Annotated in this window: 103 protein-coding genes, 5 tRNA genes, 3 pseudogenes and 1 riboswitch (1 of these 112 cut by a window edge); of the genes and pseudogenes, 81 read left to right on the top strand and 30 right to left on the bottom strand. The window is 58.6% G+C overall.

What is annotated here, in order from left to right; genetic code table 11:
* Positions 1 to 2,602 carry the 5' portion of a leucine-rich repeat domain-containing protein gene (locus AB4O35_RS27780; RefSeq protein ID WP_256531184.1) on the bottom strand. It extends 2,288 nt beyond the left edge of the window, so the window shows 2,602 of its 4,890 coding nt (coding positions 1-2,602); the start codon lies at positions 2,600 to 2,602; its stop codon lies off the left edge, out of view.
* A 424-nt stretch (positions 2,603 to 3,026) separates the two neighbouring features.
* Between AB4O35_RS27780 and AB4O35_RS27775 the strand changes: the two genes are divergently transcribed.
* The 7 genes from AB4O35_RS27775 to astE all read left to right on the top strand — a co-directional run bounded on the left by AB4O35_RS27775 (position 3,027) and on the right by astE (position 10,829).
* Positions 3,027 to 4,247, top strand: a complete 1,221-nt coding sequence (locus AB4O35_RS27775; protein WP_065874006.1) for an aspartate aminotransferase family protein — start codon at positions 3,027 to 3,029, stop codon at positions 4,245 to 4,247.
* Positions 4,248 to 4,490: 243 nt separating this feature from the next.
* Positions 4,491 to 5,510 carry an arginine/ornithine succinyltransferase subunit alpha gene (aruF, locus tag AB4O35_RS27770; RefSeq protein ID WP_027607766.1) on the top strand — a complete coding sequence of 340 codons (1,020 nt, stop codon included), beginning with the start codon at positions 4,491 to 4,493 and terminating at the stop codon, positions 5,508 to 5,510.
* Positions 5,511 to 5,562: 52 nt separating this feature from the next.
* The gene (astA, locus tag AB4O35_RS27765; RefSeq protein WP_065874005.1) at positions 5,563 to 6,588 is read left to right on the top strand and encodes an arginine N-succinyltransferase; all 1,026 of its coding nucleotides are present in this window, start codon (positions 5,563 to 5,565) and stop codon (positions 6,586 to 6,588) included.
* Positions 6,585 to 8,054 (top strand): succinylglutamate-semialdehyde dehydrogenase, encoded by a 1,470-nt coding sequence (gene astD, locus AB4O35_RS27760; protein ID WP_175403033.1) that lies wholly within the window; start codon positions 6,585 to 6,587, stop codon positions 8,052 to 8,054. Before astA ends, astD begins: the two co-directional genes overlap by 4 nt.
* A 97-nt stretch (positions 8,055 to 8,151) precedes the next feature.
* Complete coding sequence (gene astB / locus AB4O35_RS27755) at positions 8,152 to 9,498, top strand: N-succinylarginine dihydrolase (protein WP_065881346.1); 1,347 nt, start codon at positions 8,152 to 8,154, stop codon at positions 9,496 to 9,498.
* Between the two features lie 24 nt (positions 9,499 to 9,522).
* A complete protein-coding gene (locus AB4O35_RS27750; protein WP_003214319.1) occupies positions 9,523 to 9,813 on the top strand; it encodes a hypothetical protein in 291 nt (96 codons plus the stop codon).
* 11 nt (positions 9,814 to 9,824) lie between these two features.
* Positions 9,825 to 10,829: a succinylglutamate desuccinylase gene (gene astE / locus AB4O35_RS27745; RefSeq protein ID WP_065946021.1), complete on the top strand. Its 1,005-nt coding sequence runs from the start codon at positions 9,825 to 9,827 to the stop codon at positions 10,827 to 10,829.
* A gap of 315 nt (positions 10,830 to 11,144) precedes the next feature.
* Here astE and AB4O35_RS27740 read toward each other — a convergent pair whose 3' ends face one another.
* Positions 11,145 to 11,654, bottom strand: a complete 510-nt coding sequence (locus tag AB4O35_RS27740) for a 6,7-dimethyl-8-ribityllumazine synthase (RefSeq protein ID WP_065874001.1) — start codon at positions 11,652 to 11,654, stop codon at positions 11,145 to 11,147.
* 96 nt (positions 11,655 to 11,750) lie between these two features.
* Positions 11,751 to 11,920: riboswitch (FMN riboswitch) on the bottom strand.
* A gap of 190 nt (positions 11,921 to 12,110) precedes the next feature.
* Between AB4O35_RS27740 and ltaE the strand changes: the two genes are divergently transcribed.
* The 8 genes and pseudogenes from ltaE (at position 12,111) to mgtE (ending at position 19,849) form a co-directional block, all read left to right on the top strand.
* Positions 12,111 to 13,115 (top strand): low-specificity L-threonine aldolase, encoded by a 1,005-nt coding sequence (ltaE, locus tag AB4O35_RS27735; RefSeq protein WP_065874000.1) that lies wholly within the window; start codon positions 12,111 to 12,113, stop codon positions 13,113 to 13,115.
* Between the two features lie 146 nt (positions 13,116 to 13,261).
* Positions 13,262 to 15,878: pseudogene (alaS, locus tag AB4O35_RS27730) on the top strand (alanine--tRNA ligase).
* A gap of 95 nt (positions 15,879 to 15,973) precedes the next feature.
* Complete coding sequence (locus AB4O35_RS27725) at positions 15,974 to 17,215, top strand: aspartate kinase (RefSeq protein ID WP_065873998.1); 1,242 nt, start codon at positions 15,974 to 15,976, stop codon at positions 17,213 to 17,215.
* Between the two features lie 173 nt (positions 17,216 to 17,388).
* Positions 17,389 to 17,577 (top strand): carbon storage regulator CsrA, encoded by a 189-nt coding sequence (csrA, locus tag AB4O35_RS27720; protein WP_003175645.1) that lies wholly within the window; start codon positions 17,389 to 17,391, stop codon positions 17,575 to 17,577.
* A gap of 62 nt (positions 17,578 to 17,639) precedes the next feature.
* A tRNA-Ser gene (locus tag AB4O35_RS27715) sits at positions 17,640 to 17,730 on the top strand.
* A 108-nt stretch (positions 17,731 to 17,838) separates the two neighbouring features.
* Positions 17,839 to 17,915, top strand: a tRNA-Arg gene (locus AB4O35_RS27710).
* 72 nt (positions 17,916 to 17,987) lie between these two features.
* Positions 17,988 to 18,064 (top strand) — tRNA-Arg (locus AB4O35_RS27705).
* A gap of 339 nt (positions 18,065 to 18,403) precedes the next feature.
* The gene (mgtE, locus tag AB4O35_RS27700) at positions 18,404 to 19,849 is read left to right on the top strand and encodes a magnesium transporter (RefSeq protein WP_065873997.1); all 1,446 of its coding nucleotides are present in this window, start codon (positions 18,404 to 18,406) and stop codon (positions 19,847 to 19,849) included.
* A gap of 102 nt (positions 19,850 to 19,951) precedes the next feature.
* Here the strand turns inward: mgtE and AB4O35_RS27695 are convergent, their stop codons facing one another.
* The 3 genes from AB4O35_RS27695 to AB4O35_RS27685 form a co-directional block, all read right to left on the bottom strand.
* A complete protein-coding gene (locus AB4O35_RS27695) occupies positions 19,952 to 20,278 on the bottom strand; it encodes an Arc family DNA-binding protein (RefSeq protein WP_003193592.1) in 327 nt (108 codons plus the stop codon).
* Positions 20,279 to 20,655: 377 nt separating this feature from the next.
* On the bottom strand, positions 20,656 to 20,835 hold the full coding sequence (locus AB4O35_RS27690; protein WP_065873996.1) for a PA3371 family protein: 180 nt from the start codon (positions 20,833 to 20,835) through the stop codon (positions 20,656 to 20,658).
* An 11-nt stretch (positions 20,836 to 20,846) separates the two neighbouring features.
* Entirely contained in the window at positions 20,847 to 21,074 is a 228-nt protein-coding gene (locus AB4O35_RS27685; protein WP_065874022.1) for a hypothetical protein, read from the bottom strand.
* A gap of 325 nt (positions 21,075 to 21,399) precedes the next feature.
* Between AB4O35_RS27685 and AB4O35_RS27680 the strand changes: the two genes are divergently transcribed.
* Together AB4O35_RS27680 and AB4O35_RS27675 are read left to right on the top strand one after the other, a co-directional pair.
* Positions 21,400 to 21,476 (top strand) — tRNA-Arg (locus AB4O35_RS27680).
* A 640-nt stretch (positions 21,477 to 22,116) separates the two neighbouring features.
* Positions 22,117 to 23,502 (top strand): MFS transporter, encoded by a 1,386-nt coding sequence (locus tag AB4O35_RS27675; protein ID WP_065889862.1) that lies wholly within the window; start codon positions 22,117 to 22,119, stop codon positions 23,500 to 23,502.
* A gap of 59 nt (positions 23,503 to 23,561) precedes the next feature.
* Here the strand turns inward: AB4O35_RS27675 and AB4O35_RS27670 are convergent, their stop codons facing one another.
* The 4 genes from AB4O35_RS27670 to flgA form a co-directional block, all read right to left on the bottom strand.
* On the bottom strand, positions 23,562 to 24,311 hold the full coding sequence (locus AB4O35_RS27670; protein WP_065873993.1) for a flagellar brake protein: 750 nt from the start codon (positions 24,309 to 24,311) through the stop codon (positions 23,562 to 23,564).
* Positions 24,312 to 24,407: 96 nt separating this feature from the next.
* Entirely contained in the window at positions 24,408 to 24,878 is a 471-nt protein-coding gene (locus AB4O35_RS27665) for a flagella synthesis protein FlgN (protein ID WP_065873992.1), read from the bottom strand.
* A 48-nt stretch (positions 24,879 to 24,926) separates the two neighbouring features.
* Positions 24,927 to 25,241, bottom strand: a complete 315-nt coding sequence (gene flgM / locus AB4O35_RS27660) for a flagellar biosynthesis anti-sigma factor FlgM (protein WP_065873991.1) — start codon at positions 25,239 to 25,241, stop codon at positions 24,927 to 24,929.
* Between the two features lie 141 nt (positions 25,242 to 25,382).
* Positions 25,383 to 26,093, bottom strand: a complete 711-nt coding sequence (gene flgA / locus AB4O35_RS27655; protein WP_139113220.1) for a flagellar basal body P-ring formation chaperone FlgA — start codon at positions 26,091 to 26,093, stop codon at positions 25,383 to 25,385.
* 134 nt (positions 26,094 to 26,227) lie between these two features.
* Here flgA and AB4O35_RS27650 point away from each other — a divergent pair, with 134 nt between their 5' ends.
* The 7 genes from AB4O35_RS27650 to AB4O35_RS27620 all read left to right on the top strand — a co-directional run bounded on the left by AB4O35_RS27650 (position 26,228) and on the right by AB4O35_RS27620 (position 32,534).
* Positions 26,228 to 27,160 carry a chemotaxis protein CheV gene (locus tag AB4O35_RS27650; protein WP_065873989.1) on the top strand — a complete coding sequence of 311 codons (933 nt, stop codon included), beginning with the start codon at positions 26,228 to 26,230 and terminating at the stop codon, positions 27,158 to 27,160.
* 43 nt (positions 27,161 to 27,203) lie between these two features.
* Positions 27,204 to 28,031 carry a protein-glutamate O-methyltransferase CheR gene (gene cheR, locus AB4O35_RS27645; protein WP_065873988.1) on the top strand — a complete coding sequence of 276 codons (828 nt, stop codon included), beginning with the start codon at positions 27,204 to 27,206 and terminating at the stop codon, positions 28,029 to 28,031.
* 302 nt (positions 28,032 to 28,333) lie between these two features.
* A complete protein-coding gene (flgB, locus tag AB4O35_RS27640) occupies positions 28,334 to 28,741 on the top strand; it encodes a flagellar basal body rod protein FlgB (protein WP_010208346.1) in 408 nt (135 codons plus the stop codon).
* Between the two features lie 3 nt (positions 28,742 to 28,744).
* The gene (flgC, locus tag AB4O35_RS27635) at positions 28,745 to 29,188 is read left to right on the top strand and encodes a flagellar basal body rod protein FlgC (protein WP_065873987.1); all 444 of its coding nucleotides are present in this window, start codon (positions 28,745 to 28,747) and stop codon (positions 29,186 to 29,188) included.
* Positions 29,189 to 29,204: 16 nt separating this feature from the next.
* Positions 29,205 to 29,930, top strand: a complete 726-nt coding sequence (flgD, locus tag AB4O35_RS27630) for a flagellar hook assembly protein FlgD (protein ID WP_065873986.1) — start codon at positions 29,205 to 29,207, stop codon at positions 29,928 to 29,930.
* Between the two features lie 31 nt (positions 29,931 to 29,961).
* Positions 29,962 to 31,266 (top strand): flagellar hook protein FlgE, encoded by a 1,305-nt coding sequence (flgE, locus tag AB4O35_RS27625; protein WP_065873985.1) that lies wholly within the window; start codon positions 29,962 to 29,964, stop codon positions 31,264 to 31,266.
* A gap of 179 nt (positions 31,267 to 31,445) precedes the next feature.
* A complete protein-coding gene (locus AB4O35_RS27620; protein WP_065909257.1) occupies positions 31,446 to 32,534 on the top strand; it encodes a hypothetical protein in 1,089 nt (362 codons plus the stop codon).
* A gap of 90 nt (positions 32,535 to 32,624) precedes the next feature.
* Here AB4O35_RS27620 and AB4O35_RS27615 read toward each other — a convergent pair whose 3' ends face one another.
* A complete protein-coding gene (locus tag AB4O35_RS27615) occupies positions 32,625 to 35,522 on the bottom strand; it encodes a ribonucleoside-diphosphate reductase subunit alpha (protein ID WP_065873983.1) in 2,898 nt (965 codons plus the stop codon).
* Positions 35,523 to 36,248: 726 nt separating this feature from the next.
* On the opposite strand from AB4O35_RS27615, the gene AB4O35_RS27610 reads away from it, so the two are divergent.
* Entirely contained in the window at positions 36,249 to 36,974 is a 726-nt protein-coding gene (locus AB4O35_RS27610; RefSeq protein WP_065873982.1) for a response regulator, read from the top strand.
* Entirely contained in the window at positions 36,971 to 38,581 is a 1,611-nt protein-coding gene (locus tag AB4O35_RS27605; RefSeq protein ID WP_065881337.1) for an ATP-binding protein, read from the top strand. The genes AB4O35_RS27610 and AB4O35_RS27605 overlap by 4 nt, the downstream gene beginning before the upstream one ends.
* Positions 38,582 to 38,695: 114 nt before the next feature.
* Here the strand turns inward: AB4O35_RS27605 and AB4O35_RS27600 are convergent, their stop codons facing one another.
* Entirely contained in the window at positions 38,696 to 39,412 is a 717-nt protein-coding gene (locus tag AB4O35_RS27600; protein WP_065873980.1) for a 4'-phosphopantetheinyl transferase family protein, read from the bottom strand.
* 136 nt (positions 39,413 to 39,548) lie between these two features.
* On the opposite strand from AB4O35_RS27600, the gene AB4O35_RS27595 reads away from it, so the two are divergent.
* Genes AB4O35_RS27595 through AB4O35_RS27585 form a run of 3 tightly spaced genes read left to right on the top strand, consistent with a single transcriptional unit; the run spans position 39,549 to position 41,896 of the window.
* Positions 39,549 to 39,857 carry a hypothetical protein gene (locus AB4O35_RS27595; protein WP_065873979.1) on the top strand — a complete coding sequence of 103 codons (309 nt, stop codon included), beginning with the start codon at positions 39,549 to 39,551 and terminating at the stop codon, positions 39,855 to 39,857.
* An 18-nt stretch (positions 39,858 to 39,875) separates the two neighbouring features.
* Positions 39,876 to 40,553: a response regulator gene (locus tag AB4O35_RS27590; RefSeq protein ID WP_049711914.1), complete on the top strand. Its 678-nt coding sequence runs from the start codon at positions 39,876 to 39,878 to the stop codon at positions 40,551 to 40,553.
* Positions 40,550 to 41,896 carry an ATP-binding protein gene (locus AB4O35_RS27585; protein WP_065873978.1) on the top strand — a complete coding sequence of 449 codons (1,347 nt, stop codon included), beginning with the start codon at positions 40,550 to 40,552 and terminating at the stop codon, positions 41,894 to 41,896. Before AB4O35_RS27590 ends, AB4O35_RS27585 begins: the two co-directional genes overlap by 4 nt.
* A gap of 138 nt (positions 41,897 to 42,034) precedes the next feature.
* Here the strand turns inward: AB4O35_RS27585 and AB4O35_RS27580 are convergent, their stop codons facing one another.
* On the bottom strand, positions 42,035 to 43,033 hold the full coding sequence (locus tag AB4O35_RS27580; protein WP_065873977.1) for an AraC family transcriptional regulator: 999 nt from the start codon (positions 43,031 to 43,033) through the stop codon (positions 42,035 to 42,037).
* 339 nt (positions 43,034 to 43,372) lie between these two features.
* Here AB4O35_RS27580 and AB4O35_RS27575 point away from each other — a divergent pair, with 339 nt between their 5' ends.
* From AB4O35_RS27575 to AB4O35_RS27565, 3 genes are all read left to right on the top strand, one after another.
* A complete protein-coding gene (locus AB4O35_RS27575) occupies positions 43,373 to 44,704 on the top strand; it encodes a dicarboxylate/amino acid:cation symporter (protein ID WP_065873976.1) in 1,332 nt (443 codons plus the stop codon).
* A 140-nt stretch (positions 44,705 to 44,844) separates the two neighbouring features.
* Positions 44,845 to 45,831, top strand: coding sequence for an XdhC family protein (locus AB4O35_RS27570; RefSeq protein WP_065946019.1), 987 nt, complete (start codon positions 44,845 to 44,847; stop codon positions 45,829 to 45,831).
* Positions 45,828 to 46,418 (top strand): nucleotidyltransferase family protein, encoded by a 591-nt coding sequence (locus tag AB4O35_RS27565; protein ID WP_065873974.1) that lies wholly within the window; start codon positions 45,828 to 45,830, stop codon positions 46,416 to 46,418. Before AB4O35_RS27570 ends, AB4O35_RS27565 begins: the two co-directional genes overlap by 4 nt.
* Positions 46,419 to 46,605: 187 nt before the next feature.
* On the opposite strand, the gene rne is transcribed toward AB4O35_RS27565, so the two are convergent.
* Positions 46,606 to 49,758, bottom strand: a complete 3,153-nt coding sequence (gene rne / locus AB4O35_RS27560) for a ribonuclease E (protein WP_175403032.1) — start codon at positions 49,756 to 49,758, stop codon at positions 46,606 to 46,608.
* 757 nt (positions 49,759 to 50,515) lie between these two features.
* Here rne and rluC point away from each other — a divergent pair.
* Genes rluC through AB4O35_RS27545 form a run of 3 tightly spaced genes read left to right on the top strand, consistent with a single transcriptional unit; the run spans position 50,516 to position 53,129 of the window.
* Entirely contained in the window at positions 50,516 to 51,475 is a 960-nt protein-coding gene (rluC, locus tag AB4O35_RS27555; RefSeq protein WP_065890058.1) for a 23S rRNA pseudouridine(955/2504/2580) synthase RluC, read from the top strand.
* Complete coding sequence (locus tag AB4O35_RS27550) at positions 51,462 to 52,124, top strand: HAD-IA family hydrolase (RefSeq protein WP_065946018.1); 663 nt, start codon at positions 51,462 to 51,464, stop codon at positions 52,122 to 52,124. Before rluC ends, AB4O35_RS27550 begins: the two co-directional genes overlap by 14 nt.
* A gap of 21 nt (positions 52,125 to 52,145) precedes the next feature.
* Positions 52,146 to 53,129, top strand: a complete 984-nt coding sequence (locus AB4O35_RS27545; RefSeq protein ID WP_065946017.1) for a S49 family peptidase — start codon at positions 52,146 to 52,148, stop codon at positions 53,127 to 53,129.
* Positions 53,130 to 53,263: 134 nt separating this feature from the next.
* On the opposite strand, the gene AB4O35_RS27540 is transcribed toward AB4O35_RS27545, so the two are convergent.
* Both AB4O35_RS27540 and AB4O35_RS27535 read right to left on the bottom strand, forming a co-directional pair.
* Positions 53,264 to 54,196, bottom strand: coding sequence for an IS110 family transposase (locus AB4O35_RS27540; protein WP_065945948.1), 933 nt, complete (start codon positions 54,194 to 54,196; stop codon positions 53,264 to 53,266).
* 311 nt (positions 54,197 to 54,507) lie between these two features.
* A complete protein-coding gene (locus tag AB4O35_RS27535) occupies positions 54,508 to 55,086 on the bottom strand; it encodes a Maf family protein (RefSeq protein WP_065946264.1) in 579 nt (192 codons plus the stop codon).
* A gap of 105 nt (positions 55,087 to 55,191) precedes the next feature.
* Here AB4O35_RS27535 and AB4O35_RS27530 point away from each other — a divergent pair, with 105 nt between their 5' ends.
* From AB4O35_RS27530 to AB4O35_RS27435, 20 genes are all read left to right on the top strand, one after another.
* Positions 55,192 to 55,722: a YceD family protein gene (locus tag AB4O35_RS27530; protein ID WP_049711923.1), complete on the top strand. Its 531-nt coding sequence runs from the start codon at positions 55,192 to 55,194 to the stop codon at positions 55,720 to 55,722.
* 13 nt (positions 55,723 to 55,735) lie between these two features.
* Positions 55,736 to 55,918, top strand: a complete 183-nt coding sequence (gene rpmF, locus AB4O35_RS27525) for a 50S ribosomal protein L32 (protein ID WP_008152339.1) — start codon at positions 55,736 to 55,738, stop codon at positions 55,916 to 55,918.
* A gap of 4 nt (positions 55,919 to 55,922) precedes the next feature.
* Complete coding sequence (plsX, locus tag AB4O35_RS27520) at positions 55,923 to 56,933, top strand: phosphate acyltransferase PlsX (RefSeq protein WP_083207179.1); 1,011 nt, start codon at positions 55,923 to 55,925, stop codon at positions 56,931 to 56,933.
* Between the two features lie 126 nt (positions 56,934 to 57,059).
* Positions 57,060 to 57,998 carry an ACP S-malonyltransferase gene (gene fabD / locus AB4O35_RS27515; protein WP_065873968.1) on the top strand — a complete coding sequence of 313 codons (939 nt, stop codon included), beginning with the start codon at positions 57,060 to 57,062 and terminating at the stop codon, positions 57,996 to 57,998.
* A gap of 31 nt (positions 57,999 to 58,029) precedes the next feature.
* On the top strand, positions 58,030 to 58,773 hold the full coding sequence (gene fabG, locus AB4O35_RS27510) for a 3-oxoacyl-ACP reductase FabG (protein WP_034108356.1): 744 nt from the start codon (positions 58,030 to 58,032) through the stop codon (positions 58,771 to 58,773).
* Positions 58,774 to 58,964: 191 nt separating this feature from the next.
* Complete coding sequence (gene acpP / locus AB4O35_RS27505; RefSeq protein ID WP_003175607.1) at positions 58,965 to 59,201, top strand: acyl carrier protein; 237 nt, start codon at positions 58,965 to 58,967, stop codon at positions 59,199 to 59,201.
* A 128-nt stretch (positions 59,202 to 59,329) separates the two neighbouring features.
* Positions 59,330 to 60,574 (top strand): beta-ketoacyl-ACP synthase II, encoded by a 1,245-nt coding sequence (gene fabF / locus AB4O35_RS27500; protein ID WP_034108354.1) that lies wholly within the window; start codon positions 59,330 to 59,332, stop codon positions 60,572 to 60,574.
* Positions 60,574 to 61,389: an aminodeoxychorismate lyase gene (gene pabC, locus AB4O35_RS27495; protein ID WP_065889845.1), complete on the top strand. Its 816-nt coding sequence runs from the start codon at positions 60,574 to 60,576 to the stop codon at positions 61,387 to 61,389. Before fabF ends, pabC begins: the two co-directional genes overlap by 1 nt.
* A 1-nt stretch (position 61,390) precedes the next feature.
* Positions 61,391 to 62,524 (top strand): endolytic transglycosylase MltG, encoded by a 1,134-nt coding sequence (gene mltG, locus AB4O35_RS27490; RefSeq protein WP_065889843.1) that lies wholly within the window; start codon positions 61,391 to 61,393, stop codon positions 62,522 to 62,524.
* A gap of 19 nt (positions 62,525 to 62,543) precedes the next feature.
* Complete coding sequence (gene tmk, locus AB4O35_RS27485) at positions 62,544 to 63,176, top strand: dTMP kinase (RefSeq protein ID WP_065946263.1); 633 nt, start codon at positions 62,544 to 62,546, stop codon at positions 63,174 to 63,176.
* On the top strand, positions 63,169 to 64,158 hold the full coding sequence (locus AB4O35_RS27480; protein ID WP_065946262.1) for a DNA polymerase III subunit delta': 990 nt from the start codon (positions 63,169 to 63,171) through the stop codon (positions 64,156 to 64,158). The genes tmk and AB4O35_RS27480 overlap by 8 nt, the downstream gene beginning before the upstream one ends.
* 53 nt (positions 64,159 to 64,211) lie before the next feature.
* A complete protein-coding gene (locus tag AB4O35_RS27475) occupies positions 64,212 to 65,021 on the top strand; it encodes a TatD family hydrolase (protein WP_065881320.1) in 810 nt (269 codons plus the stop codon).
* Positions 65,022 to 65,458: 437 nt separating this feature from the next.
* Entirely contained in the window at positions 65,459 to 66,112 is a 654-nt protein-coding gene (locus AB4O35_RS27470; protein ID WP_010208394.1) for a TetR/AcrR family transcriptional regulator, read from the top strand.
* Between the two features lie 115 nt (positions 66,113 to 66,227).
* Complete coding sequence (locus AB4O35_RS27465; RefSeq protein WP_065946261.1) at positions 66,228 to 67,196, top strand: GTP 3',8-cyclase MoaA; 969 nt, start codon at positions 66,228 to 66,230, stop codon at positions 67,194 to 67,196.
* Positions 67,197 to 67,400: 204 nt separating this feature from the next.
* Positions 67,401 to 68,006: a DUF4823 domain-containing protein gene (locus AB4O35_RS27460; protein WP_065873961.1), complete on the top strand. Its 606-nt coding sequence runs from the start codon at positions 67,401 to 67,403 to the stop codon at positions 68,004 to 68,006.
* Between the two features lie 16 nt (positions 68,007 to 68,022).
* A complete protein-coding gene (locus AB4O35_RS27455; protein WP_065873960.1) occupies positions 68,023 to 68,583 on the top strand; it encodes a DUF1285 domain-containing protein in 561 nt (186 codons plus the stop codon).
* 70 nt (positions 68,584 to 68,653) lie between these two features.
* Complete coding sequence (locus AB4O35_RS27450; RefSeq protein ID WP_065946260.1) at positions 68,654 to 69,367, top strand: GntR family transcriptional regulator; 714 nt, start codon at positions 68,654 to 68,656, stop codon at positions 69,365 to 69,367.
* A complete protein-coding gene (locus AB4O35_RS27445; protein ID WP_065881314.1) occupies positions 69,364 to 70,365 on the top strand; it encodes an ADP-ribosylglycohydrolase family protein in 1,002 nt (333 codons plus the stop codon). Before AB4O35_RS27450 ends, AB4O35_RS27445 begins: the two co-directional genes overlap by 4 nt.
* Before the next feature lie 192 nt (positions 70,366 to 70,557).
* The gene (locus tag AB4O35_RS27440; protein ID WP_065909247.1) at positions 70,558 to 72,024 is read left to right on the top strand and encodes a purine-cytosine permease family protein; all 1,467 of its coding nucleotides are present in this window, start codon (positions 70,558 to 70,560) and stop codon (positions 72,022 to 72,024) included.
* A complete protein-coding gene (locus tag AB4O35_RS27435; RefSeq protein WP_065946259.1) occupies positions 72,017 to 72,934 on the top strand; it encodes a PfkB family carbohydrate kinase in 918 nt (305 codons plus the stop codon). The genes AB4O35_RS27440 and AB4O35_RS27435 overlap by 8 nt, the downstream gene beginning before the upstream one ends.
* A 65-nt stretch (positions 72,935 to 72,999) precedes the next feature.
* On the opposite strand, the gene AB4O35_RS27430 is transcribed toward AB4O35_RS27435, so the two are convergent.
* The 3 genes from AB4O35_RS27430 to AB4O35_RS27420 form a co-directional block, all read right to left on the bottom strand.
* Positions 73,000 to 73,266 (bottom strand): hypothetical protein, encoded by a 267-nt coding sequence (locus AB4O35_RS27430; protein WP_065873955.1) that lies wholly within the window; start codon positions 73,264 to 73,266, stop codon positions 73,000 to 73,002.
* Between the two features lie 51 nt (positions 73,267 to 73,317).
* Complete coding sequence (locus AB4O35_RS27425; protein WP_065946258.1) at positions 73,318 to 73,650, bottom strand: hypothetical protein; 333 nt, start codon at positions 73,648 to 73,650, stop codon at positions 73,318 to 73,320.
* Positions 73,651 to 73,735: 85 nt separating this feature from the next.
* The gene (locus AB4O35_RS27420; protein ID WP_065873953.1) at positions 73,736 to 74,932 is read right to left on the bottom strand and encodes an MFS transporter; all 1,197 of its coding nucleotides are present in this window, start codon (positions 74,930 to 74,932) and stop codon (positions 73,736 to 73,738) included.
* A gap of 187 nt (positions 74,933 to 75,119) precedes the next feature.
* Between AB4O35_RS27420 and AB4O35_RS27415 the strand changes: the two genes are divergently transcribed.
* The 6 genes and pseudogenes from AB4O35_RS27415 (at position 75,120) to AB4O35_RS27390 (ending at position 81,058) form a co-directional block, all read left to right on the top strand.
* Positions 75,120 to 75,599 (top strand): GNAT family N-acetyltransferase, encoded by a 480-nt coding sequence (locus tag AB4O35_RS27415; protein ID WP_034099874.1) that lies wholly within the window; start codon positions 75,120 to 75,122, stop codon positions 75,597 to 75,599.
* 238 nt (positions 75,600 to 75,837) lie between these two features.
* Entirely contained in the window at positions 75,838 to 76,659 is an 822-nt protein-coding gene (locus AB4O35_RS27410) for an SDR family oxidoreductase (protein ID WP_065946257.1), read from the top strand.
* Positions 76,660 to 76,694: 35 nt separating this feature from the next.
* Positions 76,695 to 77,675 (top strand): substrate-binding domain-containing protein, encoded by a 981-nt coding sequence (locus tag AB4O35_RS27405; RefSeq protein WP_049711944.1) that lies wholly within the window; start codon positions 76,695 to 76,697, stop codon positions 77,673 to 77,675.
* A pseudogene (gene araG, locus AB4O35_RS27400) lies at positions 77,672 to 79,172 on the top strand (L-arabinose ABC transporter ATP-binding protein AraG). The gene AB4O35_RS27405 and the pseudogene araG overlap by 4 nt, the downstream one beginning before the upstream one ends.
* Before the next feature lie 17 nt (positions 79,173 to 79,189).
* Positions 79,190 to 80,155, top strand: coding sequence for an L-arabinose ABC transporter permease AraH (gene araH / locus AB4O35_RS27395; protein WP_065874020.1), 966 nt, complete (start codon positions 79,190 to 79,192; stop codon positions 80,153 to 80,155).
* 99 nt (positions 80,156 to 80,254) lie between these two features.
* On the top strand, positions 80,255 to 81,058 hold the full coding sequence (locus AB4O35_RS27390; protein ID WP_065946256.1) for an IclR family transcriptional regulator: 804 nt from the start codon (positions 80,255 to 80,257) through the stop codon (positions 81,056 to 81,058).
* A 113-nt stretch (positions 81,059 to 81,171) separates the two neighbouring features.
* On the opposite strand, the gene AB4O35_RS27385 is transcribed toward AB4O35_RS27390, so the two are convergent.
* Complete coding sequence (locus tag AB4O35_RS27385) at positions 81,172 to 82,224, bottom strand: NAD(P)-dependent alcohol dehydrogenase (RefSeq protein WP_065873949.1); 1,053 nt, start codon at positions 82,222 to 82,224, stop codon at positions 81,172 to 81,174.
* A 182-nt stretch (positions 82,225 to 82,406) separates the two neighbouring features.
* On the opposite strand from AB4O35_RS27385, the gene AB4O35_RS27380 reads away from it, so the two are divergent.
* A complete protein-coding gene (locus AB4O35_RS27380; RefSeq protein ID WP_049711947.1) occupies positions 82,407 to 83,300 on the top strand; it encodes an AraC family transcriptional regulator in 894 nt (297 codons plus the stop codon).
* A 117-nt stretch (positions 83,301 to 83,417) separates the two neighbouring features.
* On the opposite strand, the gene AB4O35_RS27375 is transcribed toward AB4O35_RS27380, so the two are convergent.
* Positions 83,418 to 85,082, bottom strand: coding sequence for an electron transfer flavoprotein-ubiquinone oxidoreductase (locus tag AB4O35_RS27375; RefSeq protein WP_065881308.1), 1,665 nt, complete (start codon positions 85,080 to 85,082; stop codon positions 83,418 to 83,420).
* Positions 85,083 to 85,588: 506 nt separating this feature from the next.
* On the opposite strand from AB4O35_RS27375, the gene AB4O35_RS27370 reads away from it, so the two are divergent.
* The 14 genes from AB4O35_RS27370 to AB4O35_RS27305 all read left to right on the top strand — a co-directional run bounded on the left by AB4O35_RS27370 (position 85,589) and on the right by AB4O35_RS27305 (position 97,218).
* Entirely contained in the window at positions 85,589 to 86,338 is a 750-nt protein-coding gene (locus AB4O35_RS27370) for an electron transfer flavoprotein subunit beta/FixA family protein (RefSeq protein ID WP_032887429.1), read from the top strand.
* Positions 86,339 to 86,340: 2 nt separating this feature from the next.
* Positions 86,341 to 87,270, top strand: a complete 930-nt coding sequence (locus tag AB4O35_RS27365; protein ID WP_065873947.1) for an electron transfer flavoprotein subunit alpha/FixB family protein — start codon at positions 86,341 to 86,343, stop codon at positions 87,268 to 87,270.
* An 85-nt stretch (positions 87,271 to 87,355) separates the two neighbouring features.
* Entirely contained in the window at positions 87,356 to 88,171 is an 816-nt protein-coding gene (locus AB4O35_RS27360) for a substrate-binding periplasmic protein (protein WP_065889839.1), read from the top strand.
* Positions 88,172 to 88,180: 9 nt separating this feature from the next.
* The gene (locus tag AB4O35_RS27355; protein WP_049711951.1) at positions 88,181 to 88,543 is read left to right on the top strand and encodes a DUF4398 domain-containing protein; all 363 of its coding nucleotides are present in this window, start codon (positions 88,181 to 88,183) and stop codon (positions 88,541 to 88,543) included.
* A complete protein-coding gene (locus tag AB4O35_RS27350) occupies positions 88,540 to 89,355 on the top strand; it encodes an OmpA family protein (protein ID WP_065889838.1) in 816 nt (271 codons plus the stop codon). The genes AB4O35_RS27355 and AB4O35_RS27350 overlap by 4 nt, the downstream gene beginning before the upstream one ends.
* 287 nt (positions 89,356 to 89,642) lie before the next feature.
* Complete coding sequence (locus AB4O35_RS27345) at positions 89,643 to 91,082, top strand: aminotransferase-like domain-containing protein (RefSeq protein ID WP_049711953.1); 1,440 nt, start codon at positions 89,643 to 89,645, stop codon at positions 91,080 to 91,082.
* 104 nt (positions 91,083 to 91,186) lie between these two features.
* Positions 91,187 to 91,654 carry a translation initiation factor 2 gene (locus tag AB4O35_RS27340; RefSeq protein ID WP_065873944.1) on the top strand — a complete coding sequence of 156 codons (468 nt, stop codon included), beginning with the start codon at positions 91,187 to 91,189 and terminating at the stop codon, positions 91,652 to 91,654.
* 162 nt (positions 91,655 to 91,816) lie between these two features.
* A complete protein-coding gene (locus AB4O35_RS27335) occupies positions 91,817 to 92,071 on the top strand; it encodes a YkgJ family cysteine cluster protein (RefSeq protein WP_065873943.1) in 255 nt (84 codons plus the stop codon).
* Positions 92,072 to 92,112: 41 nt separating this feature from the next.
* The gene (locus tag AB4O35_RS27330; RefSeq protein WP_049711956.1) at positions 92,113 to 92,718 is read left to right on the top strand and encodes an START domain-containing protein; all 606 of its coding nucleotides are present in this window, start codon (positions 92,113 to 92,115) and stop codon (positions 92,716 to 92,718) included.
* Between the two features lie 103 nt (positions 92,719 to 92,821).
* Positions 92,822 to 93,058, top strand: a complete 237-nt coding sequence (locus AB4O35_RS27325) for a hypothetical protein (RefSeq protein WP_065873941.1) — start codon at positions 92,822 to 92,824, stop codon at positions 93,056 to 93,058.
* 213 nt (positions 93,059 to 93,271) lie between these two features.
* Positions 93,272 to 93,613 (top strand): ribonuclease E inhibitor RraB, encoded by a 342-nt coding sequence (locus AB4O35_RS27320; RefSeq protein ID WP_065873940.1) that lies wholly within the window; start codon positions 93,272 to 93,274, stop codon positions 93,611 to 93,613.
* 440 nt (positions 93,614 to 94,053) lie between these two features.
* Complete coding sequence (locus AB4O35_RS27315; RefSeq protein ID WP_065873939.1) at positions 94,054 to 95,463, top strand: circularly permuted type 2 ATP-grasp protein; 1,410 nt, start codon at positions 94,054 to 94,056, stop codon at positions 95,461 to 95,463.
* Positions 95,464 to 95,467: 4 nt separating this feature from the next.
* Complete coding sequence (locus AB4O35_RS27310) at positions 95,468 to 96,418, top strand: alpha-E domain-containing protein (protein ID WP_065873938.1); 951 nt, start codon at positions 95,468 to 95,470, stop codon at positions 96,416 to 96,418.
* Positions 96,415 to 97,218: a transglutaminase family protein gene (locus tag AB4O35_RS27305; RefSeq protein WP_065909243.1), complete on the top strand. Its 804-nt coding sequence runs from the start codon at positions 96,415 to 96,417 to the stop codon at positions 97,216 to 97,218. Before AB4O35_RS27310 ends, AB4O35_RS27305 begins: the two co-directional genes overlap by 4 nt.
* Positions 97,219 to 97,351: 133 nt before the next feature.
* Here the strand turns inward: AB4O35_RS27305 and AB4O35_RS27300 are convergent, their stop codons facing one another.
* Complete coding sequence (locus AB4O35_RS27300) at positions 97,352 to 98,152, bottom strand: cytochrome c (protein WP_065946265.1); 801 nt, start codon at positions 98,150 to 98,152, stop codon at positions 97,352 to 97,354.
* A 647-nt stretch (positions 98,153 to 98,799) separates the two neighbouring features.
* On the opposite strand from AB4O35_RS27300, the gene AB4O35_RS27295 reads away from it, so the two are divergent.
* The 3 genes from AB4O35_RS27295 to AB4O35_RS27285 all read left to right on the top strand — a co-directional run bounded on the left by AB4O35_RS27295 (position 98,800) and on the right by AB4O35_RS27285 (position 102,977).
* Complete coding sequence (locus AB4O35_RS27295) at positions 98,800 to 100,005, top strand: acetyl-CoA C-acetyltransferase (protein ID WP_065873936.1); 1,206 nt, start codon at positions 98,800 to 98,802, stop codon at positions 100,003 to 100,005.
* Positions 100,006 to 100,021: 16 nt separating this feature from the next.
* Positions 100,022 to 102,169 (top strand): 3-hydroxyacyl-CoA dehydrogenase NAD-binding domain-containing protein, encoded by a 2,148-nt coding sequence (locus AB4O35_RS27290; protein ID WP_065946255.1) that lies wholly within the window; start codon positions 100,022 to 100,024, stop codon positions 102,167 to 102,169.
* Positions 102,170 to 102,251: 82 nt separating this feature from the next.
* Positions 102,252 to 102,977 carry an amidotransferase gene (locus AB4O35_RS27285; protein ID WP_065873934.1) on the top strand — a complete coding sequence of 242 codons (726 nt, stop codon included), beginning with the start codon at positions 102,252 to 102,254 and terminating at the stop codon, positions 102,975 to 102,977.
* Here the strand turns inward: AB4O35_RS27285 and AB4O35_RS27280 are convergent.
* The 3 genes from AB4O35_RS27280 to AB4O35_RS27270 form a co-directional block, all read right to left on the bottom strand.
* Positions 102,974 to 103,945, bottom strand: a complete 972-nt coding sequence (locus AB4O35_RS27280) for a magnesium and cobalt transport protein CorA (protein WP_065946254.1) — start codon at positions 103,943 to 103,945, stop codon at positions 102,974 to 102,976. The two genes, AB4O35_RS27285 and AB4O35_RS27280, sit on opposite strands and share 4 nt — an antisense overlap.
* Before the next feature lie 128 nt (positions 103,946 to 104,073).
* Positions 104,074 to 104,796 carry a 1-acylglycerol-3-phosphate O-acyltransferase gene (locus AB4O35_RS27275; protein ID WP_065946253.1) on the bottom strand — a complete coding sequence of 241 codons (723 nt, stop codon included), beginning with the start codon at positions 104,794 to 104,796 and terminating at the stop codon, positions 104,074 to 104,076.
* Positions 104,797 to 105,008: 212 nt separating this feature from the next.
* A complete protein-coding gene (locus AB4O35_RS27270) occupies positions 105,009 to 105,701 on the bottom strand; it encodes a crotonase/enoyl-CoA hydratase family protein (protein WP_065946252.1) in 693 nt (230 codons plus the stop codon).
* A gap of 336 nt (positions 105,702 to 106,037) precedes the next feature.
* Between AB4O35_RS27270 and AB4O35_RS27265 the strand changes: the two genes are divergently transcribed.
* Positions 106,038 to 106,127: transfer RNA gene (locus AB4O35_RS27265), tRNA-Ser, on the top strand.
* A 462-nt stretch (positions 106,128 to 106,589) separates the two neighbouring features.
* Here AB4O35_RS27265 and AB4O35_RS27260 read toward each other — a convergent pair.
* Together AB4O35_RS27260 and AB4O35_RS27255 are read right to left on the bottom strand one after the other, a co-directional pair.
* A complete protein-coding gene (locus tag AB4O35_RS27260) occupies positions 106,590 to 106,892 on the bottom strand; it encodes a hypothetical protein (protein ID WP_460149397.1) in 303 nt (100 codons plus the stop codon).
* Between the two features lie 454 nt (positions 106,893 to 107,346).
* On the bottom strand, positions 107,347 to 108,468 hold the full coding sequence (locus AB4O35_RS27255) for a tyrosine-type recombinase/integrase (protein WP_460149659.1): 1,122 nt from the start codon (positions 108,466 to 108,468) through the stop codon (positions 107,347 to 107,349).
* On the opposite strand from AB4O35_RS27255, the pseudogene AB4O35_RS27250 reads away from it, so the two are divergent.
* Positions 108,436 to 109,047 (top strand): annotated as a pseudogene (locus tag AB4O35_RS27250) (phage portal protein); the annotation flags it as partial. The gene AB4O35_RS27255 and the pseudogene AB4O35_RS27250 sit on opposite strands and share 33 nt — an antisense overlap.
* 31 nt (positions 109,048 to 109,078) lie before the next feature.
* Here AB4O35_RS27250 and AB4O35_RS27245 read toward each other — a convergent pair.
* From AB4O35_RS27245 to AB4O35_RS27230, 4 genes are all read right to left on the bottom strand, one after another.
* Positions 109,079 to 109,741, bottom strand: a complete 663-nt coding sequence (locus AB4O35_RS27245) for an MAE_28990/MAE_18760 family HEPN-like nuclease (RefSeq protein ID WP_460149395.1) — start codon at positions 109,739 to 109,741, stop codon at positions 109,079 to 109,081.
* Positions 109,742 to 109,752: 11 nt separating this feature from the next.
* Positions 109,753 to 110,799 (bottom strand): DUF262 domain-containing protein, encoded by a 1,047-nt coding sequence (locus tag AB4O35_RS27240; protein ID WP_460149394.1) that lies wholly within the window; start codon positions 110,797 to 110,799, stop codon positions 109,753 to 109,755.
* A gap of 2 nt (positions 110,800 to 110,801) precedes the next feature.
* Positions 110,802 to 111,860, bottom strand: a complete 1,059-nt coding sequence (locus tag AB4O35_RS27235; RefSeq protein WP_460149393.1) for a DNA cytosine methyltransferase — start codon at positions 111,858 to 111,860, stop codon at positions 110,802 to 110,804.
* 671 nt (positions 111,861 to 112,531) lie between these two features.
* On the bottom strand, positions 112,532 to 114,157 hold the full coding sequence (locus AB4O35_RS27230; RefSeq protein ID WP_460149392.1) for a hypothetical protein: 1,626 nt from the start codon (positions 114,155 to 114,157) through the stop codon (positions 112,532 to 112,534).
* Positions 114,158 to 115,343: the final 1,186 nt, after the last annotated feature.

The raw sequence follows: 115,343 nt of genomic DNA, 5'->3' as shown, positions 1-115,343 counted from the left end.
ACCATCCCGGCAGGTTTTCCAGCGAATGCAAGGCAAGACGGTGTGTGTCATTGCTTTCCAGGGCGTCCATGTACAGCCCTTCATGGGCCCGACTGATGCGCACTTCATGGGCAGCCCAGCGTGCGCGCTCTATCACCGATGCGGGCACTTTGCCTTGGTCGATGCCCGATAGCTCTTCCCCGGTCGCACCGCGTAATACTTCTTCGGCAGCGCTCGTCGGCAGGCCGGAGGTGGTGTCGATGACTTTTTGCAGGCGTGCGGTATCGATGATTTCCTCTTTTCGATAGCGCGAGTCAAACAGGCTGGCACGTTTGTCCTGGGCTTGGCGTGCCAAGCGTTTGCGCAGCGTGGCAATACGCACGTTCATCGGGGTGGTGGGGCTGCCGAACGCCTCTTCAAGCAGGGTTTTGCGTTCTGACTCGTCCAAGGTTTCCAGCAGGGTTTGCAGCAGGTCGCCATTGTTCATCTGGGCTTCGTGTATTTGTGCAACAGCGGCATCTTTGCGGCCTTGGTGCTCCCAGACAGTTTCACCTTTTGCGTTGAGAAACCGCAGGGTCTTGGATTCAGGCCATAAGCCGGTCTGGCTGAGCAGCCACAGTTGGGTCTGTGGGTCGGCTTTTTGATAAACCTGAGGATCGTCACTGTTCATCTGGTCGATGAAGGCTTGTAGCTGCTCATCGATCTTGACGCGCTTGAGCGTGTCAATCAGCAGTGGGGGCGGCGACTGGTGGTCCAGGTGCATTTTGCGCAGGGCCGCATCATCGGTCCCGCTGATGCGGTGGGCCAGTTCAAGGCCTGCCTCACTGATCCCCTCGGCCGGCGGCCCGAGGCGGCGCAGCAGGGTGGTGCGATCCCAGGTCAGCGGGCGATCCCCTGGGGTTATCCAGGCACCCTTGCCATTGCCGATTATCCGCGGGCGGTAGGCGTGCGCATGGGTGGGGTGTGCAAGGAAAGCGTTGCCCGCGTGTTGCGTGACAGAAAAATGCTGCCCGTTGAGTGCCAGGACTCGTTTGCCTGCATGGGCATGCAGCCCCTGCGCGTCTGCGCGTGCCGCCGGACCCAGTTGAATCTCATGGGCATAGGGCTTCAGGTCGCGGTTCCACAGGCGGGTTTTGCCGCCGGCAGTGACCGGCGTGAGTGAGTCGAAAAAGTCCCACAGCTCCTTCGGTAGCGCCTGTCTCAGCAGGCCCTCGGCAATCGGTGCGCCGACCGCGAACATGCCCAGTTGAAGCATTTGTTCAAGGATGGACATCAGGTGCCCGAATGCCTGCTTCTTGAGCCCTTCTGCCCAACCGATGATGCCTTCGAAGACTTCATCAAGCAGTTGATAGGCGGTATAGCCGAGCATCAGCAACCCCAGCGGTGGAATGAAGGGCGCGGCAATGAACGCGGCGATTTCGAGAATGGCTTTACCGATTTTTTGCACAATGTCCCAGCGTTGCCAGCGTGCCTTGCTATCGGCGTCGGCGGTCGAGATGGCTGTCACCCGCGCATCATTGAGCAGCTTGTTGAGTTTGCTTTCGTACAGGTGTTGGTAAAGATCGCCGGTGATTTTCTCTGCGTAAAATTGCAGTCGGGGTTGGGCTATCGGCTCGTCGCGCCAGGTGGGTCGTGGATCACCGACGCTGTGCTCGTGCCAGACCACTTGCGATAAGCGGCTGTTGAGGCCGGCAAAGAAGTAGCCACGGTGCTCCTGGTTGACGAAACGGCTGAAAAACGCCTGGTAGTCGGTGTTGCGTAGCTTGTTGGCCAGATCCTGCATAAATGCTGCGCCGTTGACGTAGTACTTGAGCGGGGACTGTGGGTCGCCGGGGATGTAGGCCACGACCGGGGCTGCACTGCGGTGTAACTCCAGGTCGGGAGCGAACAGTACGATGCCGGTCAGCGGCGCGTTCATCAGGTTAAGGTCGTGGCTGAGCAGTGCCTTGCCGGCAAGCTCGGCGCCAAGGTTATTCAGACAGCGGCCAAGTGCATCAAAGACCGGGGGCGTCACATCCTTTTTGAGACGGGCCATTTGCAGGCTCGTTTGCGCATCGGCTTTCAGGCTCTGGATGACTTTGTTGCGTAGCCGGGTTTTGAGAACAGCGTCCTGGAACCCGAAAAAATGCTTGAGGTAGCGCTGATAGTGCGCGCCGATATCCAGCTGGCGGCACAACCCGATGAATTGCGCGATGCTGATCTGCTCGCGCAGCCCCGGCAGCGTGTCGAACTGCCCGGTGGTGGACGGTTCGGTAATGAAGGTTGACTCTGCGGTGTAAGCCGTTGTTTTGCCTTCGTCCGCGTCGAAGTTGTGCAGCGCGGCCTCCACCAGCGACACGGTCCAGGGTTTGGCGCCCGTCTCGAGGGGCGCCAAGGGTAAAGTCAAAGGCTTATACAGGCGCAGATAGGTGGTAGTGACATTGGACTCAACGTCAAACTGCTGCTTGAGTGCCTCTTGCAGTAACGGTGCCGCGAAGGCTTGGGGGGACTGGAGCGTTGCGAAGGCCGTATCGAGCCGGTTTTGCGCCTCCCAACTGGTCTGCACGGCTTTTTTCAGGGGGGCGTGTTGTGAGCGATTGGCTTCATCCTGCCAGGCGGCAAATTCCAGTGGGATGTTTTTCAAGGCTTGACGCCTGTCGCTCGAGGCATTTCCAAGCCATTTCGGCAGGCGCGTATGAACCCCGGCGGGCACTCGGCTCGCTGCTTCTACAAGGCGTTGGGTGATAGGGGTTAAAGTCAGCGTGGACATGCGGCGAATCCTTCGGTGAGTGAATTTACCGTCATCACATCAGCCTGACGGCCGCCGGGGCTGTAGATAGATGAAGCAAGCAGAGAAATCAGCGAGCCGTGCCTCTGCCTCTCCAGCAACACACCGTTTAAACTGCGCCATTGCGATGCTATTTGTCGCATTGGCGTAAACCCGCCAAAATCGCGGGTTGGCGCTATAAGAAGTTGTCGCTTGGCGGCAAGGCCCTACTGAAAACTGTCCTTACAATCCCTGCATCGCCCGCCAGTTCCAGGCAGGCGTTCCTCTTCAGGAGACTCCGATGTCCGTTGAGCAAGCCCCGGTGCAACGTGCCGATTTCGACCAGGTCATGGTTCCCAACTACGCACCTGCTGCCTTCATCCCCGTACGTGGCGAAGGTTCGCGCGTGTGGGACCAGGCCGGTCGCGAGCTGATCGACTTTGCCGGCGGCATCGCGGTCAACGTATTGGGCCACGCCCACCCGGCGCTGGTCGGGGCTCTGACCGAACAGGCCAACAAGCTGTGGCACGTCTCCAACGTCTTCACCAATGAGCCGGCCTTGCGCCTGGCGCATAAGCTGATCGACGCCACCTTTGCCGAGCGGGTGTTCTTCTGCAACTCCGGCGCCGAAGCCAACGAGGCCGCGTTCAAGCTGGCCCGTCGCGTCGCGTTCGACCGTTTCGGCACCGAGAAGTACGAGATCATCGCCGCGCTGAACAGCTTCCACGGCCGTACCCTGTTCACCGTTAACGTCGGTGGCCAGTCCAAGTATTCCGATGGTTTCGGCCCGAAAATCACCGGCATCACCCACGTGCCTTACAACGATCTGGACGCGCTGAAAGCGGCTGTTTCGGGCAAGACCTGCGCCGTGGTGCTGGAACCGATCCAGGGCGAAGGCGGCGTGTTGCCGGCCGAGCTGGCTTACCTGCAAGGCGCCCGTGAACTGTGTGACGCGAACAACGCGCTGCTGGTGTTCGACGAAGTGCAAACCGGCATGGGCCGCAGCGGCCACCTGTTTGCCTATCAGCATTACGGCGTGACGCCGGACATCCTCACCAGCGCCAAGAGCCTGGGCGGCGGTTTCCCGATTGCGGCGATGCTCACCACCGAAGCGCTGGCCAAGCACCTGGTCGTTGGCACCCACGGCACCACCTACGGCGGCAACCCGCTGGCGTGCGCGGTGGCCGAGGCGGTGATTGACGTGATCAACACCCCTGAAGTGCTGGCCGGTGTGAACGCCAAGCACGACCTGTTCAAGGCCCGCCTGGAGCAGATCGGCAAGCAATACGGCATCTTCACCGAAGTGCGCGGCATGGGCCTGCTGATTGGTTGCGTGCTGAGCGATGCGTTCAAAGGCAAGGCCAAGGACGTGTTCAACGCGGCCGAGAAAGAGAACCTGATGATCCTGCAAGCCGGCCCGGATGTGGTGCGTTTTGCGCCGAGTCTGGTGGTGGAAGAGGCGGACATCAACGAAGGTCTGGACCGTTTTGAACGTGCTGTAAAAGCACTGACGCAAGTTTGATCTACCGCTCGGCGCCTGGCGATCGGGCGTCGAGCAAAAATTCTATATGCCGGACCGAGTCAAATGTGGGAGCTGGCTTGCCTGCGATAGCATCACCTCGGTGCAACTGACAGACCGAGTTGCCTGCATCGCAGGCAAGCCAGCTCCCACATGGATCTGCTTGCACATCGAGATGTATGTGAACTCAGATCTCGTGTCCGGCATTTTTCCCTCTATGAAGTTTTCGAGTTAAGGAGTGACACCATGCTGGTGATGCGCCCCGCGCAAATGGCTGATCTGGGCGAGGTACAGCGTCTGGCTGCGGACAGCCCGATTGGTGTCACCTCCTTGCCGGATGATGTGGAACGCCTGAGCGACAAGATCGCTGCCAGCGAAGCGTCCTTCGCCGCCGAGGTCAGTTTCAACGGTGAAGAAAGCTATTTCTTCGTATTGGAGGACACCGAGACCGGCAAGCTGGCGGGCTGCTCGGCCATCGTCGCCTCGGCCGGTTACTCGGAGCCGTTCTACAGCTTCCGTAACGAGACCTTCGTGCACGCCTCCCGCGAGCTGAAGATCCACAACAAGATCCACGTGCTTTCCCAGTGCCATGACCTCACCGGCAACAGCCTGCTCACCAGTTTCTACGTGGTGCCGGAACTGGTCGGTTCGCCGTGGTCGGAACTCAACTCCCGTGGCCGCTTGCTGTTTGTCGCCAGCCACCCCGAGCGCTTTGCCGACTCGGTGGTGACCGAAATCGTCGGCTACAGCGACGAGAACGGTGATTCGCCGTTCTGGGACGCCATCGGCCGCAACTTCTTCGACCTCAACTACGCTGCCGCCGAGCGCCTGTGCGGGCTGAAAAGCCGTACATTCCTCGCCGAGCTGATGCCGCACTACCCGATCTACGTGCCGCTGCTGCCGGACGAAGCCCAAGAGGCGATGGGCCAGGTGCACCCGCGTGCGCAGATCACCTTCGACATCCTGATGCGTGAAGGCTTCGAGACCGACCACTACATCGACATCTTCGACGGTGGCCCGACGCTGCATGCGCGGGTCTCGGGCATTCGCTCCATCGCCCAGAGCCGCGTGGTGCCGGTAAAGATCGGCGAAATGGCCAAGGGTGTGGGCCGCCAGTACCTGGTGAGCAACGCGCAGTTGCAGGATTACCGTGCGGTGATGCTGGAACTGGACTATGCGCCCGGCAAACCGGTGACCCTGGACCTGGCAGCCGCCGAGGCCTTGGGCGTCGGCGAAGGCGCAAGCGTGCGCTTGGTAGCGGTTTAAAAGCAGAGTTTCGCGGGTGGCCTGAAGCAGGCGGCCCGTCTGAGGAGATAGCATGATCGTTCGTCCCGTACGCAGCAGCGATTTACCGGCCCTGATTGATCTGGCGCGCAGCACCGGCACCGGTCTCACCACCTTGCCGGCCAACGAAGAGCGCCTGACCCACCGGGTTGGCTGGGCGGAAAAAACCTTTCGCGGCGACGCCGGGCGCGGCGATGCCGACTACCTGTTCGTGCTGGAAAACGACGAAGGCCGCGTGGTGGGGATTTCCGCCATTGCCGGCGCTGTCGGCCTGCGTGAGCCTTGGTACAACTTCCGGGTCGGCCTGACGGTCAGCGCTTCCCAGGAGCTGAATATCTACCGCGAGATTCCGACGCTGTTCCTGGCCAACGACCTTACCGGTAATTCCGAGCTGTGCTCGTTGTTCCTGCACGCCGATTACCGCACCGGCCTCAACGGCCGCATGCTGGCCAAGGCGCGCTTGCTGTTTATCGCTGAATTCCCGCAACTGTTCGGTAACAAGATCATTGCCGAGATGCGCGGTGTGTCCAACGACGCCGGACGCTCGCCGTTCTGGGAAAGCCTGGGCCGCCATTTCTTCAAAATGGAGTTCAGCCAGGCCGATTACCTCACCGGCGTGGGCAACAAAGCGTTTATCGCCGAGCTGATGCCGAAGTTTCCGCTGTACAGCTGCTTCCTGTCGGAAGACGCACGCAACGTAATCGGCAAGGTCCACCCGGACACCGAACCTGCGCTGAGCATGCTCAAGAGTGAAGGTTTCAGCTACCAGGGCTATGTCGACATCTTCGATGCCGGCCCTGCGGTGGAATGCGAGACCAGTAAGATCCGCGCGGTCCGCGACAGCGAAGCGCTGGTGCTGGCGATCGGCACGCCCGGCGACGATGCCACCCCGTTCCTGATCCATAACCGTAAACGCGACGATTGCCGCATCACCGCCGCCCCCGCGCGGCTGGCGGCAGGCACCCTGGTGGTCGATCCGCTCACCGCCAAGCGCCTGCAGCTGATCGCCGGTGATCAAGTGCGTGCCGTACCGTTGTCCGCTGCCCGGGAGTCGAAATAATGAATTCGCTGTATATCGCAGGGAGCTGGCTGGCCGGCCAGGGTGAACTGTTCGAATCGCGCAACCCGGTGACCCAGCAAGTGCTGTGGGCCGGCAATGGCGCCACCATCGAGCAGGTCGAATCCGCCGTGCAGGCCGCGCGCCAGGCATTCCCGGCGTGGGCCAAGCGCCCGCTGGAAGAACGCATCAGCGTGCTGGAAGCCTTCGCCGCCACCCTGAAAAGCCGCGCCGATGAAATCGCCCGTTGCATCGGCGAAGAAACCGGCAAACCGCTGTGGGAATCGGCCACCGAAGTCACCAGCATGGCCAACAAGATCGCGATCTCGGTGCAAAGCTACCGCGAACGTACCGGCGAGAAGAGCGGCCCGTTGGGCGACGCCACCGCTGTATTGCGTCACAAACCTCACGGCGTGGTCGCGGTGTTCGGTCCGTACAACTTCCCTGGCCACTTGCCGAACGGGCATATCGTCCCGGCCTTGCTGGCGGGCAATACTGTGCTGTTCAAACCGAGCGAGTTGACCCCTAAAGTCGCCGAGCTGACCGTGCAGTGCTGGATCGACGCCGGGTTGCCGGCGGGTGTACTGAACCTGCTGCAAGGCGCGCGGGAGACCGGTATCGCGCTGGCGGCCAACCCAGGCATCGACGGGTTGTTCTTTACCGGCTCCAGCCGCACCGGCAATCACCTGCACCAGCAGTTCTCTGGGCGCCCGGACAAGATCCTGGCCCTGGAAATGGGCGGCAATAACCCGCTGGTGGTCGACGAAGTGGCCGATGTGGACGCGGCGGTCTACACCATCATTCAGTCGGCGTTTATCTCCGCCGGCCAGCGTTGCACCTGTGCCCGCCGTTTGCTGGTGCCAGAAGGCGCCTGGGGCGATGCGTTGCTGGCGCGCCTGGTGGCGGTCAGCGCGACGATTGAAGTGGGTGCGTTTGACCAGCAACCGGCGCCGTTCATGGGCTCGGTGATCTCCCTCGGCGCCGCCAAAGCCTTGATGGACGCCCAGGAGCTGATGCTGGCCAACGGCGCTGTGGCGTTGCTGGAAATGACTCAGCCTCAGGATCAGGCCGCCTTGCTGACCCCAGGCATCATCGATGTGACGGCCGTGACCGAGCGTGAAGACGAAGAACTGTTTGGCCCACTGTTGCAAGTGATCCGCTACGCTGATTTTGAAGCGGCGATTGTCGAGGCCAACAACACCCAGTACGGCCTGGCCGCGGGTTTGTTGTCGGATTCTGAGGCACGCTACCAGCAGTTCTGGCTGGAAAGCCGCGCGGGCATCGTCAACTGGAACAAACAGCTGACCGGCGCCGCCAGTACCGCGCCGTTCGGCGGGGTAGGGGCGTCGGGCAACCACCGCGCCAGTGCGTATTACGCGGCGGATTATTGTGCGTACCCGGTGGCGTCGCTGGAAACGCCTGACTTGGTTGTTCCAGCCACACTCACCCCCGGCATTACGCTGAGCTAAAGATGCCACCTATCGAGTGTGGGAGCGGGTTCACAGATAAAGACCTGTGGTGTGCTGAAGATTGCCTATAAAAACAGATGTTCGTGGAGCCTCGCCGATGAAATCCTATGAAGTCAATTTTGACGGTCTAGTGGGGCCGACCCATAACTACGGCGGTTTGTCCTTCGGCAACGTCGCGTCCCAGAGCAACAGCCAGCAGCATTCCAATCCCAAGGAAGCTGCGTTGCAGGGCCTGCAAAAAATGAAAGCCCTGATGGACATGGGCTTTGTGCAAGGCGTGCTTGCGCCGCAGGAGCGCCCGGACGTGGCCGCTTTGCGCAACCTTGGTTTCAACGGCACCGATGCTCAGGTGATTCAGCAGGCGGCCAAGCAGGCAATGCCTTTGCTGGTCGCGAGCTGCTCGGCGTCGAGCATGTGGGTAGCCAACGCCGCCACCGTCAGCCCGAGCGCTGATACGGCCGACGGCCGCGTGCATTTCACTGCTGCCAACCTCAATTGCAAATACCACCGCAGCATCGAACACCCGACCACCAGCCGTGTGCTGGGCGCGATGTTTGCCGATGAAAAGCACTTCGCTCACCACGCTGCGTTGCCGGCGGTGGCGCAGTTCGGCGACGAGGGTGCGGCCAACCATACGCGCTTCTGCCGTGAATACGGTGAGGCCGGCGTTGAGTTTTTCGTGTTCGGTCGCAGTGCGTTCGACCCCCGCTACCCGGCGCCACAGAAGTACCCGGCGCGTCAGACGCTTGAAGCGTCCCAGGCTGTCGCACGCCTGCACGGCTTGAAGGATGAGGGCGTGGTCTATGCCCAGCAGAACCCAGCGGTGATTGATGCCGGTGTATTCCACAACGATGTGATCGCGGTGGGCAACGGTGAAGTGTTGTTCTATCACGAGGACGCATTCCTCAATACCGAGCAGATGCTTGGCGAGCTGCAAGGCAAACTGGGCAAGTTGGGCGGCAACTTCCAGTCTGTTTGCGTGCCCCGCGCCCAGGTCAGCGTCGAGGACGCAGTGCGTTCCTACCTGTTCAACAGCCAGTTGCTGACCCGTGCCGACGGCTCAATGCTGCTGATCGTGCCGGAAGAGTGCCGCGCCAACGAACGCGTCTGGCACTATCTGCAAGGCCTCACGGCTTCCGGCGGGCTGATTCGCGAAGTGAACGTCTTCGACCTCAAGCAAAGCATGCAGAACGGCGGTGGTCCGGCGTGCCTGCGCTTGCGCGTAGCTTTGAACGAAACCGAACTGGCGGCGGTGAATCCAGGCGTTATCATGACTGCACCGTTGTACGAAACCCTGACCCAATGGGTCGACAAGCACTACCGCGACAGCCTGCGTGAAACCGACCTGGCTGACCCGCAATTGCTGCTGGAGTGCCGGACGGCATTGGATGAACTGACGCAAATCCTTAAACTGGGCTCGGTTTATCCTTTCCAGATCAATTAATGCCGCATGGCTGAGAGTTATTTTATGACCACCGACACCCTGAAACTGATCCTTGAAGACACCGACGGCACCCAGCTGGAAACCTCCTGCACCCGCGTCGCTGTGGTCTGGCAGGGCAAGGAAATCTGGATTCAGCACGACGGCCGTGGCCAACTGCTGATCGGCGTAGACGTGGAAGAAGGCGACGCCGAATACGCCAACCTGCTGATGCGCCCATTGGCCACCAACCTGATGAGCCTGCAGCTGGAAATGGAACCGGCCGACGTTGAAGGTGATGACGACGATCACGTCCACGGCCCAGGCTGCAACCACTAAGGAAGCTGCGTATGCTCGCCCTCGGCAAACTGCTTGAACTGACCCTCGCCGGACGTGAACCGGCGCAAAAAATTCAACTGACCGTCGACGGCGTGCAAATGCGCTGGCTCAGCGAGGGTGCACTTGAAGTGCGCCCGCCGCAAGCCCAGGACAAAGGCGGGGACTTACTGCTGTCGTCCGGCATCCATGGCAACGAAACCGCGCCGATCGAACTGCTCGACCGCCTGTTGCATGGCATCGCCCGTGGGGAGATCAAACCCCGCAATCGTATTCTGTTCCTGTTCGGCAACCCCGAGGCCATGCGCCGCGGCGAGCGTTACCTCGAACTGGACGTCAACCGGCTGTTCAACGGCCGTCATGAAAAAAACATCGGCCCTGAAGCCATGCGTGCCGCCGAGCTTGAGCAATTGGCCCGCAGCTTCTTCAGCGTGCCTGACCGTTCGCGCCTGCATTACGACCTGCACACGGCCATTCGCGGCTCGAAGATCGAGCAGTTCGCCCTGTATCCGTGGAAGGAAGGTCGCCAGCACTCTCGTAGTGAGCTGGAACGGCTGCGTGCCGCTGGCATGGAAGCGGTGTTGTTGCAGAACAAAACCTCGATCACCTTCACCGCGTTTACCTACGAGCAGTTGGAAGCCGAGGCCTTCACGCTGGAACTGGGCAAGGCGCGACCGTTCGGGCAGAACCAGGGTGTGGACGTGTCGCGCCTGGAAACCCGCCTCAAGCAGATCATCGAAGGCACCGAGCCTGAGACCGATAGCCTTGAAGGCCTGAAGCTGTTCGCCGTTGCGCGGGAAGTGATCAAGCACAGCGATGCCTTCCTGATGCACTTGCCGACGGATGTGGAAAACTTTTCGGAGCTGGAAAAGGGCTATCTGCTGGCCGAAGACGTGGCCAAGACCCGTTGGGTGATCGAAGAGGAGGGCGCGCGCATCATATTTCCCAACCCGAAGGTGAAGAATGGCTTGCGGGCGGGGATATTGATTGTGCCGACGACGGACGCTGGTTTGGTCTGAATCTAAAGGTCCACCGCGATCAAATGTGGGAGCTGGCTTGCCTGCGATAGGCACAGGCATCTACACATTTTCAATGTGATAGTGCGTAGCAGCTGTCGAGCCCTGGCGAGGCTGCGTTTGCGGTCTGTCTGACACACCGCTGACGCAGCCTCGCCAGGGCTCGACAGCTGCTACGCAGAGGGCTCGCTCAAGATGTGTAGATACTTATGCTGCGATAGGATCAACTCGGTCCGTCAGTGACGCTGAGGCGATGCCATCGCAGGCAAGCCAGCTCCCACACAGGCCCAGCTCTGAGGCTGGGCCTGGCGGTGTTGTTTAGACCGCTACAGCACGCGGCTCGCTGCGACGGATCGCACGCACTTTATGCAGCGTATCGGCGCAGGTCCGCGCCGCTTCCTGGCCTTTGTGCACGAAGTGCTCGTAGAAAAAGGTGTGGTGCTCAGTGCCCGCATGGAAGTGATGCGGTGTCAGCGATACCGAGAACACCGGCACTTCAGTTTCCAGCTGCACCTGCATCAACCCGCTGACGACCGATTGGGCCACGAATTCGTGACGGTAGATGCCGCCATCCACCACCAGCGCAGCAGCGACGATACCGGCGTAGCGGCCGGTCTTGGCCAGCAGCTTGGCGTGCAGGGGCATTTCAAAGGCGCCGCCGACTTCAAAGAAATCAATATCCGATTCCTGGTAGCCCTGGGCGATCATTTCGGCGAGGAAGCCTTTGCGCGATTGGTCGACAATATCCTTGTGCCAGCAGGCCTGGATAAACGCGACGCGCTCGCCGTGATGGTTTTTGCTTTTGCTGTCGATCGCAGTGGGTTGCATGTTCTGACTCCTGTTTAAGAAAAAAACAGGGCGTTATGAATCGAATGGGATTTAAGGGTACGCAAGCACACTTCGTGCGCGGCCCTTAGGTGCCAATCCCGTTCTCTCTTCATCCGGACTATGACCGTCGGCCCCGGGATCACACCGGGTCTGCTGACCTTGTCGCCGTCCTGCGTGAGCAGTTCGAGGCGCCAAGCGCTCGCGGGCTATACACATTGCGTGTAATTACCGCCGGTGGGGAATTGCACCCCGCCCTGAGAACGTTGCCACCAGAACTCTGGCGGCGGAGAGTTTTTAACACGGTTTTTCGCAAACTGCACGATCGCTGTATCGATAAGCTATATCGGTTTGTTTGGTTGGTATTCGATTGAATGCAGCGGGGGCTTGATATTCCGTGGCTTTGCCCGCAGTAATCATTCACAAAAAGAACTTACTGAACCCCTGGAGGCTTGTTTCATGTCCGTGATTGACCTGCGCAGCGACACTGTGACCCAACCCACTCCCGGCATGCTCGACGCCATGGCTACTGCTGTCAGCGGCGATGACGTGTATGGCGAAGACCCCAGCGTCAATCGTCTGGAGGCCGAGTTGGCCAAGCGCCTGGGCTTTGCCGCTGCGCTGTTCGTGCCCACCGGCACCATGAGCAACCTGCTGGCGTTGATGGCTCACTGTGAGCGTGGCGAGGAATACATCGTCGGCCAGCAGGCCCACACCTACAAATACGAAGGTGGCGGCGCAGCGGTGTTGGGTTCGATCCAACCGCAACCGCTGGACATGCAGGCAGATGGTTCCCTGGACCTGGACCAGGTGCTGGCGGCGATCAAGCCGGACGACTTCCATTTCGCCCGCACGCGCCTGCTGGCGCTGGAAAACACCATGCAAGGCAAGGTATTGCCGCTGGACTACCTGGCGAAGGCGCGGGCATTCACCCGTGAACAGGGCCTGGCCCTGCATTTGGACGGCGCACGGCTCTACAACGCAGCGGTCAAGCTGGGCGTGGAGGCGCGCGAGATTGCCAAGCACTTTGATTCGGTGTCGGTGTGCCTGTCCAAGGGCCTTGGCGCGCCGATTGGCTCGGTGTTGTGCGGTTCCACGGCGTTGATCGCCAAGGCCAGGCGCCTGCGCAAGATGGTCGGCGGCGGCATGCGCCAGGCCGGTTCCCTGGCGGCGGCGGGGCTGTATGCGCTGGACCACCAGGTGCAGCGCCTGGCCGACGACCACGCCAACGCCCAATGGCTGGGCGATGAGCTGCGCAAAGTGGGTTATGAAGTGGAGCCGGTACAGACCAACATGGTCTACGTGCAGATCGGTGATCGGGCCGAAGCCTTGAAGGTTTTTGCCGCCGAGCGCGGGATCAAGTTGAGCACTGCACCGCGCCTGCGCATGGTCACCCATATGGATGTCAGCCGGGCGCAGATCGAGCAAGTCGTGCAGGCATTCGTCGAGTTTTCGCGCAAATGAGCGTGCAGACCGTCTAATTGAACCTTTCAATCGTATAAACACGCTGTACCCCCGGCAAAGGGCCGATATAATGCGGCCCTTTGCCGTCGCTCCGTCTGATGATGTTGCGCATTGGCCTTTGGCCGCAGCCTCCGTGGAAGAACCTAATGAAAAGCGCAGAAATCCGTGAAGCCTTCCTTCGCTTCTTCGAAGAGCAAGGTCACACCCGTGTCGCCTCCAGCTCCTTGATCCCAGGCAATGACCCAACCCTGCTGTTCACTAACGCGGGGATGAACCAGTTCAAGGACTGCTTCCTGGGCCAGGAAAAGCGCGCCTACACCCGCGCCACCAGCAGCCAGAAGTGCGTGCGTGCCGGCGGCAAGAACAGTGACCTGGAAAACGTGGGCTACACCGCCCGCCACCACACGTTCTTCGAAATGCTGGGTAACTTCAGCTTTGGTGACTATTTCAAGAAAGATGCGATTACGTTCGCCTGGACCTTCCTGACCGGCGTGTTGAAGCTGCCAAAGGAAAAACTCTGGGTAACCGTGTACGCCACGGACGACGAAGCGTACGACATCTGGACCAAGGAAATCGGCGTGCCCGTCGAGCGCATGATTCGCATCGGCGACAACAAGGGCGCCCCGTACGCTTCCGACAACTTCTGGACCATGGGCGATACCGGCCCGTGTGGCCCTTGCACCGAGATCTTCTACGACCACGGCGCCGACATCTGGGGTGGCCCACCGGGTTCGCCGGAAGAAGACGGCGACCGTTACATCGAGATCTGGAACAACGTGTTCATGCAGTTCAACCGCACCGCCGATGGCGTGTTGCATCCGCTGCCTGCGCCGTCGGTGGATACCGGCATGGGCCTGGAGCGGATCAGTGCGGTGATGCAGCACGTTCACTCCAACTACGAAATCGACCTGTTCACCAACTTGTTGAGCGCGTCGGCCGCGGCCATTGGTTGTGCCAATGAAAGCCAGTCTTCGCTCAAGGTGGTGTCTGACCACATCCGTTCCTGCGGTTTCCTGATCGCCGACGGTGTGTTGCCATCCAACGAAGGCCGTGGCTATGTGCTGCGCCGTATCATCCGTCGCGCCTGCCGTCACGGTAACAAGCTGGGCGCCACTGGCAGCTTCTTCTACAAAATCGTGGCCGCACTGGTTGCCGAGATGGGCGAAGCCTTCCCGGAACTCAAACAGCAGCAAAGCAATATCGAGCGCGTGCTCAAGGCTGAGGAGGAGCAGTTCTCCAAGACCCTCGAACACGGCCTGAAAATCCTGGAGCAGGACCTGGCTGAACTCAAAGGCACCGTGGTGCCTGGCGATGTGGTGTTCAAGCTGTATGACACCTATGGCTTTCCGATGGACCTGACCGCCGACATCGCCCGTGAGCGTGAGCTGACCATTGATGAGGCCGGTTTTGAGCGTGAGATGGAAGCCCAGCGCGTGCGTGCCCGCTCCGCCAGTTCCTTCGGCCTGGACTACAACACCCTGGTCAAGGTTGACGTGCCTACCGAATTCATCGGTTACAAGGCTACCGTTGGCGCTGCCAAGATCGTTGCCATCTATAAAGACGGCAAGTCGGTCGACGTGTTGAGTGAAGGCGAAGAGGCGGTTGTGGTCCTGGACCAGACGCCGTTCTACGCCGAGTCGGGTGGCCAGATTGGTGACTGTGGTTTCCTGAGTTCGACGTCCGGCCGTTTTGAGGTGCGCGACACCACCAAGACCGGCGGTGCGTTCCTGCATCACGGTGTGTTGGTGCTGGGCAACTTGACGGTCGGTGCGCCGGTGGACACTCAGGTCGATGCCGATGTACGCCATGCGACGGCGTTGAATCACTCGGCCACTCACCTGCTGCACGCCGCGCTGCGCCAGGTACTGGGCGAGCACGTCCAGCAGAAAGGTTCGTTGGTCGACAGCCAGCGCCTGCGCTTCGACTTCAGCCACTTTGAAGCGATCAAGCCCGAGCAGATCAAGGCCCTGGAAGACATCGTCAACGCTGAGATTCGCAAGAACACCGCGGTAGAAACCGAAGAAACCGACATCGAGACCGCCAAGGCCAAAGGCGCCATGGCGCTGTTCGGCGAGAAGTACGGCGACAACGTGCGTGTATTGAGCATGGGCGGCAGTTTCTCTGTGGAACTGTGTGGCGGTATCCACGCCAACCGTACCGGCGACATCGCCCTGCTGAAAATCATCAGCGAAGGGGGTGGCGTCCGGTGTGCGTCGTATCGAGGCCGTCACCGGCGCTGCGGCCCTGGCCTACCTCAATGCGGCTGAAGAACAACTCAAGGAAGCGGCCAGCCTGGTCAAGGGCAGCCGTGACAACCTGATCGACAAGCTGTCCGCTGTGCTGGAGCGCAACCGTGCGCTGGAGAAACAGCTGGAGCAGTTGCAGGCCAAGGCGGCCAGTGCGGCGGGCGACGATTTGTCGGCTTCTGCGGTGGACGTCAAGGATGTGAAAGTGTTGGCTGCGCGCCTGGACGGTCAGGACGGCAAGGCGCTGTTGGCCTTGGTCGATCAGTTGAAGAACAAGCTCGGCCGCGCAGTGATCCTGCTCGGCGGTGTCCATGAGGATAAGGTCGTTCTGGTTGCCGGTGTAACCAAGGACCTGACTGGCCAACTCAAGGCCGGTGATTTGATGAAGCAAGCCGCCGCGGCAGTGGGCGGGAAGGGCGGCGGTCGTCCGGACATGGCGCAAGGCGGTGGTGTAGACGCTGGCGCCCTGGACGCAGCCCTGGCCCTGACCGTGCCGTTTGTCGAGGCAGGTATTTAAGGCACTGTTAATCAGCCCGTGGTCTAGTCGCGGGCTGGTTCGGTGCTGGTTGATTGGTTATCAGGCGCCCCTTTACGGGCTGAGGCGGCTTAGAAATGGCTTTGATCGTACAGAAATTTGGAGGCACCTCGGTCGGCTCTGTCGAAAGAATCGAGCAGGTGGCCGACAAGGTTAAGAAGTTCCGCGATGCTGGCGACGACCTGGTGGTGGTGCTGTCGGCCATGAGCGGCGAGACCAATCGCCTGATCGATCTGGCCAAGGCAATCAGTGGTGATCAACAGCCGCTCCCGCGTGAGCTGGATGTGATCGTGTCCACCGGCGAGCAGGTGACCATCGCCTTGCTGGCCATGGCGCTGAATAAGCGCGGTGTGCCGGCGGTGTCCTACACTGGCAGCCAGGTGCGTATCCTCACTGACAGCGCGCATACCAAGGCGCGCATCCTGCAAATTGATGATCAGAAAATTCGTACTGATCTGAAAGCCGGCCGCGTGGTAGTTGTGGCGGGCTTCCAGGGTGTGGATGAGCAGGGCAATATCACCACCCTCGGGCGTGGCGGTTCAGATACCACCGGCGTGGCGCTGGCGGCGGCGCTCAAGGCCGATGAATGCCAGATTTACACCGATGTGGATGGCGTCTATACCACCGATCCGCGTGTGGTGTCCGTGGCTCAGCGCCTGGATAAGATCACCTTTGAAGAGATGCTGGAAATGGCCAGCCTTGGTTCCAAGGTGTTGCAGATCCGCGCGGTGGAGTTTGCCGGCAAGTACAACGTTCCGCTGCGCGTATTGCACAGCTTCAAAGAGGGTCCGGGCACCCTCATTACTATTGATGAAGAGGAATCCATGGAACAGCCAATCATTTCCGGTATCGCTTTCAACCGTGATGAAGCCAAGCTGACCATCCGTGGCGTGCCAGACACCCCGGGCGTGGCGTTCAAGATCCTGGGCCCTATCAGCGGCGCGAACATCGAAGTCGACATGATCGTGCAGAACGTTTCGCACGATAACACCACCGATTTCACCTTCACCGTGCACCGCAACGAGTACGATGCGGCGGAACGGATCCTGCAGAACACTGCGCAGGAAATCAGTGCCCGCGAAGTGATCGGCGACACCAAGATTGCCAAGGTGTCGATCGTGGGTGTGGGCATGCGTTCCCATGCCGGCGTTGCCAGCCGTATGTTTGAGGCCCTGGCCAAGGAAAGCATCAATATCCAGATGATTTCCACCTCCGAAATCAAGGTTTCGGTGGTGATCGAAGAGAAGTACCTGGAACTGGCTGTACGTGCGCTGCATACCGCTTTTGAGCTGGACGCTCCGGCCCGACAGGGCGAGTGATGCAGTGCCAGAAAGGCGCGGTTTACCGCGCCTTTCATTTTTTGTAGGGCGCATGTTCTTTTGCGTGGGCTCGACAATACTTAGGTGGTAGGGCTACGGCTTTTGGGTTGTAGGTCGAATGCCTTTTTTTTGCAGACTGTTGTTCCTGAACTGAAATGCGTGAGGAGAAAGGTATGTTGATTCTGACTCGTCGTTGCGCAGAAAGCCTGATTATCGGTGATGGCGAAATCACCGTGACCGTGCTCGGCGTCAAAGGCAATCAAGTACGTATCGGGGTTAACGCTCCGAAAGAGGTAGCGGTGCACCGCGAGGAAATCTACCTGCGGATCAAGAAAGAGAAGGACGAAGAACCAAGCCTTTAATTTTTATCGTTTTTTATGTTTGCAAACGGGGATGAACGTGGTTAATATACGCCCCGTGTTGCGGAGAGCTGGCCGAGTGGCCGAAGGCGCTCCCCTGCTAAGGGAGTACACCTCAAAAGGGTGTCGGGGGTTCGAATCCCCCGTTCTCCGCCATTATTTGCTTAGTACGTTGCAATCTGGTTTTTTCGGTAAGTTGTTGAAATTACTCGAAAAAATAGCTTTACATAGAGATTGAACGGCCTATAATGCGCGGCAACAAATGCACTCGTAGCTCAGCTGGATAGAGTACTCGGCTACGAACCGAGCGGTCACAGGTTCGAATCCTGTCGAGTGCACCATTTAAGAGTCAGTTGCAGCAATGCAGGTGATTCGGTTACAACCAGTTGTGATCTGGTCTAAAAACACAATCTGCACTCGTAGCTCAGCTGGATAGAGTACTCGGCTACGAACCGAGCGGTCACAGGTTCGAATCCTGTCGAGTGCACCATACAAACAAAAAGCCCGCCTAGTGCGGGCTTTTTGCCGTCTGGGGTTTGTGTAGGATTTGTTCTTTTTCTCCTCTCTCATGTGTTTTCCTTCCACACTGCGTCGTCGCAGTTCATAGATGCAGCCAATGCTTAGCTTTGGCTCGCAAGCGCTTGTTCTTTCCAGTTTTTTAACGTTTAAAGTGGCCGGGCGGTGTATCATTGCGCCCGTCAGCCCCGCCGGGGCTTGTGGAATACCTCCATGGACTTACCCAGTAGTTACTCAGTACCCCGTTTTACCAATCATGAATTGACTGATTGATCCTTCCGGCGTGCCCCGCTGCTGGGAGTGGAGTTCGCCTATGACCGAAGTAGAAGTAAAGAAAAAAACACAAGACAGCCTGCAGGATCGCTTGGCTCAAGTCATCGAGCTGCTGCAGCGCCAGCGCGTGGTCGAAGACCTTACGCACCGCCAGGATGGTCCGAATAACGACTTGGTCGAAAACCTGGTCCATCGGCAAAACCTCGTCGAGCTGCAACGCAAGCTCGATGACCTGCACTCCGCCGACGTCGCCTATATTCTCGAAGCCCTGCCGCTGGATGACCGACTGGCCCTTTGGCAATTGGTCAAGGCTGATCGTGACGGCGACATCCTGCTCGAAGTATCTGACTCAGTCCGTGAAACCCTGATCGCCGACATGGACGATCACGAGCTCCTGGCGGCGGCCAAGGAGATGGACGCCGACGAGCTGGCTGACCTTGCCCCCGAACTGCCACGTGATGTTGTCCATGAGCTGATGGAAGCGCTGGACACGCAACAGCGCGAGCGCGTGCGCTCTGCGTTGTCTTACGATGAGGATCAAGTCGGCGCGCTGATGGACTTCGAGATGGTCACCATCCGCGAAGACGTTAGCCTGGAAGTGGTCCTGCGCTACCTGCGCCGGCTTAAAGAGCTGCCTGGTCACACCGACAAGCTGTTCGTGGTCGACTACGAAGGCATTCTCAAGGGTGTACTGCCGATCAAGCGTCTGCTGGTCAATGATCCGGACAAGATGGTTGCGGATTTGATGGCCAGCGATACGGTGAGTTTTCACCCGGATGAAGATGCCTACGACGCGGCGCAAGCGTTCGAGCGTTATGACTTGATCTCGGCGCCGGTGGTCGACAAGAACGGCAAATTGATTGGCCGTTTGACCATCGATGAGATCGTCGACCTGATTCGTGAAGAGAGTGAAACTGAAGTCCTCAACATGGCGGGTTTGCGTGAAGAGGAAGATATCTTTGCGTCGGTCTGGCGTTCGCTGCGTAACCGCTGGGCCTGGCTGGCGGTCAATCTGGTTACCGCCTTTATTGCCTCGCGGGTGATCGGCTTATTCGAAGGCTCCATTGAGAAGCTGGTAGCCCTGGCGGCATTGATGCCGATTGTGGCCGGTATTGGCGGCAACTCCGGCAACCAGACGATCACGATGATCGTGCGCGCGATGGCGCTGGACCAAGTGAGTACGGCTAACTCATCGCGTCTGTTGCGCAAAGAGCTGGCCGTGGGCCTGATCAACGGTTTGGTGTGGGGTGGGGTGATCGGTGTGGTGGCCTACTTGCTCTATGGCAGTTGGTCGCTTGGCGTGGTGATGACTGCTGCCATGACCCTCAACCTGCTGTTGGCGGCCCTGATGGGGGTATTGATCCCCATGACCCTGGCCCGTCTTGGACGCGACCCAGCGATGGGTGCCAGCGTGATGATCACAGCCATGACCGACAGTGGTGGCTTCTTCATCTTCCTGGGCCTGGCGACGATATTCCTGCTCTGATTCCATCCAGTGGGGGCAAATCTGCCCCCACCTCACATCCTCTTCCCGAATTGCGCGCAAAAAAAAGCCAGCACATGGCTGGCTTCGGCTTTCAGCTGCAAATCAATTGGCTTCTGCGGCCGCCTCAACGTCGTGCGCGATAAGCGAGACGAGAGCATTTTGCTGGCGGTGGGAAAGCTGACGAAAACGCTGCAGCAGTTCGCGTTCGTGCAGCGACAGCTCGGGGCTGTCCAGGCGCATGCTCAACTCTTCGCCCAACGCACCTTCCTGAATGAGGCTTTGTTCCAGGCGCGCGATGATTTCGGAGTTCATACTGCGGTGATGATTGCGAGCCACCTCGGCAATGCGTTCCCGCATTCCGTCTGGCAGACGTACGACGAACTTGTCAGCCGTACGGCTGGAATAAATTGCCTGTTTCAATGGGCGCATATATTTAACCGGTTAGTTCAGGGGAGCGGTTTTTGGAATTGGCCGCAAGATGATTGTTAAGACAAGACTCACGACCAAAGTTCAACCCGAATTGCAAAGAGGCCGCATCATGCCTCAGATTTGCCAGTTCCTTGGCGTCAATTCTGTGACAAATATTGAACCGACTAAAGGCTTTATGCCAGCACTCGTTTTTTTTTTTGCGGACTGGTTGGAAAAATCTTCTACGCGTGATTCCGCGATGGAACTTCCCGGAACTCCAGACCAGCACAGGGTTTGAGGCCGCACATCCTATAGCAAAGTGGCACTTTGCCCTTAGGTTTAAGACTAGTGGCAATTTGCCGATTAGCCAGAGCCAGGCGACATAAGGTAGGGGGAGATTAGCGCAGGACTGGGTCGAACTTGATACGACGACCGACAATGAGGGTGATCAACAACAGGCTGGCAAACACACCGGTGGCAATGAATGCGGTGGTTTGGCCGTCTTGCGATTCGGCGCCCAAGCCCACGGCGCCGGTGAAGGCGGTCAGGCACAAAAACAGCCAGGCAGATTTGGTCATTTACGATTTCCTTAGAAAACCCAGTGTTCAGATGCAGGTGCAGCGTGGGTGCCTTCGGTCAGGCGTACCGGCGATTGCGCGTTGGGCGTCATTACCGCCAGCTGCGGCCGCTGTTGCAGGTGATGCGGGACAGCCTGGCTGATCTGCGCGGGATCGTTAGCGCCAGTCGATTGAAAATGGAATGTAACCAATACAGCCAAGGCTACGGTGTTGAGGGCTAACAGAAGGGCACTGTTCATGGTCATGTTCTCCGCTTAACGCCGTGGCTTATTGAGTTTGTAGGAGAAGTATTGCAGGTCTCGTGCCAATCTATTAATCCATTAAAATCAATGGCTTGAGTGTACTTTAAAGGGTCGAAAGGTTGCAATTTGCAATGATGGCATTTTGAGGGAGTGCATTTTGCACGATGGCGGCAAGTGCCCGGGTTTACGGGGCGAAACTGCGATCAGCCCGGCAGGGATCGGCCTACACTCAAAAAGCCGACGGACGACATGACAAAACCCACCTCGGCCGTTAACATGCACGCCGTCCGTCGCCGTGCCCTTGGCCAGACGACTGTCATTTGTCCCAGTAGCTCAATTGGATAGAGCATCCCCCTCCTAAGGGGAAGGTTGGCCGTTCGAACCGGCCCTGGGACACCATCTACTTCAAGGCTTTCAGTTATCCTCCCTCTGCCCGGTACGGCATCTCCGTGCCCCGAGCTGCGCAGGCCATACTTGCGCAATGCCCCCGCTCAGCAGTCCACAGTCACTCCGGTGTAAAGCGTGCGCCCATCACCTGGAGAATGCAGGGGGGGCTTGCGCGTCACTTCTCAGAATTACATGGCTATGAGCTGATGGGCGTCGGTGCCTCTTACATCGGCTTCATTCGTGCTGAGCCGCCCGATATATCCCTGGCTGACCGCGTCGCGAAGGATTTTTGTGCGCTCTACAACACTGGCGATGAAAGCCTGCCAGCACAGGTTCGTGTAGCCACAGAGGCGATCTCCGGTCGCAGGCACCTGTGGTTGCGTTACGTGGAGTGACGCTGTGTGAAAGCGAGAAGCCCTGAGAGCTGAGCATTTTCGATACTTTTGTCGAACCTTGTCGGTGTTCAGGGCTCTCAGCACGTGCGCGGTGTATTTATCGCAACTTATGTACCTTGCAAGTGGCCGGGCAGCGTCTGAGCTATTACGCAAAATAATCCCCGGAAACAGCGCATGTTGCCTGTCCGGACCCGGCCACCCCGGACTATCATGCCGATAGCCCTACCTCTCACCGCAAGGAGCCGCTCGGAACGCCGATGCGCCAAATCTGGAAATCTTTTCGAGCCCTCTATTTCGCCTCTTTGATGATGCTGATCGGCTCCGGCTTGCTCAGTACCTACCTGGCCTTGCGCCTGGCGGCCGACCATGTCGACAGCCTGTGGGTGGGTGCGCTGATGGCGGCCAACTATTTTGGCCTGGTGCTGGGTGGCAAGATCGGGCACCGCCTGATTGCCCGGGTCGGGCATATCCGCGCCTATGCCACCTGTGCTGGCATTGTCGGCGCGGCGGTGCTGGGCCATGGCCTAGTCGACTGGCTGCCGGCCTGGATCGTGCTGCGGATCATCGTGGGCCTGGGGATGATGTGCCAGTACATGGTGATCGAAAGCTGGCTTAATGAGCAGGCCGACGCCAAGCAGCGTGGCGTGGTGTTCAGTGGCTACATGATTGCGTCCTATCTGGGCCTGGTGCTCGGCCAACTGATCCTGGTCATGCACCCCCAGCTTGGCCTTGAATTGCTGATGCTGGTCGCGCTGTGTTTTGCCCTGTGCCTGGTGCCGGTGGCCATGACCCGGCGTATTCACCCGGCAGCGCTGCATCCGGCGCCGATGGAGCCGCGCTTCTTTATCAAGCGCGTGCCGCAGTCACTGAGTACTGTGCTGGGGGCGGGCTTGATTGTCGGTTCTTTCTACGGTCTGGCGCCGCTCTATGCGTCGCAGCAAGGGCTCAGCACCGAGCAGGTCGGCTTGTTCATGGGTAGCTGCATTTTTGCCGGCTTGCTGGTGCAATGGCCGCTGGGCTGGTTGTCGGATCGGTATGACCGAGCACTGCTGATCCGCTGTTTTGCCTTGTGCCTCGCGGTGGCGGCATTGCCGCTGGCGATCATGACCAAAGTCCCGCTGGAAGTGCTGTTTGTCGCCGGGTTCCTGTGCTCGCTGGTGCAGTTTTGCCTGTACCCGTTGGCCGTGGCGTTTTCCAACGACCATGTCGAAGGCGATCGTCGGGTCTCCCTGACAGCGATGCTGCTGGTGACCTACGGTGTCGGCGCCAGCATCGGGCCGTTGTTGGCGGGCGTGGTGATGAAGCTCTTTGGCAGCCAGATGCTGTACGCGTTCTTCAGCCTGTGCGCGGTGATCCTGGTGTGGCGTATCCGGCCGAAAGCCGTGACCAACCTGCACCAAGTGGAAGATGCGCCACTGCATCACGTGGCAATGCCTGACAGTATGTCCAGTTCACCGCTGGTCGCTGCCCTGGACCCGCGGGTTGATGAGCAGGTGGTGCAAGAGCAGATGCAAAACACCGTTCCCGACCCGGAGCCGGAAATCGAGCCGCAACCACCGACGGATGAGCCGCCCTTTGAGGGGCCGCCGGAGCCGCTGGGGCCCGAAGAGCATCCGCATGACTTGAGCAGGGCGCGCCCCTGAAAGCAAAAACGGGCAGATCCCTCAAGGATCTGCCCGTTTTTTATTGCGGTTGTCAGGGTTTAAAAATCGTCGTCTTTGTCGAAACGCCGTGCTTCACGTTGGAGCTGGTAGACAAAACGCTCGACCTGACGCTGCACCAAACCACTCATGTTGTGGAAGCGCACGCCGGCGAAGGTGGTGTTGATCCTTTCTTCGAAATGCAGATGACGCAGTTCGACCGAGGTGGTCATGCTGCCAAAGGGCAGGGCCGCGATAAACCGGTCGTAGACCTGGCCCAGTTGCAGGCGCTCGGAAATGTCGCCTTCAAAACGCAGTTTGCAGCCGGTAGCGGAAATATCCAGCAACTTGCCGTTGACCGGCGCTTGGAGTTTCTCGCCGCCCAATTCAATGTTGACCAATTGCGCCAGCTTCAACGCGGCGCGAAAGGCATTGCGCCGTTGATGGTAGACCACCTCGTCCGGTAGGCCGCCGGTGTAAATACGGTGGCCGTCCTTTTCGGTTACGGTCAGCGTACCGTTGCTTTCCCAGGCGACGCGCACACCGTCATGGAAGCCTTCAATGCGGAAGGGTTCGCCATTCTCGAGGTGGCGTTCGCCGTCGCGGGGGATCATTTCATCCAGGGCGAGGGTACCGCCGTCCCGATTGACGTCCACCAAGTAGCTCTGGAAGCGTTGGCTGCGTTCATGGAAGGTAATGATCAGCGGGTCATGGCTTTCTTGCAGCATCCGCAAGGTGCCGGCGATTTCCAGAGGGGTGGTGAGGACCTTGGGTGGCTGCGGGGCATCTTCCGCATTAAGGGCGTTGAACACGGTTCTTCCATCTCCAGACAAAATACGACTACACGCAAGAGCAGGCATTCTGCCAGTATGTGGCGCGCCTTGGATAGGCCGCGCTGTAAACGGGCGTCAGGCTTGGCTGCGGGTGCTTGGCTTGACCAGGCGCGAGGTAGAACCTTGCGCGTTATATAGCGCCGGAGGCTCACCGCCGTGAAGTATACGCAACTGGTTCGCGGTCGTAGCTTGCTGAAGCTGGATCGACTGACCGTTGAGCAGGTTGGCTTCCTGGCACAGGGAGAGCAATTGATTGAGTTCTTTGCTCTGGGCCAGTAATTGGTCGCCGACCGAGGAGTGGCTGGCCAACTGCGCCAGGCCGTCCTGGTCGGCGGGCAGGCCCAGGCTGATGAGGATCTGGCTGCGTTTTTTGCCGTGCTGTTCCAGCAGGACAATCAACGACTGCTTGCGCGCCAGAATTTCTTCCAGCAGGGGCATATCGCGGCCGTAGAGGGCCAGGGATTCCTCCCTGAGCAGCTCGAGCAGCTGTTGCGTCGGCGCTAGATCATCAATGATCAGCTGTAGCAGATTTTCGTCGTGATGCATGGCTGGCCTTGGGTTTTAAGCGTCCAAAAGCCCGGCGCAGGCCTTTGCCTAGCGCTCGGCTTCGAAGTTAAGCAGCTTGCTGGCTACACGGTTGCTGTCGACTTTATAGCTGCCATCGGCGATTGCCTGTTTCAATTCAGCCACACGGGCTTTATTGACCACCGGTTGATCGCGCAGCGAGTCAGTGACCTTCTGCAACTGTTGAGCCTCATTGCTCAGGTGTACGGATTCCCCGCTCTGGCTGGCGCTGGCCTGTTCTGCCTTGGCAGGCAGTGGCTGGGCCTTGGCTTCCACGCTTTCCTTGGAACGCGTAGTGCCTGCCGTTGATGGGGCGTTATTCAAACGACTGAAATCGATGACCATGATAAAAAAACCTCTGGGTATTTGGACGCTTGCCATGTTTTCGGCAATACCCGGATTAACTTTAGGCGCGAATGACAATAAATCTCCGCACGGAACATCTCGTGCACAGTGTAGAAAAACCCAGCGTCCACTACCAGCAATCTATAAAGCGACCTCGACTTGCCCCGGCGCCGTTACCCTGGCCTTGATGACCCGGTTGGAATTGAGGTTCTTGACGCGTATCTGTTCGCTCATACCGCCGTTGGACAAGGCTTCCCCCGGCATTTTTACCTGCAGTGCACCACTGCTGGCGGAAATGACCACCTGATCGCCCTTGCGAATCACCTCTGCCTGCTCAAGATGCACCAGTGTGATCACCTGGTCAGTGACCACTGGTCGGGTCAATTTCTGCCCGACGGCCTGATCGAGGGATGTCAGGTAGCCCTGACTGATCATGCTGATGTCGCGCTCGCGCAACACAACGTCTTCGAAACCGATGATGCCGGTGCGTTTGAGTGGGCGGGCCACCACCACCACATCGCGAAACAACTTGACCTGGGCCGGCACGAACACGGTCCAGGGCGAGGCGCCGTCGCAGCGAACCTTGACCGTCACGCGGCCAATGGGCTGTGCCGGGCTTTCCAGGGTGGCTGTCAATTCCTTGTCGCACATTGGCATGCGCAAACGCGGGTCCAACTGGTTGACCTGGATTTCATAACGCCCTGGCGTCTGTGTGGTCGCCAGATAATCTTCTACAGTGAACTCAAGAAAGCCTTGAGTGACGCCGATAAGTAGATCAGGCAGGGTGACGTTATCTGCGCGGGCTGTGGCGCTCAGACCCAAGGCGAGTATCGCCAGCGGTGTGCAGAACAATCTGCAAAGCCGTGTAGGGGGGCGCGTCGGGAAACCGTCGTTTTAATATCCATAATCAATAAATAGCAAAGCTCGTGCCGTTTAGCGTTGGGTGCGCGTCGCACCCTCAAAGGTTTTAGCGTAGGAGTCTGGGCATGGCAGGAGTAATGGATTCAGTAAACCAGCGCACACAGCTGGTAGGGCAGAATCGCCTGGAGTTGTTGCTTTTTCGCCTGGATGGCAAACAGCTGTATGGCATCAACGTGTTCAAGGTGCGGGAAGTGCTGCAATGCCCCAAGCTGACGATCATGCCCAAGTCCAGCCCGGTGGTATGTGGCGTTGCCAATATCCGGGGTGCGACGATCCCGATTCTTGATCTGGCCCTGGCCACCGGTTCTGCAGGTTTGCAGGACCGCCAGAATCCATTTGTGATCATCACCGAGTACAACACCAAGACCCAGGGTTTCCTGGTGCGCTCGGTGGAACGTATCGTCAACATGAACTGGGAAGAGATCCATCCGCCGCCCAAGGGCACGGGTCGCGATCACTACCTCACGGCAGTGACGCGGGTGGATAACCAGTTGGTCGAAATCATCGACGTGGAAAAAATCCTCGCCGAAGTGGCACCCACCTCGGAGTCGATTTCCGTGGGTGTGGTGGACGCTGAAACTGCGCACAAGGCAGTCTCCCTGCGCGTGTTGACGGTGGACGACTCTTCTGTGGCCCGTAAACAGGTGACCCGTTGCCTGCAAACCGTCGGCGTGGAAGTGGTGGCCCTCAACGATGGTCGCCAGGCGTTGGATTACCTGCGCAAGCTGGTGGACGAGGGCAAGAAGCCGGAAGAAGAATTCTTGATGATGATCTCCGACATCGAGATGCCGGAAATGGACGGCTACACCCTCACGGCGGAGATACGCAACGATCCACGCATGCAAAAATTACATATCATCCTGCATACTTCGTTGTCGGGTGTATTCAACCAGGCGATGGTCAAGAAGGTCGGTGCCGATGACTTCCTGGCCAAATTCCGCCCCGATGACCTGGCATCCCGGGTCGTCGAGCGGATCAAAGCAGCAGATCACGGCTAGGGGCTTTTTCCCTGGCGGTCACACGATTTAAGAGGCGGTATCAGTGTCTACGGGTAATTTGGATTTTGAACAGTTCCGGGTCTTCCTGGAAAAGGCCTGTGGCATATTGCTCGGTGAAAACAAGCAGTATCTGGTATCCAGCCGTCTCAACAAACTGATGGAGCAGCAGGGCATCAAGTCGTTGGGTGAGCTGGTCCAGCGCATCCAGGGCCAGCCGCGCAGCGGGCTCAAGGAAATGGTGGTCGATGCCATGACCACCAACGAAACCCTGTGGTTTCGCGACACCTACCCCTTTGAAGTGCTCAAGAGCAAAGTGCTGCCGGAGGCCATCAAGGCCAGCCCGGGCCAGCGCCTGCGCATCTGGTCGGCGGCGTGCTCCTCGGGGCAGGAGCCGTACTCGATCTCGATGTCCATCGATGAGTTCGAGCGGACCAATATGGGCCAATTGAAGGCCGGTGCTCAAATCGTGGCCACCGACCTGTCCGGCACCATGCTCACCAACTGCAAGACCGGCGAGTACGACAGCCTGGCGCTGGGCCGTGGCCTGTCCCCGGAGCGCCTGCAACGTTTCTTCGACCCGAAAGGGGCGGGACGTTGGGCGATCAAAGCGCCGATCAAGAACCGTGTGGAGTTTCGCTCGTTCAACCTGCTCGACAGCTACGCCAGCCTGGGCAAGTTCGACATGGTGTTCTGCCGCAACGTGTTGATCTACTTCTCCGCTGAAGTGAAGAAGGACATCCTGCTACGCATCCACGGCACGCTCAAGCGGGGCGGCTATTTGTTCCTCGGTGCATCCGAAGCGCTGAACGGTTTGCCGGATCATTACCAGATGGTGCAGTGCAGCCCTGGGATCATTTACCAGGCTAAATAGTACGCAAATCTAAATGTGGGAGCGGGTTTGCTCGCGAATGCGGTGGATCAGTCATAGATAAGTTGACTGACCCACCGCATTCGCGAGCAAACCCGCTCCCATTTTTTTTGCGGCAATTTCCCCAACAGCGGCAACTCTCCATTGCCGCTTTACTGGCGCCACGCGGAAACCTCTTGCCGCTTTTCTGGCATTGCCGCCGGCAACCGCCCCGCAAACCCTTGATATACGGGCCTCCGCAAGATTGGCATGCACCTTGCTATAACCCTGTTAACGAAAAGCAGGTCAGCCTAAAGGTTTCCGCCATGAGCATCAGCTTCGATAAAGCGCTCGGTATCCACGAACAAGCCCTGGGCTTCCGCGCCCAGCGTGCTGAAGTCCTGGCCAACAACATTGCCAACGCCGACACCCCGAACTACAAGGCTCGGGATCTGGACTTCTCCGCCGTGCTCGCCGCACAGCAGGACAAGACCAAAAACGGCACCTTCGCCTTGAACATGACCAACAGCCGTCATATTGAAGCGCAAGGCCTGAGCAATGGTGACGAGTCGTTGCTGTATCGCACACCGATGCAGCCGTCGATCGACCAGAACACCGTCGACGCCCAGCTTGAGCAATCGGCCTATGCCGAGAACTCGGTGAACTTTCAAGCCAGCTTCACCCTGCTTAACAGCAAATTCAAAGGGCTGATGTCAGCCCTGCGCGGAGAGTAAGCCATGTCCCTGTCCAGTGTTTTCAATATTGCCGGCAGTGGCATGAGCGCGCAGACCACGCGTTTGAACACCGTCGCCAGTAACATCGCCAACGCCGAGACCGTGTCTTCGAGCATTGACCAGACCTACCGTGCCCGTCACCCGGTGTTCGCCACCATGTTCCAGGGTGGCCAGGCTGGCGGCAGCGATTCGCTGTTCCAGGACCAGGGTAATGCCGGTTCTGGCGTGCAGGTGCTTGGTGTGGTCGAAGACCAGAGCAACCTTGAAGCCCGCTACGAACCCAACCATCCCGCCGCGAACGAAAAGGGTTATGTCTACTACCCCAACGTCAACGTGGTTGAGGAAATGGCCGACATGATTTCCGCCAGCCGTTCGTTCCAGACCAATGCGGAAATGATGAACACCGCCAAAACCATGATGCAGAAGGTCCTGACCCTGGGTCAGTGATAAGGGGCGCCAAATAATGGCCATCGTTGATACGAGTAACAACACGGCAGTCCAGGACCTTTTCAACTCCAAGGTCAAGACCGCGACCGACACCAGCAGCGTCAATAGTGCCTCCAAGGCAGCGACGGGCAGCCAGTCGCTGGGCAAGGACGCGTTCCTGCAACTGCTCGTGACCCAACTGAAAAACCAGAACCCGCTGTCGCCGCAAGACAACGGTGCGTTCGTGGCCCAGTTGGCGCAGTTCAGCAGCCTGGAAGGCATCAACACCCTGAACGACTCGGTGAACAACATCTCGAGCAACTTCAGCTCGTCGCAAGCGTTGCAGGCGTCGTCGCTGGTAGGGCGTTCGATCATCACCCAGACCGACAAGGCTCTGGTGGACACCAGCAAGAGCATGACCGGTTCGGTAGCCGTGACTGCGGCGACAGGCAACGTCGCCATCAAGATCACCGACAAAGACGGCAACGTGGTGCGCACCATTGATATGGGCGCCCAGAGTGCAGGCAACTCCGACTTTATCTGGGATGGCAAGAACGACAACGGTGAGGTCGCCCCAGCGGGCACTTACACCTTCGCGGCCACCACCAAGAATGACAAGGGCGACGCGGTTGCCTTGGCAACTTCGCTGCCGGCAACGGTAACCAGCGTGACGTTGAGCAAGACCGGCGGCGAAATGCTGCTGAACCTTGCAGGCGGCATGGGCAGCGTCAAGCTGTCGCAAATCCAGACTATCGGTACATAGAGCCGGCTAAATACGGCAGAGGGAGAGAAACATGTCTTTTAATATCGGCCTTAGCGGCCTCTATGCGGCCAACAAACAACTGGACGTGACCGGCAACAACATCGCCAACGTCGCGACCACTGGCTTCAAGTCGTCCCGTGCGGAGTTTGCGGACATCTACGCCGCCTCCAAACTGGGCACCGGCCAGAACAGCATCGGCAACGGTGTGAACCTGGCGGCTGTGTCCCAGCAGTTCACCCAGGGTGACGTCAACAACAGCGGCGGCGTGCTGGACATGGCGATCCAGGGCGGTGGCTTCTTCGTTCAGAAGGGCAGCGACGGTTCGCTGGAATACACCCGCAGCGGTGCTTTCCGTGCCGACAAAGACGGCTATGTCACCAACAATACGGGCACTTCGCGCTTGCAAGGCTACGCCGCGGACGCGGACGGCAACATCGTCAAGGGCGGCTTGACCGACCTGCAACTGAACCTGTCGTACCTGCCGCCCAAGGCTTCAACCAAGGTGGACTCCACCAGTAACCTGAACTCGTCGTCGCCGGTGATCAACCAGACCACTAAGCCGTTCGATCCTACTGACACGAGCACCTTCACCACCCAGAACAGCACCACGTTGTACGACGCCCAGGGTAACTCCCACGAAATGGTGCAGTACATGGTGAAATCGGACGCCAACGAGTGGAAGGCCTACACGTTGATCGACGGCCGTAACCTGGATGGCACTAAGCCTACAACCACCGGCGCCACCGCCCCCGTGCCAGCGACCTACACCTTTGACGGTGCCGGTAAGCTTACGGGTGTCACCGGTACCGGTGTGGTCGGCACGACCCTGACGCTCACGGGTTGGGTGCCGGGTACGGTGACCAACGGTAATTGGGCGCCAAACGACGCTACAGCGCCGGATATTGCCGTCAACCTGGGTAACGTCACCCAGTACAACTCGGCCAGCTACCGCAACCCGCCGACCACCGATGGTTACGCGACCGGCCAGATCACCGGCCTGAAAATCGACGGTAGCGGCGTATTGTTCGCCACGTTCAGCAACCAGCAGAGCAAGGCCATCGGCCAGATCTCCCTGGCCAGCTTCAACAACGAACAAGGCCTGCAGCCATCGGGCGGCACCACGTGGAGAGAGACTTTCGCCTCGGGCCAGCCGGGTTACGACACCCCGCAAGCCGGTACCTTGGGTTCGATCGTGGCCAACTCCCTGGAGAACTCCAACGTCAACCTGACCAACGAGCTGGTGGACCTGATCAAGGCCCAGAGCAACTACCAGGCGAACGCCAAGACCATCTCCACCCAGAGCACCATCATGCAGACCATCATTCAGATGACGTGATGCTGCTGGTCAGACCCTGACGAAAAAAAACCCTCTACGAGGGTTTTTTTTGCATTCATTTTGTTTGGCGTGATTTTTCATACAGTCCGTGTCCCTAGAGACCACTCGTTTTTACCGGAACGGCCGGCACAGTTTTCCCTACCAAGTAAACCGACAGTGGCTTACGGGTGGAGAAGTCTATGCAATGGGCTCAACAGGTAGCAGGCCAAGCGGCTCGGATTTCTTTTGGCGGCGGAAGCTACACATACGGCACTGAAAACACCAAGGACAACACTGAGGGTGCCGAGAGTCTGGATGCCGACAAGGCGGTCGTTTCTAAGATCCTGAAGGCGTTGGAGGAGGCTCAGAAAACGTCCAAGAGCCAAACCGTCCAGGATTTGCGTGACAAGCTCAATGAGGTACGCAAGAAGCTCGGCGAGGAGAGATTCAAGGAGGTTATTGAGGCGTTAAAGAAAGACGCGTCTGACAGTTGGCTCGCGTTCTTGAAGGCGCTTTTTCCGGAGCTGTTTACTGATGACGGATCTCCCTCTCCACCTGAGCCCATAAACATTGGTGGGGGCGGTGGGGGCGGTGGCGGTGGCGGCCGGGTGAACAGGGAGAATTTTGGTCCTTCCGACGCCATGAGCAACAAGCCCCTCACAGAGGGGGCGAATTACCATGATTACCAGCCCGATAAAAGTGTGCGTGGGAAAAAGCCGGATAACATTTGGAGTGGTTTCTCTCAGGGCTTCGAAGGCAATTGCACGACGGTGTCTTCAATAAAAGCAGCGATGCAGCACTTTGGTCAGGACCCTAAAGACATTTTCAAAAATGTTGAGTTAAAGGGAAATACCTATGAGGTGGAGATGCGTGATGGATTCAAACTCAAACTGACCAAAGATGAGCTGAGCATGGCTGCGCGAGAAGCGCGCTTCCAGGGTGATGACCCTACGTTAATGACCAACGCCAACTTTCTATACGCCGCGAGCGCCAAGCGTGCCCAGATGGAAGGGAACAGTGGCTCACCGGGAGAAAACGACAGAGATGCCACGAGAAGCTACACAGATGCGCTGATAAGCCTGAATGATGGTGAGCATTCCCGTGAAGGCTTGCACAGGCTTGGGCTGAAAAATCACTACAGGCCGGGCTTTCAAAGTGATTTCGAGCGGGGGATGGTGGGGACTTATGAAACGGATGCGCATTCCATGGCGGTGATTGGCAATCATAAGGAGCTATGGGGCAGGCGAGGTGGAGCTCCAGGACCGGGCATTTATACAGTGCTTTTCTAACGACCAAAAAAAACGCCGGCAAACCTAATCATGCTCAGGTTTGTCGGCGTTTTTCAGTTCCGGATCATCACGATCCGTAACCGCCTCAGCTTATTGGCAAGCTTCGCAATCCGGCTCGTCAATCGCACAAGCCTTTGGCACCGGGGCCGGGCCGGCTGGCGCGGCGAGTACCGAGTCATCACCGTGGTTGCCGCCGCTGGAAACTGCGTTCAGCTTGCCGGTGTTGATGGTCGACTTCTCGGTGCTGGTCGCGGCCAGGGCACGGAGGTAGTAAGTGGTTTTCAGGCCACGGTACCACGCCATACGGTAGGTCACGTCGAGCTTCTTGCCCGAAGCGCCGGCGATGTACAGGTTCAGGGACTGTGCCTGGTCGATCCATTTCTGGCGACGGCTGGCGGCGTCAACGATCCACTTGGTGTCCACTTCGAAGGCGGTCGCGTAGAGCTCTTTGAGTTCTTGCGGGATGCGCTCGATCTGCTGCACGGAACCGTCGTAGTACTTCAGGTCGTTGATCATGACCGAGTCCCACAGGCCGCGGGCTTTCAGGTCGCGAACCAGGTACGGGTTGATCACGGTGAATTCGCCCGACAGGTTCGATTTCACATACAGGTTCTGGTAGGTCGGTTCGATCGACTGCGATACGCCAGTGATGTTGGCGATGGTGGCGGTCGGTGCGATGGCCATGATGTTGGAGTTACGAATGCCTTTCTGCACACGGGCACGTACCGGCGCCCAGTCCAGGGATTCTTCCAGGTCAACGTCGATGTACTTCTGGCCACGTTGTTCGATCAGGATCTGTTGCGAATCCAGCGGCAGGATGCCTTTGGACCACAGCGAACCCTGGAACGTCTCGTAGGCGCCGCGCTCGTCAGCCAGGTCGCAGGAAGCCTGGATCGCGTAGTAGCTGACCGCTTCCATGGACTTGTCGGCGAACTCGACCGCCGCATCCGAACCGTAAGGAATGTGCTGCAGGTACAGCGCGTCCTGGAAGCCCATGATGCCAAGGCCGACCGGGCGGTGCTTGAAGTTGGAGTTCTGCGCCTGTGGCACCGAGTAGTAGTTGATGTCGATCACGTTATCGAGCATGCGTACGGCGGTGTTGACGGTGCGTTCCAGCTTGGCGGTGTCCAGCTTGCCGTTGACGATGTGGTTCGGCAGGTTGATCGAGCCCAGGTTGCAAACGGCGATCTCGTCCTTGTTGGTGTTCAAGGTGATCTCGGTGCACAGGTTCGAGCTGTGGACCACGCCCACGTGCTGCTGCGGGCTGCGCAGGTTGCACGGGTCTTTGAAGGTCAGCCATGGGTGGCCGGTTTCAAACAGCATGGAGAGCATTTTGCGCCACAGGTCTTTGGCCTGGATGGTCTTGAACAGCTTGATCTTGCCAGGGTACTGGGACAGGGCTTCGTAGTACTCGTAGCGCTCTTCGAAGGCCTTGCCGGTCAGGTCGTGCAGGTCCGGCACTTCGGAGGGCGAGAACAGGGTCCACTGGCCGTCATCGAAGACACGCTTCATGAACAGGTCAGGAATCCAGTTGGCGGTGTTCATGTCGTGGGTACGACGACGGTCATCACCGGTGTTCTTGCGCAGCTCGATGAACTCTTCAATGTCCATGTGCCAGGTTTCCAGGTAGGCACACACCGCGCCTTTGCGCTTGCCGCCCTGGTTGACCGCTACGGCGGTGTCGTTCACCACTTTCAGGAACGGCACAACGCCCTGGGACTTGCCGTTGGTGCCCTTGATGTACGAACCCAAGGCACGTACTGGCGTCCAGTCGTTGCCCAGGCCACCGGCGAATTTGGACAACATGGCGTTGTCGTGGATCGCGTGGTAGATGCCCGACAGGTCATCCGGCACGGTGGTCAGGTAGCAGCTCGACAGCTGTGGACGCAGGGTGCCGGCGTTGAACAGGGTTGGGGTCGACGACATGTAATCGAAGGACGACAGCAGGTTGTAGAACTCGATGGCACGGTCTTCTTTGTGCTTCTCTTCAATCGCCAGGCCCATGGCCACGCGCATGAAGAACACTTGCGGCAGTTCGAAACGGATACCGTCCTTGTGGATGAAGTAACGGTCGTACAGGGTTTGCAGGCCCAGGTACGTGAACTGCTGGTCGCGCTCGTGGTTGATCGCCTTGCCGAGTTTTTCCAGGTCGAAAGTGGCCAGGATCGGGTTCAGCAATTCGAATTCGATACCCTTGGCGATGTACGCCGGCAGGGCCTTGGCGTACAGGTCGGCCATTTCGTGGTGGGTAGCGCTGTCGGCGACACCGAGGAAGCCCAGGCCTTCGGCACGCAGGGTGTCCATCAGCAGGCGCGCGGTCACGAACGAGTAGTTCGGCTCACGTTCAACCAGGGTACGGGCGGTCATTACCAGGGCGGTATTGACGTCGGTCAGGGCCACGCCGTCGTACAGGTTCTTCAGGGTTTCGCGCTGGATCAGGTCACCGTCGACTTCTTCCAGGCCTTCGCAGGCCTCGGTGATGATGGTGTTCAGGCGGCCCAGGTCCAGCGGTGCAAATGTACCGTCGGCCAGGGTGATGCGGATCGATGGGTGCGCTTGTACGGCGGCTTCGTCGGCCGGAGCGCGCACGGCACGTTCCTTGGCACGCGAATCACGGTAGATCACGTAGTCACGGGCAACTTTTTGCTCGCCGGCACGCATCAGGGCCAGTTCGACCTGGTCCTGGATTTCTTCGATGTGGATGGTGCCGCCCGAGGGCATGCGACGCTTGAAGGTCGCGGTGACTTGTTCGGTCAGGCGGGCAACGGTGTCGTGGATGCGCGACGAAGCGGCAGCGGTGCCGCCTTCAACTGCAAGAAACGCTTTGGTGATCGCGACGGTGATTTTGTCATCGGTGTAAGGAACGACAGTGCCGTTACGCTTGATCACGCGCAATTGGCCAGGTGCAGTGGCGGACAGATCCAGGTTCGAATCAGCGGCCTGCGGCACGGAGCCCTGCGGGTTCTCGCGAGTTGTGTCGGTTTGCATGGGGGGTTGTCTCCACATTCTATATTTATTTGGGCACCATCTCGGTGCCCACCGTTCCGTCCTGAAGCACTTACAGCAGGCCTGGGCCTGGCATAACAACTTCGGGACAGGAGGAAGGGAGCTGTTCGCGCCGCTTCCATGCCGAAGTCTTCGGTTCGGGGCTGAAAAGCCCTTGGCCGTATTCCTGGTGGGTGACAGTTGCCAGGTTCAGACACTGCAACACCCGTACCGTTTTGCGCTGTAGGCGCTTGAAAACGGCTGCCATCCGCGTACGCGGTTTGGGCGTTCAAAAAATGCGTGGGTTCAACCAAACGAGTGCAAGAAAGGGCTTGAGTTTCTTGTCTGATCTGTGTTTGGTTTTTTTCGCTCAAAACCCTACATGTAGGGTTTTTTTGCGCCGGGCTACAAGATAATGCGTTTTGGGGGGCTTAGCAACGCACTACCTGTGGATAACGTTGTGGGTAAAATGTGTATGAAACGTGGAACACCCGTGTAGGCCGCATTGCTGCTGGATTCGGCCGTTTGTCACCGGATATTCCAAGATAAAAACAACGGGTTGGATTTTTGAGGGCGCGAACCCTATCACAAAAAAACGCGATCACCGAATGGATTTCCCGGCTTGTGTTTGGGGGTTGGGGCATGGCTACAATCGGCCATTGTTATGCCCTCAAAACATGACAAACAGGGTATGGCCAACGCAGTTTCTAATAACAACGAGGACCACCCGTGGAGCAAGAAGCCTGGCAAATACTGATCGTCGAGGACGACCAGCGACTGGCCGAACTGACCCGTGAGTATCTGGAGAGCAATGGCCTGCGGGTGTCAGTGGAAGGCGATGGCGCCCAGGCGGCCGCGCGTATCATCGCCGAGCAACCGGACCTGGTGATCCTGGACCTGATGCTGCCCGGCGAGGACGGCCTGAGCATTTGCCGCAAGGTGCGCGAGCGCTATGACGGCGTGATCCTGATGCTCACCGCGCGCACCGACGACATGGACCAGGTGATGGGCCTGGACATGGGCGCCGATGACTACGTGTGCAAACCCGTGCGCCCGCGTCTGTTGCTGGCGCGCATCCAGGCCCTGCTGCGGCGCAGCGAACCGGCGGAACCGCCTGCGGTAGAGAATCAGCGCCGCCTGCAATTTGGCCCTTTGGTGGTGGACAATGCCCTGCGCGAGGCTTGGTTGAATAATGACGGTATTGAGCTGACCAGTGCTGAATTCGACCTGCTCTGGCTGCTGGTGGCGAATGCCGGTCGCATCCTGTCCCGCGAAGAAATCTTCATCGCCTTGCGCGGCATCGGCTACGACGGCCAGGACCGTTCGATTGATGTGCGCATCTCGCGCATCCGCCCGAAAATCGGCGACGACCCGATCCACCCACGCCTGATCAAGACCGTCCGCAGCAAAGGCTATTTGTTCGTCCCCGAAGCCGCCGCCGACATGCCGCTGTGAATTCGATCTTCCTGCGTATCTACGGCGGCATGTGCGCAGCGCTGATTCTGGTGGCGCTGCTCGGCGTACTGGCCCTGCACCTGCTCAACGAGGTGCGCAGCGGCCAGTACCGCGAGCGCCTGGCCCATGGCACCTTTGCCTTGATGGGCGACAACCTGCAGCCCATGAGTCCCATCGAGCGCCAACGCGCCCTGGCGGTGTGGGAGCGTTTGCTGGGTATCCCGCTGGAGTTGCGCCCCCTGGCCGATGTGCACTTGGACTTGAGCCAGCGCAACAGCCTGCAACGTGGCCAAGTGCTGGTGCAACAGACGGGTCCTCACGCCGCGCGGGTGCTGCGATTGGTCAGTGCCCAGGAACCACTCGTGCTGGAGGGGGAGGTGCAGCAGATCAGCGAGCAACTGGCGCGCGCGACGATCTACCTGCTCGCCGACGAACTGGTGCGCTTCCCGGTGGCCGAACAGCCGCAGCGCCTGGCAGACATAAAAGAAGCCAAGGGTTTTGGCTTCGACATGCACCTGATGACCCTCGACCAGGCTGATATGGACGAGGACCAGCGCCGTCGCGTATCGGAAGGCGATACGGTGATGGCCCTGGGCAAGGGCGGCGATTCGATCCGCGTGTTTGCCGGCATGGTCGGCACGCCGTGGGTGCTGGAACTCGGTCCCCTGTATCAGATGAACCCTTATCCGGCGCAGTGGCTCATCCTGATCGCCTTGATCGGCCTGACCCTGATCGGTCTGATCGTCTATCTATTGGTGCGTCAGCTTGAACGCCGCTTGCGCGGCCTGGAAGCCGCCGCCACACGCATTGCCAAGGGCAACCTGGAAGTCCGCGTGCCGGCCCGTGGCGCTGACTCGGTGGGGCGCCTCGCTGCAGCGTTCAACGGCATGGCCGAGCACTTGCAGCAGTTGCTGGCGATCCAGCGTGAACTGGTGCGCGCGGTGTCCCACGAACTGCGCACGCCGGTGGCGCGTCTGCGTTTCGGCCTGGAGATGGTCGGCGATGCCACCACCCCCGAGGCACGGCGCAAATACCTCGAAGGCATGGACAGCGACATTCAGGACCTTGATGGCCTGGTCGATGAAATGCTCACTTATGCGCGCCTGGAACAGGGCTCGCCGGAGCTGAATTTCCAGCGAGTCGACCTGAATGCGCTGCTTGATCAGGTGATCGGCGAATTATCGCCACTGCGCCCGCAGATCAACGTGGCACGGGGTATCTGCCTGTCTTCGACGCATTGGGATGACGCCTGGGTCGACGCCGAGCCGCGTTATTTGCACCGTGCCCTGCAGAACCTGGTGAGCAATGCCATGCGCCACGCCCAAGGCCACGTGTTGATCAGTTATCAGGTGGGCCAGGTGCGCTGCCGTATCGACGTGGAAGACGACGGCCCCGGCGTGCCGGAAAGCGCTTGGGAGCGCATCTTCACGCCGTTCCTGCGCCTGGACGACAGCCGCACCCGCGCCTCGGGTGGGCATGGCCTGGGCTTATCGATTGTGCGTCGGATTATCTACTGGCACGGCGGCCGGGCGTTGATCAGCAAGAGCAACAATTTGGGTGGGGCGTGCTTCAGCTTGAGTTGGCCCAGGGATCAGGACAAACCCTGATACCGCTATCGCAGCGGTGCGGCGACCCGACAAGCCAACTCCCACATTCGATCGAGTTCCAGCTTTGGAATGCACTCCAAATGTGGGAGCTGGCTTGCCTGCGATAGCGATCTATCAAGCGCGGATGGCTACCAGACTCAACAGTTGTCCATCACTCACCGCAAACTGCCCCACCAGCTCCTTGCCATGGCACCACTCACTGGAAAGATCCGTCAGCAACCGTAGCCGCAGCTGGCCCGACTCGGACCACTCCAGCAACTCCGCATGCTCAAAATAAAAACGTTTCTGCACAATCGGATAGAGCGCCTTGAACAGGCTTTCCTTGGCCGAAAACGTCAGCGTCACCAGCAAAGCGATCTGCTCTCGCGGGAGGGCGGCCATACGCCGCATTTCATCGGCCGTCAGGATTTCCCCGGCCAGCCGTTCAGCCCGCTCCAGCGTCAGCACATTCTCCAGGTCCATCCCAAGCCCACGCCATTGCGCCGTGTGCGCGACAATCGCAGCGGCGTGCCCGGTGCTGTGGGTGATGGAGCCACTGATGTGCGCGGGCCACACCGGTGCACGGTCTTCACCGATGGCTGGCACGCAATCGAGGTGATCGAGCTGTTGCAGTGCAGCGCGGGCGCACAGCCGGCCGGCCAGGAACTCGGCCTGACGCTTGGCCACTGAACGCTGGATGCTCGCGGGGGGCGGCACGGCACTGCGCTGGAAGTCGCCTGGCGCTAATAAGGCAGGGTCAAACCGGGTGCTGAGAAACACCGTGCCCGGCAAGGGATCGGGCAGCGGCCAATGGGCGTCGAGTGGAGTGCAGCAAGCGGGTAGGGAATTCATGGGCGGTATTTTGCCGAGTTGATGGGCAACAGGATAGCCCGCTGCGGTTCAGGTGCGGTTCAGAGCCTGTTCAGGGGGAGTTCAGGGGCGCCTGCGTAGTCTGGCCTAACAGCCAAAATGCGTGGAGGTAAGCACCATGAGTGCGATCAAAAAGCTGATGTTGGCGTTAACCATGCTCAGTGCCACCGCTGGGGTCCAGGCCGCTGATGGTGCCTTTGCCGCATTCGGCAAAGAAAAGACCCGAAAAACCAGCACCTTGATTCAGCGTGTCAGCCTCGAAGACGCTGGCAGCCAACCTACGCCCTGGGGCCAATCCCTTGGCCTTGTCACCCCGCAGCCGGCGTACCGCGCTGGCTATGAACACCTGACCGGTCAGTTCAATGGTATTAAACTGCGCCCGCAAGACCTGCAGGGCCGCTATGATATCCCTCTGTCGGACAGTTGATTTGCCTTGGAGAGCCTTATGAAATTGCTGGTGGTGGAAGATGAGGCGCTGCTGCGCCATCACCTGTTTACCCGCCTGACCGACAGCGGCCACGTGGTCGAGGCCGTGGCCAATGCCGAAGAGGCCCTCTACCAGACGGGCCAATTCAACCATGACCTGGCCATCATCGACCTGGGCCTGCCCGGCCTGGGTGGGCTGGACCTGATCCGCCAACTGCGTACCCAGGCCAAGACCTTCCCGATCCTGATCCTCACGGCTCGCGGCAACTGGCAGGACAAGGTCGAAGGGTTGGCTGCCGGCGCCGACGACTACTTGGTCAAGCCGTTCCAGTTTGAAGAGCTGGAAGCGCGGATGAACGCGTTGCTGCGTCGCTCCAGTGGTTTCACCCAGTCGACCATCGTGGCCGGGCCGTTGCTGCTGGACCTTAACCGCAAGCAAGCGTCCCTCGACGAACAGCCCCTGGCACTGACCGCCTACGAATACCGGATTCTCGAATACCTGATGCGCCACCACCAGCAAGTGGTCGCCAAGGACCGTTTGATGGAGCAGCTTTACCCCGATGACGACGAGCGTGATCCCAATGTCATCGAAGTGCTGGTCGGTCGCCTACGCCGTAAGCTGGAAGGCCCGGCCGGGTTCAAGCCGATCGACACCGTGCGTGGCCTGGGCTACCTCTTCAATGAGCGCTGCCGTTGATTCGCTCGTTACGCGTGCGCTTGATGCTGGCGGCCGCCACTCTGGCCGTGCTGTTTATGCTGGGTTTGTTGCCGGCCATGCAGGGGGCGTTCAGCCTGGCGTTGCAGGACTCCATCGAGCAGCGCTTGGCGTCGGACGTCACCACCCTGATTTCCGCCGCGCGGGTCGACAATAACCGCCTGCAGATGCCGGCGCAGTTGCCGGACGAACGTTTCAACCTCACCGACAGCCGCCTGCTCGGCTATATCTACGACCGCGAGGGCCACCTGGTGTGGCGTTCGCGGGCGACCAAGGAAGAGAACATCAACTACAAACCGCGCTACGACGGGCGCGGTAATGAATTTGCGCGAATTCGTGAGGCCAATGGTCAAGAATTCTTTGTGTATGACGTCGAGGTCAGGCTGCTGGGCGGCAAGAGCGCGGCGTTTAGTATCGTCGCCCTGCAACCGGTGCGTGAATACCAACTGACCCTCGAAGGCCTGCGCGAAAACCTCTACCTGGGCTTTGGTGCGGCGTTGCTGGTGTTGCTGACCTTGCTCTGGCTGGGCCTGACCTGGGGCTTGCAAGCCTTGCGGCGGCTTAGCCAGGAACTCGACCAGATCGAAGGCGGCACCCGAGAAAGCCTTAGTGAACAACACCCCCGCGAATTGCTGCGCCTCACCGGCTCCCTCAACCGTTTGCTGCACAGCGAACGTGAGCAACGTGCGCGCTACCGCGACTCCCTTGACGATTTGGCCCACAGCCTGAAAACCCCGCTGGCGGTGTTGCAGGGCGTGAGCGAAGACATGGCCCAGCGCCCGGAAGATCGCGACCAGGCCTGGGTTTTGCAGTCACAGATTGAGCGCATGAGCCAGCAGATCAGTTACCAGTTGCAACGCGCCAGCCTGCGCAAAAGCGGCCTGGTGCGCCACCAGGTACGCCTGGCGCCGGTGCTGCAAAGCCTGTGCGACACACTGGACAAGGTCTACCGCGACAAACGCGTCACCGTCTCCTTTGAACTGCCGGATGAATGCGACGTGCCCATCGAGAAAGGCGCCTTGCTGGAATTGCTCGGCAACCTGCTGGAAAACGCTTACCGCCTGTGTTTGAGCGAAGTGCGCATCAGCCTGGTGGAAAGCCTGGAGGGCAGTGAGCTGTGCATTGAGGATGACGGGCCGGGTGTGCCGGCGGACCAGCGTGCGCGGATTTTGCAACGGGGTGAACGGCTGGATCGCCAGCATCCCGGGCAGGGGATTGGGTTGGCGGTGGTCAAGGATATTATTGAAAGCTACGGCGCACGCTTGACCCTGGGGGATTCACCGTTGGGTGGCGCGGCATTCAAGATTCATTTTCCGGCCTTGTGATCTCTATTGACTCCACTGGCCTCATCGCAGGCAAGCCAGTTCCCACAGTGGATTGGGTTCACAAATCACTATGTGTTAACCCAATCCACTGTGGGAGCCGGGCTTGCCCGCGATGAGGCCCGCACAAGCAACACAGCTCTAACTCTCTTGCGCGCGATACGCCCCTGGCGTCAGCCCCGTCCACTTCTTGAACGCCCGATGAAACGCCGACGGCTCGGAAAACCCCAACTGCTCGGCAATCTCCTGCAATGACAAATCCGCTCGGCCCAAATGATAAATGGCGATGTCCCGCCGCAGCTCATCCTTGAGAGCCTGAAAACTGGTGCCTTCTTCGCGTAAATGTCTGCGCAGGGTCTGCGGGCTGATGTGCAGGTGCTGGGCGACGGCTTCCAAGTCCGGCCAGGGCGTGCGGTCGCGGCTGAGCAAGCGGCGTAGCTGACTGCTCAAGCTATCGCCTTCATCTGGCCGAGAGAGCAAGTCGGCGGGTGAGCGCTCCAAAAAGTGCTTGAGTGTGCGCTCATCCTGCAGCAGCGGCAGGTTCAGGTAGCGCGCGGGAAACACGAGGCTACTGTTCGGCGCACCGAATACCTGGGCACAGGGAAACAGCAGGTCATATTCGCCGGCGTGAGCCGGCGTCGGATAACTGAAGGTGGCCTGGTGCAGCCGAATCCGTTGGCCGATCAGCCAGCTGCCCAGGCGATGCCAGATCACCAGCAGGCATTCGCTGAGGAAGTGATCCGGGTCCCACAACTGCGAGTCGTCCAGACTCAAGCGGGCCATTTCGCCTTCACGTGTCAGCTGCCAGCGCGGGCCTTGTGGGAATAGGCTATAAAATAATAAGCCGCGTTCCAGGGCTTTCTCCAAGGTGCGGCAGTGGATCAGCGCGTGGCACATCATCGCGAAGGTGCCGCGTTTGCTTGGGCCGTCGGCGAACCCAAGATATTCATCGTCAAGCGCCAGCCAGAGCATTTGCAGCAACCGGGCGAATTGCTCCGGCGCGATACGGGCGCGGGGTTCGGTGAGCAGCTCCGGCGTGATGCCCACCTGGTCCAGCAGCCCCGAATAGTCGTAACCGTCCCGACGCGCCCCGCCGAGAGCAGCGCGGGCGAAATGACTGGCGATGGTACGTTCACGCATGCGAAGGCCTCGTCCATGGAGTCGCGGATGGTAGCCAGCGCTGGAGAGGGTCACAAGGCGGATATCCGCCAAATTGTAGGACGGGATTGGGTGAGGGGGCGGAAATCCGCCACTTGCTTATGCGCTTGGGAGGATGCCAGGAAGTCCCAAGCCCTGATGCCTAAAGGCCTTTGCGGATTTTAAGAGAAGTGGCACGGCGTTTGCGATAAGGACTACAGCGCAGGCTTGTTTCTACAGGGCTCGCAAACAACAAATCCCTCCAGTGCAGGAGGGTTCGCAATTCAAGTGTCGTGGGCAATGGCGGATATTTGCCACACGGGACGATTGAGGAACTTTGCAATGACGACTCGTCAGCCAATCTACAAATCCCTGTACTTCCAGGTGATCGTCGCAATCGTTATCGGTATTTTGCTCGGTCACTTCTACCCGCAGACCGGCGTGGCCCTCAAGCCACTGGGTGACGGGTTCATCAAACTGATCAAAATGGTCATCGCCCCGATCATCTTCTGCACCGTTGTCAGCGGCATCGCTGGCATGCAAAGCATGAAATCGGTGGGCAAAACCGGCGGCTACGCGCTGCTGTACTTCGAAATCGTTTCTACCGTCGCTCTGCTGATCGGCCTGATCGTGGTCAACGTTGTGCAACCGGGCGCCGGCATGCACATCGACGTAGCGACCCTGGACGCTTCCAAAGTCGCGGCCTACGTCACTGCCGGTAAAGACCAGAGCATCGTTGGCTTTATCCTCAACGTCATCCCGAACACCATCGTCGGCGCCTTCGCCAACGGCGACATCCTGCAAGTGCTGATGTTCTCGGTGATCTTCGGTTTCGCCCTGCATCGCCTGGGTGCCTACGGCAAGCCAGTGCTGGACTTCATCGATCGCTTCGCCCACGTGATGTTCAACATCATCAACATGATCATGAAGCTCGCGCCAATCGGTGCCCTGGGCGCCATGGCGTTCACCATCGGTGCCTACGGCGTAGGTTCCCTGGTGCAACTGGGTCAGTTGATGATCTGCTTCTACATCACCTGCCTGCTGTTCGTGCTGGTGGTGCTGGGTGGCATCTGCCGCGCTCACGGCTTCAGCGTGATCAAACTGATCCGCTACATCCGTGAAGAGTTGCTGATCGTACTGGGTACTTCGTCTTCCGAATCCGCACTGCCACGCATGCTGATCAAGATGGAGCGTCTGGGCGCGAAGAAATCCGTAGTCGGCCTGGTGATCCCGACGGGCTACTCGTTCAACCTCGACGGTACGTCGATCTACCTGACCATGGCTGCCGTGTTCATCGCCCAGGCGACTGACACCCACATGGACATCACCCACCAGATCACCCTGTTGCTGGTGCTGCTGCTGTCTTCCAAAGGCGCTGCTGGCGTGACTGGTTCGGGCTTTATCGTCCTGGCTGCGACCCTGTCGGCTGTAGGCCACCTGCCTGTTGCAGGCCTGGCGCTGATCCTGGGTATCGACCGCTTCATGTCCGAAGCCCGCGCGCTGACCAACCTGGTGGGTAACGCTGTTGCAACCATCGTTGTGGCCAAGTGGGTCAAGGAACTGGACACCGACAAGCTGCAAAGCGAGCTGGCGTCCGGCGGTACCGGTATCTCGGAAACGCGCGAGCTGGATGACCTGGGCGTGGCCGAAGGCCCTGCACCTGTCGTCAAGTAAACTGCTGATGGCGTGAACTAACGCCGACCGCAACGCACAAACGCCCCGACTGGTTCGGGGCGTTTGCGTTTCTGGCGCGTCACTTTGGTGGCTTTTGTTTTACAGTAAGTGAATGGTTTTTTACGCTTGCAGGAGGTTTTGTGGACAGTGTGGATCTGAATGTCCTGCGCAGCGTGCTGGAATGGCGTCGCGCCGGGCAGCGAGTGGTGTTGTACAGCGTGGTCCAGACCTGGGGCAGCGCGCCGCGCCCGCCGGGCGCCATGCTGGCGCTGCGCGGCGATGGCGTGGTGATCGGCTCGGTGTCTGGCGGCTGCATCGAGGATGACTTGATTGCACGCCTGAAGGATGGCCGACTGCCTGAAGACGGGCCGCCGGTGCAGTTGGTGACCTACGGCGTCACCCGCGACGAGGCGGCGCGTTTTGGCCTGCCATGTGGTGGCACCTTGCGCCTGACTGAAGAGCGCGTGGACGCGTGGGAATGGGTGTCGGAACTGCTGGCGCGTTGTGAAGATCATCAGATCGTCGCACGTGAGCTGGACTTGACCACCGGTAACGTCACCTTGAGCAGCGCGAGCAAGACCGATGGGGTGACCTTCGACGGCGAACGCCTGCGGGCTATCTATGGCCCGCGCTGGCGTTTGCTGTTGATCGGCGCCGGGCAGTTGTCGCGTTATGTAGCGGAAATGGCGCGGTTGCTGGATTTCGAAGTGCTGATCTGCGACCCGCGCGACGAGTTCGTCTACGGCTGGGAAGAACAGCACGGCCGCTTCGTACCGGGCATGCCCGATGAAGCGGTGCTGAATATCCAGACCGATGAGCGCACGGCCATCGTCTGCCTCACCCATGATCCGCGCCTGGATGATATGGCACTGCTTACGGCACTGAATTCCTCGGCGTTCTACATCGGCGCCCTGGGTTCGAGGGTCAACACTCAGAAACGCCGGGAGAACCTCGCGGCGCTGGGGTTGTCGGCGCAAGCGATTGCGCGCCTGCACGGGCCGATCGGGTTGCACATCGGCAGCCATACGCCGGCGGAAATCGCGCTGTCGTTAATGGCGGAAATTGTTGCGATCAAGAACGGTGTGGCGCCCATGCAGAAAAAGCCGCTGCCGGTGGTAGCTGAGTGACGCTGACGGCGATTGTGCTCGCGGCGGGGCAGGGCAGTCGCTTTCGTGCCGAGGCGGGGGCTGACCAGGATAAGCTGTTGGCTGATTGCGTCGGCCTGGATGGCGTGACTCGGCCAGTGATCGAGCAGGTGCTGGTGAATTTACCGAAGCGCGTTGTAAAGCGCTGGCTGGTGACCTCGCCGGAGCGAACGCAGGTGATCCGTTTGGCTGAGGCGTATGGCTGCGACGTCCTGCTGCTACGCTCGGCGGGGATGGGCGACAGTCTTGCCGCGGCGGTGGTGGCCAGCGGTCCGGCGGACGGCTGGCTGGTGCTGCTGGGGGACATGCCGTTTATTCAGTCATCGAGCATTGAGCAAGTAATCGATGGGTTGGAGGCGGGTGGCATCAGCGTGCCGCTGCAGGATGGGCAGTATGGGCATCCTGTGGCGTTTGACCGGGCATCTGGGCCGGGGTTGATGGCATTGACCGGTGACCGTGGGGCCAAACCGTTGTTTGCGCAGGCGGTGGTGAGGGAAGTGCAGCTGAATGACCCCGGCGTGTTATGGGATGTCGATTTGCCGCAGTCCCTGAATTTCACCCCGGTCTAAGTGTGGGAGCTGGCTTGCCTGCGATAGCGGTCTGTCAGCCAAAACACCTGTGACTGATACACCGCTATCGCAGGCAAGCCAGCTCCCACCTTTGCTTGCATTTCAAATCGATGAATCAGTGTTTTCGTCGCCATTAAAAAAGCCCCGCCTGATCACTCAGGCGGGGCTTTTTTAGTCGCTGCTGGAATCAGACGAGGGGTTTAGGCTCGTGCTCTGCTTCCCGTGCAGCAGCGGCGGCTGCTTCAGCTTCCTTGCGACGACGACGCACTTCACGTGGGTCGTTCGGTGCACGGCCGTTTTCGGTCAGCGCGCTGGCCGGTGCGGCTTCAACCACTGGAGCGGCCACTTCGGCAACCACCGGCGCTTCAACGACTGGCGCAGGTTCAACGACCGGAGCGGGCTCAACCACTGGGGCAGGCTCGGCAACCACGACTTCAGCAACCGGTGCTGGCGCTTCTTCTACCACGGGGGCAGGGGCTGGCGCTTCAACCGGAGCGGCAGGCTCGGCAGTCCATTGGAAGGCGGTCTGTTCCTCACGAACTTCGCGTACTTCCGGCGCTGCTTCGACAACCGGTGCTTCAACAAACGCTTCGACCACTGGCTGAGGTTCAACCACAGGTGCGGGCTCAACAGCGGCCACTTCAACTTCTGGCTGAGCTTCAGGCGCCTGCGCCACTTCCACTTCCGGTACAACCGGCGCTTCGATTGGGGTGGTCGCTTCGACAACTGGTGCCTCTACGACTGGCGCTTCAGCAGCAGGCGCTTCAACAACCGGCGCTTCAACCACTGGGGTCTCGGCAACAGGTGCTTCCACAGCGGCGGTTTCTTCGATGGCGGCGGTGGCGCGTTCAGCCTGCTCGTGGGCCTGGGCTTCAGCAGGTGCGCTGATAACCGAGCTGGCAACGGCAGCCGTAACGGCCAGGCCGGCAGCCAGTTCTTCGCCAGTTGGCTCGCTGGTAGCGGCTTCTGCGTTTTCGCCGGCTTCTTCCGAGCCTTCGATCACGTTGCCGTTGGCGTCACGTTGACGCTCACGACGGTTGCTGCGACGACGCTGGCCGCGGGAGCGGCGGCGTGGACGATCGCCTTCGGCGCCTTCCTGACCGTCTTCCTGCAGTTGCTCTTCGCTGGTCAGCACTTCCTCTTCTTCGCTGGCGGCAGCCGCTTGCTCGGCGCGTGGTTGACGCTCTTCACGCGGAGCGCGCGGTTGGCGTTCTTCACGTGGCGCACGCTCTTCGCGCGGTTGGCGAGCCGGGCGTTCTTCTGCAACGACAGCGGCACCGGCAACGGCTGGCGCAGCGTCCAGTGGCTCGCGCAATTCACGCACACGCTCTTCACGCTCGCCACGAGGCTTGCGATCTTCACGCGGGGCACGTGGGGCACGTGGCGCGCGCTCTTCACGCGGTGCGCGTTCTACCACTGGGGTTTCTTCACGGGCTTCGCGAGGTGCGCGCTCTTCACGTGGGGCGCGTTCTTCACGCGGCGCACGTTCTTCGCGCGGCTTGCGCTCTTCGTCACGGCGACCGTTGCGGTTACGGCTTTGTTGGCGACCGTTGCGACGCTCTTCGTTGCGTGCAGGACGCTCGGAAGCCGGTTTTTCAACCACAACCGGAGCGGCTGGCTCTTCTTTGGTGGCGAACAGGCTGACCAGCGATTTCACCAGGCCTTTGAACAGGCTTGGCTCAGGCATAACGGCCGGAGCGGCAACAGGCGCTGCTGCTTCAACGGGTACCGGTGCGTTGGCACGGGCAGGGGCCGTCTTGACCGCAGCTTCCTGGCGAACCAGGGTACGGGTCGCAGCGGCTGGCTGGACTTCTTCCACTTCGGCAGCGGCAGCGGCGATTTCATAGCTGGACTGGCCGCTGTGGGCTTCCGGGCTGTCATCACGCAGGCGCTGCACTTCGAAGTGCGGCGTTTCGAGGTGATCGTTCGGCAGGATGACGATACGGGCACGGGTGCGCAGTTCGATCTTGGTGATCGAGTTGCGTTTTTCGTTGAGCAGGAAAGCTGCAACCGGAATCGGCACTTGTGCGCGGACTTCGGCGGTGCGGTCTTTCAGGGCTTCTTCTTCGATCAGGCGCAGGATCGCCAGGGACAGCGATTCAACGTCACGGATGATACCGGTGCCGTTGCAACGCGGGCAGACGATGCCGCTGCTTTCGCCCAGGGATGGACGCAGGCGCTGACGAGACATTTCCAGCAGGCCGAAGCGCGAGATGCGGCCGACTTGCACGCGGGCACGGTCAGCTTCCAGGCATTCGCGGACTTTCTCTTCCACGGCGCGCTGGTTCTTGGCTGGGGTCATGTCGATGAAGTCGATCACGATCAGGCCGCCGATATCACGCAGGCGCAGTTGGCGGGCGATTTCTTCTGCCGCTTCCAGGTTGGTCTGCAGCGCGGTTTCTTCGATGTCGCTGCCTTTGGTCGCACGCGCCGAGTTGATGTCGATGGACACCAGGGCTTCGGTCGGGTCGATCACAATGGAGCCGCCGGAAGGCAGTTCGACCACGCGCTGGAAGGCGGTCTCGATCTGGCTTTCGATCTGGAAACGGTTGAACAGCGGAACGCTGTCTTCGTAGAGCTTGATCTTGCTGGCGTACTGCGGCATCACCTGGCGGATGAAGGTCAGGGCTTCGTCCTGGGCTTCAACGCTGTCGATCAGCACTTCGCCGATGTCCTGGCGCAGGTAATCACGGATGGCGCGGATGATCACGTTGCTTTCCTGATAGATCAGGAACGGCGCGGAACGATCCAGGGACGCTTCTTTGATGGCGGTCCACAATTGCAGCAGGTAGTCGAGGTCCCACTGCATTTCTTCGCTGCTGCGGCCCAGGCCGGCAGTGCGAACGATCAGGCCCATGTCGGCGGGTGCGATCAGGCCGTTCAGCGCTTCACGCAGTTCGTTGCGCTCTTCGCCTTCGATGCGACGGGAAATGCCGCCGGCACGTGGGTTGTTCGGCATCAGCACCAGGTAACGACCGGCCAGGCTGATGAAGGTGGTCAGGGCGGCGCCCTTGTTGCCACGTTCTTCTTTTTCGACCTGGACGATGACTTCCTGGCCTTCGCTCAGGACGTCCTTGATGTTCACGCGGCCTTCAGGGGCTTTCTTGAAGTATTCGCGGGAGATTTCTTTGAGGGGCAGGAAGCCGTGGCGCTCGGAGCCGAAATCGACAAAGGCAGCCTCAAGGCTTGGTTCGATGCGAGTAATCCGGCCTTTATAGATGTTGGCCTTCTTTTGCTCGCGTGCACCGGATTCGATGTCCAGGTCGTAGAGGCGTTGGCCATCTACCAGTGCAACACGCAACTCTTCGGGTTGAGTTGCGTTAATCAGCATTCTTTTCATGTTGTACCGTCGGTTTCCGGGCTGCCGGAAACGGCGTTCGGCACACACGACTTCTCACGGTCGGTGTCAGGTGCGTCAAGAGTGGTTGGCCACTCCAGTGTCCAGCAATAACAGGCCAATTGGGCCGTATCGCGACGGACGCGTCCTGCTTGTTAGCGGTGGTGACAAAGGCACCACTTCAACAAAAGCTAAGGTCAGGAGGAGGAATCAACCGACGACTGTGGACGAGATGAAGCGTCTAAATATAAGCCTAGTGCTACACGGTCCGACGGTTGTGCATCTCCACCCTACACGTATCCCTGATAATTCGGGTGCTGCCGCGCGCAGAATCCGCAGCGGGTTGGCATTTACCGTGTTCTCCAATGGGGAGTCCACGCTCATGGCTAAACAAGACTGAATGTGGGCGACTGCGCTCTCACTCAGCTCTTAACAGGCGTTGTTTCCGAAGCATTCACCATGGTCTGGCTCAGAACTGACTGCACTTTGTGAACTGGCCGTAAATATCGGCGCAAAACGCGAGTATTCACTCTGCGCATCGCACTCGCTTCAGGCCTCATGTCACCTGCGCTCGTTACAATCTTGAGCCTTCCAAGGTGGCGAACACCCCGTAGGACGGCCTCGCGTCCTGATGAATTGCGATGGTCAGGGCCGGCAGTTTGCCGCTAGTCCTCTGTCCAGGCCGCTTTTGGCGGCGTTCGCGACTATAGCAGCAATGATTAAGTGCTTCAATTCCATAAAAATTGTTATCATCGCCGCCATGACGAATACCGCCCCCCAGACCCCCAGCGTCCAGCTGCTTGAGGTCTCGCCGGAATATGCCGGCCAACGCATCGACAATTTTCTCCTGGCCAGGCTCAAAGGCGTGCCCAAGACCTTGATTTACCGCATCTTGCGTAAAGGTGAAGTGCGGGTGAACAAGGGTCGGATCAAGCCCGAGTACAAGTTGCAGGCGGGCGATATCGTCCGTGTGCCGCCGGTTCGCGTGCCCGAGCGTGATGAGCCCGTGCCATTGGCGCAGGGTCTGTTGCAGCGCCTCGAGGCGTCGATTGTCTTTGAAGACAACAAGCTGATCGTGATCAACAAGCCCTGCGGCATTGCGGTTCACGGCGGCAGCGGCCTGACGTTTGGCGTGATCGAAGCCTTTCGTCAGTTGCGTCCGGACGCCAAGGAGTTGGAGCTGGTCCATCGCCTGGACCGAGACACCTCCGGCCTGCTGATGATCGCCAAGAAACGCAGCATGTTGCGCCACCTGCACACCGCGCTGCGTGGCGATGGCGTGGACAAACGCTACATGGCGCTGGTGCGCGGCAACTGGGCCAGTTCCATCAAGAGCGTTCGTGCGCCGTTGCAGAAGAGCAACCTGCGTTCCGGCGAGCGCATGGTGGAAGTCGACGAGGAGGGCAAAGAAGCCCTGACGTTGTTCAAGGTACTGCGCCGTTTCGGCGACTTTGCCACTATGGTCGAGGCCAAACCGGTGACCGGTCGCACCCACCAGATTCGTGTGCACACGCTGCATGCTGGCCACTGCATTGCGGGTGACACCAAATACGGCGACGAGGACTTCTCCAAGGAAATCCGCGACCTGGGCGGCAAGCGCCTGTTCCTGCACGCCTACATGCTCACAGTGCCGCTGCCGGATGGTGGCGAATTGAAGCTGCAAGCGCCGGTCGATGAGATGTGGGCCAAGACCGTGGAGCGTTTGAGTGTCGCACCGTGATTACAAACTGCTGATATTTGATTGGGACGGCACCCTGGCCAATTCCATTGGCCGGATCGTTGAATCGATGCACATGGCGTCAACGCGCTCGGGCTTCGAGCTGCGCAGCGACTTTGCGGTCAAGGGCATTATCGGCTTGGGCTTGCCTGAGGCGATCCGCACCTTGTACCCCGAGATCAGCGAGGTCGAGCTGGTCGCGTTTCGCGAGCACTACGCCGATCACTACACTGCGCTGGAGGCTGAGCCTTCGCCGCTGTTTGATGGCGTGGCGCAGTCTCTGCAGGCCTTTCGCGCCGAGGGTTACCACTTGGCGGTCGCCACCGGCAAGTCGCGCCGCGGGCTGGATCGAGTGCTCAAGGCCCACGGTTGGGATGATTATTTCGACATCACCCGTGCTGCCGATGAAACCGCCAGTAAACCTCATCCTCTGATGCTGGAGCAGATCCTGGCGCATTGCGGCGTGTCGCCACGTCAGGCTTTGATGGTGGGGGATGCCTCCTTCGATCTGATGATGGCGCGCAATGCCGGCATGGACAGCGTGGCGGTCAGCTACGGCGCCCAGGCTGCCGAGGCCTTGCAGCACTATGAGCCGCGACTGACGATTGATCATTTTTCCGAATTGCAGGCCTGGCTAAACCGGGCCCGATAAGTCTTTGCTGGGGTTAATGGCATGAGTGACGAATGGAAAGCGCCCGAAAAGGCTGAAAACGGTGATGACAAGAGCTGGAAGCTGCTGGAGAAAACCCTTCTGGCCAGCGTTCAGGAGCAACGTCGTGCGCGGCGCTGGGGGATTTTCTTCAAGCTGCTGACCTTTGTCTGGCTTATTGCCATGCTGGCATTGTTCAGCCCACTGATGGACATGGAAAAAAGCGCGACCCGTGGCGCCAGCTACACCGCCCTGATCGAAGTGCGCGGAGTCATTGCCGACAAGGAGCCGGCCAGCGCCGACAATATCGTCAGCAGCCTGCGTGCTGCGTTCGAAGACCCCAAGGTCAAAGGCGTGATCCTGCGCATCAACAGCCCCGGCGGCAGTCCGGTGCAGTCGGGTTATGTGTATGACGAAATTCGCCGTCTGCGTGGCCTGCACCCGGATATCAAGCTGTACGCAGTGATTTCCGACCTGGGCGCTTCGGGTGCCTATTACATCGCCAGTGCCGCCGACCAGATCTACGCCGACAAGGCCAGCCTGGTGGGTTCCATTGGTGTGACAGCGGCCGGTTATGGCTTTGTCGGCACCATGGAGAAGCTGGGTGTGGAGCGCCGCACCTACACCTCGGGCGAGCACAAGTCGTTCCTCGACCCGTTCCAGCCACAAAAAGCTGATGAAACCGCGTTCTGGCAGGGCGTGCTCGACACCACCCATCGCCAGTTCATTGCCAGCGTGAAGCAGGGGCGCGGCGACCGTCTGAAGGACAAGGATCACCCGGAGTTGTTCTCCGGGTTGGTGTGGTCGGGCGAGCAGGCGTTGCCGCTGGGTTTGATCGACGGCCTGGGCAGCGCCAGTCTGGTTGCGCGGGATGTGATTGGCGAGAAGGAGCTGGTGGATTTTACGGTTGAGGAATCGCCGTTTGATCGGTTCTCCAAGAAGCTGGGCGCCAGCGTGGCGGAGAAGCTGGCGTTGTACATGGGCTTCCAGGGCCCGACCCTGCGCTGATCCAAGAGATGTATAGATTCAAATGTGGGAGCAACTGTCTTGATGGTTTTCATCAAGCCATTTTTTCCAGAGGCGGCAACGCTCCCACGGCTGTACTCCGTGTAACTGCTTTAGGAAATAGCTACCGCAGGATTTTAGGCGGCGTGCTCTTTCCATTCAGATCCATCACGGATCATTGCGTTTAGGCGTACCAGCAAAACACGCATACACGCGATGAGTGCCACTTTGGCGCATTTTCCTTTCTCGCGCAGCGCCTTATATCGCGCGGCAAACTCAGGCTGAAACCGGATCACTGACCAACAGGCCATATACAGTGAACGCCTCGCGGCGAACCTGCCGCCGCTGATATGACGCTTGCCTTTGTGCTTGCCGCTATCGTCGTTGTAGGGCGCAGTGCCGCTCAATGCTGCAATCTGATGTCTACCCACCTCGCCTAGCTCCGGAAGATAGGACATCAAGCTGGCCGCTGTAACAAGTCCTATGCCTTTGACTGAGCACAGAAGAGCTACTTTTTTACGATCCAGACGTTCTGTACTTTGGCGGATCAGGCTTTCCAGCTCCTTCAGCACTTTTTGCAAATAGTCGATATGACTCTGCAGCGCAGGCTTGACCACGTCAGAGGAGGCCGTTTTAAGCCGCCGTTTGTCGTCATCTCTTTGCTGAACAAAGTGCTCTCGCTGTTGGACTAGGGCGCGCAAATCATCCTGCTCGGCGCTGGTAACCCGGCTATCGGGCGATTTGATGACCGCTGCGAACTGCGCAAGAAGGCGTGCATCTATCGGATCGGTTTTGGCTTGTTGCCCCATAGCCCGGGCAAAGCTTTTGGCTCGGCCAGGGTTGATCCGTATGACTTCAAAGCCCGCAGCTTGAAGCGCTTTCATGACTTTGCGCTCGTAACCGCCAGTGGCCTCCAGCAACACTCGACCCACGCGATGCAGGGTTAGCCATCCAATTAACCCAGGAAAATCACTCTGCGAATTGGAACAACTCATCGCTACATCCAGTTGATCAACCCGAATCTCGAGGCTACCGCTGGAGACATCAATACCTGCTGGATAGGAAAACATAGCCAAATCCTCTTACACTCAAGGTGAGAGCGCTCTGGCTTGGCCCACGCTTGTAACTGTTCGAGGTGGGCTCGTTCAACTGTTCGGGCTCAATGACCAGAGTGGAGAGGTGAGTGACAGCATGGGCTCCCACACGTGCTTTAAGCACTTCGGGCATTCAGCTTGTCACTCACCGCTCTCACCTTCAGTTTAAGCCTGGTTCAAGACACAAGCGGGCTTGCCCGCGATAGCGGTTGGCCAGTCGACATTTATAGTGGCTGGACCACCGCTATCGCAGGCAAGCCAGCTCCCACAGTAGTTTGGTGGTGGAATTAAGGGATTTGCACGCCTTCAGCCAGCAGCATGTCCACCAGGCGAATCAGCGGTAGGCCTATCAGGCTGGTCGCGTCTGGCCCTTCGGTGCTCTGAAACAGGCTCACGCCCAGCCCCTCAGCCTTGAAGCTGCCTGCGCAGTCATACGGCTGCTCAATCCGCAGATAGCGCTCAACACGCTCAACGTCCAGCTCACGCATGTGCACGGTAAAAGGTACGCAGTCGACTTGGCAGTGCCCTGTCTCGCTGTTCAGCAGCGCCAGGCCGGTGAGAAAGCTGACGCGCTTGCCGCTGGCGGCTAATAATTGCTCGCGCGCGTTTTCAAAGGTGTGAGGCTTGCCGATGATCCGGCCTTCCAGCGCGGCAACCTGATCAGAGCCGATAATCAAATGCCCTGGATGGCTGGCCGCTAGCGCGCGGGCCTTCTCTTCGGCCAGGCGCTTGACCAGCTCAATGGCGGACTCATTTGCGCGATGGCTTTCATCGATATCCGGCGAGTTGCAGATGAACGGCAAGTGCAGGCGGCTCAGCAATTCCCGGCGATAAACCGAGCTGGATGCGAGTAATAAAGGCAGCATGGGCGACTCCTCAAAGGCAGTGGCAGATTCTAGCGCGTGACCGGCTGACGCACAGGGCTGAATTTCCTTTGACATGGCCCGGTGCATCCCTATAATGCTGCGCCTATGTTGAATGACCCGATTCCACCTCACGTTGACCCGCGCAAACTGGCTGATCGTGGCACTTCCCTTCAAGGTGAGTTGCTGTTGGCCAATTTGGAGAGACTCTGCGACCCGCTTTCCGACACTGTCGGTACGGTGCAGGCTAAATTCGTTTTTGAACGAGATGAACGTAAATCTGTGGTAATTCACAGCGTTATCGACACCGAAGTCAAAATGGTTTGCCAGCGTTGTCTTGAGCTGGTCACCCTGCCGATCCACAGCGAATGCAGTTATGCTGTGGTGAAAGAGGGTGCGAATACCCAGTCGTTGCCGAAAGGTTATGACGTGCTGGAACTGGGCGAAGATCCATTGGATCTGCATGCACTGATCGAGGAGGAGCTTCTGCTCGCCTTGCCCATTGTGCCTGCTCATCATCCGGAAGAATGCCAGCAGCCGGCGGACCTCGGCGACGAGTCCGAACCGAGCGAGGACGAGGTAACGCGGTCCAACCCGTTCAGTGTATTGGCGCAGTTAAAGCGTGACCCAAACGTTTAGGAGTTAATCAATTATGGCTGTTCAGCAGAACAAAAAATCCCGCTCTGCCCGTGACATGCGTCGTTCGCACGATGCCCTGACGGCGAGCACTCTGTCTGTAGAAAAAACCACCGGTGAAATTCACCTGCGTCACCACGTATCGCCAGAAGGCGTATACCGTGGTCGTAAAGTGATCGACAAGGGCGCTGACGAGTAATCACTTGTCTGCTCTAGTCATCGCGATAGACGCAATGGGCGGGGACTTCGGTCCCCGCAGCATTGTTCAGGCCTGCATTGCCAGCCTGTCTGCCACACCCTCGCTGCACCTGACCCTCGTTGGTCAACCCTCCCTTCTTGAAGAACTGATTGTCAGCCATCCGGCGGTGGATCGCGCGCGCCTGACGATTACGCCGGCCAGCGAAACCATTGGTATGGATGAAAAACCGGCGGCAGCCCTGCGTGGCAAGCCCGATTCTTCGATGCGGGTGGCCCTGGAGCTGCTGCGTGATGGCAAGGTGCAAGCCTGTGTCAGTGCCGGCAACACGGGGGCCTTGATGGCGTTGTCGCGGCATGTGCTCAAGACATTGCCGGGCATTGATCGCCCGGCGATGGTGGCGGCGATTCCGACGCAGAAAGGTTACTGCCAGTTGCTGGACCTGGGTGCGAATGTCGATTGCAGTGCCGAGCACCTGTTGCAGTTTGCCGTGATGGGCTCGGTGGCCGCCGAAGCGCTGGGCGTGGCCCGGCCGCGGGTGGCGTTGCTGAATATCGGCACCGAAGACATCAAGGGCAACCAGCAGGTCAAGCTCGCCGCCACCTTGCTGCAAAGCGCGCGCGGCTTGAACTACATCGGATTCGTCGAGGGTGATGGTTTGTACCGTGGCGAGGCGGACGTGGTGGTGTGCGACGGGTTCGTCGGCAATATCCTGCTCAAGTCCAGCGAAGGCCTGGCGACCATGATCGCCACGCGTATCGAGGCGTTATTCAAGCAGAACCTGGCGTCGCGCCTGGTCGGCGCCCTGGCGCTGCCGTTGATGCGCCGCTTGCAGGCTGACCTGGCCCCGGCGCGGCATAACGGCGCAAGTTTTCTGGGGTTGCAGGGCATTGTGGTAAAAAGCCATGGCTCGGCTGGCGTCGAGGGCTTTCAAAGTGCTATTGCGCGGGCCGTGATCGAGATCCAGGAGAACCTGCCGCAACGCTTGCACGGCCGTCTTGAGGATCTGTTGCCTTAGGCGAATCGGCCCGGGAATGCTTAAATGTGACCGGCCAGTTCAATTGACCATCCAATCTGTCAGTTTCGTGCGCTCCCACCGTAGGCGTGCGCATTTTTGACGACCAGATCATTAGGGGCTTGTTACATGTCTACATCCCTCGCATTCGTCTTTCCAGGGCAGGGTTCGCAGTCCCTCGGCATGTTGGCCGAACTGGGCGCGCAATACCCGTTGATCCTGGACACCTTTAAGGAAGCTTCCGACGCCCTGGGTTACGACCTGTGGGCACTGACCCAGCAGGGGCCGGAAGAGCAACTCAATCAAACCGATAAAACCCAGCCGGCCATCCTGACCGCTTCGATCGCCCTGTGGCGCTTGTGGCTGGCGGAAGGCGGCGCGCGTCCAGCATTCGTCGCCGGTCACAGCCTTGGCGAATACAGCGCCTTGGTGGCGGCGGGCAGCTTGACCCTGGCTGAAGCGGTCAAGCTGGTCGAGCGTCGTGGGCAGCTGATGCAAGAAGCCGTTCCGGCAGGGCAGGGCGGCATGGCCGCTATCCTGGGCCTGGACGACGCCGTGGTGATCGAAGCCTGCGCCGAAGCGGCCCAGGGCGACGTGGTCAGCGCCGTTAACTTCAACTCCCCTGGCCAAGTGGTCATCGCGGGTGCCAAGGCTGCCGTTGAGCGCGCAATCGAAATCTGCAAGGCCCGTGGCGCCAAGCGTGCCTTGCCGTTGCCGGTCAGCGTACCGTCCCATTGCGAATTGATGCGCCCGGCGGCCGAGCGTTTTGCCGAGTCCATCGCTGCCATCAACTGGCAGGCACCGCAGATCCCGCTGGTACAGAACGTCAGCGCCGCCGTGGCGGCCGACCTCGACACCCTCAAGCGCGACCTGCTCGAGCAGCTCTACAAGCCCGTGCGCTGGGTTGAATCGGTCCAGACCCTGGCGGCCAATGGCGCCACCGAGCTGGTTGAGTGCGGCCCGGGCAAAGTCCTCGCCGGCCTGAACAAGCGCTGCGCCGACGGCGTCTCGACGGCCAACCTCAATACACCTGACGCCTTTGCTGCCGCTCGCGCAGCCCTGGTCTGACCCTCAATTTCCGAACTTAGGAGAAGCCTGCATGAGTCTGCAAGGTAAAGTTGCACTGGTTACCGGCGCAAGCCGTGGCATTGGCCAGGCTATCGCCCTGGAGCTGGGCCGTCAGGGCGCCATTGTGATCGGCACTGCCACGTCCGCCTCGGGCGCCGAGCGTATCGCCGCGACCCTGAAGGAAAACGGCGTGCAAGGCACCGGCCTTGAGCTGAACGTGACCAGCGATGAGTCAGTGGCCGCCGTGCTGGCCGAGATCACCGCGCAGTTTGGCGCGCCGGCGATTCTGGTAAACAACGCCGGCATCACCCGCGATAACCTGATGATGCGCATGAAAGACGACGAGTGGTACGACGTGGTCGATACCAACTTGAACAGTCTGTTTCGCCTGTCCAAGGGCGTTTTGCGTGGCATGACCAAGGCGCGTTGGGGCCGAATTATCAATATTGGCTCCGTAGTGGGTGCCATGGGCAACGCAGGCCAAGTAAACTACGCGTCCGCCAAGGCCGGTCTGGAAGGTTTCAGCCGTGCATTGGCACGTGAAGTCGGCTCGCGGTCGATTACGGTCAACTCGGTGGCTCCAGGGTTCATCGACACCGATATGACCCGCGAGTTGCCGGAAGCACAGCGTGAAGCCTTGCTGACGCAGATTCCGCTGGGCCGTCTGGGCCAGGCTCAAGAGATCGCGAATGTGGTCACTTTCCTGGCATCCGACGGTGCGGCATACGTGACTGGGGCTACAATCCCGGTGAACGGCGGGATGTACATGAGTTAAATTGTGACGGATCGCTTCAAAAAAATGTCATACGAGCTGTCTAAAATCCGTTATAAAGCTGCAACTTAATTTATAGGCGGGTGGCCGACCGGGTACTGGGTGAAGCTTTCAGTTGAAAAGCTGAAATGGCTTTCTATACACTTACCCACTGGCCAGCTGCCTGAATTTGTCCATTAGGAGTTAAACAAGGTATGAGCACCATCGAAGAGCGCGTCAAGAAAATCGTCGCCGAGCAACTGGGCGTTAAGGAAGAAGAAGTGGTCAACACTGCTTCCTTCGTAGAAGACCTGGGTGCCGATTCCCTTGACACCGTTGAGCTGGTGATGGCTCTGGAAGAGGAATTCGAGACCGAAATCCCGGACGAAGAAGCTGAAAAAATCACTACTGTTCAAGCTGCTATCGACTACGTTACTAGCCACCAGGCGTAATAGTTTGTAGTCGTCGCTTGCTTTCAGGGAAAAACCGCACTGCTGTAACGGCGTGCGGTTTTTTCTTTAGCCCTGACGAAATGTGAGCGCTGAAGCAAAAGTGTCGTCATTAGAAAAAGGAGAGTGCTGTGTCGCGTAGACGCGTCGTAGTCACCGGTATGGGTATGTTGTCGCCACTGGGCACGGATGTGCCGAGCAGTTGGCAGGGCATTCTGGCTGGCCACAGTGGTATTGGTCTGATCGAACACACGGACCTTTCTGCCTATTCCACCCGTTTTGGCGGCTCGGTCAAGGGCTTCAATGTCGAGGAATATCTCTCGGTCAAAGAATCTCGCAAACTCGACCTGTTCATTCAATACGGCCTGGCAGCCGGTTTTCAGGCAGTGCGGAACGCCGGCCTGGAAGTCACCGACGCCAACCGTGACCGCATCGGCGTGGCCATGGGTTCGGGTATTGGTGGTTTGACCAATATCGAAGAAACCAGCCGCACGTTGCACGATTCCGGGCCCCGTCGAATTTCACCGTTCTTCGTGCCGGGCTCGATCATCAACATGATTTCCGGTTTCCTGTCCATCCACTTGGGCGCACAGGGGCCTAACTACGCCATCGCTACGGCGTGCACCACCGGCACGCACTGCATCGGCATGGCGGCGCGCAACATCGCCTATGACGAAGCCGACGTGATGATCGCTGGCGGCGCCGAGATGGCGGCCTGTGGCCTTGGCATGGGCGGCTTCGGTGCGTCCCGTGCACTGTCGACCCGCAACGACGAGCCCACCCGCGCCAGTCGCCCGTGGGACAAAGGCCGTGATGGTTTCGTCCTGTCCGACGGCGCCGGTGCCCTGGTGCTGGAAGAGTTGGAACACGCCAAGGCGCGTGGCGCGACCATCTATGCCGAGCTGATCGGCTTTGGCATGAGCGGCGACGCTTACCACATGACCTCGCCACCCTCCGACGGTGCCGGCGCTGCGCGTTGCATCACAAACGCCCTTCGCGATGCGAAGGTCAACCCGGACCAGGTGCAGTACATCAATGCCCATGGCACGTCGACGCCGACTGGCGATTTGGCGGAAGCTGAAGCCATCAAGTCGGTGTTCGGCGAGCATGCCTACAAGCTGGCGGTCAGCTCCACCAAGTCCATGACCGGCCACTTGTTGGGCGCGGCGGGTGCGGTTGAAGCGATCTTCAGCGTGATGGCCATCAAGGATCAGGTCGCTCCCCCGACCATCAACCTTGATGAGCCGGACGAAGGCTGCGACCTGAACTTCGTGCCTCACGAAGCGCAGCCGATGCCGATCGACGTGGTGATCTCCAACTCGTTCGGTTTTGGTGGCACTAACGGGTCCCTGGTGTTCCGCCGGTTCGCCGAGTGATGCACAGCTGGGTCGACGGTCAGCCAGCGGATAACGTGCCCCTGAAAGATCGCGGCCTGGCGTATGGCGACGGGCTGTTCGAAACCATCGCCGTCAGGGCCGGGCAGCCGGTGCTGCTCGACCGTCACCTGCAACGCCTCGATGAGGGTTGCAGGCGCCTCGCTTTGGTTGCAGATCAGCCTTTGATCCGCAACGAAGTGCTGGCCTATGCCGCCGCCCTTGGCGACGGTGTCCTCAAGTTGATCCTTACCCGTGGCGACAGTCTGCGTGGCTATGGCATCAACCCTGGCGCGCCAGTGCGCCGTATCTTGCAGGGCAACCCGCCCGCTACTTATCCCCTCGCCCATGGAGCCGACGGCATCCGCCTGTTTCCGTGTGCCACCCGGTTGGCCGAGCAGCCACTGCTGGCCGGCCTCAAACACCTGAATCGCCTTGAGCAGGTGATCGCCCGTGCCGAATGGCAGGATGCCGAGCACGCTGAAGGTTTGATGCTGGACATGTCTGGGCGTGTCATCGAAGGCGTATTCAGCAACCTGTTCCTTGTGCGCAACGGCTTGTTACTAACCGCTGATCTGACGCGTTGCGGCGTTGCCGGCGTGATGCGCGCCGAGATTCTGGCCCAGGCTCAAGCGCTGGGCACCCCGGTGGCCGTGGCCGACATCAGCCTCGTGCAGTTGCAGCAGGCTGACGAAGTCTTTGTGTGCAACAGCGTTTATGGCATTTGGCCTGTGCGCGGGTACGCTGCGATGAGCTGGTCGGTTGGCCCGCTCACCCGTAAACTGCAGGGCATTGTTCGCGCGCTATTGGAAATTTGAGTTGATACGAAAACTGGTTGTACTGCTGCTGGTCGGTCTGTTCTCGGCGGCTTTGCTGTTGGGCTATTCGGCCTGGAAGTTCGATGCTGCCTTGAAGCAGCCTTTGAACCTGACCCAGGAGCAATTGCTCGATGTACCGGCAGGGGCGACCCCGACCGGTACCTTCAATCGCCTGGAAGCCGATGGCGTGCTCGACGGCGCGTTCTGGTTGCGCCTGTACTGGCGCTTCAACCTCGACGGCCAGCCACTGCACAGCGGCGAATACCGCATGACGCCTGGCATGACGGCGCAGGGCTTGATCGGCCTCTGGCAGCGTGGCGAAGTGGTTCAATACAGCCTGACCCTGGTCGAAGGCTGGAACTTCCGCCAGGTGCGCTCGGCCTTAGCCAAGCATGAAAAGATCGTGCAGAGCCTTTCGGGCCTCACTGACAGCGAAGTCATGGATAAACTCGGCCACCCTGGCGTGTTCCCCGAGGGGCGGTTCTTCCCCGATACCTACCGCTTCGTGCGTGGCATGACCGACGTCGAATTCCTGAAAAAAGCCTACAACCGCCTGGACGATGTACTCGCTCAGGAGTGGAGCAAGCGCGCCGCCGATGCGCCATACACTGACCCTTATCAAGCGCTGATCATGGCTTCCCTGGTGGAGAAAGAGACCGGCGTACCTGAGGAGCGTGGGCAGATCGCCGGGGTATTTGTGCGTCGCTTGAAGATCGGCATGCTGTTGCAGACCGACCCGACGGTGATCTACGGCCTGGGCGAGCGCTACAACGGCAAGTTGACCCGCGCTCATCTCAAGGAAGCCAACCCTTACAACACCTACATGATTGCCGGTCTGCCGCCGACGCCTATCGCGATGGTCGGCCGCGAGGCGATCCATGCCGCGCTGAATCCGGTGCCGGGCAGCAGCCTGTATTTCGTCGCACGGGGCGATGGCAGCCATATTTTCTCCGATGACCTGGATGCGCATAATGCCGCCGTGCGCGAGTTTCAACTCAAACGCCGCGCCGATTACCGCTCCAGTCCGGCACCGGTGGTGAAGCCTGCGGAAGACGCAACGCCACCGGCGGATGTGCCAGCTGATAAACCGGCCGAGCCTGCGCCGGACACCACTGCGCCGCCAAGCCCGCAATAATTCTGACTAAGGACTGCCTGTGACTGGCTTGTTTATTACCCTGGAAGGCCCCGAGGGCGCCGGCAAAAGCACTAACCGCGATTACCTGGCCGAGTGCTTGCGCACCCAAGGCATCGAGGTGGTGTTGACCCGTGAGCCCGGCGGCACGCCGTTGGCCGAGCGCATCCGTGAGGTGCTGCTCGCTCCGGGTGAAGAGCAGATGAACCCGGACACCGAGCTGCTGCTAGTGTTCGCCGCGCGCGCCCAGCACTTGGCCGAGGTGATTCGCCCGGCTCTGGCGCGCGGTGCCGTAGTGATCTGCGACCGGTTTACCGATTCCACCTATGCCTACCAGGGTGGCGGTCGGGGCTTGTGCCTGGAGCGCATCGCCACTCTGGAAACCTTCGTCCAAGGCGAGCTGCGCCCTGACCTGACCCTGGTGTTCGACCTGCCGGTGGAAGTGGGCTTGGCCCGCGCCAGTGCCCGTGGTCGCCTGGACCGTTTTGAGCTGGAAGGCCAGGCCTTCTTCGACGCGGTCCGTACTGCGTTCCTCAAACGTGCTGCGGCCGAGCCTACGCGTTATTACCTGCTGGACGCGGCCCAACCGCTGGCCCAGGTGCAGCAAGCCATCGACGCGCTGTTGCCAACACTGCTGGAGCGCGCCCGTGGCTGAAGCCTATCCGTGGCAGGCCAGCCTGTGGCAACAATTGGCCGGCCGTGCTCACCACGCCCATGCCTACCTGTTGCATGGGCCGGTAGGTATCGGTAAGCGAGACTTGGCCGAGCGACTCATGGCCAGGCTGCTGTGCCAGCGCCCGGTCGACCTGGAAGCCTGTGGCGAGTGCAAATCCTGCCTGTTGCTCAAGGCCGGCAGCCATCCCGACAACTACGTGCTGGAGCCCGAGGAAGCCGACAAGGCGATCAAGGTCGACCAAGTCCGTGACCTCGTCAGCTTCGTAGTACAAACCGCGCAGATGGGCGGGCGCAAGGTGGTGTTGATCGAGCCGGTGGAGGCGATGAACGTCAACGCCGCCAACGCCTTGCTCAAGAGCCTGGAAGAGCCATCTGGCGATACCGTGTTGTTGCTGGTCAGCCACCAGTCGAGCCGTTTGCTGCCGACCATCCGCAGCCGCTGCGTGCAGCAGGCGTGCCCGCTGCCGAGCGAGGCCCTGAGTCTTGAGTGGCTGGCGCAGGCGTTGCCGCAGTGCAGTCAGGAAGAACGGGGCGAGTTGCTGACACTGGCAGCGGGCTCGCCATTGGCCGCGGTGAAGCTGCAAGCCCAAGGCGTGCGTGAGCAACGTGCACTGGTGGTGGAGGGCGTAAAGAAACTGATCAAGCAGGAAGTGTCCGCCACCCAGTTGGCTGAAACCGCCTGGAAGGACGTTCCCCTGCTATTGCTGTTCGATTGGTTCTGCGATTGGTCGAGCCTGATCTTGCGCTACCAGCTGACCCAGGATGAAAACGGCCTGGGCCTGCCGGACATGCGCAAAGTGGTGCAGTACCTGGCGCAAAAAAGTGCTCAGGACAAAGTGCTGACGATCCAGGACTGGATCCTCGCCCAGCGTCAGAAGGTGCTCGGCAAAGCCAACCTCAACCGTGTGCTGTTGCTTGAAGCGCTGCTGGTGCAGTGGGTCGGTTTGCTTGGCCGGCGTTAATTTCCCTGGCTGACGGGTATCGTTGGTCAAACACTTTCAGTGACTTAACTCTTATGCTCGTAGATTCCCATTGCCACCTTGATCGCCTTGACCTTGCCCAGCACGGCGGCTCTCTTGACGCCGCGCTCGAAGCGGCACGCCAGCGCGGAGTAGGGCACTTCCTGTGCATCGGCGTCAGCGCTGAAAATGCTGCCGACGTCAAAGCCCTGGCTGATCGGTATGCCGATGTGGATTGTTCGGTGGGGATCCATCCGCTGGACCTCAAGCCCGGCGAAGCCCCGGCCCTCGACTGGCTGCTGGGCGAGCTCAATCACCCGCGCGTTGTGGCCATCGGTGAAACCGGCCTGGATTATCACTACGAGCCCGAAGCCGCCGAGTTGCAGCAAGCCTCCTTCCGTTTGCACCTGCAGGCTGCCCAACAGACCGGTAAACCAGTGATCGTCCACACCCGTGGCGCCCGTGCCGACACCCTGGCCCTGCTGCGCGAAGCCGCGCTGCCCCAGGCTGGCGTGTTGCACTGTTTTACCGAAGACTGGGACATGGCCAAGGCGGCCCTGGACCTCGGGTTCTACATTTCCCTGTCGGGCATCGTTACCTTCCGCAATGCTGACGCCCTGCGCGACGTCGCGCGCCAAGTCCCGGCCGATCGCCTGCTGGTGGAAACCGACTCGCCTTACCTGGCGCCCATCCCACATCGCGGCAAGCCAAACCTGCCGGAGTATGTGCGCGATGTGGCGGATTACCTGGCGATGCTGCGCGGCGAATCCTACGAGCGCTTTGCCGAACAGACCACCGAGAACTTCAAGCGCCTGTTCCCGCTGGCTCACGTGGCCGGCTCACTACAGCATTGTGTAGATAACTAAATCGCAGGCAAAAAAAACCCGGGTTCTGGGGGGGTGAATCCGGGCTAAGACCATTAGGAGTAAAACAAGGGCACGCGGTCCGTTGGTACCCAGGTCGACGCGTCACTTGGGGGAGATGTCACGCCGACAGTTCAAGTATTGATCAGTATCCGATTCAGTCCAGTCGCGACTGGTCGTTTTTTAAACAGATTTGGAATACGCGCGCTTCGCTTGAGTTCTCATCAAGCAGGTGTACAGGGGCAGTTGTTGCGTATTATTTCTGACTGAAATCAATGCAAACGTTGGTGCGCTGAAAGTAAAGTGCATTACGGGTTCACATAGACATTGCCCAACGACCGTTCAGTCGGGATAATCCCTCGCACTGGGTAAATCGTATCGCCACGTATCCGTGGCCCTGCGCAACCCTCCCTATTTCGACCTCTGCAGACCTCTTTCTCATGCACAAAGAACCCCGTAAGGTCCGTGAGTTTCGCCGCCGTGAGCAGGAAATTCTCGACACCGCATTGAAGTTGTTCCTCGAACAGGGTGAAGACAGCGTCACCGTCGAGATGATTGCGGATGCCGTGGGTATCGGCAAAGGCACGATCTACAAGCACTTCAAGTCCAAGGCCGAGATTTACCTGCGCCTGATGCTCGACTACGAGCGTGATTTGAACGAGCTGTTGCACTCGGCCGATGTGGACAAGGACAAGGAAGCGCTGTCCCGCGCCTACTTCGAGTTCCGCATGCGCGATCCGCAGCGCTACCGCCTGTTCGACCGTCTGGAAGAGAAGGTGGTCAAGGGCCATCAAGTGCCGGAAATGGTCGAGGAGTTGCACAAGATCCGCGCCTCGAACTTCGAGCGCCTGACGCTGCTGATCAAGGGTCGCATCAGCGAAGGCAAGCTGGAAGACGTGCCGCCGTATTTCCACTATTGCGCCGCCTGGGCCTTGGTACACGGTGCTGTCGCGCTGTATCACTCGCCGTTCTGGAGCAATGTGCTGGAAGATCAGGAAGGTTTTTTCCAGTTCCTGATGGATATCGGCGTGCGCATGGGCAACAAGCGCAAGCACAGCGCCGAGCAGCCACCGGCTGAAACGCCCGCCACGTAATGATTTGCTGCCACGCGCAGTACCCCAGGAATATACTCAGGCATGGACTCTTGCTAAAAGCTGATTTATCAGTCAGCTTTTAGCGCGCCCGAATCATCCTCTGCCGGAGTGATCCATGATCGTTGATCGTCAAGGCAGGCGTTTTCGCAATTTGCGGATCAGCCTGACCTCAGCCTGCAATTACGCGTGTACCTACTGCGTGCCTAACGGCAAGCGGCTGGTGGCTGCCCAGGACGAACTCTCGGCCGAGGCGATGGCGCGCGGCGTGGCTTATCTTATTGAGGCGGCCGGCATCGACCGCCTGCGCATTACCGGCGGAGAGCCGCTGGTCAGCCCCAAGCTGGAAGCCTTCATGGGCGCAGTGGGGCAGATGGGCCTCAGTGACATCAGTTTGACGACCAACGGCCAACTGCTGGCGCGCAAACTGCCGTTGCTGGTGGAGGCCGGGATCAAGCGCATCAATGTCTCCCTCGACACCCTGGATGCGGACGCCTTCCGCAGCATCGCCCGTGGCGGTGACTTGGCCACCGTGCTCGATGGCATGGACCAGGCCCGCGCTGCCGGGATCAAGATCAAGGTCAACATGGTGCCGTTGCGCGGCCAGAACCTCGACCAAGTGATGCCGCTGCTCGATTACTGCCTGGAGCGCGGCTACGAGTTGCGCTTTATCGAGCTGATGCGCATGGGCCACCTGGCCAAGGACTCCAACGCGTTCCTGCAGCAATTTGTCAGCTTGCAGCAACTGCTGAGCCTGATCGGCGAATGGTATGAATACCTGCAAGCCAATGCCCCCGTGGACGCCACCGCCGTACGCTACGAAGTACCGGGCAAGGGTTTCTTTGGCGTGATTGCCAACGAGAGTGTGCCGTTCTGCCGTACCTGTTCACGGCTGCGGTTGTCGTCCACGGGCTGGTTGCATGGCTGCCTGTCGTCGAGCAACCGTCACTATGTCGGCGACCTGCTGGACAAGCCGCGCCATCAAGCGCTGCCTGCGCTGCAAGGTCTGTTGATGAAGGCGTTGGGGGATAAACAGGAAGTGGCGTTCTCCGGCGGTGCCACCATCATGAAGATTATTGGCGGCTGATCAATTTCAATCCGGCATACCGCCACTGTGGGAGCTGGCTTGCCTGCGATAGGGGAATGTCAGTCACCCAATCAGGCCACTGACAGACCGCCATCGCAGGCAAGCCAGCTCCCACATTTGCTATGTGTTGTCGTCAAGCTGGCGCAGAATCTGCATCTCACGCCCATTCGCCGGTTTTCCGTCACCGGCTTCTGGAGGATTAGGATGCGTAGTCTGGTTTTGTTGCTGGCGTCGTTGACGCTGAGTGGTTGCATGACCGTCAGCGATATGGCCGAAGGCACCCGCTATCAGATGAGCGATGCCGGCTTGCTCGACCACAGTGACACCCGTCGCACGGCCTCGATTCGTGTGCAGCCGGACTCCTTCATCTTTATCGCCCAGGGTGCCTTTGTGCCGCCGGGCAGTGCCTACCCGCGTCCTAACGTGGTGGCAGAGGAAGCCTTCAACGGCTTCGTCGAATACTTCCCCATGGTCCGCCGCGCCCGCCAACCGGAAGGTTTGGAGCAGGCAATGTCCGAAGCCCGTGCAGCCGGCGCTCACTACCTGTTGTACTGCCGATTTGCGGCAGCGGATGACCGTATCGGCAATGCCGACGAGTGGGCTGATCAGCAGGCCCTTGATCGTGTTGGCCTGGACAACGGTGTCATCCAGATCATGTTGATCGAGACCAGCACCCAGTATTTGATTGATACTGCACGTATTCGCAGTCGTGGCGGTTTACTGACGTTCCACGACAATAAGCCAGAAGACTTGATTGCCCGCCCCCTGGCGCAGTACGCCCGCGGCCTGCTTGGGATGAGTGATCAATAAGCACCAGGAGAAGCCCATGACCGATTCCGCCAAGGCCAACGATCTGTTGGCCCAACTGCCCAAAGGCAAGGGACCGGCGCCGGTGCATCTGTGGAACCCGGATTTCTGCGGCAACATCGACATGCGCATCGCCCGCGACGGCACCTGGTTCTATCAGGGTACGCCGATCGGGCGTAAGCCGATGGTCAAGCTGTTCTCCAACATCATCCGCCGCGATGGCGATGATTACTTCCTGATCACTCCCGTGGAAAAAGTCGGCATCACCGTCGACGATGCGCCGTTTGTCGCCGTGACCCTGGAAGTCGAAGGGCAGGGCGAAAGCCAGGTATTGCGTTTTACCACCAACGTGGATGAGCAGGTCGAAGCCGGTCTTGAACATCCGTTGCGCGTGGTGATCGATCCGCTCACCCAGGAGCCCGCGCCCTACATTCGGGTGCGCACCAACCTTGAAGCCTTGGTGCATCGAAACGCGTTCTACCAATTGGTGGAGCTGGCGGTGAGCCGTCCGATCAACGGTCAGAACTGGCTTGGTGTCTGGAGCGCTGGGGAGTTTTTCCGTATTGGGCTGGAACCTTAGGGCCCGTTTTTTCACGTTCCTGAAATAATTCGCTTGCTGTAAATAACCGGTTTCGGTTATCAATTTGTACATGATTAGACATGTTCGATTTGATAAGAAAAAACGCGTCGTCGACGAGCTAATCCGCCGTATCGAGGGCGGAGTGATGGTCGACGGTTTTCTGTTGCCGGGTGAGCACCAATTGGCCGAGGAGTTTGCGGTCAGTCGCGGCACCCTGCGCGAAGCCCTGGCTGAACTCAAACGGCGCAATTACATCGCGACCCAGAGCGGCGTCGGTTCCATCGTCACCTTTGACGGCATGGTGCTCGACCAACATAGCGGTTGGGCCCAAGCCCTGGCCGACACCGGCGCGCGGGTGAGCACCGATATCCTGCGCCTGGAAGCGGTGACTCGCCCGGACCTGTTCAACCGTTTCGGCAGTGACCAATTCATCGCCCTCGACCGGCGCCGCCGCACTACCGACGGCACCGCCGTGTCCCTGGAGCGCTCGCTGATGCCAGCCTCCGGAGGCCTGGAGAGCCTGCCTGACGTGGGCCTGATCGATGATTCCCTGACCATCACCCTGGCAGCCTACGGGTATGTCGGGGCCGAAGGTGACCAGTGGATCGGTGCCGAGCCCCTCAGCGATGCAGACGCCGAGTTGCTTGGTCGCCCTGCAGGCATGGTGTTTCTCAAGGCGTCGCGCACGACCTACGATCGTCGTGAGCGCTTCATGGAGTACGTCGAAAGCTGGCTCGATCCTCTGCACTTTCGTCTGCACCTGCAGTTTGGACATTCGAAATGACCCCGCACACTCGCGCCCTCGGCGCCTTCTACGGCCTGGCCTTGGGCGATGCCCTGGGCATGCCCACCCAATCCTTGAGCCGCGAACAAGTCCGGGCGCGCTTCGGTGCTATCACCGGCCTGGAAGATGCCGATGCCGACCAGCCCATCGCGCCAAACATGCCCGCCGGCTCCATCACCGATGACACCGAGCAGGCGATCCTGGTGGGCGAATTGCTGGTGGAAGGCCAGGGCACGATTGAACCCACCGTGCTCGCCCAGCGCCTGATCGACTGGGAGGCAGTCATGCGTGCCAAGGGCTCGCAGGATTTACTCGGCCCATCGACCAAGCGCGCGATCGACATGATCCTCGCCGGCCACACGCCGGAAGAGTCCGGGCGCTATGGCACCACCAACGGCGCCGCGATGCGCATCACGCCGGTGGGGATCGCCGCGGATGTCAGCGACCCGGCGCACTTCATCCAGGCGGTGATCCAGGCCTGCCAGGTCACCCATAACACCACCCTGGGTATCTCCAGTGCAGCGGCGGTAGCGGCGGTGGTGTCGGCTGGCATTAACGGCGTGGATTTGGGTGAGGCACTCAATATCGGTATGCAAATCGCCCAACAAGCCGAAAACCATGGCCACTGGATTGCCGGCGGACGTATTTCCACGCGCATCAGTTGGGCGCGGACGTTGAGCGTCGACAGCGGTGACAAGGTCCTGTTCGCCGACCTGCTGTATGAGTTGATTGGCACCTCCGTGGCCTCACAGGAGTCGGTGGTGGTGTCCTTTGCTTTGGCCCAGCAAGTGGCGGTGGGCGAGATGAATGCCTTCGAGGCCCTGTGCCTGGCCGCCAGCCTTGGCGGCGACACCGACACCATCGCCGCGATTCTGGGTGCCATGTTGGGCGCATGCCTGGGCATGCAGTGCTGGCCTGAGGCAATGATCGATCAGGTCAAGCAGGTCAACGGCCTGGATTTGCAGCCGTTGGTTCAAGGGCTGCTCACATTGCGCTGAACACCGCAGAGCAAAAAATGTGGGCGCTGGCTTGCCTGCGATGACGGTGTGCCAGCCATTGATGCACTAACGGGTTGACCGCTATCGCAGGCAAGCCAGCTCCCACACTGATTGCGTTGAGTCAGGATGACCGGCTTAGAGATTGGATTCTTTGCCACAATTACAACAATACAGGCACCAGGAGCGTCCCTCATGAGCAGCACCTCTTCCGGCCAGAGCGCTGGGCAATTGGAAACACGTGGTATCGAACCGGTCCCGGAAAGCGAGTGTAACGGGCACCCGCTGCAACTGTTCTGGGTGTGGTTTGCGGCCAACATCAGCATTCTTGGCTTACCGCTTGGCGCGACGCTGGTGGCGTTTCGCGGCCTGGCGATCTGGCAGGCAATCATCGTGGCGATCCTCGGCGCTGCCGGTTCCTTTGCCGTGGTAGGCATCATCTCCATCGCCGGTCGGCGTGGCCGCGCGCCCAGCTTGACGCTGTCCCGCGCCATCTTTGGCGTGCGCGGCAATATCGGCCCAACGCTGGTGTCGCTGATGTCACGCCTGGGCTGGGAAACCGTCAACACCACCACAGCGGCCTTTGTGCTGCTGTCGTTGAGTTCGATCCTGTTCGGTTCTGCGGTGGAAGCGAAAAGCGCACCGGTACTCACCCTGATATTCATCGCGATCTTCGTGCTGCTGACCCTGGCCGTATCCGGCCTCGGACACGCCACCCTGCTGGTGATCCAGAAGTGGGCCACCTACGTGTTCGGCGCCTTGAACATTCTGGTCGGCGGCTTCCTTTGCGCCACTATCGATTGGAGCGCAGTGTTCAATGCCACGCCGGCACCGCTCAGCGCGATGATCATTGGCGTCGGCACCATGGCCGCGGGCACCGGTATCGGCTGGGCCAATGCCGGCGCCGACATGTCGCGCTACCAGCACCGCAGTGTAAAAGCTGCGCGCCTGGTGGCATCTGCCGCGTTTGGTGCGGGCATCCCGCTGGTGTTGCTGATCACCCTCGGCGGCCTGCTGTCGGTGGGCAATAACGACTTGGCGTCGGCCACTGACCCGATCATCGCGATCCGCGACATGCTGCCGACCTGGATGGCGGTCCCGTACCTGATCACGGCGTTCGGCGGGCTGCTGCTCTCCAACAACCTGTCGGTGTATTCGGCAGGCCTCACCACCTTGACCCTCGGTTTGAAGGTCAAGCGTGTGCACGCGGTGATCGTCGACATCGTGGCAATCTTCGCCGGTTCGATTTACTTCATGCTGATCGCCGACAGTTTCTATGGCCCATTTATCACGTTCATCTCGTTGCTGGCGGTGCCGATTACGGCCTGGGTCGGTATTTTCGTGGTCGACCTGATCCACCGTCACTACTACAGCCCCACGGACTTGCTGGACGTGAGCCCAAGCAGCGCCTATTGGTATCGCGGCGGTGTGGAGTGGCGCGCATTCGGCGCCTGGGCCCTCGCGATTGTGTTGGGCTTCAGCTTCACCACCATTGGCACCACCGCCGAAAACACCTGGTTCGCCGGGCCGTTGTCCGACTCGTGGCTGGGCCATAACGGCTTGGGCTGGATCGTCACCTTCCTGGTGGCCGGCGGGATTTATGCGCTACTGGGCGGCGCGGCTGACCGTCGCCCGGCTTTGGTAGAGAGCCCCAATGTCTAGATTGCTGCACACCGGCCAAGTCATCGTCGACCTGGTCATGGCCCTCGATACCTTGCCCGCATCCGGCGGCGACGTGCTGGCAAAATCGGCCAGCTTCGAAACCGGCGGGGGCTTCAATGTGATGGCCGCGGCCAAGCGCAATGGGCTGTCGGTGATCTATCTGGGGCGCCACGGCAACGGGCGCTTTGGCGACCTGGCCCGCGCAGCGATGCTGGCCGAAGGTGTGGAAATCGCCCAGGCGCCCAGCACGGATAAAGACACGGGGCTATGCGTTTCGCTGACCGAGGCCAGCACCGAGCGCACGTTCATTTCCCATATCGGCGCGGAAGGTGATTTGAGCGCCGAGGATTTGGCGGGCGTGGTGCCCCAATCGGACGATTACGTTTATGTCAGCGGTTACAGCCTGTTGCTGGAAGGCAAGGCCCAGGTGTTGGTCGACTGGCTGCTGGCGCTGCCCCGTCACATCACCGTCGTGTTCGACCCGGGCCCGCTGGTCAAGGCACCCGATTCTGCTCTGATGGTGGCCCTGCTGCCGCGTATCGATATCTGGACCAGCAATGGCCCGGAGGCGCTGGCGTTTACGGGGACGGGTACGTTGGCGGATGCACTGGGCGACTTGAGGCACCATCTGCCCGAGACCGCATTGTTGGTGGTGCGTGATGGACCGAATGGTTGCTGGGTCAGCCGACAAGGCCAGGCCGACCATGTGTCGGGCTTCAAGGTGAAGGCGCTGGACAGCAATGGCGCGGGGGATGCCCATGCGGGGGTGTTTATCGCGGGGTTGGCGAACGGTCTTACACCCGCTGAAGCGGCGCAGCGGGCGAATGCGGCAGCGGCGCTGGCGGTGACACGCTGGGGACCAGCAACCTCACCTGGCACCGCTGAGGTCAATGCCCTGCTCACTGAATAAACCCAATCAAAATTGTAGGAGTCGGGCAAGCCCGGCTCCCACAGTGTTTTGCGGTGTGCCCTACATTACTGGGCGGTCTGACTTTCCAGCTTCCGCGCCTCATCCACCCCTGACGCCGTCAGCTTGATCGGCAGATTCAACGAATACTCCCCGGCATCATCGGTGGTCACATGCCCATCCTTGATAAGCCCGCGATCCTGCAGAAATGCCAAGGCACTGGCGACCACTTTTTCTCCGCGGTAGTTATCCAGCACTTCCTTGCCCAACCCTTGAGGGTGAGCGTGCAGCAGGCGGGTGAGGACTTCTTTTTCAAGGTCTTTATCGACGTTCATGCATACCTCTTCACTGGGAAATGATCGGGTGTCTGTAGAGCGATTCGCTGTTTATGGCGCAGGTTGTTTCGGCGCGCCTGGCAGGTTCGAATCATCACCTTTATTGATCTTCGGCTCATTCACGGATGGGCCCATTTTGCCGTTGCCGACGGCGGCAGGCGCCTGGCGTTCGGCGTCGTGGCCTTTGGTGTGCGGGTCAGCGCCATTGGTATTGTCGATGACCGCGCCGCCATTGGTATCCAGGCCAGTGCCCATGGATTTCTGCGACTCGCTGGTCGCGTCAGGCGTGGTGGTGCCGGTCGACGATGTGGCGGCAAAACTGCTCAGGGACACTGCCGACAGCAGGCTGGTGAGCGCGAGGGCAGCAAACGTGGAATTCTTCATGAGGGTGTCTCCATATGATTAATGTCCTTACCCTCTATTGGTCAGTGGACGTTTCCTGATCGTGCCTTGATGGCGACGAACGGTATCAAGTGACCTGTAAGATTTTGTGTGACGAGACTCGACGCCAGGCCAATCGCGCGACGCTGATTAACCAATTGCAGGTGGCCACCCCCAGCACGCTCATCATCAGCGCCGACAAGCCGTAGTCGACGATGAGCTTGCCCGCCAACCACGGAAACCCGAAGACTCCGACAAAATATGCCAGGCTGAACAGCAGCAACGCCTGGGACGTCATGCCGGATGGCGCCTCATGGGCCACCAGCCCGTTGATCACGGAATATGTCAGTCCGTACCCGACCCCCAACAACGCCGCTGCCAGCAAATAGCTGAGGTTTCCGCTCACGCCAAAGGCAAACAGCGCGATCGACCCGAGCATGATCCCGGATAACACGCAGGCCGCCCGGTAGGCATCACGCTTGACCACAAAGCCGGCGATCAACAGGCGACTGGTGATTGCCGCACTCAGGAAACCCGCGAAGAACAGCGAATAATCCAGCCCATGGGCGGCGGCGTAGCTGGTCTGGAACGATGAAAGCCCGCCAAATACGCAACCCCCCAGGCCGACCATCAGGATGGCGAACACCGCTTTGGAAGACAGCACTCGACGGCTGGCACCCCAGGAAATCTTTGCCGTGGGGACGTGGGTGTGATGCTTGAGCTGTGCGCCCATGCGCCAGAACATCACGACACCTGCCAGGCTGGCCAACCCGGCGATATAGAATGCGGTTGTCAGTGGCAGCTCCAGCGCGCTGGCGGCGCGCCCGAGCAGAGGGCCCGCGCCGATGCCGCTCAACATGCTGCCCGACAGCAGCGCAAAGTACTTGGCTCGATGGTGAGGCTCCACCAGCAACGTCACGATGATCGGTCCCAACGTGTAGAACACACCCCAGCCCAGCCCCAGTGACAGCCCAAAAAGCATCAAGCCTTGACCAAACCCCGGCACCAGCGCAAAACCCAGGCAGGCCACCACCAGCAATATGCCCGTCCCCGCAATCGCACGCGCCGCACCCAACGCATCCGCCAAATGCCCGGAAAGCACCACCGCCACGAAGGTACTGAGCATTGCCGTAGAGATCACGCTACCGGCATCGTGCTCATTGCCGCCGCGTGAATGAATCAACAGCGACAGCAAAAACGTCGAGCCGTAGGACAGCGACAGCAGGAAACTGGCAAGGCAGAACAGCGCGAAGGTTTTCGCGCTCACCGAGGGCATCGCAGGCATGGGCACGTCTCGAATCGTGGAAGTGTGCCGTCTGTTTACCATGTCTGCCTGCGCGGATTGTTCTGTGGTTGATGGTGCTCGCATTGCTCCACAGCGGAGTAAAGCGCCCCGGCCCCAGTGAAAATGCACTGCAATCAGTCATGAAAGCGCCTTAGTATGTGTGCTTTGAAATTGCCAAGGCTCGCCCATGACCATCGAGATTCGCCCCGCCGTGCCCAGCGATGCTGCGCAGATCCTGACGTTCATCACTGAATTGGCTGAGTACGAAAAAGCCCGGCATGAAGTGATCGCCAGCGTGGTGGACATTGAGCGCAGCCTGTTCAGCGAGGGCGCCACCGCCCACGGCCTGATCTGCTCACGCGATGGCGTGCCGATTGGGTTCGCGGTGTTTTTCTTCAGCTATTCCACGTGGTTGGGCAGCAACTGCCTGTACCTGGAAGACCTCTACATCAACCCGGAGCAACGCGGCGGCGGGGCGGGCAAGAAGCTGCTGCGCCATTTGGCGAAGATTGCTTTTGATAACGGTTGCGGGCGCTTTGAGTGGAGCGTGCTGGACTGGAACGAGCCGGCGATTGCCTTCTACAAATCCATCGGCGCGCAGCCGCAGGAAGAGTGGGTGCGCTATCGCATGGAAGGCGATGCACTACGAGACTTCGCCCTCGGCTAGCACCCTTCTGTAAACACTGAAGATCAAAATGTGGGAGCGGGGCTTGCTCGCGAATGCAGTGGATCAGTCGACATTTTTGGTGACTGACACATCGCATTCGCGAGCAAGCCCGCTCCCACATTATTTTTGTGTCGCTCTCACTATATGGGATGCAAATTTATATATTGAGATATTTCAAATGATAGGTTTATAGTCGGCTGCATCAGCACTCACTACCAAAAATAAAACAGGTGAAGCGATGCAGGCACAACCGTTGTCACTCCCCGCCGTGCCCGAGCCCACCTATGGCGAGCGGCTCAAAGGCAAAGTGGTGATCATCACTGGCGCCGCCCAAGGCATTGGCGAGGCCATCGTCGCGTGTTTCCAGGCTCAGCAGGCGCGCCTGGTCATCGCCGATATCCAGGGTGAGAAAGTCGAGCAAGTCGCCGCCCACTGGCGCGAACGCGGGGCTGACATCTATGCGCAAGCCGTCGACATTACGTCTAAAGATCAATGGCAGGCGCTGGTCAATCTGACCCTTGAGCGCTTCGGCCGCGTGGATGTGCTGGTCAACTGCGCCGGGGTCAATGTGTTCCGCGACCCGCTGGAAATGACCGACGAAGACTGGCGCCGTTGCTTCGCCATCGACCTCGACGGCGCCTGGTACGGCTGCCGCTCGGTGTTGCCGCACATGATCGAGCAGGGCATCGGCAACATCATCAACATTGCCTCCACCCATTCCAGCCACATCATTCCCGGCTGTTTTCCCTACCCCGTGGCCAAACACGGCCTGCTCGGCCTTACGCGGGCCCTCGGCATCGAGTACGCGCCCAGGGGCATTCGTGTGAATGCCATCGCGCCGGGCTATATCGAAACCCAGCTCAACGTCGACTACTGGAACGGCTTCGCCGACCCCCACGCCGAGCGCCAGCGCGCCTTCGACCTGCACCCGCCCAAGCGCATCGGCCAGCCGATCGAGGTGGCGATGACTGCATTGTTCCTGGCGACCGACGAGGCGCCCTTTATCAATGCCACCTGCCTGATGATCGATGGCGGGCGGTCTGTGATGTACCACGACTAAAACCTGCAGCGCTCAATAACAACAAGAGGTAGCTCATGTTCAAGAAGACTCTAGGCGCAGTAGCGCTTGCGATGGCGTTCAGCGGCGTGGCACTTGCCGAGGAAGTGAAGATCGGCTTTCTGGTCAAGCAGGCTGAAGAACCCTGGTTCCAGACCGAATGGGCCTTCGCCGAAAAAGCCGGTAAGGAACACGGTTTTACCGTGATCAAGATCGCCGTACCGGATGGCGAGAAAACCCTCTCGGCCATCGACAGCCTGGCCGCCAATGGCGCCAAGGGCTTTGTGATCTGCCCGCCGGACGTCTCCCTGGGCCCGGCCATCGTCGCCAAGGCCAAGGTCAACGGCTTGAAGGTGATGGCGGTGGATGATCGCTTTGTCGACGCCAAGGGCAACTTCATGGAAGACGTGCCGTACCTGGGCATGGCCGCCTTTGAAGTCGGCCAGAAGCAGGGCGCCGCCATGGCCGCCGAAGCGAAGAAACGCGGCTGGGACTGGAAGGAAACCTACGCTGTGATCAACACCTATAACGAACTCGACACCGGCAAAAAACGCACCGACGGTTCGATCAAATCCCTTGAAGAGGCGGGTATTCCCAAAGACCACATCCTGACCGCTGCTCTCAAGACCCTTGATGTTCCCGGCAGCATGGACGCCACCAACTCAGCCCTGGTCAAGCTGCCCAGCGGCGCGAAAAACCTGATCATCGGCGGCATGAACGACAACACCGTACTGGGCGGCGTGCGCGCCACCGAAAGCGCTGGCTTCAAGGCGGCCAACGTGATCGGCATCGGCATCAATGGCACTGACGCCATCGGCGAATTGAAGAAAGCCGACAGCGGCTTCTTTGGCTCGATGCTGCCCAGCCCGCACATTGAGGGCTACAACACCGCGCTGGCGATGTACGAGTGGGTCACCACCGGCAAGGAACCGGCGAAATACACCGCCATGGACGAAGTAACCTTGATCACCCGCGCCAACTTCCAGGAAGAACTGACCAAAATCGGGCTGTGGAAATGACCGGCGCGGCCTTGCGCTTCAACGGCATCGGCAAGGAGTTTCCTGGGGTCAAGGCCCTGGCGCAGATCAGCTTTGAAGCGCGGCCGCGCGAGGTGCACGCGCTGATGGGCGAGAACGGCGCGGGCAAGTCGACGCTGCTGAAAATTCTCGGTGGTGCCTACATCCCCAACAGCGGCACGCTGCAAATCGGCGAGCAGACCATGGCCTTCAAGTGCGCGGCCGACAGCATCGCCAGCGGCGTGGCGGTGATCCACCAGGAGCTGCATCTGGTGCCGGAAATGACCGTGGCCGAGAACCTGTTCCTTGGGCATTTGCCGACGCGCTTTGGTGTGGTCAACCGCCGCCAGTTGCGCCAGCAGGCGTTGGCTTGCCTCAAGGGGCTGGCGGATGAAATCGACCCGGATGAAAAGCTCGGCCGCCTGTCCCTGGGGCAGCGCCAACTGGTAGAAATCGCCAAGGCGTTGTCCCGTGGTGCGCATGTGATCGCGTTTGATGAACCCACCAGCAGCCTGTCGGCGCGGGAGATCGACCGCTTGATGGCGATCATCACGCGGCTGCGCGATGAGGGCAAAGTGGTGCTCTACGTGTCGCACCGCATGGAAGAAGTATTCCGCATCTGCAACGCGGTCACGGTGTTCAAGGACGGCCGCTACGTGCGCACCTTTGATGACATGAGCGCGCTGACCCACGACCAGTTGGTGACCTGCATGGTCGGTCGCGATATCCAGGATATCTACGACTACCGTGCGCGTGAACGCGGCGAAGTGGCACTCAAGGTTCAGGGGCTGCTCGGTCCAGGGGCTGCGTGAGCCGGTCAGTTTCCAAGTCCACAAGGGCGAGATTCTCGGCCTGTTCGGGCTGGTGGGGGCAGGGCGTACCGAGCTGTTTCGGCTTTTAAGCGGATTAACGCGTACGACCGCAGGGCACCTGGAATTGTGCGGCGAAAAACTGCAACTGCGCTCACCGCGCGATGCCATCGCCGCCGGCGTGTTGCTGTGCCCGGAAGACCGCAAGAAGGAAGGCATCATTCCGCTGTCCAGCGTCGCCGAGAACATCAATATCAGCGCACGCGGTGCCCATTCCGCCTTTGGCTGGCTGCTGCGCGACGGCTGGGAAACGCGCAACGCCGACCAGCAAATCAAGGCCATGAAGGTCAAAACGCCTAACGCCGAACAGAAAATCATGTACCTGTCCGGTGGCAATCAGCAGAAGGCCATTCTCGGCCGCTGGCTGTCGATGCCGATGAAAGTGCTGCTGCTGGATGAGCCGACCCGGGGCATCGATATCGGCGCCAAATCGGAGATCTACCAGATCATCCATAACTTGGCGGCCAGTGGCATCGCGGTGATTGTGGTGTCCAGCGACCTGATGGAAGTCATGGGGATTTCCGACCGCATCCTGGTGATGAGTGAAGGCGCCCTGACCGGCGAAGTGGCCCGCGATCAGGCGGATGAAGCACGGCTGTTGCAACTGGCTCTCCCGCGTTCGCGGGCTTGAAGATTTCGAGGTGAATGATGTCTGAGATAAAAACTGCAAAGGGCTTCTGGCCGGGTTTCAACCAGCGTAAGTTCCTGGACGATTGGGTGATGCTGTTGGCAGCACTCGGCATCTTTGTGCTCAGCGCGCTGTTTATCGACAACTTCCTTTCTCCGCTGAACATGCGCGGGCTGGGCCTGGCGATTTCTACGGTGGGCATTGCGGCGTGCACCATGCTGTTCTGCCTGGCGTCGGGCCACTTCGACTTGTCGGTGGGCTCGGTGATCGCCTGTGCCGGCGTGGTCGCGGGCATTGTGATTCGTGACACCGACAGCGTGGTCCTTGGCGTATCGGCGGCCTTGGCCATGGGCCTGGTGGTAGGGCTGATCAACGGCATCGTCATCGCCAAGCTGCGCATCAACGCGTTGATCGCGACGTTGGCGACCATGCAGATCGTGCGCGGCCTGGCGTACATCTTCTCCAACGGCAAGGCGGTCGGCGTGATGAACGAAGACTTCTTCGTCTTCGGCAACGGCCAACTGCTGGGTGTGCCAGTGCCGATCATCATCACCGTGCTGTGCTTTATGTTCTTCGGCTGGCTGCTCAACTACACCACCTACGGGCGCAACACCATGGCTATCGGCGGTAACCAGGAAGCCGCGTTGCTGGCGGGGGTAAACGTTGACCGGACCAAGATCATCATCTTTGCCGTGCATGGTTTGATTGGCGCCTTGGCCGGGGTGATTCTCGCGTCGCGCATGACCTCGGGTCAGCCGATGATTGGCCAGGGTTTTGAGCTGACAGTGATTTCTGCCTGTGTGCTGGGCGGGGTGTCGTTGAGCGGCGGCATCGGCATGATCCGCCATGTGATTGCCGGGGTGTTGATTCTGGCGATCATTGAGAATGCGATGAACCTGAAGAACATCGACACGTTTTACCAGTATGTGATCCGGGGCTCGATCCTGTTGCTGGCCGTCATCATCGACCGCATGAAGCAACGCTGACGTCCTGCCATGTGAAGATCAAAATATGGGATCTCCTCTGCTCTGGAGGATGGTATTTGCCATAATGGCGCCGTTTTCGTACTTCCCAATAGGCCCGATATGCAGGAAAACGCCCACACCCCCACCAAAGATACCGCCCCCACCGGCACCCAGACCCTGCTGCGTGGCCTGGGCGTGGTACAAGCAGTGGCGGCCGGTGCGCGGGATCTGAAAGAGATCGCCCGGCGCATCGGCACCACCCGCAGCACCACCCACCGCCTGGCCAGTTGCCTGGTGGACGAGCGTTACCTGCGCGTGGTGCCCCAGGTCGGTTACCTGCTGGGGCCGAAGTTGATCGAATTGGGTTTTCAGGCGCGGGAAGAGTTGCCATTGGTGACCCTGGCCATCCCGTATCTGGACAAGCTGTCGGCCCTGACCGGTGACACCATTCACCTGGCTATTCGCGAATACGACGACGTGCTTTACCTGCACAAGAACCCTGGCCGCTACGGCCCGGAAATGCGTTCGCGGGTCGGTCATCGCATGCCGCTGGCACGGACCGGGGTTGGCAAGGCGATGTTGCTGGATGACTCGGCTGAGGAATGGCGGCGTCTCTACGAAGCCAGCTTGCCGGAGGGCGGCAAGAACCTGCAATGGCCGCAGCACCCGGAGCAATCCTGGGCGCAGTTTGAGCAGCGCATGCGTGAATACGTGGTGGGCGGTTATGCGTTCGACCTGGAAGACAACGAGCCGTCGATCCGCTGCGTGGCCGCACCGGTGCGCGATGCCAGCCGGCGAATCGTCGCCGGCATCAGCATCGCCAGTACCGTGCCCTACATGCCGCTGGAAAAAATGGCCGAGCTGATTCCTGTGATCAAACAGGTTGCAGCGCGCCTCTCCGCAGAATTGGGCGCCAAAACCTGACCCTCCCGTAGCAGCTGTCGAGCGCCAGCGAGGCTGCGTCAGCGGTGTACCTGACACACCTCAGACGCAGCCTCGCCAAGGCTCGACAGCGGCTACGGGCGAGCGTCGCTTGGTTAGACCTTCAGGGTCGCCATGTCGATGACAAAGCGGTACTTCACATCGCCGGCGATCATGCGGCTGTAGGCTTCGTTGATATGGCGGATATCGAGCATCTCGATGTCACAGCTGATGCCGTGCTCGGCGCAGAAATCCAGGACCTCCTGGGTTTCGGCAATGCCACCGATCAACGAACCAGCCAGCACTTTACGGCCCATGATCAGCTTGGCGGCGTTGACCGGCGGGTCGACCGGTTCGATCAGGCCGACCAGGATGTGCACGCCGTCAAAGCGCAATACGTCGAGGTAGGGGTTGAGGTCGTGCTGCACCGGGATGGTGTCCAGCAGGAAGTCGAAGTGCCCGGCGGCGGCTTTCATCTGCTCGGCGTCGGTGGACACGATCACGTGATCGGCACCCTGGCGACGGCCTTCTTCGGCCTTGCTCGCGGAGCGGGTGAACAAGGTCACTTCCGCGCCAATCGCCTTGGCCAGCTTGATGCCCATATGGCCCAGGCCGCCCATGCCCAATACACCCACTTTGTCGCCGGCCTTGATGCCGTAGTGCTTGATCGGCGAATACATGGTGACGCCGGCGCACAGGATCGGCGCGGCGCTGGCCAGGTCGAGCTTGGCCGGGATCTTCACCACGAAGTGCTCGCTGACCACAATGCTGTCCGAGTAGCCGCCCATGGTGTTGCTGCCGTCGACGCGGTCCGGGGTGGCGTAGGTCATGGTTGGACCTTCGAGGCAATATTGCTCCAGGTCGGCTTTGCACGCATCGCAATGACGGCACGAATCGACCATGCAGCCCACGCCGACCAGGTCGCCGACTTTGTGTGCGGTGACGTTGGCGCCAACAGCGGTGACCTTGCCGACAATCTCGTGGCCCGGCATCAGCGGGTACACGGCGATGCCCCATTCGTTGCGCGCCTGGTGGATATCGGAGTGGCACACGCCGCAGTACAGGATCTCGATAGCCACGTCATCCACGCGTGGGCTGCGGCGCTGAAAGGACATGGGGGCGAGGGGAGTGGTGGCCGACTGGGCGGCGTAACCGATGGCGGTGTACATGGGGGAAACCTCGCAAAAGCAATGACAGGAGAGGCCGCGCATTTTCCGCACCGGGCCTTGATGCGGCCATGGTGATTGCTCCGAGTCTCATGCCTATTCGTCCGGGAGTGCCCCCTGATTGGATTTTTGTGTCGCCAGACCTGCGATGATGTTCTCATCCCTTTTTCGCGAAGTTTTTTGCCATGTTGTTGACTCGCCATCTCGACGCCAACGCCACGCTGGTTTCCCTGATTGAAGGCCTCACGCCGCGTGACGGTTTTTCTCCCACCCACCTGCCCGGCGTGCAGGTGCTGCGCGCCAGTTGCGACGTGGCGCGCGGCCCGCAGATCTATGAGCCGAGCCTGATGTTTGTGGCCCAGGGCAGCAAGGTCGCCTACCTGGGCCCGCGTACGCTGGAGTATGGCGCCGGGCATTACCTGATCCAGGCGATGCCGGTGCCGTTCGAGTGCGAGACGTTTGCCATGGCGCCGGATGCACCGCTTTTGGGGGTGACGGTGGGGATTGATCGCGTGGTGCTGGGCGAACTGGTGATGGCCATGGGCATTCAGGCCGGGCCGCCGCCGACGGCGCAGACGCTGGAGTCGATGAGTTCGGTGGTGCTCGATGATGCCATGCGCGGGTGTGTCGAACGGCTGTTGCAGTGCCTGCACGATCCGCTGGAAAGCCGGATCATGGGCCCGGCGCGGGTGCGCGAGTTATTGTTCACCGCGTTGCGCGGGCCGCAGGCCGATGTGCTGCGCGCGCTGGTCGAACAGCAAGGGCAGTTCTCGCGAATTGCCACGTCACTGAATCACCTGCATGCGCATTACGCCGAGCCGCTGAATATCGAGACGCTGGCGGGCTATGCGCACATGAGCGCGTCGACGTTTCATGAGCACTTCAAGCGCTGCACGCTGTTGTCGCCGGTGCAGTACCTGAAGCGTTTGCGCTTGCTCAAGGCCCAGCAGTTGCTGCTGGTGGAAGGGATGGGGGTAGCGCAGGCGGCGCATAGCGTGGGGTATCAGAGTACGTCGCAGTTCAGCCGGGAATATAAGCGCTACTTCGAGCGCAACCCTGGTGAAGAGCGGGCTGCATAAATCTTAGTGATTCAACCCGGTCAATGTGGGAGCAGGCAAGCCAGCGCCCACATTTTGACCGAGTCGAGCACAAAAAAAGGCCCTCGCAATGAGGGCCTCGTTTTTCAAGCCGCTGACTTACATATTCGGATAAGTCGGCCCACCCGCGCCTTCCGGCGTCACCCAGGTAATGTTCTGCGAAGGGTCCTTGATGTCACAGGTCTTGCAGTGCACACAGTTCTGGGCGTTGATCTGGAAGCGCTTCTCGCCGTCTTCCTGGGTGATCACCTCATACACACCCGCCGGGCAATAGCGCTGCGCCGGTTCATCGTAGAGCGGCAGGTTGGTGCCGATCGGGATGCTCGGGTCTTTCAACTTCAAGTGGCACGGCTGCTCTTCTTCATGGTTGGTGCCAGAGATGAACACCGAGCTCAGCTTGTCGAAGCTCAGCTTGCCGTCGGGTTTCGGGTAGTCGATCTTCTTGCTGTCCTTGGCCAGCTTGAGGCAGGCGTAGTCCGGCTTGGTGTCGTGCAGGGTGAACGGCATTTTGCCGCCGAGGATGTTCTGGTCGAACCAGTTGAAGCCCGCGCCGATGATCGGGCCGAACTTGTGCATCGCCGGGCCGAAGTTACGGCTGGCGAACAGTTCTTCGTAAAGCCAGCTGGCTTTGAAGCTGTCGACGTACCCGGTCAGTTCATCACCGCCCTCGGAGTCGGCAAACAGGCGATCGGCCACGGCGTCGGCGGCGAGCATGCCGGACTTCATCGCGGTGTGGCTGCCTTTGATCTTGGCCACGTTCATGGTGCCCAGGTCGCAACCGATCAGTGCGCCGCCCTTGAAGATCATCTTCGGCAGCGAATTGATACCGCCTTTGGCCAAGGCACGGGCGCCGTAGCTGATGCGCTTGCCACCTTCCAGGTACTGGGCAAGCACCGGGTGATGCTTGAGGCGCTGGAACTCATCGAACGGCGACAGAAAGGTATTGCTGTAAGACAGGTCGACAATCAGGCCGACAACCACCTGGTTGTTTTCCAGGTGATAAAGGAACGAGCCACCGGTGTTCTCGTTGCCCATGATGTCCAGCGGCCAGCCGGCGGTGTGCACCACCAGGCCTGGCTGATGCTTGGCCGGGTCGATCTCCCAGATTTCCTTCAGGCCGATGCCGTAGTGCTGGGCGTCGGCATCGCTGGCCAGGTTGAAACGTTCGATCAGTTGCTTGCCGATGTGGCCACGGCAGCCTTCGGCGAACAGCGTGTATTTGCCACGCAGCTCCATACCCGGGGTGTATACGCCTTCTTTTGGATTGCCTTCGCGGTCGACGCCGAGGTCACCGGTGATAATCCCGCGCACCACGCCGTTCTCGTCGAACAGCGCTTCCTGGGCGGCGAAGCCTGGGTAGACTTCCACGCCCAGGTTCTCGGCCTGCTGGGCGAGCCAGCGGCACAGGTTGCCCAGGGAGATGATGTAGTTGCCTTCGTTGTGCATGGTCTTGGGCACAAAGAAGTCAGGCACCTTGGTGGAAGCGTCCGGGCTGCGCAGTACATAAATGTCATCGCGCACCACGGGGGTGTTGAGCGGGGCACCGAGTGCTTTCCAGTCCGGGAACAGTTCGTTCAGGGCGCGTGGTTCAAACACGGCACCGGAGAGGATGTGTGCGCCGACTTCGGAGCCTTTTTCAACCACGCAGACGCTGATTTCCTTACCGGCTTCGGCGGCCTTCTGCTTCAGTCGGCAGGCGGCAGACAGGCCCGCCGGGCCAGCGCCGACGATGACCACGTCGAATTCCATGTATTCGCGTTCCACAGGCTATCTCCTACTCAAGGCTCAACAGGCTTTTTTTTCTAATGGGTGGAGGTTCGGTGTCGTCTGGCGCGAGGGCCGGACCCACCTTTCTCTCTAGGTGGCGCATTATATATAGACCACTGCTAGCGTCCAATACAAACGTTTGTTTGAATTGCCCGCAGGCTAGGAAAATCAAAGAGGCGCGGCTTATGACTGGCTATTTTGCCGTATTGACCAGAATAGGTGTTCCGGTCAATATACGGTCGGTTTCGCGCTTACCGTAGGCAGACTGCAGGTTTCAAGAGCACGTCCAAAAGCAAGACAGGTGACGCGTGCCCAAACTTTGGCGCGCAGTTTACACGCTGCGATAAAGAATGACCTCTCAGTCACCACTGACGAACGGTCATCATTTCCCGTGAGCCAGGTCACTCGCCGAGGTTTTTGGAGGTGCCCTTGTGTGCCGATGAGCATCAACCGCCAGGTTCGCCTAGGCGACTTTCTTTTCACCGGAGAGTAACGAGGAATCCATGAAGGTTCTTGTAGCTGTCAAACGCGTTGTCGATTACAACGTGAAAGTTCGCGTCAAGGCGGACAATTCCGGCGTCGACCTTGCTAACGTCAAAATGTCGATGAACCCTTTCTGCGAAATCGCTGTGGAAGAAGCCGTCCGCCTGAAAGAGAAAGGCGTGGCGACTGAAATCGTCGTGGTTTCCATCGGTCCTACCACTGCTCAAGAGCAGCTGCGTACCGCTCTGGCACTGGGCGCCGACCGCGCTATCCTGGTCGAGTCCGCTGAAGACCTGACCTCCCTGGCCGTGGCCAAGCTGCTCAAGGCCGTTGTCGACAAGGAACAACCTCAGCTGGTGATCCTTGGTAAACAAGCCATCGACAGCGACAACAACCAGACCGGCCAGATGCTGGCTGCACTGACCGGTTACGGCCAGGGCACCTTCGCGTCGAAAGTCGAAGTGAGCGGCGACAGCGTTGCTGTAACCCGTGAAATCGACGGCGGCGCACAGACCGTTTCGCTGAAACTGCCGGCCATCGTGACCACCGACCTGCGATTGAACGAGCCGCGCTACGCGTCCCTGCCAAACATCATGAAAGCCAAGAAGAAGCCTCTCGAAGTGCTGACGCCTGACGCTTTGGGCGTTTCCACCGCCTCCACCAACAAGACCGTAAAAGTTGAAGCGCCGGCTGCTCGCAGCGCAGGCATCAAGGTCAAGTCGGTGGCTGAATTGGTCGAGAAACTGAAAAACGAAGCGAAGGTGATCTGATCATGACTATCCTCGTAATCGCCGAACACGATAACAAGGTGCTGGCTCCGGCCACCCTGAACACCGTGGCTGCCGCCGCTAAAATCGGTGGCGACATTCACGTACTGGTTGCCGGCCAGGGCGCTGGCGCCGTGGCTGAAGCCGCTGCGAAAATCGCCGGTGTGAGCAAAGTACTGGTCGCCGACAACGCGGCCTACGCTCATCAACTGCCGGAAAACGTCGCGCCGCTGGTAGCTGAGCTGGGCGCTGGCTACAGCCACATTCTGGCTGCCGCGACCTCCAACGGCAAAAACATCCTGCCACGCGTTGCCGCGCAGCTGGACGTTGACCAGATCTCCGAGATCATCTCGGTCGAAAGCGCCGACACCTTCAAGCGCCCGATCTACGCCGGTAACGCCATTGCCACCGTGCAATCGACTGCTTCGGTAAAAGTCATCACCGTACGTGCCACCGGTTTCGACCCGGTTGCCGCCGAAGGTGGTTCGGCTGCCGTTGAAGCTGTTGCGGCTGCCCACGACGCTGGTACTTCCAGCTTTGTTGGCGAAGAGCTGGCCAAGTCGGATCGTCCTGAGCTGACCGCTGCCAAGATCGTCGTTTCGGGCGGGCGTGGCATGCAGAACGGTGACAACTTCAAGCACCTGTACGCCCTGGCTGACAAGCTGGGCGCTGCGGTCGGCGCTTCCCGCGCGGCCGTCGACGCAGGTTTCGTACCCAACGATATGCAGGTCGGCCAGACCGGCAAAATCGTTGCGCCACAGCTGTACATCGCCGTCGGTATTTCTGGCGCGATCCAGCACTTGGCCGGTATGAAAGACTCCAAAGTAATCGTCGCGATCAACAAGGACGAAGAAGCACCGATCTTCCAGGTGGCTGATTACGGCCTGGTGGCGGACTTGTTCGAAGCCGTACCTGAGTTGGAGAAGCTGGTCTAATCCAGTCGCTTCACTTATAAAGAGCCCGGTCTTATGACCGGGCTTTTTTTTGCGGCCCCTTTTTTGAACACCGGAGAGCTTCGCCATGGAACTGCGCCCCTGGAGCGTTTTGCTGGGCCTCACGCTGCTGCCGACGCTGTCGCTGGCGGCGGGCAAATGCGATCGCCTGGTGATCACCGGCAGCCCGGACACACCCCCTTTGCTCTGGCGCGACCCGCAGGACCCCACGCACCTGATCGGCGCCACCGCCGATGTGTTGCAACAAGTGGGCAAGGACCTCGGGTTAAAAATCGACCTGCTCTACGGCGGCAAGCGTTCCCTGGCCCTGGATGAAGTGCGCAGTGGGCGCATGGACATCCTCGCCGATGCGCCGCTGAACTTGGGTGAGCTGGAAACCCTCGACTACATCCACCCGGCGCTGGTGCAGCTCGACTATCTGGTCTGGACGCGCAAGGATTCGGCGCTGGCCTACACCACAGCCGCCGATCTGCATGGGCACAAGGGCGCCGTGTCCGAGCGGGCGCGCCTCAGCGCGGGCTTCGAGACCTTCGCCGGCCAGCAATTGACCTTGCAACGCCTGCCATCCCTGACGCCAGCGTTTCAGAAACTGCTGCTGGGCGAGGTGGACTATGTGCTCGCCGGGCGTTATCCCGGCATGGCCATGGCGCAGACCTTGGGCATGAGCAACGACCTGGTCGCCCGCGATGTGCCGATCGATCAGCCGGGCCTGTACCTGGCGATTTCACACAACTCGGCCTGCAATGATCCGTGGTTGCGCGGACAGCTTGCTAAAAAGATGACAGAATTGCCGACGTCCGGTGTGGCGGAAGCGGTGCTGCAGCGCAATCTGGAGCGCTGGAAAGCACAATTGCAGCAACCCGTCGGCACCCCAACAAAGTAGGGATTTTCAGTGACTCTTCGACCTCTTTTCGCGGCCCTCGCCGTTGTCGCTCTGGCGGGATGTGCAGCCGATCCTGCGCCGAATGAACAAATGCGCCTGACCCAGCAAGCCTTGGAGCAAGCCAGTGCCGTGGGTGCCAACGCGGATGAATCGCCTGAATTGAAATTGGCCGAAGCTAAATTCGCCCGAGCCAAGTCGAGCATGGCCGACGAATCCTACAAAAACGCGCGTATGCGTTTCGAGCAAGCCGAGCTGGACGCACGCCTGGCCGAAGCCAAGGTGCTGACGCGCAAGAGCCAGGAACAACTGAACGTGCTCAACACCCGTATCACCCGCCTGCGCAAGCAATTGCAGTTGGGGGAAGCCCAATGAGCCCGATGATCCGCAGTTTGAGTGGTGCCGTGCTGCTGGGCACTGCCGTGCTGGGCGGTTGCGCCAGCCATCCCGATAGCGAACAGGCCTTGCAACAGGCGGGCACTGACTTCCAGAAGGTTAAGGAAGACGCCAATGTGTTGCGCATCGCCCCTAAGGACGTGATCCGTGCCGGTGAATCCCTGGCCCGTGCCGACCGCTTGTCCAGTTACTGGGGCAGCGGCTCCGACGTCGTGCATTACGCCTACCTGAGCCAGCGCTACAGCGCCATTGCCCGCGAGCACACCGAGCAGGCGCTCAACGAAGAGCGCGCCGCCAAGCTGGAGCTGGAACGCCAGCGCCTGCAACTGGCCCTGCGTGAAAGCAAGCTGATCAGCGTGCAGCAGCAGGGCAAGTGGCTCGAAGAACAGATCGCCAGCCTGGCCACCACCCAGACCGATCGCGGCCTGGTGATGACGTTGGGCGACGTGCTGTTCGATACCGGTGTGGCAGAACTGAAAAACTCGGCCAACCGCACTGTGCTGAAAATCGTACAGTTCCTGCAATTGAACCCCAAGCGCGTGGTGCGCATCGAGGGTTATGCCGACAACACGGGCGGTGAGCGGGAAAATCTGAAACTGTCCCGCGACCGTGCGCAGTCGGTGGCGGATGTGCTGGTGGACCTGGGTATCGACGAAAAGCGCATCCAGGTTGAAGGTTATGGTGACCAGTTCCCGGTGGAGGCCAATGCTTCCGAGCGGGGCAGGGCGCAGAACCGTCGGGTAGAGATCGTCTTCTCGGACGAGAAGGGCCAATTGGGCGCCGCTCGCTAGGCGTCTGGCACCAGTCAAAATGTGGGAGCTGGCTTGCCTGCGATGCGGGCAACGCGGTTTCTGAGGCATACCGAGGCGATGCAATCGCAGGCAAGCCAGCTCCCACAGGGAGTGCACCGATCCATGATCGGTTTTTTTATGCCTGAAATTCCTGTCACCACCCTTACAGTTTTTACTGTCACTCCCGCCCGCGCTCGACTATTGTGGCAACTGTCCCCGTACACTTCTAAACTGTGCCGGTATGTTTCACACAAAAATAAAATACCCGTGAAATCGAGTGCTGCGTCATGACCAATCTGTTGCTTTACCAACGTATCGCCCAGCAACTGGCTGAAGATATCCGGCGCGGTGTCTATCAACCGGGCGAGCGCGTGCCTTCGGTGCGCAAGATGAGCTCGCAGTTGAACGTGAGCCACGCCACGGTGTTGCAGGCCTACGCCAACCTGGAAGACCAGGGGCTGATCCGGGCGCGGCCGCAATCCGGTTATTACGTGCACCAGACACCAGCGCTCACCGCGCCGACGCCCGACATCGCACGGGTCGAACGCCCAGGGTTGGTCACCCGCAGCAGTATCATCCAGCAGGTATTGGGCGAGTCGCGGCGCGAAGGCGTGTTCCCATTGGGCGCTGCTGTGCCCAGCGTGGACTACCTGCCGGTACGCGCATTGCACCAGCAGTTGGCCAAGGTCACGCGCTTCCAGAGCCCGCGGGCGTTCAGTTACATGTTCAGCCCCGGCTTCGAGCCGCTTCGCCGCCAGGTGGCGATCCGTATGCGCGATGCGGGTGTGGTGGTGGACCCTTCCGAAGTTGTGATCACCCACGGGTGTGTCGATGCGTTGCAGATGTCACTGCGGGTGCTGACACGGCCTGGCGATTTGATTGCCGCTGAATCGCCAACCTATTACGGCTTGCTGCAGTTGGCTGACTTGCTGGGGCTCAAGGTCATCGAGATCCCCAGCGACCCATCCACCGGCATGAGCCTGGAAGCCCTGCAACTGGCGGCCAACCAATGGTCGATCAAAGCGCTGGTGTTGACCACGCGCCTGAGCAACCCCTTGGGCGGCACCATGCCCGAGGAACGTCAGAAACAGTTGCTGCGCCTGGCTTCGGATTTCGATATCCAGATCGTCGAGGACGATATCTACGGCGAGCTGATGTTCGAACTGGGCCGCACCAAGGCCCTGAAAGCCTATGACCGCCTCGACCGAGTTATCTATTGCTCGAGCTTTTCGAAGACGCTGTCCCCCGGTGTGCGCATCGGCTGGATGATCGCCGGCAAATACCAGCAGGAGCTGCAGCGCCTGCAAATGTTCAGTACTCACTCGGCGTGCAGCGTCACCCAGATGGGCGTTGCGGCCTACCTGGAAAACGGCGGCTACGATCGGCACCTGCGCTATATACGCCAGGAGTACCGCAAGAATCTCAGCGCGTTCCAGCTCGCGGTGCAGCAATATTTCCCGGAAGGCACGCAGATGACCCGCCCGACCGGCGGCTTCATTTTGTGGGTCAGTTTGCCCGGACGGGTCAATACCCAGGAACTGCATGTACGCGCACTGCAACAGGGCATCAGCATTGCACCAGGCCTGATCTTCAGTAATACCGAGCAGTTCAATCACTGTATTCGCCTCAACTGCGGTACGCCCTGGAACCGTGAGGCAGAGCGGGCGCTGATGACGCTGGGGATGCTTGCCAGCCAGCTTTGCCAGGAAACGGCAGCCGGCCTTTGACGCGCACAAACGGGAAAAATCCTATAGCGCGCTAATCAGCGCACTTGTCATGCCGCGCACAACAAGCGAGCATATGGCCCTCTGCCGTTAATGCTGTAGGCAATATGACCTCGATTTTTCGCGCTGTTTGTGTGATTGGCCTGTTAAGCCTGTGCAACGTCAGCACCGCGCTGGCGGCAGCACCTGTGAGCGAAACCAAGCCCGCTGCCAGTTCGGAACAGAAGACCCCCGCCAAGAAAGCCCCCGCCGTGAAGAAGCAAAGTGCTGCGGCCAAAAAACGTGCGGCAAGTCGATCCAAATCGTCCCGTGAAGTGGCGCAGACACAATTGCCACCGGCACAGTTGGATCTGTCATTGCCAACGGACATGGTCAGGCACCTTCAGCCCATTGGCACCATGGCCAAGCCTAAAAGCGTGCCCTTGCTGCCGCCGATGTTTGGCGAGAAGCCCACCGACAACAGTGCATTCCAGATCAACGGCCGCCTGCTCAGCAATGAGATGAAGCTGCAGTTGCGCAATGAAGAGCGGCGTGAAGTGGAAGGCGCAGCGTTGGAATTCGAGTTCAAGCAGTAAACTTTTCCCACACACGTGACGCCGCCCTTCGACCATCTGTCGCAGACTGGCCAGTCACTTTTGTTTTCCGCGAAAAACCCCTGTTAGACCATTTTAAAACGGCTGTTTAAGGGCGTACTCTAGCCCGGCCATCCACATTGAGTCGTCGAGGACCTGCTGGTCATGAATTGCCGTGAAGGCTGTGGCGCTTGCTGCATCGCCCCCTCCATCAGCTCGCCATTACCTGGAATGCCACAAGGCAAACCGGCCGGCGAACGCTGCCTGCACCTGTCGGTCGAACAGCTATGCCAGCTGTTCGGGCAACCGGAACGCCCGGCGGTGTGCAGTGATTTCAAGGCGGACATCGAGGTCTGCGGCACCGACCAGGCCGATGCCATCCGTTTGATCGGCTGGTGGGAGCAGATGACGGCGGCTTGATGGGCTCTACTCTCGTAACTTCAACAATAAGGAATACACCTATGGGTTCGCTGAAACGAATGGCTGTGTTGTGCGGTTTTACGGTGTTGTTTGCTGCTACTGCCCAGGCTGAGGATTGGCAAGTCGCCAAGGACGAAGACGGTATCAAGGTGTCCCTGAGCGAAGTTGCCGGCTCCAAGTACAAGGCGTATCGCGGCGTGACCGTGGTCAAGGCGCCGGTTGCCAAGATTGTTGCGCTGCAGGAAGACGTAGCGGGTGCCTGCAAATGGATTCACGAGTGCAAATTGCAAAAACTGCTGAAACACGAGGGTGACGTCAGCTACACCTACACCCAGTTCAATGCTCCGTTCCCCGTCAGTAATCGTGATTCGATCCTCAAAATCACCACCTCCAAGGGCGCTGACGGCAGCGTGACCCGAACCTTGCTGGAGGTCCCGACCTATCAGCCAGAAGAAAAAGGCTTCGTACGGGTTGCCCAAGTCGAAGGCTTCTGGAAACTGGTGCCAAAAGGCGACAACCAGACCGAAGTCACTTACCAGGTACACACCGAGCCAGGCGGCAGCGTGCCATCGTGGTTGGCCAACAAGTTCGTGGTGGACGCGCCGTTCAACACCTTGAAAGCCTTGAAAGAACACGCTGAAAAATAAGCGCATTTGATCCGGTGCTTCCTGCCCAGAGTGGAACGTTTGCCGAACCCTCAAGGTCCAGATAGATGTGAGCCCACACGCGGGCTTTATCGAGGAGGCACCGATGCAAAAGTGGCAGATTACTTTCGTTGATGATCACGGCGTACAGTCCGTGGAGCAGTTCACCTGCGAACAAAGACCTAGCCTCGAAGATGCTGCGCACATGATTCGCAACAAACTGGTGCCTGTCGCCGCCGAGCTCGACCTCAATGACCTTGAGGGCCGCCAGTCCGATCCTACGGTCAAGATCCTCAAAGACCAGAACAGTATCCAGATCCTCGACATCTCTCCTGCCGTCTGAACATTCGCTGTACACCCTTCAAGCACCTCTGGTGGAGGCGATAGCTTCGCGCTACTCTGCAAGTGAGATCAGCGAATGAATCGCTAGGTACTGGTCTTGTCAGCTACATGCTTGTTTTCCAGCGGTGATGTTATTGCCGTAGCTCCCACGCCAGTACGGCGTGGGCTTCGGGAAGCACGGAAAGTCTATCCATCAGTCTGAGGAGCACTTTTCATGAGCACAGCCTATCAAGAAGACATCAGCACCAATGTTCTGCGCCGCATGAAAGAGGGCGGCTTTGACTTTTCACGCTTCCACCCCATTGAGTTCTACGCCATTTTTCCTGATGAAGAACGGGCGCGCAGGGCTGCGGGTGAGTTTCGTGGGGAATCGCTGAATGCCCAGGTCAGTGCGCGCGACGATGGCGCCTGGTACTTGGAACTGAGCAAAATCATGTCTGCCACCTACGACGGCATAGGAGACTTCGAGCAAGACTTTGAGGCGGTGGTCGAGCCGCTGGGCGGGATCATCGAGGGATGGGGCGTGAAGCAGGAGGTGCGTGGGTTACCCATGTAGCAGCGAGCAGTATGAGAAACACAGCGTATCGGCTGACCTTTGGGTCGGCCGATTTTGTTTTTGGCGCCCATCCAGGTCTTTTCAGGGCCAAAAAAAGGCCACCCGAGCAGGGTGGCCAAAAGGGAAGACCGGGAGGCCGGTCGGTACACGAAGCACTACGTTACCGATCGCGCAAAGGGTTGAGCTGTAGGACACGTCCTGTTCAGCAGATGTTGGTAATTATCCGTACGCTTGACCGGGCAGTGAAATCAACTCTGGCTATGCTGTTGATAGTCAAAGCCCGCATTGCGATGAAGCAGGGGGCAGTGCACCGGGCATTCTGCGCACCAGGACGGTGCGAATGGATTCCGGTGCTTATTCAACTCACTGATTCTTAAGTGTTTATGCCGCTGGCACGGGCCTTGCGATGGTTCTAGCGCCCGGGTGACAAGGAGTTCGGCATGATCCGCACTTATTACGATGAAATGTACGACGGGGCAGGGCAGGTCCGACCGCATTACCGCGAGTTCGCCCGCTGGTTGGCTGATACCCCTGCTGAACTGCTGGCCCAGCGCCGGCGTGAGGCCGATTTGCTGTTTCACCGCGCCGGTATCACCTTCACGCTCTACGGGGACGAGCAGGGCACCGAGCGCCTGATTCCGTTCGACACCATCCCGCGCAGCATTCCCGCCAGCGAATGGCGGATTGTCGAGCGCGGCTGCATCCAAAGGGTCAAGGCGCTGAATATGTTTCTCGCCGACCTGTATCACGAGCAACGCATCATCAAGGCAGGGATCATTCCTGCCGAACAGGTGCTGGCCAACGAGCAATACCAACTGGCGATGCAGGGTTTGAATCTGCACCGCGACCTGTATTCCCACGTCTCCGGTGTCGACCTCGTACGTGACGGCGACGGCACGTACTACGTGCTTGAAGACAACCTGCGTACCCCGAGCGGCGTCAGCTACATGCTCGAAGACCGCAAGATGATGATGCGCCTGTTCCCCGAACTGTTCGCCGCCCAGCGTATCGCGCCCATCGATCATTACCCCAACCTGTTGCTCGACACCCTGAAAAGCTCCAGCCCCCTGGATAACCCCAGCGTGGTCGTGCTGACCCCGGGCCGCTTTAACAGCGCGTTCTTTGAACATGCGTTCCTGGCCCGGGAAATGGGCGTGGAGCTGGTGGAAGGCGCCGACCTGTTTGTGCGCGATGACCGCGTATTCATGCGCACCACCGATGGCCCCAAGGCCGTGGACGTGATCTACCGCCGCCTCGACGATGCGTTCCTCGACCCATTGGCCTTCAACCCGGATTCCATGCTCGGCGTGCCTGGCCTGCTCGCGGCTTATCGTTCCGGCAATGTGGTATTGGCCAATGCCATCGGCACCGGGGTGGCGGATGACAAATCGGTGTATCCCTTCGTTACCGAGATGATCCGTTTTTACCTGGATGAAGAACCCATCCTGAAGAATGTTCCGACATTTCAATGCCGTAAGCCCGACGAACTGTCCCACGTATTGGCCAACCTGCCGGACCTGGTGGTGAAGGAAACCCAAGGCTCCGGCGGCTACGGCATGCTGGTCGGCCCGGCGTCCACGAAGGCCGAAATCGAAGCCTTCCGTGCGCGCATCAAGGCCAAGCCCCATGCGTATATCGCCCAACCGACCCTGTGCTTGTCCACCTGCCCGACCTTTGTCGAAAACGGCATTGCGCCGCGCCATATCGACCTGCGCCCATTCGTATTGTCCGGCAAGGAAACCCGTGTAGTCCCAGGCGGGCTGACCCGCGTGGCATTGCGTGAAGGTTCGCTGGTGGTCAACTCGTCCCAGGGCGGCGGCACCAAAGACACCTGGGTGGTCGAGGACTGATGCCATGTTGAGTAGAACTGCCTCGGATTTGTACTGGATGTCGCGCTACCTGGAGCGCGCGGAAAACCTCGCGCGCATGCTCGATGTCAGCTATTCGCTGTCGCTGATGCCTCAAGATGGGCGCGGTGATGGCCTGCATGAACTGGCGATGCCGCTGTTGATCACCGGCACCCTGGAGGATTACCACGCGCGCCACGGCGAGTTGCACGCCGAACGCCTGTTGCACTTTTTTGCCCTGGACGCGGCGAACCCGGCCAGCATCTACAGCTGTCTCGGCGCAGCGCGGGCCAGCGCCCATGCCGTGCGTGGGCGAATTACCGCCGACATGTGGGAAAACATCAACGCTACTTGGCTGGATATTCGTGACATCGCCCAGCAGGGCTTGAGCCGCTATGGCATGAGCCGGTTCTGTGAGTGGGTCAAGGAGCGGTCCCACCTGTTCCGCGGTGCCACCTACGGCACCATCATGCGCAACGATGCGTTCCGGTTCATTCGCCTGGGCACCTTTATCGAACGTGCCGATAACACCCTGCGCCTGCTGGACGCTCGCTATGAAATGGCCGGCGACCAGGCCGAAGCCGTCAGCGATGGCACGGCCCACGCCTACTATCAATGGAGCGCTTTGCTGCGCGCCTTGTCGTCGTTCGAGGCCTACACCGAGATTTACCGTGATGCCCCCGGCGCCCGGCAGGTCGCGGAGTTACTGCTGCTACGCGCCGACGTACCGCGCTCATTACGCGCCTGCAGCGAAGAGATCGACCAGATCCTCGCCAGCCTGCCCGGCCTCAATGGCCGACCGGCCCAGCGCCTGGCCGCCGAGATGGACGCGCGCCTGCGCTTTACCGCCATCGATGAAATCCTCGAGGAAGGCCTGCACGCCTGGCTGACCGACTTCATTCCCTTGGTTCGCCAGTTGGGCGACGCCATCTACAGTTCCTACCTGGAGGCCGCATGAGACTCTCCATCAGCCACGAAACCACCTACCACTACGAAAACCAGGTGCGCGCCAGCATCCAGTACCTGCGTCTTACACCCCACGACAGTGAGCGCCAGCGCGTACTCAGTTGGCAGCTCGACCTGCCGCGTCCGGTGCGCGCCCAGGTGGACCCGTTCGGCAACATCCTGCACGTGCTGACCCTGGATGAACCGCACGACGCCATCATCATCGGCGCCCGCGGCCAGGTGGATATTGACGAGTTGCGCGAGGCCGAACACGAGAGCCAGTCGGCGTTCCCGTTCCTGCGTTGCACCCGTCTGACCGAGCCTGATGACGCCCTGCGCGGCTTTGCCCACCAGCACTGCCATCAACGCCGCGACCGTACGGCGCTGATTGATTTGATGCATGCGCTTAACCAGTCGATGGTCTACACGCCCGGTGCGACCGACGTCGACACCTGCGCCGCCCAGGCCTTCGCTGGCCGTGCAGGCGTGTGCCAGGACCACACCCATGCGTTCCTGGCGTGCGCGCGCAGCCTTGGGATCCCTGCGCGCTATGTGTCGGGGTATTTGTACACTGAGGACAGTACGCACCTGGCCAGCCACGCCTGGGCCGAAGCCTGGCTGGATGACGCGTGGTACAGCTTTGATGTGACCAACCAACTGGCCCGGCCGGAGCGGCATTTGAAACTGGCGGTGGGGTTGGATTACCTCGATGCCTGCCCGGTACGCGGTATGCGCCGTGGCGGCGGGCATGAGCAGATGCATGCCAAGGTATTTGTGGCGCCGACGCCGGTGATTTCAGTCCAGCAGCAGTAACGGATGTAGTGAGCGGGCTTGCCCCGCGCTGGGTGGCGAAGCCGCCCTAATCCTGCCATCGTACTTTTCCAGGCAGAACCGAGTTGTCTGGTTTTGGGGCGGCTTCGCCACCCGCGCGGGGCAAGCCCGCTCACTACAATTTACGCCCTGCCATATGTTTCAAATAACTAACCAGCAAATCCAGCTCACCGTCCGGCAACACAGTGGCCGCAAACGCTGGCATCTTCGCCTGCGGCCAATGCCGCAAACTCTGTGGGGCGCGGATATAGCGTTTGAGGAAATCGCCGCCAAAATACTCGGTGGGGTTATAGGGAATATTCAAGTCCGGCCCCACCTGCGCGTCACCGGCACCGTTGAGGCGATGACAGGCCAGGCAATTCTTCTGGAACAGCGCAAAGCCCTGATTGATCGGGTCATCTACCGCCAGTTTCGGGTCGGGCAACAACGCCGGAAAGCGCTCCGCCACGGTCTTCAATTGTTTGATCCCTGAGATCTGGAACGGCCACTGCTCAGGGCTGATATGCCCGGCTTGCGGATCGGTCCACACCAGATAGAACGGCCCGGCACTCGGTTTTCCTTCCGTCAATGCAGGCCACGGTTGAGCGGGATCTTCCACCGCCAGCCAGGCACGTGCGCCCTGTTTTTCCAGCAGCGGTGCAGCGGTGAGCTCGGCGGCGAAACCATCCAAGGCCACAGCCTGCAGGTGGCTCTCAGGTTTCAGTCCCGGTAGGAGCAAGGCCAGCGGCACGGCCCGATAAGTCATGGTGCGCTTGTAGGAAACGTCATCAACGATCTGTACCGTTTGCGCTTGTGGGTGCTTGAGCAAGTCGGCGGTCTGCCAGGTCTTGCTGCTGTGGTCGAGCTCGATGGTCAATTGCGCCGCCGAAGCGGGCAGGCCGATCAGCAAGGCGAAGAGAGCGAAGATGACTTTCAAGAGGGAGGCCCGGTGCGCAGTGGCGATGGTGCTCACGATACCGGAAATCCATACATAAAAAGGCAGCCCCTGCAGGACCGCTATGCGCAATGTCCCGGCAGGTGCTGCCAAAAGCTGCAAACCCGGTGCTGTGTAGGCACGCAATGTGAGTGTTGAGGCGTCACCCAATAACCTTGGTCAAGTTGGGCAAGATCAGGATCAGTGTGGTGGCGAACAGAATAAGTCCCGCCTGACGTACTTTCGAATGTTTGAACATGGCTGACTGCCTTTTGTTGTTATTCCTGAGCGTCAAATGCGTGCCGGTTTTATTTCAGTATGGCGAGATGACGTGTCACTTTTCTTACAGCTGCTCCAGCAAAACCCGGCAGCAGCTTCTTACTGATTCAACCTTAGAGCCCTCGTTCTTCGTGGCTTAGACCTATTTCGTATCAGCTAATCAGCAATTTAGCTTAAAAAGGCATGAGGCATAACGCCATCTTGGCGCCAATGCCTTGGCTAGACAGCTAAACCGATTAATCACGTAATTAACTTAGGTGGCTACCGTTCGTCCGAGCGTCGGGGTCAAAAGCAATGAGCGCATCCGTCATTGAAACCGTGTCAATCGGGCCTAAGGTAGAGGCATCCATGCACAGCGGTTCGAGGATGTCATGACCCAAGCTTTGATCTTTGATGCGATACGCACGCCCCGTGGCAAAGGCAAGGCGGACGGCGCCTTGCACAGCGTCAAGCCAGTGAACCTGGTGGCTGGTTTGCTCACGGCGCTGGCCCGGCGCAACGACCTCGACACCCATCAAGTGGACGACATCGTGCTCGGCTGCGTGACCCCGGTGGGCGATCAGGGCGCCGACATTGCCAAGACCGCCGCGCTGGTGGCGGATTGGGACATCAGCGTTGCCGGTGTACAAGTCAACCGCTTCTGCGCCTCAGGCCTGGAAGCGGTCAACCTGGGGGCGATGAAAGTCCGCTCCGGTTTCGAAGACTTGGTCGTGGTCGGTGGCGTCGAGTCCATGTCCCGCGTGCCCATGGGCAGTGATGGCGGCGCCTGGGTTCTGGACCCGCAAACCAATATGCACAGCCATTTCACCCCGCAGGGCATTGGCGCTGACCTGATCGCGACCCTGGAAGGGTTCACCCGAGAGGACGTCGACACCTTTGCCCTGCATTCGCAGCACAAAGCGGCCAGGGCGCGTGCAGACGGTTCCTTCAACAAATCGCTGATCGCGGTGCAGGACCAGAACGGCATTGTGCTGCTGGACCAAGACGAATTCATCCGCGGCGACTCCACCCTCGAAGGCCTTGGCAAGCTCAAGCCGAGCTTCGAAATGATGGGGCAGATGGGCTTCGACGCCACCGCGTTGCGGGTCTACAGCCACGTCGAGCGCATCCATCACGTGCACACCCCCGGCAACAGCTCCGGCATCGTCGATGGCGCCGCGCTGATGCTGATCGGCTCCGAGGCCATGGGCCGCGAGCTGGGCCTGCAACCGCGCGCGCGCATCGTCGCCACGGCGGTCACCAGCACCGACCCCACCATCATGCTCACCGGCCCCGCGCCGGCAACGCGCAAAGCGCTGGCCAAGGCCGGCTTGCGTGTCGAAGACATCGACCTGTTCGAAGTCAACGAAGCGTTTGCCTCTGTCGTTCTCAAATTCATCAAGGACATGGGCATCGACGCTGCGCGGGTCAACGTGAATGGCGGCTCGATCGCCATGGGCCACCCGCTCGGCGCCACTGGCTGCGCGATCCTCGGCACCTTGCTCGACGAGCTTGAAGTACGCCAGCAGCGCTACGGCCTGGCCACGCTGTGTGTCGGCGGTGGCATGGGCATCGCCACCATTATCGAACGCCTCTGAGCCCAAGGAATTTTTCATGACCCAAGCCATTCGTTACGAACAAGGCCAGGACAGGATCGTGGTGCTGACCCTCGACATGCCCGGCCAAAGCGCCAATACCATGAACGGCGTGTACCGCGCGGCCATGGCGGCAACGGTCGAGCGTCTGGAGGCGGAAAGGGACAGCATTGCCGGAGTGGTGATCACCTCAGCGAAGAAGACGTTTTTTGCCGGTGGCGACCTCAATGAACTGATCAAGGTCGACAAGGCCCATGCCAAGAATTTCTACGACGGTGTGTTGGTGCTGAAAGCGCAGCTGCGTCGCCTGGAAACCCTCGGTAAGCCCGTGGTGGCTGCCATCAATGGCGCGGCGCTGGGTGGCGGTTGGGAAATTTGCCTGGCGTGCCACTATCGCGTCGCGCTGGATGACACGTCAGTGCAGCTTGGCTTGCCGGAAGTCACCTTGGGCCTGCTGCCGGGCGGCGGCGGGGTGGTGCGCATGGTGCGCATGCTGGGGTTGGAAAAGGCGCTGCCGTATTTGCTGGAAGGTAAAAAAGTCAGGCCGCAACAGGCGCTGCAAGCCGGGTTGATCAATGAGTTGGCGGCAAACCGCGAAGAGCTGCTAGCCAAATCCCGCGCCTGGATTCTGGCCAACCCGGATGCGAAGCAGCCTTGGGACACCAAGGCGTATCAAATGCCTGGCGGCACACCGTCCAGTCCGAAAGTGGCGCAGATGCTGGCAATTGCGCCGTCGATTTTGCGCAGTAAAACCCACGGCTGTTTCCCGGCCCCGGAGAAAATCCTCTGCGCGGCCGTTGAAGGTGCCCAGGTAGATTTTGACACTGCGCACCTCATCGAGACTCGCTACTTCACCGAGCTGGTGACCGGGCAAGTGGCGAAAGACATGATCGGCACCTTTTGGTTCCAGCTCAACGAGATCAACGCCGGCAGTTCACGTCCGCAAGGTTTCACGCCTTGCGTCACCGGCAAGGTCGGCGTGCTCGGCGCTGGGATGATGGGCGCAGGCATTGCCTATGTCAGTGCCAGTGCAGGCGTCGAAGTCGTGCTCAAGGACGTCAACCTGGCGGCGGCCGAGAAGGGCAAGGCGCATTCCGCGGCGCTGCTGGACAAAAAGGTCAGCCGTGGGCAACTGAGCGCTGATCAGCGGGAAGCCATCTTGGCGCGGATTCATCCTACGGCCTCCGATACCGACCTGGCCGGCTGCGACCTGGTCATCGAAGCCGTGTTCGAAGATCGCGAACTCAAGGCTAACGTCAGCGCCGCAGCACAACGCGTCGTGGGTGCCGATGCGGTGATTGCTTCCAACACCTCCACCTTGCCCATCAGCGGGCTTGCTACAGCAGTGCCGGATCCAGGCAAATTCATCGGCCTGCATTTTTTCAGCCCGGTGGACAAGATGCCACTGGTGGAGATCATCAAAGGCGCGCATACCTCAGACGAAACCCTGGCGCGCGGTTTCGATTTCGTACTGCAAATCAAGAAAACCCCGATCGTGGTCAACGACAGTCGTGGATTTTTCACCTCGCGGGTGTTCGGCACCTTTACCAACGAAGGCATCGCCATGCTTGGCGAAGGCGTGGCCGCACCGATGATCGAGACCGAAGCGCGCAAGGCCGGCATGCCGGTGGGCCCGCTGGCAGTGTCGGATGAAGTCTCTCTGAGCCTGATGAGCCATATAAGGCAGCAGACGGCCAAGGATCTGCAGGCGGAAGGTAAGGCAGTGCCCGCGCATCCGGCGGCAGCGGTCATCGACCTTTTGGTCAACGAATACAAACGCGTCGGCAAGGCGGCGGGAGGCGGTTTCTATGAGTACCCCAACGGCGGGCAGAAGTACCTGTGGCCGGAGCTGAAAAGCCGCTTTGAACGGCCCGATCAACGCATCTCGCCACAGGATGTGCGCGACCGCCTGCTGTTTATCCAGGCCATCGAAACCGTGCGGTGTGTAGAGGAGGGGGTGTTGATGTCCACGGCGGACGCTAACGTGGGGTCGATTTTCGGCATTGGTTTCGCGGCCTGGAGCGGTGGCGCCTTGCAGTTCATCAACCAATATGGGCTGAACGATTTTGTCGCCCGCGCGCGCTATCTGGCCGAGCAGTATGGCGAACGCTTCACACCGCCGGCTTTATTGCTGGAAAAAGCTGCCGAGGGTGACGTGTTCCGGTGATCAAGGGGGCTTGCCTTGAAGGGGTATTTCAAGGCAGGCTCTGGGGTGTGCATTATTCCCATCACCGTGTCAGGTATTTTTTATGTCGCTACGCGTCTGTATCCTGGAAACCGATATCCTGCGTCCAGGCTTGATCGATCAATACCAAGGGTATGGGCAGATGTTCAAGCGCCTGTTCTCCAAGCAACCCATCCCCGCTGAGTTTGTCGTGTACAACGTGGTGAACGGCGAATACCCATCGGACGATGAAGTGTTCGACGCGTACCTGGTGACCGGCAGCAAGGCCGACTCCTTCGGCACTGACCCTTGGATCCAGACCCTCAAGACCTACCTGCTCGAACGTTACGAGCGCGGCGACAAGCTGCTCGGTATCTGCTTCGGTCACCAGTTGCTGGCGCTGCTGCTCGGCGGCAAGGCTGAGCGCGCCGGCCAGGGTTGGGGCATCGGCATTCACGATTACAAGCTCGACGCCAAGGCGCCGTGGATGAGCCCGGAAGTGGAAGAGCTGACGCTATTGATCAGCCACCAGGACCAAGTGACCACGCTGCCGGAAAATGCCACGGTCATCGCGTCCAGCGCGTTTTGCCCGTTCGCCGCGTACCACATCGGCGATCAAGTGCTGTGCTTCCAAGGCCACCCGGAATTTATCCACGACTATTCCCGCGAATTGCTGGAGATTCTTCAGACAACGCTGGGTGAAAAGGTCTACACAAACGGCGTCGCCAGCCTTGAACGCGACCACCACGGCGCCACTGTGGCGGAATGGATGATGCGCTTTGTGGCACACAAGCCCGAGGCCCGGGTTTAAAGCCATCCCGAACGTTTGAAGCTGGCCCACAGGCCGGTGCAACCGGTCGCAATAAACCCGAGCACCGCAAAATAGCCGTAGTGCCATTGCAGCTCGGGCATGTTCTGGAAGTTCATCCCATAAATCCCCGCCACCGCAGTGGGGAACGCCAGGATTGCCGCCCATGCGGCGAACTTGCGCTGCACCACGCTCTGGCGCGAGGCCTCCAGTAATACACCGATCTCGATGGTCTGGCTGGCGATATCGCGCAGGGTGGTGAGGTCTTCCATCTGCCGTGTCACGTGGATCTGCACGTCACGGAAATACGGGCGCATGTTCTTGTCGATAAACGGGAAACTCAGCTTCTGCAGCTCCTGGCTGATCTCCACCATCGGCGCCACGTAACGCTTGAGCCGCAGCACGTCGCGACGTAGACCGTGGATCTTCTGGATGTCGCGTTCACTCAGCGAACTGCACAGCACGTTACGCTCCAGCTCATCGATCTCGGCATGGATAGCTTCGCTCACCGGCTGGTAGTTCTCGGTGACAAAATCCAGCAGCGCATAGAGTACGAAATCTTCCCCATGCTCCAGCAACAGCGGTCGCGCCTCACAGCGCTGGCGCACAAAACCATAGGACGCCGAGTGACCGTTGCGTGCCGTGATGATGTAGCCGTTACCGGCGAAGATATGAGTCTCGATAAACACCAGCTTGCCGTCCTCGCGCACCGGTGAATAGGTCACGATAAACAGTGCATCGCCGAAGGTTTCAAGCTTGGGGCGGCTGTGTTTTTCCAGGGCGTCTTCGATGGCCAGTTCATGCAGGTTGAACTGGCGTTGCAAGTTGGCCAGCTCCTGGGCGTTGGGTTCTTCCAGGCCGATCCATACAAAGTGACCGGGTTTGGCGGCCCAGGCCGCGCCTTCGTCGAGGGTGATATCAGAGACTTTCTTACCGGCGCTGTAGACGGCGGCCGCAACAACTCTACCCATGGTGCTGATCACTTCTTATTGGGGGGACAGATGTTGGGCAGCTTAGCTTGAATGACGTTCCGTTGTAGCGGCTGTTGTAGTGAGCGAGCTTGCTCGCGCTGGGGTGCGAAGCGCCCCCCAATCGTTATTCAGGCCGCCCGCAACTCACGATCCATCCGCGCAATGCATTCATCCATCTGCGCATAACAGGCCTGCATCAACGCCGGGATGTCATCCACCGTCATGCCTGTAGTAGGAATTGGCGGCAACGAACGTATGAGCACATCACCACTGTTCCAGCGATTAAGCCGCATGTGAGTGACGTAATTGCTGACACACACCTGCACGATCGGCACACCCGCCGCGATCGCCATATGGAACGCACCCTTCTTGAACGGCAGCAAACCTTTACCCAGGTTGCGCGTACCTTCCGGGAATACCCAAATCGACGTGTCTTTATGTTGCAGCGTGTGGGTGGTGGTGAGCATCGCACGGCGCGCCTTGTGCGCATTGCCCCGGTCGATCAACACATTGCCCGCCAGCCAGAACAACTGGCCGAACAGCGGCACCCATTTCAAGCTTTTCTTGGCGATACACACCGTGCGGTACGGCACCACATTGCCAACGACAAACAAGTCATAGTTGGACTGGTGGTTGGCGATCACCACGCAGGTGCCGGGCTTGTTGCGCAGCGAGTCCACATCGGCTTTTACGTTCAAACGCAGAATCCACATGGCCGGCAGCGCGTAAAGGCGAGCACACAGGCGGCTGTTGTCCGGGTTGAATGGCCGGCAGATACCTACCAGCACACCCAACACGCCGGCGAGCATAAAGTGCAGGCTCATCAACAACATACGCAACAGAAAAAGCATCGACACGGCCTATCGAGACAAAAGGTGGCGCAGTGTACGGATGTGCACTGGATTCGGCAATTACCCCGGTAGAGGTAGGAGATAGCCGATGTTTTAGTGCATGTTTCAACATCTGCCGACACCGGCGGGCTAGAGCGGCTGAAGATGATTCGGTTTGAGGTGTAAGAAAAAGCCCGACTCAAGGTCGGGCTCTGGCGTATCAGATGTAGGACTTAGCTCAGGATATGCCCTTGGTCCTGGATAATGGCGTCGTCCAAGGCCTCCAGCAGTTCCTTACGCACCTTCAATTTGGTGTGCTTGTGCGCGTTCATATTCAGCTTCTTCAACTGACGCGCTGCTTCCAGCGCCGCTGCCTGCAACTCCTCCGGTGCGACCACCTTATCGAGGAAGCCAGCCTGTAGCGCACCCTGTGGGTCGAACATTTCGGCATTGATCACCGAACGGTGAAACGCCGACTTGCGCAGCCGATCCCGCGCCAGCTCGATACCCGCGTGGTGCATGGTCATGCCAATCGCCACCTCATTCAGGCCGATGCTGAACGGACCTTCTACCCCAATCCGATAATCCGCCGACAACAGCAAAAACGCGCCCTTGGCCACCGCATGCCCAGGGCACGCCACAATCACCGGAAACGGGTGCGACAACAGACGACGCGCCAACGTCGAACCCGACGTCACCAGGCCGATCGCCTCTTTAGGGCCGGCAGTCATCACCTTCAAATCATAACCACCCGACAGAATCCCCGGCGTCCCGGTGATCACCACCACCGCACGGTCCTTCTCCGCCTGGTCCAGCGCTTCATTAAAGGCACTGACCACTGCAGGAGAAATGGCATTCACCTTGCCGTTGCTCAAGGTCAGGGTCGCGATACCGTCTTCGAGGTGGTAGGCAATCAACTCACTCATGACGCGGTTCCTTGTAGGATTTGTTATAGAAGGCATGTTAATAGACGTGCATGCGCAGACGTTACCCACCACGCCCGTCCCGGTAAAGCGTTGTGACTGACTGGCCAGTCAGACTTTTCCCGCACACAGGCGGCTGGAATGCCTGGGGCAGGGCACAATGGCTGTCCCAGACGCACACCGCCGATGCCTGAGAATGGCACAATCACCACCCCTTGCCGGATGCGTCCAGCCATAACCGGCTAACCGCATGAAAATTCTGAAAAAAACCTTTGCCATCAGAAAGGCTTTCGACTACATTAGCGCGCCTCGACAGACTGAACTGGTTTGACGAGATACGGTGAAGTGTCCGAGTGGCTTAAGGAGCACGCCTGGAAAGTGTGTATACAAGAAATTGTATCGAGAGTTCGAATCTCTCCTTCACCGCCAAATTTGAAACGCCTAAACCCCTGAAAACGTTAAAGTTTTCAGGGGTTTTGTGTTTTCATAAGGTCAAAAAAGGCCCATATGGGAACATCCATGGGAACACGGATGCTCATTGGGTAGCTCAGTGCAACGCAAGCGCTGTTCTTCACGGAATCCGGCAGATATCACCCTTCAATGGATGAAATTGCTCTCGGCTGGATGTGACTTAAACGGAGGATGTGCCAGCATGGCGCAGAGCTACGAAGGCTTTACCTACCGCGCTCTCTGCCTCTTGGATCTGTTTGAGCACCGCCATCAGATGGGCATCGATCTCTTTTTCGGAGGAGCTGTCGGGAGTCTCGCCTAGCAATCTGCTGAAGTTTTTTAGATGGTTAACTTGGAAGAGGGCATCTGCAAGATTTTTACTGAGCAATTCGTTGAAGAAATCTGCTTTGTCTAGAAATTGCGATGGTAATTCAACAGATATTAATAGCGCTTTTGATGCAAGGCCCTGCGGGCGTCTTGTGTTGCACGGATATCCATCAGAAAAGATTGGTCACCATTGGCCGGCACCACTGTAGCTCTGAATTTTGCCAATTCTCCTTGAGTGGTTGCGATGTGGGAAATCATTATTTGAGCTAAGAGTCTGGCGCTTGCGGCTCGTTCTCCCCTTCTTTGAAATTTGTCAAAAATCCAGATCGATAGTGCTATACAAGCAGCGACAGCGGTCCAGTCAATTTTCGATCCCTCGCACAGCCACATACCATTTCTCCTTAAATTGATGGACACAACACATGTCCGTATCAGGGTTGGCATTGAAGCATGCACATACAATTGATGCTAATTTGCCACTCTGGTGGTCATTGTGCTAACAAGAGAGCCCTATTCAGCCACAAGGAAAGTAGTAATGAGTAACGGTAATGCAGGCGTGCAGCATTTGATTACTGCTGCTAAATCGGCAAGCAGCGGGAGTTCTGTGCACTTACAAGTATTGAGTGCACTAGGCGAGGCTGGCGGTGAGGCAGCACAGGCTTATCTGATTACGGTGATGAAGTCGTCCAGCACAGGATCATCAGTCCATAAGGCCGCTATCGCAGCGTTGGGGCGCGCTAGCCGAGCCTGAATGAAAAAGGCCTCACGCAGTAATCAAGTGTGAAGGCCTTTTTTATCAATCAAGGTAGTTCGTTGCGTAATAGTGCTGCGCAGAAGTTTTGGATGCTATTTCGCAGCGTCTGCTGTCTTGCTAGAGTTTCAATGCCAATTGCAGCATCCCCACAACATCCGGACCATCCTCATTTATCCACGTCCCGTAATGCTGGCGAATCATGTTCGCGCTGGTATGCCCCATTTGCTCGGCGATCCAGTCGACGGATGCTACGCCGGTTGTCAGTAGTTGGCTGGCGTAGGTATGGCGGCATTGGCCAGGACCGCGATAGCGAACGCCGGCTGCTTTCAAGTGTGCTTTGAAGAACCTGTCCCTCACGACAAAGTCGCTGACGTGCGGAAGGCCGCTTTTGGTGTTCAGGAAGACGAAGTGCAGCTTGTGCTTGCGGATGGTCTTGTTGTCCCGCTCTACGACGTCGACCGTGTCCACAGTCTTGAGCTGGTTGATGGCGTCCAGCTTGCGCAGGGCATCCCAAGCTGGCTCCAAAAGACGCACCTTGCGCGTAGAGCGCCGGGGTTTCGTCACTCGGTATGCACCGCGTACCTTGGAACGCCGGAAAGTCACCGTCCCCTGTTCCAGATCCACATCTTCCCACGCCAGCGCAATGGTCTCCGACACCCGTGGTCCTGCCCAAATCATGAATTGCACCATCAGCAACTCCTGGGTGCGGCTGGTGGGTGTGTCGAGGATCTGCTTGATTTCCGCCCTAGTGAACGGGTCTGGCGACTCTGGATCGGGCAGACGCACAAATAACCCTTCGGTTGGATCGTGGGCGACCTTCTTACGGGTGCGGTATAGCCGGAACACCTGACGTACGTTGCTGATGATGTCGCGGATGGTCTTGTTCTTCAGCCGCTTCGACAGCGGTCCCTGAATCCACTCTTGCAGGTCCAGGTGATCAATCTGATCAATCTGAATGCCACCCCAGCGCGGCCGCACGTGGACCTCGGCCTTGTTCTTGTACCCACGGAAAGAGGTCGCCGCCACGCTATTACTCTTGATGGTCAGCCACAGGTCCAGGTAATGCCCGAAGCTGTTCTCGGCCAACTTGGTCGACTCTGGAAAATGCCGGCGGTAATCGAAGGTGCCGGCCTGGATCTCGTATTCGATCACCGTCACCAGGCGCTTTGCATGCTCCCGGTTGGCCGGTGTGTTACCGGCCAGGAAGGGCGTTATTACCAGGTGCAAGGCTGGAAGGATGAACACCAGTTTGAGCCGGGCTGCATTTTTCACCTGCGGGAAGCGGATCTGCACCAGGAGATTTATGGGTTGCCGGAGTGGATCAGTGCCTTGCAGTCGGCTTTACTCAACGAGTCTGCGACGTTATTCCGCCGCAAGTACTACGAGAACGGCAGTCATGCCGGTTTCATTCTCTACATGACCGATGCTGCGCAGACGGAGAGCGATATTGACGCTTTGCGCAAGGCGCTCAAGGACTCGAAGGGGCCTGGCAATTTTCGCAACCTGTTCGTGTATTCACCCACCGGCAAGAAGGACGGAATTCAGCTGATCCCTGTCAGTGAGGTCGCAGCCAAAGATGAATTCAACTCGATCAAAAACCAGGCCCGTGACGATGTGCTGGCGAGCTTGCGCATTCCACCGCAGTTGATGGGCATCGTGCCGCAGAACGCAGGGGGCTTTGGATCTATCAAGGAGGCGGCACAAATTTTTGTAGCAAATGAAATTGAGCCCATCCAGTCACGGATGCAACAACTAAATGAGTGGGCAGGGGAAGAAATAATCAAGTTTAAAAAGTATGATCTAACATCTGAGGCGTAACAGGTGAGTAATAGATTCTACTGTCAGAATTTTACATGGCGAGTGCATATTTTTCATTTTCTAAATAATCTGTCACGTTGTTGACGTACTCGTCTAAAAACGAAAGAACTTTGGTCATGGCTTCCTTTAGCTCAGAAGGAGTAGAGTCTTTTCCAACCTCGGAAAAAGACTTGTTTCCATGGGCTAACCAGTTTCTGTTGTCTTTGACCTTTTTTAGATCTCGACCATCAGCTATGGTCTCAATTCCATATTTCCTGCATACGGATCTGACACCCTCTGCATCTAAGTTTCCAGAAATACCTGCTATAAAGTCTTGGAATGCTGGGCTGGTTTCTGTTCGGCATAAACAGTATACCTCATAAACTTTTCTAATTAGAGTATCTCTAGGAGTCGCTGAAATTGACTCTTGGTGAGCGTGCCACCAAATTTCTTGTAGTCTCTCATTCAGATCTAAGAAGGAAAGGCCGTCGTCAGCTATTTTGTTATAAATACTCCTTATCCCTTCGCGGACAGTTGCTTCGACTATATTGTAAAGAACTAAGTAAAATGATGCCTTTAAAGTCGTTGACTCAAGTGGTGTTATTTTGTGTGTTTCATCATCATCGTTACTTATGAGGACGTTGTCACCACTAATGAATGAGACGAGTTTAAGGTAGGATTCAATTTCTAGTTTTCGTTTGTTGTATTCTTCCATGAAGTGTTTCATTATGCACCAGCGCTCAGTAAGAAATTCTTAACGAAATCTATCCGGGCGCGAAGTCTCGGCCCTGAGTTGCTTCCGTGCGAAGTTGTAAGCTTTTGAAATTCTTTGTCTTCTGTTAATGTTTCGCCATCAATATATTTAAGCATTGGATTCACCATGAGCGCTAGATTTGAGCCAATAGCTAGTGCTTCGAAGCGAACCCGAGGAGTCGATGTTGCAGATCGTGTTTTGGCAAAACCGCCTTCAAATGAGTTTTCCACGTATGTCAGCATACGTTTAAAGTTGTCCCATAAATCTTCTTCATTATAGTCGCGCTTGTTCATTTCGATCAGGTAGTCATTTAGAAAACCCTTCACGCTATGTTTGAATTCTTGGTATTTCTCACTGTACGCAAAATATCTGACGACAAGTTCTTCTCTTTCTCGACGTGACTTGGAGTTTTCAGACATCGGGCATAGCCTGTTGAAGTCGTCGTCAGCTGCGCATCTCTCTAGGAAAGTCGAGAATTTTCCTGAGTAAGCGCCGCGCCGAATTTCAGACGCTTTCAATTCCTGGCTGCCTGTATTTATTCTTTCGAACATGTCGAGCCGCACGCTTAGACTTACTGAGGACGGAAGTACTACCATTCTCATAGGGCGGTCCAAAAACTTATTTTGTTGGGCTGAGGGTAAATCCTTAAAGCAATAGCCCTCTAATAAGTCAAGACGCTCTAAGTTTTTCAGATGATGATCATTGTCGCAAAATTGCTTTAGTGTCTGGATTCTCTGGGCTCCATCAAGTATTTCTACTGTGCCATCTTCGCACTGGACCCCAAACATAAAGGGAATGGGAAGTCCCATAAGCACCGATTCAATGAATTTTGATTTTTTCTGATCGGGCCAAGTAAAATTTCGTTGGTATGGAGGGACAAATAATTTTTTTTCATTGAACCTCTTTACGATAACTTCAACGACATATTCCTTTGTGTCGTAGGCTATTGTCGACTGAAAGCTTGAGATTTGGTCGTCGACCATTTCTAAGCTTATTGCTGTGGAGTCAAATAGGTCCATTGTTATCGTCCTAAAGTACTTAAAATAAATCGTTTAGATAGCGCGGGAGGCACTGCGTTTCCTATCATTTTTTGCAGGCTACTTCTTAATTTAATACCGGAGTAATCTAGCCAGTCAGGTAGTCCCTGAATTCTCGCCGCCTCATGCGGAGTAATGACTCTCTGCCTCAACGGGTGAAGATATCTTCCTTGTCCCATTGAGCCGAAACCACTCGTAATAGTTTGAGCAACGCTATCCCAGCTTAGGCGGCCATACATGGATTTGTAAGAGTGCACTCCTTGATGACATGGGGGTCTAAGCGAGTTAGGCAAGTCGTAGTTGTTTGTATCAAAGAGATATTTAGCTCTCTCGATGTTTTCTTTTGTCATTTTGGATGGTGTGTTGAATATATCCGTTGCTGGTGCGTCCATTATGTCGCCAAGTACATCCGCGAGTGTGTTTTTTTGATCTGTGTATATTCCGGTTATGATGCGGTCTAAATCTTTATTAAGACTTCCAAATATCACGTGGCGTTTTCTACTTTGCGGAATTCCAAGACGCATGAAGTCAATGATTACTTCCTTGGTAGAGTAACCGAACCCTTCAAGTAGACGCATAGACTGTTTTACGATGCTTTCTTGGGCGTGGACTACGGCTGGTACGTTTTCAATTAGAAAATATTGTGGTTTGGTGATCTGAATAAATCTAATGGTTTTGAGGTATAGGTAATTTCTAGGGTCATTTCTGCGACTGTGATTGTTTAGATTTGAGTGCCCCTGGCAGGGTGGGCCGGCAAACAAGAAATCAATGTTCTTATTTTTGGCGACTAGCTTTTTTTCCAGCTTTGTAGGTTCGCTAATAAAGTTGTCGCTGAGTACATCTGAGATGTCTCCCGCATGAAAGCTTCCGATATTCTGAGAAAAATTCTTAATATAAAAAGAGGATGCTTCTTTGTCTATGTCGCATGCGAAGCTGATCTTTAGAGCACTATTGATTTCTTGAGTTGCTTCGATAGCTCCAATGGTCAAACCGCCCATGCCGCAAAATAAATCAGCGATGTTGATAGTGCTTCTTACTTTCAAGAAAAAATACTCACTTGTTTCAAAATAGGGGGCGTTTTTCGCACAGGTTGGCTAACAGAATAATTTTTCCATATTCGGCTCTCATGCGTCCTCCTACCCCACGTGGGTTAGTTATCGCGCTCTAACCTCTGTCCTTCCCGAAAATCCCTCAGGCTTTGCCTGCGACTCAGACGCTAAAGCGGAGTGTTGCGTAGCTCAGAGGAGGCAAAAGGATACCAATTTACGTTGTAGGGAACCCAGATTTATTCCATCTGAATGGTGACCTTTTGACGGCGTAAGGCAGTTGAGAGGGAAGGGATTGAGATTGTGGTTGCCTTAGGTAGGGCACTGGAGGTTTCTAAGGCTTAAATTTCCCGCACCAAAAAAGAGCGAACTTCGGGCGTGTGACGTGCTTCACACTTGGCGCGCGCCGTCGTCCCCCCACCTCGCCTGCGGGTTAAATGGGTCGCTTTTCCTGCACCCCTGCAACCTACTCAGAACGGCGCCGGTCTGGGCGCTCTGGCGCGTTCCTGGGCCGGTATAAGCCTGCGGAACCCTGCGAAGGTAGGCACGTTTTCAGTGCCTACTGAATGTGGCATCGCCTAGCGAATCTGAGAGGTGCCTCGGGAAGCTGTTAACAAGGGCAGATTTTTGTGGGGGGTTATAGATTGGCTGAAGTGCACAGCAATAAGTTAATCACTACCTTCGATGAGTTTACGTGGGGGCAACGTCTTTGCTCTAAAGCCATCCGTAAACTGATCAACGACAGCAGTACCAAAAAAATACTCTGGATTGTACCAACGACGATGTTTTGCGACTGCATCGAGCGCAAAACGATATGCTAGCTGACGTTCAATGTCCTTTGTGGCTTTAGAAAACATATCTACAGTAGGCATCCAATCGTATAGGTATCGGCATTCATCTAGCACCAGCATGTCCATAAACATAGGAGTGTCTTTTGCTTTATATGACCATCTAAGTGTTTTCTCAATATTTACATGATAGGGTGTTGCAACTTGCCTAAAGAGCGCTTCTATTGATTGGTGGGATAGTACGAGGTCGCAAAATTGATGGTAGTCGAAAATTTTGTGTGAGTCGTACATGCTTTTAAATTGTTCTGATAAATATTTACTTTGCTCTTGACCTTCGGATAATAAGTACGAGAGAAGCTTAAGGCTGTCAACTAGCTCTTTCTTGCTTCCTTTAATGTCGAGCTGGGCGAGAAACTGATCAGAATAGTTTGAGAACTCTTCATCTTGGAAAATAAACTGCGGGTAATTTGAATCTTTATTATTTAAGCTTTTATCAAGCGCGGCGAGCGTCCAAAGAAGTGGATACATGTCAGGGTCGACGATTACATCACCACCGCCATCATCCTTGTCAAAATGGAAAAGACTTTCTAGCGATTTTTTGAGAGAAACTATATCCCGAATATCAAAAAATTTACTGAACAAAGAGTTGTGCTGAGGAAACCTGTTGTAAGGGGAGATTAAACTCGCGTGATCTATTAGCAGGCGCGTAACAAACTGCCCATAGTAATAGTCAAGATTTTCCGATACAACTTGATGCCATTCATTAGGGTCGAGGCTTTGAGCGATAGGCCCTTCAGTGAAATCATTTTCGCTGTCTTCGCTTTCTATAAAGCTTTTTGGATACAAGTAGCATGCAACTAGCTTAGCGAGCAAGACTCTACCAACTGGGTCCTGAGCTTCAGTTGGCAGCGAAAAATTCGTAATCAAAACTCCAGGTGAATTTAGTGAGTGCTTTGCAAGAACTCTTGTTAAGGCTGTCAGTGTTTTTTGTTTTTTTCCCCTGCTTGGTAAAGGGCCACAGAAATCTAAGTATATTATGTCAAAGCGCTGGGGTGAGGCTTCGACGAAAGCGTCAAGTCCTCCATTAATTATTTTAATGAAGGGAAATTCTGAGTCTAGTGCAGAAATAACAGCTTCGCTGTATGTGGAGTTTTCAGACTCAAATGCCCAGATGTTTTCTGGAAGAAGTCCGAGACTACAAAATACCCTCAAGTCGTTTTCTGGGTTAGGTCCTGATAAATATGCAACCTTGAGATTTTCTGGTTTTCTAGATTGTGTTATTGAGTCATAAAATGATTCCCATCTTTCAATCGTCGATGTCGATAATTTTGTGGCGACAATGGAGTCATAAGAATTATCCTCATTAAGGATATGCTGCTTTACATCTCGGACGTAGGAGCGTCGCGCCAATGTTGAGTTGGTTCGGTTTTTTGTTAATGCTTCTACTGCGTTGCTGATAACTGAGTGTCTTGCTTTGTTTTTTACAGTTTCCGTGTAATTTGCCATTTCGTGCTCTCTCCAGACCTTATTGGCGATTCCATAGTTGGTATATTTGTGGTGCTGATGTGAGTTATGATTGTATTGATGCTGGTTGTAAATTTTGAGTTAGTAAGGGGTTTTTAAAGTTTGATCTAGGCAAGCTGTGTTTTATTTGTTAAATGTCTGCAGATTTTTAGGTGCATATGTTTGTTTAAAATCCTGAAAGCTACCATAGCCTAAAAATCGGCCCTGAACAGACATTCAAGATGCGACGTCAGTGGGAATGCTATTAATTACCTCATAGGTCAACCCAGCCTCAAAATATGACGCTCTCCACTCAAGGAATCCTACTTCTGGCTCGCACAACAAGAGAACGGTACCTCCAGCTTCCCCCATTGAAATCCTTTCCACCACGGCGATATCTCCAGGAGCCGCCTCACGAGAGTTCAACCAGTCCGTGAGTACAACCGCTGCTCGGTCAATAGTGATCAGCTTTATGATACTGCCTTTGGAAAGTGTCATGCCGTCTTGCCTAAACTTGTGAAGGTATCTGGTTTGTAAACCTATTTGAAGTTTTAAGGAAGGTCTGCTTTTGGCCGTTATCTGCCTGATGCGTAGGCGGCTAGTCAGAGCGGAGGTATGGGTCGAAAGGAGCCCAATGGTACACAAATGGTACGAGCTGACGCGGGGGTATCTGTAGGCCTTTGTTTTAAAGGCTCTTTGCTTTAGTAGTTCCAATCCATCATGGGGGCGACGGAGAAGCGGCGCGAGAGAGATCACGGTCGAGCTAGGTCGGAGGGCATTTGGATCTGGGACGGATAATGCGAAGGGTTGGCAGTTTATCAGGAATGGGTCAGAAGAGGCTTGTCCGAAGGGTCTGGAGGCGTTGCTGTGCAGGTGGGCGGGGGTATTTCAAAAAGAGTAATTTCAGTAACCACGTCTGGGTAATGGGCTGGAGGCCGCGTATTCCGTGGCGCTCGGTATTACCAAAAGGAGTAACAGAGAAGTAATTGAAAAGGTAATTATTTGCCAACCTATTGTTTTTAAAGGATTTTTATAAGCATAAGAATTACATTTATAAAGAGTAATCAGATTACTTAAATATTACTTAAAAATTACCTTTTGGTCGAAATGAAAAACCCTTTAATTTCAATGGCTTGAGCGTAAAAAATGGTCAAGATTACTTATGTTACTGTTTTTTTGCCCCCCTCTA

The sequence above is a fragment of the Pseudomonas sp. H1_A03 genome, assembly GCF_054685145.1.
Note: the sequence above shows the minus strand (reverse complement) of the source record. Positions and strands in the feature narration are given on the sequence as shown.

Coding starts and splice junctions, on each gene's coding strand:
- AB4O35_RS27450 (WP_065946260.1), top strand. CDS start 68,654: ATGATTAGACATGTTCGATTTGATAAGAAAAAACGCGTCGTCGACGAG.
- AB4O35_RS27595 (WP_065873979.1), top strand. CDS start 39,549: ATGAGTGCGATCAAAAAGCTGATGTTGGCGTTAACCATGCTCAGTGCC.
- AB4O35_RS27440 (WP_065909247.1), top strand. CDS start 70,558: ATGAGCAGCACCTCTTCCGGCCAGAGCGCTGGGCAATTGGAAACACGT.
- AB4O35_RS27740 (WP_065874001.1), bottom strand. CDS start 11,654: ATGCAACCCACTGCGATCGACAGCAAAAGCAAAAACCATCACGGCGAG.
- AB4O35_RS27535 (WP_065946264.1), bottom strand. CDS start 55,086: ATGCTGCCTTTATTACTCGCATCCAGCTCGGTTTATCGCCGGGAATTG.
- AB4O35_RS27600 (WP_065873980.1), bottom strand. CDS start 39,412: ATGAATTCCCTACCCGCTTGCTGCACTCCACTCGACGCCCATTGGCCG.
- AB4O35_RS27280 (WP_065946254.1), bottom strand. CDS start 103,945: ATGGGTAGAGTTGTTGCGGCCGCCGTCTACAGCGCCGGTAAGAAAGTC.
- AB4O35_RS27675 (WP_065889862.1), top strand. CDS start 22,117: ATGCGCCAAATCTGGAAATCTTTTCGAGCCCTCTATTTCGCCTCTTTG.
- AB4O35_RS27695 (WP_003193592.1), bottom strand. CDS start 20,278: ATGCGCCCATTGAAACAGGCAATTTATTCCAGCCGTACGGCTGACAAG.
- pabC (WP_065889845.1), top strand. CDS start 60,574: ATGCACAGCTGGGTCGACGGTCAGCCAGCGGATAACGTGCCCCTGAAA.
- AB4O35_RS27345 (WP_049711953.1), top strand. CDS start 89,643: ATGACCAATCTGTTGCTTTACCAACGTATCGCCCAGCAACTGGCTGAA.
- AB4O35_RS27725 (WP_065873998.1), top strand. CDS start 15,974: ATGGCTTTGATCGTACAGAAATTTGGAGGCACCTCGGTCGGCTCTGTC.
- AB4O35_RS27350 (WP_065889838.1), top strand. CDS start 88,540: ATGAGCCCGATGATCCGCAGTTTGAGTGGTGCCGTGCTGCTGGGCACT.
- acpP (WP_003175607.1), top strand. CDS start 58,965: ATGAGCACCATCGAAGAGCGCGTCAAGAAAATCGTCGCCGAGCAACTG.
- araH (WP_065874020.1), top strand. CDS start 79,190: ATGTCTGAGATAAAAACTGCAAAGGGCTTCTGGCCGGGTTTCAACCAG.
- AB4O35_RS27315 (WP_065873939.1), top strand. CDS start 94,054: ATGATCCGCACTTATTACGATGAAATGTACGACGGGGCAGGGCAGGTC.
- AB4O35_RS27420 (WP_065873953.1), bottom strand. CDS start 74,932: ATGCCTGCGATGCCCTCGGTGAGCGCGAAAACCTTCGCGCTGTTCTGC.
- AB4O35_RS27445 (WP_065881314.1), top strand. CDS start 69,364: ATGACCCCGCACACTCGCGCCCTCGGCGCCTTCTACGGCCTGGCCTTG.
- AB4O35_RS27335 (WP_065873943.1), top strand. CDS start 91,817: ATGAATTGCCGTGAAGGCTGTGGCGCTTGCTGCATCGCCCCCTCCATC.
- AB4O35_RS27305 (WP_065909243.1), top strand. CDS start 96,415: ATGAGACTCTCCATCAGCCACGAAACCACCTACCACTACGAAAACCAG.
- AB4O35_RS27465 (WP_065946261.1), top strand. CDS start 66,228: ATGATCGTTGATCGTCAAGGCAGGCGTTTTCGCAATTTGCGGATCAGC.
- AB4O35_RS27750 (WP_003214319.1), top strand. CDS start 9,523: ATGACCACCGACACCCTGAAACTGATCCTTGAAGACACCGACGGCACC.
- astE (WP_065946021.1), top strand. CDS start 9,825: ATGCTCGCCCTCGGCAAACTGCTTGAACTGACCCTCGCCGGACGTGAA.
- rne (WP_175403032.1), bottom strand. CDS start 49,758: ATGAAAAGAATGCTGATTAACGCAACTCAACCCGAAGAGTTGCGTGTT.
- AB4O35_RS27775 (WP_065874006.1), top strand. CDS start 3,027: ATGTCCGTTGAGCAAGCCCCGGTGCAACGTGCCGATTTCGACCAGGTC.
- AB4O35_RS27310 (WP_065873938.1), top strand. CDS start 95,468: ATGTTGAGTAGAACTGCCTCGGATTTGTACTGGATGTCGCGCTACCTG.
- AB4O35_RS27340 (WP_065873944.1), top strand. CDS start 91,187: ATGACCTCGATTTTTCGCGCTGTTTGTGTGATTGGCCTGTTAAGCCTG.
- AB4O35_RS27240 (WP_460149394.1), bottom strand. CDS start 110,799: ATGGACCTATTTGACTCCACAGCAATAAGCTTAGAAATGGTCGACGAC.
- AB4O35_RS27320 (WP_065873940.1), top strand. CDS start 93,272: ATGAGCACAGCCTATCAAGAAGACATCAGCACCAATGTTCTGCGCCGC.
- AB4O35_RS27580 (WP_065873977.1), bottom strand. CDS start 43,033: ATGCGTGAACGTACCATCGCCAGTCATTTCGCCCGCGCTGCTCTCGGC.
- AB4O35_RS27325 (WP_065873941.1), top strand. CDS start 92,822: ATGCAAAAGTGGCAGATTACTTTCGTTGATGATCACGGCGTACAGTCC.
- AB4O35_RS27295 (WP_065873936.1), top strand. CDS start 98,800: ATGACCCAAGCTTTGATCTTTGATGCGATACGCACGCCCCGTGGCAAA.
- AB4O35_RS27615 (WP_065873983.1), bottom strand. CDS start 35,522: ATGCAAACCGACACAACTCGCGAGAACCCGCAGGGCTCCGTGCCGCAG.
- AB4O35_RS27370 (WP_032887429.1), top strand. CDS start 85,589: ATGAAGGTTCTTGTAGCTGTCAAACGCGTTGTCGATTACAACGTGAAA.
- AB4O35_RS27435 (WP_065946259.1), top strand. CDS start 72,017: ATGTCTAGATTGCTGCACACCGGCCAAGTCATCGTCGACCTGGTCATG.
- flgE (WP_065873985.1), top strand. CDS start 29,962: ATGTCTTTTAATATCGGCCTTAGCGGCCTCTATGCGGCCAACAAACAA.
- AB4O35_RS27425 (WP_065946258.1), bottom strand. CDS start 73,650: ATGAAGAATTCCACGTTTGCTGCCCTCGCGCTCACCAGCCTGCTGTCG.
- AB4O35_RS27530 (WP_049711923.1), top strand. CDS start 55,192: ATGTTGAATGACCCGATTCCACCTCACGTTGACCCGCGCAAACTGGCT.
- AB4O35_RS27455 (WP_065873960.1), top strand. CDS start 68,023: ATGACCGATTCCGCCAAGGCCAACGATCTGTTGGCCCAACTGCCCAAA.
- aruF (WP_027607766.1), top strand. CDS start 4,491: ATGCTGGTGATGCGCCCCGCGCAAATGGCTGATCTGGGCGAGGTACAG.
- flgB (WP_010208346.1), top strand. CDS start 28,334: ATGAGCATCAGCTTCGATAAAGCGCTCGGTATCCACGAACAAGCCCTG.
- astA (WP_065874005.1), top strand. CDS start 5,563: ATGATCGTTCGTCCCGTACGCAGCAGCGATTTACCGGCCCTGATTGAT.
- AB4O35_RS27650 (WP_065873989.1), top strand. CDS start 26,228: ATGGCAGGAGTAATGGATTCAGTAAACCAGCGCACACAGCTGGTAGGG.
- AB4O35_RS27230 (WP_460149392.1), bottom strand. CDS start 114,157: ATGGCAAATTACACGGAAACTGTAAAAAACAAAGCAAGACACTCAGTT.
- AB4O35_RS27245 (WP_460149395.1), bottom strand. CDS start 109,741: ATGGAAGAATACAACAAACGAAAACTAGAAATTGAATCCTACCTTAAA.
- AB4O35_RS27460 (WP_065873961.1), top strand. CDS start 67,401: ATGCGTAGTCTGGTTTTGTTGCTGGCGTCGTTGACGCTGAGTGGTTGC.
- AB4O35_RS27285 (WP_065873934.1), top strand. CDS start 102,252: ATGTCGCTACGCGTCTGTATCCTGGAAACCGATATCCTGCGTCCAGGC.
- AB4O35_RS27330 (WP_049711956.1), top strand. CDS start 92,113: ATGGGTTCGCTGAAACGAATGGCTGTGTTGTGCGGTTTTACGGTGTTG.
- AB4O35_RS27380 (WP_049711947.1), top strand. CDS start 82,407: ATGTTGTTGACTCGCCATCTCGACGCCAACGCCACGCTGGTTTCCCTG.
- AB4O35_RS27365 (WP_065873947.1), top strand. CDS start 86,341: ATGACTATCCTCGTAATCGCCGAACACGATAACAAGGTGCTGGCTCCG.
- AB4O35_RS27620 (WP_065909257.1), top strand. CDS start 31,446: ATGCAATGGGCTCAACAGGTAGCAGGCCAAGCGGCTCGGATTTCTTTT.
- AB4O35_RS27290 (WP_065946255.1), top strand. CDS start 100,022: ATGACCCAAGCCATTCGTTACGAACAAGGCCAGGACAGGATCGTGGTG.
- ltaE (WP_065874000.1), top strand. CDS start 12,111: ATGTCCGTGATTGACCTGCGCAGCGACACTGTGACCCAACCCACTCCC.
- fabG (WP_034108356.1), top strand. CDS start 58,030: ATGAGTCTGCAAGGTAAAGTTGCACTGGTTACCGGCGCAAGCCGTGGC.
- astB (WP_065881346.1), top strand. CDS start 8,152: ATGAAATCCTATGAAGTCAATTTTGACGGTCTAGTGGGGCCGACCCAT.
- AB4O35_RS27575 (WP_065873976.1), top strand. CDS start 43,373: ATGACGACTCGTCAGCCAATCTACAAATCCCTGTACTTCCAGGTGATC.
- AB4O35_RS27405 (WP_049711944.1), top strand. CDS start 76,695: ATGTTCAAGAAGACTCTAGGCGCAGTAGCGCTTGCGATGGCGTTCAGC.
- AB4O35_RS27690 (WP_065873996.1), bottom strand. CDS start 20,835: ATGACCAAATCTGCCTGGCTGTTTTTGTGCCTGACCGCCTTCACCGGC.
- mgtE (WP_065873997.1), top strand. CDS start 18,404: ATGACCGAAGTAGAAGTAAAGAAAAAAACACAAGACAGCCTGCAGGAT.
- AB4O35_RS27275 (WP_065946253.1), bottom strand. CDS start 104,796: ATGCTTTTTCTGTTGCGTATGTTGTTGATGAGCCTGCACTTTATGCTC.
- rluC (WP_065890058.1), top strand. CDS start 50,516: ATGACGAATACCGCCCCCCAGACCCCCAGCGTCCAGCTGCTTGAGGTC.
- flgC (WP_065873987.1), top strand. CDS start 28,745: ATGTCCCTGTCCAGTGTTTTCAATATTGCCGGCAGTGGCATGAGCGCG.
- AB4O35_RS27475 (WP_065881320.1), top strand. CDS start 64,212: ATGCTCGTAGATTCCCATTGCCACCTTGATCGCCTTGACCTTGCCCAG.
- AB4O35_RS27540 (WP_065945948.1), bottom strand. CDS start 54,196: ATGTTTTCCTATCCAGCAGGTATTGATGTCTCCAGCGGTAGCCTCGAG.
- AB4O35_RS27390 (WP_065946256.1), top strand. CDS start 80,255: ATGCAGGAAAACGCCCACACCCCCACCAAAGATACCGCCCCCACCGGC.
- AB4O35_RS27410 (WP_065946257.1), top strand. CDS start 75,838: ATGCAGGCACAACCGTTGTCACTCCCCGCCGTGCCCGAGCCCACCTAT.
- AB4O35_RS27470 (WP_010208394.1), top strand. CDS start 65,459: ATGCACAAAGAACCCCGTAAGGTCCGTGAGTTTCGCCGCCGTGAGCAG.
- AB4O35_RS27665 (WP_065873992.1), bottom strand. CDS start 24,878: ATGCATCACGACGAAAATCTGCTACAGCTGATCATTGATGATCTAGCG.
- AB4O35_RS27545 (WP_065946017.1), top strand. CDS start 52,146: ATGAGTGACGAATGGAAAGCGCCCGAAAAGGCTGAAAACGGTGATGAC.
- AB4O35_RS27590 (WP_049711914.1), top strand. CDS start 39,876: ATGAAATTGCTGGTGGTGGAAGATGAGGCGCTGCTGCGCCATCACCTG.
- rpmF (WP_008152339.1), top strand. CDS start 55,736: ATGGCTGTTCAGCAGAACAAAAAATCCCGCTCTGCCCGTGACATGCGT.
- AB4O35_RS27360 (WP_065889839.1), top strand. CDS start 87,356: ATGGAACTGCGCCCCTGGAGCGTTTTGCTGGGCCTCACGCTGCTGCCG.
- AB4O35_RS27430 (WP_065873955.1), bottom strand. CDS start 73,266: ATGAACGTCGATAAAGACCTTGAAAAAGAAGTCCTCACCCGCCTGCTG.
- flgM (WP_065873991.1), bottom strand. CDS start 25,241: ATGGTCATCGATTTCAGTCGTTTGAATAACGCCCCATCAACGGCAGGC.
- AB4O35_RS27415 (WP_034099874.1), top strand. CDS start 75,120: ATGACCATCGAGATTCGCCCCGCCGTGCCCAGCGATGCTGCGCAGATC.
- AB4O35_RS27270 (WP_065946252.1), bottom strand. CDS start 105,701: ATGAGTGAGTTGATTGCCTACCACCTCGAAGACGGTATCGCGACCCTG.
- flgD (WP_065873986.1), top strand. CDS start 29,205: ATGGCCATCGTTGATACGAGTAACAACACGGCAGTCCAGGACCTTTTC.
- csrA (WP_003175645.1), top strand. CDS start 17,389: ATGTTGATTCTGACTCGTCGTTGCGCAGAAAGCCTGATTATCGGTGAT.
- fabD (WP_065873968.1), top strand. CDS start 57,060: ATGTCTACATCCCTCGCATTCGTCTTTCCAGGGCAGGGTTCGCAGTCC.
- AB4O35_RS27385 (WP_065873949.1), bottom strand. CDS start 82,224: ATGTACACCGCCATCGGTTACGCCGCCCAGTCGGCCACCACTCCCCTC.
- AB4O35_RS27685 (WP_065874022.1), bottom strand. CDS start 21,074: ATGAACAGTGCCCTTCTGTTAGCCCTCAACACCGTAGCCTTGGCTGTA.